General features: G+C 69.5%; 95 protein-coding genes, 1 tRNA gene and 20 pseudogenes. 55 read left to right on the top strand and 61 right to left on the bottom strand.

What is annotated here, in order from left to right:
* Nucleotides 1–350: 350 nt before the first annotated feature.
* Nucleotides 351–554: pseudogene (locus AQJ46_RS54785) on the top strand (transposase); the annotation flags it as partial.
* A gap of 41 nt (nt 555–595) precedes the next feature.
* On the opposite strand, the gene AQJ46_RS43770 reads toward AQJ46_RS54785, so the two are convergent.
* Nucleotides 596–1,546, bottom strand: coding sequence for an SDR family NAD(P)-dependent oxidoreductase (locus AQJ46_RS43770; protein ID WP_059210923.1), 951 nt, complete (start codon nt 1,544–1,546; stop codon nt 596–598).
* A gap of 477 nt (nt 1,547–2,023) precedes the next feature.
* Here AQJ46_RS43770 and AQJ46_RS43765 point away from each other — a divergent pair, with 477 nt between their 5' ends.
* The gene (locus AQJ46_RS43765) at nt 2,024–2,692 is read left to right on the top strand and encodes an SMI1/KNR4 family protein (protein ID WP_225887566.1); all 669 of its coding nucleotides are present in this window, start codon (nt 2,024–2,026) and stop codon (nt 2,690–2,692) included.
* Here AQJ46_RS43765 and AQJ46_RS59185 read toward each other — a convergent pair.
* From AQJ46_RS59185 to AQJ46_RS43720, 9 genes and pseudogenes are all read right to left on the bottom strand, one after another.
* Nucleotides 2,663–3,094 carry a hypothetical protein gene (locus AQJ46_RS59185; protein ID WP_404828522.1) on the bottom strand — a complete coding sequence of 144 codons (432 nt, stop codon included), beginning with the start codon at nt 3,092–3,094 and terminating at the stop codon, nt 2,663–2,665. The two genes, AQJ46_RS43765 and AQJ46_RS59185, sit on opposite strands and share 30 nt — an antisense overlap.
* 516 nt (nt 3,095–3,610) lie before the next feature.
* Nucleotides 3,611–3,838: a hypothetical protein gene (locus AQJ46_RS43755; RefSeq protein WP_059210922.1), complete on the bottom strand. Its 228-nt coding sequence runs from the start codon at nt 3,836–3,838 to the stop codon at nt 3,611–3,613.
* The gene (locus AQJ46_RS43750) at nt 3,835–4,434 is read right to left on the bottom strand and encodes a hypothetical protein (protein ID WP_159064164.1); all 600 of its coding nucleotides are present in this window, start codon (nt 4,432–4,434) and stop codon (nt 3,835–3,837) included. The genes AQJ46_RS43755 and AQJ46_RS43750 overlap by 4 nt, the downstream gene beginning before the upstream one ends.
* Nucleotides 4,435–4,691: 257 nt before the next feature.
* The gene (locus tag AQJ46_RS43745) at nt 4,692–4,949 is read right to left on the bottom strand and encodes a hypothetical protein (RefSeq protein ID WP_059210920.1); all 258 of its coding nucleotides are present in this window, start codon (nt 4,947–4,949) and stop codon (nt 4,692–4,694) included.
* Between the two features lie 81 nt (nt 4,950–5,030).
* Nucleotides 5,031–6,305, bottom strand: a complete 1,275-nt coding sequence (locus AQJ46_RS43740) for a multidrug effflux MFS transporter (protein WP_059210919.1) — start codon at nt 6,303–6,305, stop codon at nt 5,031–5,033.
* A gap of 123 nt (nt 6,306–6,428) precedes the next feature.
* Nucleotides 6,429–7,370, bottom strand: a complete 942-nt coding sequence (locus AQJ46_RS43735) for an SMP-30/gluconolactonase/LRE family protein (protein ID WP_059210918.1) — start codon at nt 7,368–7,370, stop codon at nt 6,429–6,431.
* A gap of 104 nt (nt 7,371–7,474) precedes the next feature.
* Nucleotides 7,475–8,134, bottom strand: a pseudogene (locus AQJ46_RS43730) (NADPH-dependent F420 reductase); the annotation flags it as partial.
* 54 nt (nt 8,135–8,188) lie between these two features.
* A complete protein-coding gene (locus AQJ46_RS43725; protein WP_208617086.1) occupies nt 8,189–9,196 on the bottom strand; it encodes an SMP-30/gluconolactonase/LRE family protein in 1,008 nt (335 codons plus the stop codon).
* Nucleotides 9,197–9,329: 133 nt separating this feature from the next.
* Complete coding sequence (locus AQJ46_RS43720; RefSeq protein ID WP_059210916.1) at nt 9,330–10,109, bottom strand: MBL fold metallo-hydrolase; 780 nt, start codon at nt 10,107–10,109, stop codon at nt 9,330–9,332.
* Nucleotides 10,110–10,206: 97 nt separating this feature from the next.
* Between AQJ46_RS43720 and AQJ46_RS43715 the strand changes: the two genes are divergently transcribed.
* Nucleotides 10,207–11,145 (top strand): helix-turn-helix domain-containing protein, encoded by a 939-nt coding sequence (locus AQJ46_RS43715; RefSeq protein WP_059210915.1) that lies wholly within the window; start codon nt 10,207–10,209, stop codon nt 11,143–11,145.
* Nucleotides 11,146–11,310: 165 nt separating this feature from the next.
* The gene (locus AQJ46_RS43710; protein ID WP_059210914.1) at nt 11,311–11,823 is read left to right on the top strand and encodes a winged helix-turn-helix transcriptional regulator; all 513 of its coding nucleotides are present in this window, start codon (nt 11,311–11,313) and stop codon (nt 11,821–11,823) included.
* 641 nt (nt 11,824–12,464) lie between these two features.
* On the opposite strand, the gene AQJ46_RS43705 is transcribed toward AQJ46_RS43710, so the two are convergent.
* Together AQJ46_RS43705 and AQJ46_RS43700 are read right to left on the bottom strand one after the other, a co-directional pair.
* Nucleotides 12,465–13,544 (bottom strand): Glu/Leu/Phe/Val dehydrogenase family protein, encoded by a 1,080-nt coding sequence (locus tag AQJ46_RS43705; RefSeq protein ID WP_059210913.1) that lies wholly within the window; start codon nt 13,542–13,544, stop codon nt 12,465–12,467.
* A 42-nt stretch (nt 13,545–13,586) separates the two neighbouring features.
* Complete coding sequence (locus tag AQJ46_RS43700) at nt 13,587–14,495, bottom strand: dihydrodipicolinate synthase family protein (protein WP_079072706.1); 909 nt, start codon at nt 14,493–14,495, stop codon at nt 13,587–13,589.
* 223 nt (nt 14,496–14,718) lie between these two features.
* Here AQJ46_RS43700 and AQJ46_RS43695 point away from each other — a divergent pair, with 223 nt between their 5' ends.
* The gene (locus AQJ46_RS43695; protein WP_059210911.1) at nt 14,719–15,588 is read left to right on the top strand and encodes a Na+/H+ antiporter NhaC family protein; all 870 of its coding nucleotides are present in this window, start codon (nt 14,719–14,721) and stop codon (nt 15,586–15,588) included.
* Nucleotides 15,589–16,201: 613 nt separating this feature from the next.
* Here the strand turns inward: AQJ46_RS43695 and AQJ46_RS43685 are convergent.
* The 4 genes from AQJ46_RS43685 to AQJ46_RS43675 form a co-directional block, all read right to left on the bottom strand.
* A complete protein-coding gene (locus tag AQJ46_RS43685) occupies nt 16,202–16,495 on the bottom strand; it encodes a hypothetical protein (RefSeq protein WP_059210909.1) in 294 nt (97 codons plus the stop codon).
* Between the two features lie 7 nt (nt 16,496–16,502).
* Complete coding sequence (locus AQJ46_RS43680) at nt 16,503–16,859, bottom strand: hypothetical protein (RefSeq protein ID WP_059210908.1); 357 nt, start codon at nt 16,857–16,859, stop codon at nt 16,503–16,505.
* A gap of 213 nt (nt 16,860–17,072) precedes the next feature.
* Nucleotides 17,073–17,321 (bottom strand): hypothetical protein, encoded by a 249-nt coding sequence (locus AQJ46_RS53220; protein ID WP_079072705.1) that lies wholly within the window; start codon nt 17,319–17,321, stop codon nt 17,073–17,075.
* A 537-nt stretch (nt 17,322–17,858) separates the two neighbouring features.
* Nucleotides 17,859–18,500, bottom strand: a complete 642-nt coding sequence (locus AQJ46_RS43675; protein ID WP_063803924.1) for a helix-turn-helix domain-containing protein — start codon at nt 18,498–18,500, stop codon at nt 17,859–17,861.
* Nucleotides 18,501–18,704: 204 nt separating this feature from the next.
* Between AQJ46_RS43675 and AQJ46_RS43670 the strand changes: the two genes are divergently transcribed.
* The 12 genes from AQJ46_RS43670 (at nt 18,705) to AQJ46_RS43615 (ending at nt 30,265) form a co-directional block, all read left to right on the top strand.
* Complete coding sequence (locus AQJ46_RS43670) at nt 18,705–19,226, top strand: flavin reductase family protein (protein ID WP_059210907.1); 522 nt, start codon at nt 18,705–18,707, stop codon at nt 19,224–19,226.
* Nucleotides 19,223–20,107 carry an MBL fold metallo-hydrolase gene (locus tag AQJ46_RS43665; RefSeq protein WP_059210906.1) on the top strand — a complete coding sequence of 295 codons (885 nt, stop codon included), beginning with the start codon at nt 19,223–19,225 and terminating at the stop codon, nt 20,105–20,107. The genes AQJ46_RS43670 and AQJ46_RS43665 overlap by 4 nt, the downstream gene beginning before the upstream one ends.
* Before the next feature lies 1 nt (nt 20,108).
* A complete protein-coding gene (locus tag AQJ46_RS43660) occupies nt 20,109–21,329 on the top strand; it encodes an amidohydrolase family protein (RefSeq protein WP_059210905.1) in 1,221 nt (406 codons plus the stop codon).
* Nucleotides 21,330–21,439: 110 nt separating this feature from the next.
* Nucleotides 21,440–22,198 (top strand): ABC transporter ATP-binding protein, encoded by a 759-nt coding sequence (locus AQJ46_RS43655; RefSeq protein ID WP_225887565.1) that lies wholly within the window; start codon nt 21,440–21,442, stop codon nt 22,196–22,198.
* Entirely contained in the window at nt 22,195–23,076 is an 882-nt protein-coding gene (locus tag AQJ46_RS43650; RefSeq protein ID WP_059210904.1) for an ABC transporter permease, read from the top strand. Before AQJ46_RS43655 ends, AQJ46_RS43650 begins: the two co-directional genes overlap by 4 nt.
* Nucleotides 23,077–23,126: 50 nt before the next feature.
* Nucleotides 23,127–24,299, top strand: a complete 1,173-nt coding sequence (locus AQJ46_RS43645) for a substrate-binding domain-containing protein (RefSeq protein ID WP_059210903.1) — start codon at nt 23,127–23,129, stop codon at nt 24,297–24,299.
* Nucleotides 24,299–25,675 carry an FAD-binding oxidoreductase gene (locus AQJ46_RS43640; protein ID WP_208617085.1) on the top strand — a complete coding sequence of 459 codons (1,377 nt, stop codon included), beginning with the start codon at nt 24,299–24,301 and terminating at the stop codon, nt 25,673–25,675. Before AQJ46_RS43645 ends, AQJ46_RS43640 begins: the two co-directional genes overlap by 1 nt.
* A complete protein-coding gene (locus AQJ46_RS43635) occupies nt 25,672–26,457 on the top strand; it encodes a creatininase family protein (RefSeq protein ID WP_059210902.1) in 786 nt (261 codons plus the stop codon). Before AQJ46_RS43640 ends, AQJ46_RS43635 begins: the two co-directional genes overlap by 4 nt.
* An 11-nt stretch (nt 26,458–26,468) precedes the next feature.
* On the top strand, nt 26,469–26,900 hold the full coding sequence (locus AQJ46_RS43630; RefSeq protein WP_059210901.1) for a cupin domain-containing protein: 432 nt from the start codon (nt 26,469–26,471) through the stop codon (nt 26,898–26,900).
* 2 nt (nt 26,901–26,902) lie between these two features.
* Nucleotides 26,903–28,444 (top strand): amidase, encoded by a 1,542-nt coding sequence (locus tag AQJ46_RS43625; protein WP_079072704.1) that lies wholly within the window; start codon nt 26,903–26,905, stop codon nt 28,442–28,444.
* Entirely contained in the window at nt 28,437–29,201 is a 765-nt protein-coding gene (locus AQJ46_RS43620) for a cysteine hydrolase family protein (protein ID WP_059210900.1), read from the top strand. The genes AQJ46_RS43625 and AQJ46_RS43620 overlap by 8 nt, the downstream gene beginning before the upstream one ends.
* Nucleotides 29,198–30,265: an acetamidase/formamidase family protein gene (locus tag AQJ46_RS43615; protein ID WP_059210899.1), complete on the top strand. Its 1,068-nt coding sequence runs from the start codon at nt 29,198–29,200 to the stop codon at nt 30,263–30,265. Before AQJ46_RS43620 ends, AQJ46_RS43615 begins: the two co-directional genes overlap by 4 nt.
* 408 nt (nt 30,266–30,673) lie before the next feature.
* Here AQJ46_RS43615 and AQJ46_RS55735 read toward each other — a convergent pair whose 3' ends face one another.
* The 5 genes and pseudogenes from AQJ46_RS55735 to AQJ46_RS54780 form a co-directional block, all read right to left on the bottom strand.
* On the bottom strand, nt 30,674–30,847 hold the full coding sequence (locus AQJ46_RS55735) for a hypothetical protein (RefSeq protein WP_159064163.1): 174 nt from the start codon (nt 30,845–30,847) through the stop codon (nt 30,674–30,676).
* Between the two features lie 128 nt (nt 30,848–30,975).
* A pseudogene (locus AQJ46_RS57815) lies at nt 30,976–31,227 on the bottom strand (IS110 family transposase); the annotation flags it as partial.
* A 1,588-nt stretch (nt 31,228–32,815) separates the two neighbouring features.
* Entirely contained in the window at nt 32,816–34,489 is a 1,674-nt protein-coding gene (locus AQJ46_RS43600) for a CocE/NonD family hydrolase (protein WP_059210896.1), read from the bottom strand.
* 105 nt (nt 34,490–34,594) lie between these two features.
* Nucleotides 34,595–35,473: an alpha/beta fold hydrolase gene (locus AQJ46_RS43595; RefSeq protein ID WP_059210895.1), complete on the bottom strand. Its 879-nt coding sequence runs from the start codon at nt 35,471–35,473 to the stop codon at nt 34,595–34,597.
* A gap of 125 nt (nt 35,474–35,598) precedes the next feature.
* Nucleotides 35,599–35,682, bottom strand: a pseudogene (locus tag AQJ46_RS54780) (short-chain dehydrogenase); the annotation flags it as partial.
* A gap of 328 nt (nt 35,683–36,010) precedes the next feature.
* Here AQJ46_RS54780 and AQJ46_RS58595 point away from each other — a divergent pair.
* The 7 genes and pseudogenes from AQJ46_RS58595 to istB all read left to right on the top strand — a co-directional run.
* Nucleotides 36,011–36,232 (top strand): annotated as a pseudogene (locus AQJ46_RS58595) (serine hydrolase); the annotation flags it as partial.
* A gap of 505 nt (nt 36,233–36,737) precedes the next feature.
* Nucleotides 36,738–37,862, top strand: coding sequence for a 4Fe-4S binding protein (locus tag AQJ46_RS43585; RefSeq protein WP_059210893.1), 1,125 nt, complete (start codon nt 36,738–36,740; stop codon nt 37,860–37,862).
* Entirely contained in the window at nt 37,859–39,157 is a 1,299-nt protein-coding gene (locus AQJ46_RS43580; protein WP_059210892.1) for an SNG1 family protein, read from the top strand. Before AQJ46_RS43585 ends, AQJ46_RS43580 begins: the two co-directional genes overlap by 4 nt.
* Before the next feature lie 172 nt (nt 39,158–39,329).
* Nucleotides 39,330–39,899 (top strand): TetR/AcrR family transcriptional regulator, encoded by a 570-nt coding sequence (locus AQJ46_RS43575; RefSeq protein ID WP_059210891.1) that lies wholly within the window; start codon nt 39,330–39,332, stop codon nt 39,897–39,899.
* 693 nt (nt 39,900–40,592) lie between these two features.
* A pseudogene (locus tag AQJ46_RS43570) lies at nt 40,593–41,340 on the top strand (NAD(P)-dependent alcohol dehydrogenase); the annotation flags it as partial.
* A pseudogene (locus tag AQJ46_RS53200) lies at nt 41,340–41,654 on the top strand (IS21 family transposase); the annotation flags it as partial. The pseudogenes AQJ46_RS43570 and AQJ46_RS53200, both read left to right, overlap by 1 nt.
* Complete coding sequence (gene istB, locus AQJ46_RS43565; protein WP_282691541.1) at nt 41,651–42,490, top strand: IS21-like element helper ATPase IstB; 840 nt, start codon at nt 41,651–41,653, stop codon at nt 42,488–42,490. The pseudogene AQJ46_RS53200 and the gene istB, both read left to right, overlap by 4 nt.
* A gap of 60 nt (nt 42,491–42,550) precedes the next feature.
* Here the strand turns inward: istB and AQJ46_RS43560 are convergent.
* The 3 genes and pseudogenes from AQJ46_RS43560 to AQJ46_RS43550 all read right to left on the bottom strand — a co-directional run bounded on the left by AQJ46_RS43560 (nt 42,551) and on the right by AQJ46_RS43550 (nt 44,634).
* A pseudogene (locus AQJ46_RS43560) lies at nt 42,551–42,901 on the bottom strand (hypothetical protein).
* A 231-nt stretch (nt 42,902–43,132) separates the two neighbouring features.
* Nucleotides 43,133–43,516, bottom strand: a complete 384-nt coding sequence (locus AQJ46_RS43555; protein ID WP_059210890.1) for a hypothetical protein — start codon at nt 43,514–43,516, stop codon at nt 43,133–43,135.
* A 473-nt stretch (nt 43,517–43,989) separates the two neighbouring features.
* Nucleotides 43,990–44,634, bottom strand: coding sequence for a hypothetical protein (locus AQJ46_RS43550; RefSeq protein ID WP_159064162.1), 645 nt, complete (start codon nt 44,632–44,634; stop codon nt 43,990–43,992).
* 31 nt (nt 44,635–44,665) lie between these two features.
* Here AQJ46_RS43550 and AQJ46_RS43545 point away from each other — a divergent pair.
* Nucleotides 44,666–44,737: transfer RNA gene (locus tag AQJ46_RS43545), tRNA-Gln, on the top strand.
* A 3-nt stretch (nt 44,738–44,740) separates the two neighbouring features.
* A complete protein-coding gene (locus AQJ46_RS43540; RefSeq protein ID WP_059210888.1) occupies nt 44,741–47,041 on the top strand; it encodes a hypothetical protein in 2,301 nt (766 codons plus the stop codon).
* 422 nt (nt 47,042–47,463) lie between these two features.
* Here AQJ46_RS43540 and AQJ46_RS58590 read toward each other — a convergent pair whose 3' ends face one another.
* The 4 genes from AQJ46_RS58590 to AQJ46_RS56700 form a co-directional block, all read right to left on the bottom strand.
* The gene (locus AQJ46_RS58590; protein ID WP_263972904.1) at nt 47,464–47,589 is read right to left on the bottom strand and encodes a hypothetical protein; all 126 of its coding nucleotides are present in this window, start codon (nt 47,587–47,589) and stop codon (nt 47,464–47,466) included.
* Nucleotides 47,590–47,848: 259 nt separating this feature from the next.
* Nucleotides 47,849–48,769, bottom strand: a complete 921-nt coding sequence (locus AQJ46_RS43535) for a hypothetical protein (protein ID WP_059210887.1) — start codon at nt 48,767–48,769, stop codon at nt 47,849–47,851.
* A 38-nt stretch (nt 48,770–48,807) separates the two neighbouring features.
* The gene (locus AQJ46_RS43530; RefSeq protein WP_225887564.1) at nt 48,808–50,145 is read right to left on the bottom strand and encodes a PASTA domain-containing protein; all 1,338 of its coding nucleotides are present in this window, start codon (nt 50,143–50,145) and stop codon (nt 48,808–48,810) included.
* A gap of 45 nt (nt 50,146–50,190) precedes the next feature.
* Entirely contained in the window at nt 50,191–50,460 is a 270-nt protein-coding gene (locus tag AQJ46_RS56700; RefSeq protein WP_059210886.1) for a hypothetical protein, read from the bottom strand.
* Between the two features lie 54 nt (nt 50,461–50,514).
* On the opposite strand from AQJ46_RS56700, the gene AQJ46_RS56695 reads away from it, so the two are divergent.
* The 5 genes and pseudogenes from AQJ46_RS56695 (at nt 50,515) to AQJ46_RS54765 (ending at nt 54,332) form a co-directional block, all read left to right on the top strand.
* Entirely contained in the window at nt 50,515–50,775 is a 261-nt protein-coding gene (locus AQJ46_RS56695; protein ID WP_208617084.1) for a hypothetical protein, read from the top strand.
* Nucleotides 50,776–50,941: 166 nt separating this feature from the next.
* Nucleotides 50,942–52,897: a sensor histidine kinase gene (locus AQJ46_RS43515; protein ID WP_059210884.1), complete on the top strand. Its 1,956-nt coding sequence runs from the start codon at nt 50,942–50,944 to the stop codon at nt 52,895–52,897.
* Nucleotides 52,885–53,529 (top strand): response regulator, encoded by a 645-nt coding sequence (locus AQJ46_RS43510; RefSeq protein ID WP_059210883.1) that lies wholly within the window; start codon nt 52,885–52,887, stop codon nt 53,527–53,529. Before AQJ46_RS43515 ends, AQJ46_RS43510 begins: the two co-directional genes overlap by 13 nt.
* A 117-nt stretch (nt 53,530–53,646) precedes the next feature.
* A pseudogene (locus tag AQJ46_RS54770) lies at nt 53,647–54,035 on the top strand (transposase); the annotation flags it as partial.
* A 27-nt stretch (nt 54,036–54,062) separates the two neighbouring features.
* Nucleotides 54,063–54,332, top strand: a complete 270-nt coding sequence (locus AQJ46_RS54765; protein WP_404828524.1) for an NAD(P)H-dependent oxidoreductase — start codon at nt 54,063–54,065, stop codon at nt 54,330–54,332.
* A 534-nt stretch (nt 54,333–54,866) separates the two neighbouring features.
* Here the strand turns inward: AQJ46_RS54765 and AQJ46_RS43500 are convergent.
* Both AQJ46_RS43500 and AQJ46_RS43495 read right to left on the bottom strand, forming a co-directional pair.
* On the bottom strand, nt 54,867–56,483 hold the full coding sequence (locus AQJ46_RS43500; protein WP_059210882.1) for a flavin monoamine oxidase family protein: 1,617 nt from the start codon (nt 56,481–56,483) through the stop codon (nt 54,867–54,869).
* A gap of 356 nt (nt 56,484–56,839) precedes the next feature.
* Nucleotides 56,840–57,385, bottom strand: a complete 546-nt coding sequence (locus AQJ46_RS43495) for a transposase (protein ID WP_059210971.1) — start codon at nt 57,383–57,385, stop codon at nt 56,840–56,842.
* On the opposite strand from AQJ46_RS43495, the pseudogene AQJ46_RS43490 reads away from it, so the two are divergent.
* Nucleotides 57,352–58,158: pseudogene (locus tag AQJ46_RS43490) on the top strand (MFS transporter); the annotation flags it as partial. The gene AQJ46_RS43495 and the pseudogene AQJ46_RS43490 overlap by 34 nt on opposite strands.
* Nucleotides 58,159–58,347: 189 nt before the next feature.
* Here the strand turns inward: AQJ46_RS43490 and AQJ46_RS43485 are convergent.
* Nucleotides 58,348–59,445: an MFS transporter gene (locus tag AQJ46_RS43485; protein ID WP_225887563.1), complete on the bottom strand. Its 1,098-nt coding sequence runs from the start codon at nt 59,443–59,445 to the stop codon at nt 58,348–58,350.
* A gap of 171 nt (nt 59,446–59,616) precedes the next feature.
* Between AQJ46_RS43485 and AQJ46_RS57805 the strand changes: the two are divergent.
* A pseudogene (locus tag AQJ46_RS57805) lies at nt 59,617–59,836 on the top strand (flavodoxin domain-containing protein); the annotation flags it as partial.
* On the opposite strand, the gene AQJ46_RS55730 reads toward AQJ46_RS57805, so the two are convergent.
* The 3 genes from AQJ46_RS55730 to AQJ46_RS43475 form a co-directional block, all read right to left on the bottom strand.
* Nucleotides 59,773–59,937 (bottom strand): hypothetical protein, encoded by a 165-nt coding sequence (locus tag AQJ46_RS55730; RefSeq protein WP_159064161.1) that lies wholly within the window; start codon nt 59,935–59,937, stop codon nt 59,773–59,775. The pseudogene AQJ46_RS57805 and the gene AQJ46_RS55730 sit on opposite strands and share 64 nt — an antisense overlap.
* 9 nt (nt 59,938–59,946) lie before the next feature.
* Entirely contained in the window at nt 59,947–60,612 is a 666-nt protein-coding gene (locus tag AQJ46_RS43480) for a DUF4389 domain-containing protein (RefSeq protein ID WP_059210970.1), read from the bottom strand.
* Nucleotides 60,613–60,902: 290 nt separating this feature from the next.
* Complete coding sequence (locus AQJ46_RS43475; protein ID WP_079072702.1) at nt 60,903–61,286, bottom strand: STAS domain-containing protein; 384 nt, start codon at nt 61,284–61,286, stop codon at nt 60,903–60,905.
* 474 nt (nt 61,287–61,760) lie between these two features.
* Here AQJ46_RS43475 and AQJ46_RS43470 point away from each other — a divergent pair, with 474 nt between their 5' ends.
* Nucleotides 61,761–62,786, top strand: a complete 1,026-nt coding sequence (locus tag AQJ46_RS43470; RefSeq protein WP_059210881.1) for a 6-phosphofructokinase — start codon at nt 61,761–61,763, stop codon at nt 62,784–62,786.
* A 77-nt stretch (nt 62,787–62,863) separates the two neighbouring features.
* Here the strand turns inward: AQJ46_RS43470 and AQJ46_RS43465 are convergent, their stop codons facing one another.
* On the bottom strand, nt 62,864–63,754 hold the full coding sequence (locus AQJ46_RS43465) for a universal stress protein (RefSeq protein ID WP_059210880.1): 891 nt from the start codon (nt 63,752–63,754) through the stop codon (nt 62,864–62,866).
* Nucleotides 63,755–64,116: 362 nt separating this feature from the next.
* Here AQJ46_RS43465 and AQJ46_RS53175 point away from each other — a divergent pair.
* Both AQJ46_RS53175 and AQJ46_RS53170 read left to right on the top strand, forming a co-directional pair.
* Nucleotides 64,117–64,479, top strand: a pseudogene (locus tag AQJ46_RS53175) (amidohydrolase family protein); the annotation flags it as partial.
* 282 nt (nt 64,480–64,761) lie between these two features.
* Nucleotides 64,762–64,937 (top strand): annotated as a pseudogene (locus AQJ46_RS53170) (transposase); the annotation flags it as partial.
* On the opposite strand, the pseudogene AQJ46_RS57800 reads toward AQJ46_RS53170, so the two are convergent.
* Together AQJ46_RS57800 and AQJ46_RS53165 are read right to left on the bottom strand one after the other, a co-directional pair.
* Nucleotides 64,934–65,288, bottom strand: a pseudogene (locus AQJ46_RS57800) (NF041680 family putative transposase); the annotation flags it as partial. The pseudogenes AQJ46_RS53170 and AQJ46_RS57800 sit on opposite strands and share 4 nt — an antisense overlap.
* 68 nt (nt 65,289–65,356) lie before the next feature.
* Nucleotides 65,357–66,178: pseudogene (locus AQJ46_RS53165) on the bottom strand (ornithine cyclodeaminase family protein); the annotation flags it as partial.
* 575 nt (nt 66,179–66,753) lie between these two features.
* Between AQJ46_RS53165 and AQJ46_RS57795 the strand changes: the two are divergent.
* Both AQJ46_RS57795 and AQJ46_RS56690 read left to right on the top strand, forming a co-directional pair.
* Nucleotides 66,754–67,893 carry a hypothetical protein gene (locus AQJ46_RS57795; RefSeq protein WP_225887562.1) on the top strand — a complete coding sequence of 380 codons (1,140 nt, stop codon included), beginning with the start codon at nt 66,754–66,756 and terminating at the stop codon, nt 67,891–67,893.
* A gap of 469 nt (nt 67,894–68,362) precedes the next feature.
* Nucleotides 68,363–68,518, top strand: coding sequence for a hypothetical protein (locus AQJ46_RS56690; RefSeq protein ID WP_208617083.1), 156 nt, complete (start codon nt 68,363–68,365; stop codon nt 68,516–68,518).
* Between the two features lie 16 nt (nt 68,519–68,534).
* Here the strand turns inward: AQJ46_RS56690 and AQJ46_RS43445 are convergent, their stop codons facing one another.
* Nucleotides 68,535–69,194 (bottom strand): TetR/AcrR family transcriptional regulator, encoded by a 660-nt coding sequence (locus AQJ46_RS43445; RefSeq protein ID WP_059210967.1) that lies wholly within the window; start codon nt 69,192–69,194, stop codon nt 68,535–68,537.
* Between the two features lie 119 nt (nt 69,195–69,313).
* On the opposite strand from AQJ46_RS43445, the gene AQJ46_RS43440 reads away from it, so the two are divergent.
* From AQJ46_RS43440 to AQJ46_RS43430, 3 genes and pseudogenes are all read left to right on the top strand, one after another.
* On the top strand, nt 69,314–69,853 hold the full coding sequence (locus tag AQJ46_RS43440; protein WP_059210877.1) for a beta-class carbonic anhydrase: 540 nt from the start codon (nt 69,314–69,316) through the stop codon (nt 69,851–69,853).
* Nucleotides 69,854–70,013: 160 nt separating this feature from the next.
* Nucleotides 70,014–70,123 (top strand): annotated as a pseudogene (locus AQJ46_RS54750) (IS5/IS1182 family transposase); the annotation flags it as partial.
* 398 nt (nt 70,124–70,521) lie between these two features.
* Nucleotides 70,522–71,271 (top strand): hypothetical protein, encoded by a 750-nt coding sequence (locus AQJ46_RS43430; protein ID WP_059210966.1) that lies wholly within the window; start codon nt 70,522–70,524, stop codon nt 71,269–71,271.
* A gap of 112 nt (nt 71,272–71,383) precedes the next feature.
* Here the strand turns inward: AQJ46_RS43430 and AQJ46_RS43425 are convergent, their stop codons facing one another.
* Complete coding sequence (locus AQJ46_RS43425; RefSeq protein WP_059210875.1) at nt 71,384–73,144, bottom strand: S8 family peptidase; 1,761 nt, start codon at nt 73,142–73,144, stop codon at nt 71,384–71,386.
* Nucleotides 73,145–73,717: 573 nt separating this feature from the next.
* On the opposite strand from AQJ46_RS43425, the gene AQJ46_RS43420 reads away from it, so the two are divergent.
* The 4 genes from AQJ46_RS43420 (at nt 73,718) to AQJ46_RS43410 (ending at nt 75,649) form a co-directional block, all read left to right on the top strand.
* Nucleotides 73,718–74,461 carry an SOS response-associated peptidase gene (locus AQJ46_RS43420; RefSeq protein ID WP_059210874.1) on the top strand — a complete coding sequence of 248 codons (744 nt, stop codon included), beginning with the start codon at nt 73,718–73,720 and terminating at the stop codon, nt 74,459–74,461.
* Between the two features lie 4 nt (nt 74,462–74,465).
* Nucleotides 74,466–74,642, top strand: coding sequence for a hypothetical protein (locus tag AQJ46_RS55725; protein WP_159064160.1), 177 nt, complete (start codon nt 74,466–74,468; stop codon nt 74,640–74,642).
* A gap of 153 nt (nt 74,643–74,795) precedes the next feature.
* Nucleotides 74,796–75,317, top strand: a complete 522-nt coding sequence (locus AQJ46_RS43415) for a hypothetical protein (protein WP_159064159.1) — start codon at nt 74,796–74,798, stop codon at nt 75,315–75,317.
* Between the two features lie 110 nt (nt 75,318–75,427).
* Nucleotides 75,428–75,649: a hypothetical protein gene (locus AQJ46_RS43410; RefSeq protein ID WP_059210872.1), complete on the top strand. Its 222-nt coding sequence runs from the start codon at nt 75,428–75,430 to the stop codon at nt 75,647–75,649.
* 43 nt (nt 75,650–75,692) lie between these two features.
* Here AQJ46_RS43410 and AQJ46_RS43405 read toward each other — a convergent pair whose 3' ends face one another.
* The 5 genes from AQJ46_RS43405 to AQJ46_RS57785 all read right to left on the bottom strand — a co-directional run bounded on the left by AQJ46_RS43405 (nt 75,693) and on the right by AQJ46_RS57785 (nt 80,611).
* Entirely contained in the window at nt 75,693–76,487 is a 795-nt protein-coding gene (locus AQJ46_RS43405) for an MBL fold metallo-hydrolase (RefSeq protein ID WP_059210871.1), read from the bottom strand.
* 63 nt (nt 76,488–76,550) lie between these two features.
* The gene (locus AQJ46_RS43400; protein ID WP_059210870.1) at nt 76,551–77,342 is read right to left on the bottom strand and encodes an alpha/beta hydrolase; all 792 of its coding nucleotides are present in this window, start codon (nt 77,340–77,342) and stop codon (nt 76,551–76,553) included.
* 14 nt (nt 77,343–77,356) lie between these two features.
* Nucleotides 77,357–78,085 (bottom strand): alpha/beta fold hydrolase, encoded by a 729-nt coding sequence (locus AQJ46_RS43395; protein ID WP_079072699.1) that lies wholly within the window; start codon nt 78,083–78,085, stop codon nt 77,357–77,359.
* A 910-nt stretch (nt 78,086–78,995) separates the two neighbouring features.
* On the bottom strand, nt 78,996–79,517 hold the full coding sequence (locus AQJ46_RS57790; protein WP_225887571.1) for a transposase: 522 nt from the start codon (nt 79,515–79,517) through the stop codon (nt 78,996–78,998).
* A gap of 59 nt (nt 79,518–79,576) precedes the next feature.
* On the bottom strand, nt 79,577–80,611 hold the full coding sequence (locus AQJ46_RS57785) for a transposase (RefSeq protein ID WP_225887561.1): 1,035 nt from the start codon (nt 80,609–80,611) through the stop codon (nt 79,577–79,579).
* A gap of 415 nt (nt 80,612–81,026) precedes the next feature.
* Between AQJ46_RS57785 and AQJ46_RS43385 the strand changes: the two genes are divergently transcribed.
* The gene (locus AQJ46_RS43385) at nt 81,027–82,079 is read left to right on the top strand and encodes an IS110 family RNA-guided transposase (RefSeq protein ID WP_059210869.1); all 1,053 of its coding nucleotides are present in this window, start codon (nt 81,027–81,029) and stop codon (nt 82,077–82,079) included.
* 308 nt (nt 82,080–82,387) lie between these two features.
* Entirely contained in the window at nt 82,388–82,846 is a 459-nt protein-coding gene (locus AQJ46_RS43380) for a hypothetical protein (RefSeq protein ID WP_159064158.1), read from the top strand.
* Between the two features lie 212 nt (nt 82,847–83,058).
* Here the strand turns inward: AQJ46_RS43380 and AQJ46_RS43375 are convergent, their stop codons facing one another.
* From AQJ46_RS43375 to AQJ46_RS43360, 5 genes and pseudogenes are all read right to left on the bottom strand, one after another.
* A complete protein-coding gene (locus AQJ46_RS43375) occupies nt 83,059–83,385 on the bottom strand; it encodes a hypothetical protein (protein ID WP_225887560.1) in 327 nt (108 codons plus the stop codon).
* 347 nt (nt 83,386–83,732) lie between these two features.
* Nucleotides 83,733–84,521, bottom strand: coding sequence for a peptidoglycan-binding protein (locus AQJ46_RS43370; protein WP_059210867.1), 789 nt, complete (start codon nt 84,519–84,521; stop codon nt 83,733–83,735).
* Nucleotides 84,518–84,679: a hypothetical protein gene (locus AQJ46_RS57780; protein ID WP_225887559.1), complete on the bottom strand. Its 162-nt coding sequence runs from the start codon at nt 84,677–84,679 to the stop codon at nt 84,518–84,520. The genes AQJ46_RS43370 and AQJ46_RS57780 overlap by 4 nt, the downstream gene beginning before the upstream one ends.
* A 237-nt stretch (nt 84,680–84,916) precedes the next feature.
* Nucleotides 84,917–85,519, bottom strand: coding sequence for a peptidoglycan-binding protein (locus tag AQJ46_RS43365; RefSeq protein ID WP_059210866.1), 603 nt, complete (start codon nt 85,517–85,519; stop codon nt 84,917–84,919).
* A 491-nt stretch (nt 85,520–86,010) separates the two neighbouring features.
* A pseudogene (locus AQJ46_RS43360) lies at nt 86,011–87,104 on the bottom strand (transposase).
* Here AQJ46_RS43360 and AQJ46_RS59515 point away from each other — a divergent pair.
* Nucleotides 87,092–87,238, top strand: a pseudogene (locus AQJ46_RS59515) (IS630 family transposase); the annotation flags it as partial. The pseudogenes AQJ46_RS43360 and AQJ46_RS59515 sit on opposite strands and share 13 nt — an antisense overlap.
* A gap of 363 nt (nt 87,239–87,601) precedes the next feature.
* On the top strand, nt 87,602–88,462 hold the full coding sequence (locus tag AQJ46_RS43350) for a hypothetical protein (protein WP_059210864.1): 861 nt from the start codon (nt 87,602–87,604) through the stop codon (nt 88,460–88,462).
* Between the two features lie 77 nt (nt 88,463–88,539).
* Here the strand turns inward: AQJ46_RS43350 and AQJ46_RS43345 are convergent, their stop codons facing one another.
* Genes AQJ46_RS43345 through AQJ46_RS43305 form a run of 9 tightly spaced genes read right to left on the bottom strand, consistent with a single transcriptional unit; the run spans nt 88,540 to nt 102,593 of the window.
* The gene (locus AQJ46_RS43345) at nt 88,540–90,240 is read right to left on the bottom strand and encodes a hypothetical protein (RefSeq protein ID WP_059210863.1); all 1,701 of its coding nucleotides are present in this window, start codon (nt 90,238–90,240) and stop codon (nt 88,540–88,542) included.
* Entirely contained in the window at nt 90,237–94,718 is a 4,482-nt protein-coding gene (locus tag AQJ46_RS43340; RefSeq protein WP_059210862.1) for a hypothetical protein, read from the bottom strand. Before AQJ46_RS43340 ends, AQJ46_RS43345 begins: the two co-directional genes overlap by 4 nt.
* Nucleotides 94,715–97,531, bottom strand: a complete 2,817-nt coding sequence (locus tag AQJ46_RS43335; protein ID WP_059210861.1) for a hypothetical protein — start codon at nt 97,529–97,531, stop codon at nt 94,715–94,717. Before AQJ46_RS43335 ends, AQJ46_RS43340 begins: the two co-directional genes overlap by 4 nt.
* A 5-nt stretch (nt 97,532–97,536) precedes the next feature.
* Complete coding sequence (locus tag AQJ46_RS43330; protein WP_059210860.1) at nt 97,537–99,474, bottom strand: DUF6603 domain-containing protein; 1,938 nt, start codon at nt 99,472–99,474, stop codon at nt 97,537–97,539.
* A 14-nt stretch (nt 99,475–99,488) separates the two neighbouring features.
* Nucleotides 99,489–100,163 (bottom strand): hypothetical protein, encoded by a 675-nt coding sequence (locus AQJ46_RS43325; RefSeq protein ID WP_059210859.1) that lies wholly within the window; start codon nt 100,161–100,163, stop codon nt 99,489–99,491.
* A gap of 19 nt (nt 100,164–100,182) precedes the next feature.
* Entirely contained in the window at nt 100,183–100,875 is a 693-nt protein-coding gene (locus AQJ46_RS43320; protein WP_059210858.1) for a M23 family metallopeptidase, read from the bottom strand.
* Between the two features lie 9 nt (nt 100,876–100,884).
* Nucleotides 100,885–101,604 carry a peptidoglycan-binding protein gene (locus AQJ46_RS43315; RefSeq protein WP_059210857.1) on the bottom strand — a complete coding sequence of 240 codons (720 nt, stop codon included), beginning with the start codon at nt 101,602–101,604 and terminating at the stop codon, nt 100,885–100,887.
* A gap of 29 nt (nt 101,605–101,633) precedes the next feature.
* Nucleotides 101,634–102,092: a hypothetical protein gene (locus AQJ46_RS43310; RefSeq protein WP_059210856.1), complete on the bottom strand. Its 459-nt coding sequence runs from the start codon at nt 102,090–102,092 to the stop codon at nt 101,634–101,636.
* Nucleotides 102,093–102,107: 15 nt separating this feature from the next.
* Entirely contained in the window at nt 102,108–102,593 is a 486-nt protein-coding gene (locus AQJ46_RS43305; RefSeq protein ID WP_059210855.1) for a hypothetical protein, read from the bottom strand.
* A gap of 306 nt (nt 102,594–102,899) precedes the next feature.
* Between AQJ46_RS43305 and AQJ46_RS43300 the strand changes: the two genes are divergently transcribed.
* From AQJ46_RS43300 to AQJ46_RS43285, 4 genes are all read left to right on the top strand, one after another.
* Nucleotides 102,900–103,703, top strand: a complete 804-nt coding sequence (locus AQJ46_RS43300) for an AfsR/SARP family transcriptional regulator (RefSeq protein ID WP_225887558.1) — start codon at nt 102,900–102,902, stop codon at nt 103,701–103,703.
* Complete coding sequence (locus AQJ46_RS43295) at nt 103,622–104,500, top strand: peptidoglycan-binding domain-containing protein (RefSeq protein ID WP_059210854.1); 879 nt, start codon at nt 103,622–103,624, stop codon at nt 104,498–104,500. The genes AQJ46_RS43300 and AQJ46_RS43295 overlap by 82 nt, the downstream gene beginning before the upstream one ends.
* An 84-nt stretch (nt 104,501–104,584) precedes the next feature.
* Nucleotides 104,585–105,352, top strand: coding sequence for a peptidoglycan-binding protein (locus AQJ46_RS43290; protein ID WP_059210853.1), 768 nt, complete (start codon nt 104,585–104,587; stop codon nt 105,350–105,352).
* Nucleotides 105,353–105,686: 334 nt separating this feature from the next.
* A complete protein-coding gene (locus tag AQJ46_RS43285; protein ID WP_079072698.1) occupies nt 105,687–106,583 on the top strand; it encodes an RICIN domain-containing protein in 897 nt (298 codons plus the stop codon).
* Here the strand turns inward: AQJ46_RS43285 and AQJ46_RS53140 are convergent.
* A complete protein-coding gene (locus tag AQJ46_RS53140; RefSeq protein ID WP_079072697.1) occupies nt 106,529–106,918 on the bottom strand; it encodes a DNA/RNA helicase domain-containing protein in 390 nt (129 codons plus the stop codon). The two genes, AQJ46_RS43285 and AQJ46_RS53140, sit on opposite strands and share 55 nt — an antisense overlap.
* Nucleotides 106,882–107,292, bottom strand: coding sequence for a DNA/RNA helicase domain-containing protein (locus AQJ46_RS43280; protein WP_059210851.1), 411 nt, complete (start codon nt 107,290–107,292; stop codon nt 106,882–106,884). The genes AQJ46_RS53140 and AQJ46_RS43280 overlap by 37 nt, the downstream gene beginning before the upstream one ends.
* 502 nt (nt 107,293–107,794) lie before the next feature.
* Between AQJ46_RS43280 and AQJ46_RS43275 the strand changes: the two genes are divergently transcribed.
* On the top strand, nt 107,795–108,322 hold the full coding sequence (locus AQJ46_RS43275) for an LGFP repeat-containing protein (protein WP_059210850.1): 528 nt from the start codon (nt 107,795–107,797) through the stop codon (nt 108,320–108,322).
* A gap of 499 nt (nt 108,323–108,821) precedes the next feature.
* Nucleotides 108,822–109,412 (top strand): annotated as a pseudogene (locus AQJ46_RS43265) (IS30 family transposase); the annotation flags it as partial.
* Here AQJ46_RS43265 and AQJ46_RS53135 read toward each other — a convergent pair.
* Nucleotides 109,366–109,695, bottom strand: a pseudogene (locus tag AQJ46_RS53135) (DDE-type integrase/transposase/recombinase); the annotation flags it as partial. The pseudogenes AQJ46_RS43265 and AQJ46_RS53135 overlap by 47 nt on opposite strands.

The following is a 109,695-nucleotide window of genomic DNA, read 5'->3' as shown; positions in this document are numbered from 1 at the left end:
AAAGGGAGTCCTCCCGGACGGGGCAGTCGTCGGTGAAGCAGGAACCCCAGCGGGCGACCGCTGGAAACCCCCGCCTTTAGGCGGAGGAGGAAGTCAACTCCACCAACGGCGAGTTCCGGCAGCTTATGGCCGCCATCGACACCGTCCTCTCCGCCCAGGAAGCCAAGTGACCACCATGCGCACCCTCCCCGACGCCGACCTCACTGTCCTCGCCGACTCCGACAGGGTCCTGGCCAACCTCCACCTCGCCGCACCGGGCGTGACCGGCACCTTCGACGTCCACGATCCGGCCACCGGCCGGGTGATCGCCCAGGTCCCCGACTTCACCGCGCACCAGTCTCTCGACGCCGTGCCGTCCGTTGTCGCTCGTCCTGACCGCGGGACAGGCCGCCGACAGTCCGCAGTTCGTACCCGTGCTGCAGAAGGTGCGGGTCCGTCTGCCTGCCGGCCGCCCCCGCACGCTGCCCGACGCGGTCGCCGCAGACCAGGCCTACTCGTCCCGCGGTAACCGCGCCTACCTGCGCAAACGCAACATCAAGGTGGCCATCCCGAAGGCAGTTGGCCACCGGATGGCCGCCCTGGGTGCGGTTTGGGCCTACCGAAAGCCGAGATGCGGATCGGTGCCGGCCAGCTCACCGCTGGCGGCCCACAGGCGAGTGGCGACGGCTGGGTCGGCCATGTGAGAGGGGACGGGCTCACGCCGTGGTACGCCACGCAGGCCGAAGGCCCTCGGCCCCCACAGCTGCCCTCCCTGCACCTCCGAGTCGAGGACGGCACGGACGACGGGCCATGCTCCGGCGTCCTTGCCCTGCACCAAGAGCCCGGCGGGCAAGGCTCGCAGCCGCTCACCGGGGGTTGTCACGTGTACCGGCGGGCGGGACGGGGTGAGGGAGTCCAGTGCGCCGCCGGGGTGGGCCACCACACTGAGCACCGTGCTGCCGACGGCACGCAGGCGGCGATCGAGTTCGAAGCCGAAGCACATCTGCGCCAGCTTCGATCGTCCGTAGGTGCGCTTGGGCCGATAGTCCTGGGTCGACTGCAGATCGCCCAGGTCCAGTCGCTCGGACCGCGCCACGAAGCTTCCCACCGTCACGATGCGGCCCGCCGACGCCGCGGACAGCAGGGGGGCCAGCCACTGGGTGAGCGCGAAGTGGCCAAGGTGGTTGGTGCCGAACATCAGCTCGTGTCCGTCCTCGGTCTCTCGACGCGGCAGGTCGTCGAGCGCGACCCCTGCGTTGTAGACCACCGCGTCGAGATGATCGAGGTCCAGCCTGTCCACGGCGGTCTTCAGGGATGACAGGTCGGCGAGGTCCAGTTGAAGGTGCCGCACATGCGCGCCGGAGACGCGCGAGCGGATCGAGGCCATGGCGGCGTTGGCCTTCGCGGCGTCACGGCTGCCGAGTACGACGACGGCGCCGGTGGCGGCGAGCTGCTCCGCGGCGAAGTAGCCGATCCCGGCGTTACCCCCAGTGACCAGGAAGATCCTGCCCTCGGCAGACGGCAGCCGGTGAACGTCCCACGGTCGACTCTGGGTTGCGGAAGACACGATGACATACTCCTAGCGCTCTGGGGCAGCGTGCTCATGGGGAGCACCAACCCGCCCAAGGTCGCAACCTCCACCGACATGCCGCCGACAGATCACGGACACTGCCGACAGACTTCCGACACCCCTCCGGAGAAGGCAGAGAGCAGGAAGGCCGGTCAACTCGGGCGCTCAGTCACACTGCTTGATCACAACCACACACAGACCCTAGGTCCTTGAGAGCTCGTAACACGATCTTGGCGAGTGTGGTCAGGTCAAAGCGTTCGTCGGATTCATGCTTACCTCGGGGGATCCATCAGAGCCTCGGACTGGCCCGGTAGGGCTGCTCTCACTGGCTGCCTGATCGTCTCTGGGTGATGTGGCGTGTGCTTCCGGTACGGTTCGCGGCATGACTGGCGTGTTCGACGTGGCCCAGGCTCTAGGCTCCGGAATCACCGACCGGGAGCGGGCGTGGGCATTCATCCGCGGCTTCGCCGCTGCTTGGGACGTGCCGCTGACCGAGAACGACGGCACGCCGGCAGCGGAACTGGCGCGGGCGAGGCGACGCTCGGCTGCTCCCTGCCGACCGCGCTGCGCGAGTTCTACACGCTCCTGGGCACGCGGTCCGGCCTGATCGCCAACCAGGATCCGCTGCTGCCGCCCACCGAGATGTTCGTTCATGACGAGTGCGGCGGTGTCCTCGTCTTCCGCAGCGAAAACCAGGGACGCGCCTTCTGGGGCATGCGCCTGCGCGACCTCGACCAGGACGATCCGCCGGTGCTCGTCCAGGCGCGGCACGGCTGGGTGCCGTTCTTGGACCGGGTGTCTCTGGCCTGCGTCGAGCTCGTACTGAGCGAGGCACTGTTCGGCGGTGGAGGTCGGCTGTACAACGCGTGCGAGCTGCCGGCGGACCTACTTGGGGCGGTGCCCGAACGCTTCCAGCGGGTCGCACTGCCCGACTACCCGATGTGGACGGGAACGGAGGACTACCCAGTGCGTTGGTTCTCTGCCCCGGGGCAGTTGCTGCGCCAAGACGGCTTGGGCGCCCACAGTTGGCTGCACGTCCGGGGCCGGACCAGGGCCGACCTGGAGGCGATCTGCGAGGAAGTCCCCGCGCGGTGGGCCCTGGGATACACGGAGTCACTGGACGCGGAACCGCTCCCCTTCTGAACCCTCATGATTCGGGCCTGTTGAGACGTCGCCAGCAGATGAGGCTGCAGGCCAGGGATACGAATGCGTCGTGGAGTTCGGTGCGGCGTTCCCATCGGACGGCGAGCCTTTTGAAGTGGTGGAGCAGGGCGAAGGTCTGCTCCACGACGTAGCGGAGCTTGCCCATACCCTGGATGTTCGGGGCGCCCTTGCGGGAGATGACCGGCAGGATCCGGCGTTTGCGAAACTCGTCGCGGTTGGCGTTGGAGTTGTAGCCCTTGTCGCCGAGCAGGGCATCGGGGCGTCTGCGTGGCCGGCTACGGGCGGCATGCCGTCGACCAGGGCGAGGGTCTGGTTGACGTCGTTGACGTTCGCCGCGGTCGTGATGAACTTGAGCGGAGTGCCGAGTCCGTCGCAGATCAAGTGGTGTTTGCTGCCTGTCTTCCGCCGGTCGACCGGCGACGGACCGGTGTCGGAGCCCCCGTTTTTTCGCGCGGATATGAGAGCCGTCCACGCAAGCCCTCGACCAGTCGAGGTGGTCGGCCGCGTTCAGTTCGGCCAGCAGGATCCGGTGCAGCTGGTCGAAGACCCCTGCCTGCTGCCAGCGCTTCAGGCGTCGCCAGCAGGTCTGCCCGGAGCCGAACCCCAGCTCCAGCGACAGGAGTTGTCAGGCTATGTCGTTGTAGAGGACGTACAGGATGCCCTGCAGGCAGAGTCGGTCCGCCAACCGAAGGCGCCGCCAACCTGTTCGACAGCATCTGGATCGAACCCGTCCAACGTGTCGGCGAAGCTGAACCCTGCCTCGTCGTCATCATCCGTGTTCCAGGAGGACGCGAGAATCCCAACCTGCTCGCCCCGCCCCCACGTAGCCCTCTGCTTCCATCGAGAGCAAGACCTTGGGCTGCTGCGCGCATGAGCCGCGGCGCCCTGACCGATCTCCTATGGGCATTCATGCGCGCGGTAGCCGTACCCGCTGACGTACTCGATGCGATGACCGTCGCCCTCCTGGAGGACAAAGAGGGTGCCGGCCCCCGGGCTCCAGTACCGCGGAACGAGGAACGTGCGGTCGCCGGAGATGTAGAAGAGCCGCAGTCCGGCGTAGCGGTATCGGTAGGCGCTGCCCTTCGTCGTGATCTGGAAGATGCAGCTGCCGCCCCCGCGAATCATGAGGTCGTCCTTGCTGAAGACGACGACTGCCGGGAACTGATCATCGACGGTGCCGGTGGTCTCGGCTGCCCGACCCGGCCGACAATGCCCGCGTAGGCGGAGACGGCGGCAAAGAGTGAGAGCACGCTGATCAACAGGGTCAGCGCCCACAGGCGGCGCTTGCGCAGGCGTTCCGCGTTCTGCTGCCGTGCCGTCAGCGGCGTACCCGGATCCGGTGGCCGCGTGCGCGCGTAGGCCGCGGACAGGAATCCAACGATGGTCGCGAGCGGGATGACCAGGTCCAAGGCCGCCGGGGCGAGCGGACACAAAGGGATCAATGCGAGCAAGGGCAGCCAGGCAAAGCGGAGTGGTCGCCACACCCGCTGTGCATGGGCGGGATCGCGCTCGACCAGGTGGTGAAGCCCCATGGCGGCCAAGGCAGCGGTGGCCGCGATCCAGGCGGGGATGTACAAGGCGTCGACACTGCGCAGGAGGTAGTCGCTGGTGGAGAAGTGGAACACCGTGTCACGCAGCCCCAGCGCCTGGGTCTCGGCGTCAGTGCTGGCCCATCCGAAGTAGAAAAGCACGGCGGTGAGCAGCGAGATGAGGGATCCCACAGTGCCCACCAGCTCCGCCCAACCGGCCTTGCCGGATGCCAGCTCCGGCTCTGCGGACTGATCGGGCTCAGGATCGGGCGTCGGATTGGGTGTCGGTGGTGAGGCGGGACTCGGTGACGGGTTTGGTACGGGATCCGGTTCAGGGTCAGCAGCGCCCGCCGGGTCCGGTGGCGGCTGCCGTGGCCGACCGGCCCGGTTCAGCACCTCACGAGCCTCGGACGCGAGCGCACGCCACCACCGGATTCTGCGAGGCTCGCTCACTGTTGGGCGCTGCCTGCGGACGCGGAGGCGGAGTCCGGCCACTCTATGGGGAGAGCCGCGGGCTTGGTGAAACTGGTCGGTGAGGAGTTGCCCACTTCAACGGTGATGTCCACCGTCCCAGGATGGTCAGGCAGATCGAAGTCATCTGGGATGGCGAACTCCACTACGTACTGCGCAGTTTCTCCATCGCTGACGAACTGGAGGGGAATTTCGAAGCCGTCGCTATCGACGAGCTTGGCGTCGTTGAGGAGCACGCCGCTGCATGGGGGCAGGCTCGTTTCCTTAAGGTGTCCGTATGCGCGAACGAGTGCGACGGCATTGGCTGGTTCGCGGGCTTACTGGGCCAGCGGGGCCGAAATGGGACGCCTTGGGCGGCACAGGGCCAGGAAGCAGACCGTTGCGGCCAGCGCGAGGCCGAGCACCGACAGGGCCATGGGCAGGGCGGTGCCCTGGTCGCCGAGACCGGCGAGGGCGGGCGCGAGGGCTCCCATGAGGAACTGTGTGGTGCCCAGGAGCGCTGAGGCGCTGCCCGCCGCGTGCGGGGCACGCTGAAGGGAAAGGGCGGTGGTGGTGGGCAGGATCATGCCGACCGGGCAGGCGGTGAAGAACAGCGCGCTGGCGATCCAGGGCAGGCCCACGTGGGTGAGGGTGGCCAGGACGACCAGGGCGGTGCCGGCGGTGGCGAGTACGGCCAGGCCCGCCCCCAGGATGCGATGCGAGGGGAAACGGCCCAGGAGCAGTTTGCCGTTGAGCTGCCCGGTGGCCACCATGCCGACCGAGTTGAGCGCGAAGAGCAGGCTGTAGGTCTGCGGGGAGGCGCCGTAGACCCCTTGCAGGGTGAAGGAGGAACCGGCGATGTAGGCGAACAGGGCGGCGAAGCCGAGGCTGCCGGTGAGCAGATAGCCCGAGAAGCGGCCGTCTTTGACGAGGTCGCGCATGGTGCGCAGGGTGTCGGGGAGCCCGCCGCGCCGGCGCTGATCGGCCGGCAGGGTCTCGGTCAGCAGGGTCGCGGTGGCGGCGAGGATGACCAGGCCCAGCACGGTGAGGGTGACGAACACGCCGCGCCAGGAGGTCAGGCGCAGCAGTTGTGCGCCGAGCACGGGGGCGAGGATCGGCGCGGTGCCGGAGACGAGCATCAGCGAGGACAGCAGGCGGGCGGCGCCGAGTCCGTCGTACAGGTCACGGACGACGGCCCGGGCGATGACGATCCCGGCGGCGCCCGCAAGGCCCTGGACCAGGCGCATGCCGATGAGGACCGTGGGATTGGGGGCGACGGCGCACAGGAGGCTCGCCGCGACGTACACGGTCAGGCCGGTCAGGAGGGGACGGCGCCTGCCGAGGGTGTCGCTGAGGGGCCCGATGACCAGCTGGCCCAGGGCGATCCCGGTCATGAAGGCGGTGAGGGTGAGCTGGGTGACGGCCTGTGAGACGTGGAGATCTCCGCTGACCTGAGGGAGGGCAGGGAGATAGAGGTCGATGGTGAGCGGGCCGAGCGCGGTCAGGGAGCCCAGGATCAGGACGAGGGGCAGACGGCGCGGATGGCGGTCCGGGGACGGCGCGTGGAGGGTGTCTGCTGTCCCGGCGCTGCTGGTCGGGGAGTGTTCGGACATATCGGTTCCAGGGCTGTCGGGGAGAGCGGGTCGTGCGGACCACTGTGCTGCCGGTTCTGCACGGGCCGGTGCCGCGCGGTCGGCGCGGCACCGGCGCCGGTGGGATGCGTCCTGCCGGCCGCGTCAGCGGCCGAGGCGGGCGATGAGCAGGTTGGGGTCCTTGCCGGTCATGTAGGCGGCGCTGGGGACATACACCTTGCTGCCGTGGACCGCGATGGAAGTGGGGGTCTGAAGACCGTCGGCCAGGGTGAGGACGGTGGTTTGGGTGCCGTCGGGGCGGACGAGGTCGACCTGGTTGTCGTCGCGGGCGGCGAGCAGGGTGTCGCCGTGGCCGGTGAACGCGAAGTCGTCGATGGACGGCATGCCTGTGGCCCGGACCTGGATCCTTCCGGCGGTGCCCTTGGCGGTGACGGGGATACGCAGCACGGTGCCTCGGTCGAGGTTGGTGGCCCAGACGGAACCGTTGTGCAGCTTCAGGCCGTTGGCGCCGGCGAACGTGGTGGGCTCCAGCTGCGTGCCCTTGGCCCAGACGGTGGCCTTTCCGCCGCACGCGGGGAGGCGGTAGATGACGCCGTGCACGGAGTCCGTGACGTAGAGCTTGTTGGTGTGCTGGTCAAGGGCGAGGCCGTTGGGCAACCCGTCGGCGGGCAGGGCGGCGATACGGTGCGGGCGACCACCGGGACGTACGACCCAGACGCCGGTGAGGTCCGCGGTACCGGTGGCGTAGGTGACGTACAGGGTGCCGTCGTCGGCGCGGGCGATGCCCCCGACGAACGCCTTGCCCAGGTTGGGGGTGTTCGCCTTGGCGGGGGCGGGCAGGGTGGCCAGGACGTGCGGCCGGCTGCCCGGAATGACGCGGACGATCTGCCGGGCGAAGGAGAAGGTCAGGTACGCCGCCCCGGTGCGGTCGACGGTGATGTTCTCGGGCTGCTGCGAGGCCGCCAGCTGGAAGTGGTTGGTGATGTGCGGCGCCGAGAGGGGCTGGGTCGCTGCGGTTGCGGTGGCCGCGGAGGCCAGCAGGACCGCGGTCGCGGCGAGGGTGGTCAGGGAGGTACGGACGCGCATGGGGTGGTTCTCCTGGTGGGGTTCTGCTGACGGTCCACTGCCGGCCCGTGGGGGTCGCGGGCCGGCAGTGGGGCTCGATGGGGTGCTACTGCTACTGCTACGGCTCAGGGGGCGACGATCTTGATCGTGCTCGCCCAGCCGTGGCCCGCCTCGCGGATCTGCAGGGCCATGTGCAGCAGCTGGAAGCCCTCCAGCTCGCGGGCGTGCCTGAGCGCGCCGACGTCGACCGAGTTCAGCCCGCCGGAGGTGACCAGGTCGGCGACCTGCTTACGGGCGGCCTCGTCGTCACCAGCGATGAAGACGTCGAGCACAGTGCCGTTCACCTCGCCGGCGATCAGGGTCGTGGCGAACGTGGTGTTGAACGCCTTCACGACACGGGTGCCCGGTGCGACGGCCTCGGCGATCTCTTCGGCGGCCGAGGTGCCCGGGGCGACGACGAGTGCGTCGAGGGAGGCGTCGACGGGGTTGCTGATGTCTACCAGCACCTTGCCGCTCAGCCGCTCTCCGTAGGCGGCGGCGAGCTGCTTGGCGGCTTCGAAGGGGACCGCGAGGACCACGATGTCCGCGGTTTCCACGGCAGATGCGTCGGCGGCGGCGATCCGGCCTTCGCCGGTCGCCTGCCCGCGCAGTTCGTCGACGAGCCGTACGGCCTTGCCGGGGTCCTTGGCGGTGACGGTGACCGTGTGTCCGCCCGCCAGAGCCCGGGTGGCGATGCCTCGGGCCATGTTGCCGGCACCGACGATGGTTATCTTCATGAGGGTGGTGTCCTTCCTCCTGTACTGCGCTGCACTCGTGTCCTGTCCTGTGCCTGGTTGCTGTCAGACGTGGACCCGCACCACGTTGAACGGGAGCACCGGGTCGGTGATCTGGAACTGGAAGTTGACGATCAGCAGGTCGCATCCGTCGACGGCGGCCGTGGAGGGGCTGTGCATGCCGTGGCCGTGGACCGTGCGCACGAGTTCGGCCTTGGTGTAGTCGTGGCTCAGCTTCAGGACGCTGATCTGGCCCTCGGGGTGGTCGAGTTCGGTGACGGCGGTCAGGGTGTTGCCCCTCAGCACCAGGCCATCGCCGGAGACGCCCTTGGCGCCCCCCAGGTCGACCGGGACGACCTGGTGGGTGCGCAGGTCGACGCGGTAGAAGGCGTAGTCGTTGTAGTCGGCGAGCAGGACGTAGCGGCCGTCGCCGGTGACCACCAGGCCGTTGCCGTTGAAACCGTCGTCGTAGACCATCGGGGAGTTGCTGAGGTCCACGCCCACGTGCAGTGGTTGCTGGACCTGCTTGCTCTTCAGCTCGGCGGCGGTGATGTGCCACAGCGCGGGGTGGATCGAGTCGGAGATGTAGGCGTCGCCGTTGGGGGCGAGGGCCACGTCGTTGAGGAAGGTGTCGGTACGGCCGGTGTCGAACACGTGCAGCAGGGTGCGGGTGCGGGTGTCGTAGACGAAGACCTTGCCGGTGGCGCCGCCGGCGACGATGAGCCGTCCCGCGCGGTCGGATTTCATGCCCGCGACGGAGGTGCGTCCGTCCTTTCCGCCGGGCAGGAACACCTGGGTCGCGCTCTGGTGGACGTCACCGCGGTAGATGGTGCCGTCGCTGGTGCTGCCGACGTAGAAGAAGGGCGTGCCCTGCTGGCGTGCGATGCCCTCGGGGTAGGTCTTGTCGCCGGGGATGGAGTAGCTGGCGGGCAGCGGTTCCCGGTGATGCCAGGCGGCGGCGTGGGGCGCATCGCCGCCGGAGGCGGCCAGAGCCGGGGCGGTACCACCCAGGACGAGGAGGGAGGCCACGGCTACGGCGGCGGCGCGGGGACGGAAGAGGCGGTTGTGGGACATGACGGATCTCCGGGCGTGAGTAAGTGAGCAGACCAAGAGGGTGATCAACAATGTGGGGCAATGAGCGCAGAGGACGCGGTCCGCGCCGAGTGCCCCGGATCCGCGCGGCGTGGGCGGTACACGCCGGCGGCGCTCAGTTGCCGGCCGGGAAGAGGGAGCGGTTGGCGATGTCGATGATGAACGGGCCGACGTGGGCCGGGTACTTGTCGACGATCGCCTTCTTGTACGCGTCGCCGTCGTCGCCGAGCAGCTCACGCGCGTCGTCGAGATAGCGGCGGATGTCCTGGTAGACCTCCGGGCCGGTGGGGGCGCCGTGGCCGGCGAGGATCGTGTCGTACCCGGACTCGGCGGCCAGGGCGTCGACGGCCTGCTGCCAACCGGTGATGTCGTTGTTGCCCAGGTAGAGGTGGACGTCGTTGTAGACGAGGTCCTGGGCGATCAGGACGCGCTGGTCGGGGAGCTTGATGAGCAGTTCGTCGGCGGCCTCGCCACCGGAAACGGCCTCGAAGACGAAGGGGACGCCGTCGATGACCTCGGTGCCCGGGATGATGGCCACGGTGGGGGTGAAGTCGCTGAGGGGGATGACCTGTCCGGTGGGCAGGTGGCTGTCGCCGCGGGCGATGATCTGCTCGCGGACCTGGGCCAGGGCGTGGACGGGGGCACCGAAGCGGGCGGCACCGTTGTAGTGGTCCGGGTGGGCGTGGGTGACGATGAGGCGGTCGATCGGCTTGCCGAGCCCCTGGGCGTAGGCGATGGCCTCGTCGGCGTAGGCGGGCAGCAGCTGGGCGTCGATCGCGATGACGCGGGCCGGGGTCTCGATCAACTGAGTGGTGGTGTGGAAGGTATCCGCCGGGGACATGTAGCTGTGGATGCGCACCGCGCCCTTGTCGAGGACCGTGACCGTGCCGTTCATGAGGGACTCCTGGAGGTGGAGGCGGCCCTGCGCCGCCTTGACGACCTCAACTTTCGTCGCGAAAGCGCAGGCAGGCGAGATACGCTGAAGACGCGGCATGGTAAATCGAGGACATCTGGAGATCGTGGTGCGTTACGGGGATCCTGGCGGCGCCGACCCTGCTCCGGACGGGGCCATCCTTCGCCTCGACTTCAACCCGCCCGAGGAACGGGTCCCGGGTTTCGAGATCATCGATCTCGCCACCTTGCACGAGCGACGGCGGCGGCGGGGCCGGCGGCCCGACCTGGTGCACCGGGTGGACTTCCACACCCTCACCCTGATCACGGAGGGCAGCGGGGAGCATGCGATCGACTTCGTGACCTACCCCGTCCGTCCCGGCACCCTGTTGTGGGTCCGGCCGGGCCAGGTCCAGCGCTTCGTCCGGCCCGGCACCGCGAACGGCACGCATCTGCTGTTCACGCCGGCCTTTCCCCCGCACTCCAGCAGCGCCGACCGGCTGGTGAACGAGTGGTACGGGTCAGCATGCTGGCAGCTCGGCGCGAGCCCCGCGTACGCGGGGCTGTCGACCCTGCTGGGCCAGCTGCGGGCCGAGTACGACCGCCCGGAACCCACCGTCTCGGCGGAGATCCTCCAACTCCTGCTGGCCACCGTGCTGTTGCAGATCGACCGGCTGCCCCACCCCGACGGCGGGGGAGACCCGCGTTCCGGCGGCGAGGCGTACGCCCGCTTCCGCGCCGAGCTGGAACGCTCCTACGCCACCACGCGCCGGGCCGCCGACTACGCCCACCGCCTCGGTTACACAGTCAAGACCCTGACCCGCGCCTGCATGGCCGCCACCGGGCAGCCCGTCAAACACGTCATCGACGGCCGCGTCGCCCTGGAAGGGCAGCGGCTGCTCGCCCACACCGACGAACCGGTGGCGACCATCGCCCGCCGCCTGGGCTTTCCCGAACCCACCAACTTCGGCAAGTTCTTCACCCGCCACGCCGGCGAGACTCCTGGTGCTTTTAGGCAAACCCACCAGGGGCAACAGTAAGAGCGACCCCGGGAGTAAAAGTCAAAAGTCGTGAGAGGGCTCCGGACTCCATCAGTGACAGCAGGGTGCGCTCGGCGCGATCGAAGCAGTCACCTGTCGTACGCTGCCTTAAGTCAGAAGCCATCGCAGATTCTCGATCACGGTGCATAAGCGTATAGTGAGACCATGCCGACTCCACTTCGCGACTCCCTCACCGACCGCGACAGCTGGTACGACGTTCCCTGTTCAGGGCGCCTCGCCCTGGAGCTCGTCTCCAACCAGTCCACGTGGATTCTCCTGCGGGAGGTCTACTACGGCACGACGCATTTCACGGATCTTGCACGTCAGGCGAAGGTAAGTCAGCCCACGGCATCCGCGCGTCTGACGGAAATGGTCGACGCCGGCCTTCTCAACAAGGTCTCCTACCAAGAGCGCGGCCAGCGCTCCCGTGAACGCTATGTGCTCACCGACCGCGGAAACCAGCTCATGGCAGTGTTCTTCGCCCTGATGCAGTGGGGCGACCGGCACCTGGCCCCCGACGGGGGCGCCGTACGCTTGCGCCACGCAGATTGCGGCGCGGGTGTGCGCGCGGAACTGCACTGCAATGTCGGACACACCGTCACGCCGGACGACCTCGAACTGGTGCCTGGCCCAGCCATCGCCAGCACCGAACCGCTCCAAGAGCCTGGCGCCGTCTGAGCGCCTGCGCCTTTCTGGATGTACTGGAGACTGCCTGGAGCGCTTTGAGTCGGCGTCGGTGATCGCTCGGGCCGGCGCGGCCAGGTGTCCTTGACGGAGCTGGACCGGTGAAAGCAGCCGCAGGCGAGGGACAGGTTCTGATGGACGGATTCCTGGCCCGCTCTGAGCGCTTTTCTTCGATCCCTTGGCTTTGCAGAACAGCTCCTGCTGTAGGCGCTTGAGTCAATCTTCCTGCCGACAGCGAGCTCAACCGCTCGCACCCGAAGAACGCGCGGTTGAAGAGCAGTCGATCGCTACCTGTCTGAGGCCTGGCGTCGGCTGCGCTGTAGCGTCTTCGGATCGTCGTGCCCTGGTTCAACCCCTGCGTGTCGACGTTCGACGGACATCATGCGGTCTGGACTGAGCCTTCAACGGCCAGACGTGCCGGAAGACTTCTGGCGGCGATCCCGAGAGCCAACGCTACTCAGCGGTGGCCGCGAGGGCGCCGGTCGGCAACCGTGGTGTCTCTGATGGCCCAAAGGCCAGCAACCGCATCGGTAGTCAGTGCGCCGGGGGACCGGCGTGACGTCCATGATTGTGCATGGGTACGCCAGCCAGTCCCGCCGGCATTGGCAGGCAGAGGCCCCGTCACCGGGCCCCGCCTATTGCGGCCTGATGGTCTCGGCGGCGGCGAGCCGCTCGCGCGCGAGGTCGTAGGCGGCGGCGAGCGTGGTGACGCCGTCCCGGTGGCTGCGCTCCAGGGCCCGGGTGGTCGTCTCCGCGATCTCGTCGAGGCGGTGATCGGCCTGCTCGGGGGTAAGGTGCTGGAGCTCGATGCCGCTGGCGTAGAGGATGCCGCCGGCGTTGGCGATGAAGTCCGGGGTCCAGATGATGTTGCGCTCGCGCAGTGAGTCGGCGACGGAGTCGGTGCTGAGCTGGTTGTTGGCCGAGCCCACGATGGCCTTGCAGCGCAGTCGCGGGACGAGCGCGGGGGTGAGGGTGCCGCCGAGCGCACAGGGGGCGAGGATGTCGACCTCGGCTTCATGGGCGGTATCGAGGGGGATCCAGGTGGCGCCGACGGCCTCGGCCTGCTCACGCAGGGATTCGTCGATGTCAGTGGTCGAGACCGTGGCGCCCCGCTTGATGAGCTTCTCGGTGAGGGAGCGGCCGACGGCACCGAACCCGATCACGGCGACGGTGCGTCCGTCGAGGTTGGTGGTGCCCCACAGGTGCTGGGCGGTGGCCAGCAGGGCCCGCTCCACGCCACCGGCGGTGCCGTGGGTGGTGGCGGGGATGCCCTCGGGGGTGATGGTGTAGCCGCCGACGTAGGGCGTACGCATGCGCATGGTGCGCATCTCGGTCGGTCCGGTGCCCACGTCGGGGGCGACGATGTAGCGGCCACCCAGCGAGTGGACGACGTCGGCGACGTCGAGCAGCAGGCTGGTGCGGAACTGGCCGTCGACCCGCTGGGGGCCGCCGGGCAGCAGCGGGACGACCGACTTCCCGCCGCCGGTGCCGTTGTTCGAGGCAGCGGCCTTGAACGTCATGGCGCGGCTCAGCCGCAGGGCGTCGACGACTGCGGAGACGGGGGAGTCGTACTTCGTCAGACGGACGCCGCCCAGCGCCGGTCCGAGCTTGGTGTTGTGGACGGCGACGATGACGGGTTGGCCGGTGCGCTCGCCGCGGCGGATGACCACCTCCTCGTGATCGATGGTGGCGTCGAGTTCGGTGTGGGCGTTCATCTGGGATTCCTCTTTGTTGGGTCCGCTGGTGGGGTGGGTTTGTCAGAACGCTGTGAGCAGGCGTCCGTCGAAGGTGTGGAGGATCTTTGCGATCTGGTCCCGCTCGGCGGCGGACACCGTGCGGGCGGGGCGCTGGGGTGCGCCGACGGGGAACCCGAGCAGTTCGAGGCTCGCCTTCAGCGCACCCACGAGGCCGTAAGCGAGCAGCTCGCCGAGGTGGTCGACCTCGTCCTGCAGAGCATCGAGGCGGGTGTGTCCGGCGGTGTCCTGCCTGGCGCTGACCAGCTCGGCCAGGAGCGGTGCGGCGATGTTGGACAGTGCGGCTACGGCGCCGTCCCCGCCGAGCCGGAGGGTGGCCGCGATCAGATGGTCGCGGCCCTGCAGCACGGCGAAGTCGGACGGACGGGCCTTGAGGAAGGCCGCTACCAAGGACAGGTCCCCGCTGCTGTCCTTCACGCCCACGATCCGAGGGTGCTGTGCGACCTCACGCAGGACTTCGGCGGAGATGCCGTTCCCGGCGAACTGGGGGATGTTGTAGAGGACGACGGGCCGGGGGGCATGATCGGCGAGGGTCACGAACGCGTCGATGGTCTCGGCGTCGGAGAGCGGGAAGAAGGTCGGCGGAGTGACCACCAGGTAGTCGGCCGCCGAGTCGGCGTACTGATCGAAGGTACGCAGGGTCGCATCGACGCTTGACTGCCCGGCGCCGACGTACAGCGCGGCTCGCCCGTCCAGCTGCTTCCCTGCGACCGCGACCGCTTCTCGCTCGACATCCGCGGGAAGCCACGGGTGCTCACCGGAGGAGCCCAACACGAAGACGCCGTCGACGTGCGGAACCAGTGCGTCGATGTGGCGGGACAGTGCGTCGCCGTTCAACTCGTTGTGCGGCGTCACCGGTGTGATCACTGGGCACACCAGGCCACCGGGGCGACCCGCTCGTGTCTTGGCCATTCCTGCTCCATTCGGATGATCAACCCGGTCGGTGAGGGGTCGACTGAGCGCAGCGTAGATGCTGACTTAAGTGTGCACAAGGCAGAGGTGGGATGCTTGAAAGGGGAGTTTTCCAAAAAGGTGGAGTTTTTCCTTCATCTCACTTGCGCTTTCCTATGTGAGCGCGGTTACGCTCCGCCGGACATCAGACCAGGCGTCTGCAGGGCTCTACGCAGGAGACGCGATGACCGAAACCAGATCCATTGACAGTTCGTCGGGCGCAGACACAGGGGCGGGGCCCGAGCTGGGGAGGCCGTCGCTCGCGTTCCGGTTCGGCAAGGTCGGGGCTTACATAGCGCCGGTCGTTTTCATCGGCGGAGTGATCGCCTTCTTCACGGGATACGGCACCTTTGACCTCACCGTTCTCGGGGTCGTCGGCCTGATGGCGTTGTTCGTGGGATCCGTGTTCGCCCGGAGCTGCTGTACCTTCTGGGAACGGGCCATCGACGGCGTCGCCTCGAAGAACTCCGCGACTCTGCTCCTTCTCCTGCTCTCGATCAGCGTCGTCTCGGCGATGATCAAGGCAAGCGGTATATCGAGCGGATTCGTGTGGCTGGCCACCGAGCTGAACCTGAGCGGCGGAGCGTACGTCGCGGTCGCGTTCCTGGTCGTGTGCGTCATCGCCATGGCGGCCGGCTCCTCGATCGGCACCATGTTCACGGTTTTCCCGATCCTCTACCCAGCCGGGGTGGCGGTCGGTGCGCAGCCGGTGCTCCTGGCCGGCGCACTGCTCTCGGGCGCGCTGTTCGGTGACAACCTGGCCCCCATCTCGGACACCACCGTGATCTCGGCGTCCTCGCAGCGCTACCGCCGGCGTGAGGGGCTGGCCGAGGTCGGCGGCGTGGTCCGGGCACGGGCCCCCTACTCGCTGAGTGCCGCGCTAGTCGCTGCGGTGCTCTTCTATCTGGCCGGGATGGGGGCCGGCAACCTGTTCGGAGGCAGCACGCACGCGGCGGCGGCTGCTGCGGGTGATCCCTCGCCGCGAGGCCTGGTCATGCTTGTCCCGGTGCTGGTGCTGCTGACTGTCGCGTTCGTCAAGCGTGATCTTTCCTGACCGCCCTGATCGGACTCGTCGCGGGCACGCTGGTGGCACTGGCCGCCGGCCTGATGTCGGTGAAGGACGTCCTGTCGGTCACCGACGGCAAGCCGACCGGCTTCCTCGTGTCGGGGGTGAGCGGGATGTTGCCGCTCATCCTGCTCGCGGTAGTCATCTTCGCGATGATCGGAGTACTGCAGTCCGCAGGCGTCTTCGACGACATCGTGGCGCTGATGACTCGTTCGAACCCCGGCAAGAGCCCGGTGCGCGCTTGCTGTCCTCGAATGCTTTGCGCAGTTGGCGGTACACCGAAGTCACATCGTCAGGATCCGGTGTGCGTGCGAGATCGCCGTGGTAGGGCTCGGTGCGCCACATACGTCCTGCGGCACCGTCAGGGTTGGGCGTCTGGGCCGCGTCCTGGGCGCGCCAGTAGTGTTCCTCGGCCACGGTGCGTCTCGGCGACCAGCGCGCCGGGCAGACATGGAAGCGTCGGCGGATGCCTTTGGGAACCTTGGCGAAGGTGATCCGGCCCTCGATCCGGATCTGGCCGAGGTGGAAAGCGCCAGCGAACTTGAAGGGCTGCTGGACGGGGGGTCTTGCGGGATGCCCGCCGGGACCTGGCGGTGAGCGGTCAGAGCTCCAGGCCGGGCCCCGGATCCAGGGGCCTGACCGCCTTGTTGACGTCCCACACCGGGCACTCGATCGGCGCGCACTGGCCTTGGGGCGTCCACGACAGCACCCCGGCGGGAGGGCCGGTCGGCTCCCGTCCCTCGGCGCGGATCTGCTTGGGGGTCCGCAGATTCCAGGGCAGAGTCTCGCTGGTGTAGACAGGCAGCGGCGGCGGTCCGGCAGGCTTCTCGCTGTAGTACGGATCCCCGAACAGGTCCCAGCCCAGAGGAGTTCGGGGTGGACGGCGTGGAGACATGCGGCCGCTACTCCGGGTCCGGCACGGCGTTCAGGGCGGCGTCCAGGTCGTTCAGCGCCAGGCGCATCGTCTGCACAGCGGTGCCGAACGCTAGGTTGTCGATCCCCTTCGAGTACAGGTAGCCCGGGTGCACGGTGAACGCCTCCGACACCCGCCGCGCGTTCGCTTCCTTGTCCGGCAACGCGGTCGAGTGCGCCAGATCCCAGGCCGCCTGCGGCAGATTCTCAGCGCCCATGTCTTCCCAGGCATCGACGTTCAGTGCCGTCTGTCTGACGTCGGCGACCGCCTCGGCCAGTGCTTCGCGCGCTTCCGCCACCCGCACCCATTCCGCTCCGGCCGGCGCCCGCAGTTCCTGCTTGTCCATGGCGGCAGTCTGCCCTAGCTGCGAAGCCAGTTAAGGCGAAACGGGACATCACGACCCGGAAGCCATTCTGTCTTCCTGCAACCCGGTGCACCCTTCAGTCTCACCGGGATATCGGTCAGTACTGGCAGGCGGGCAGCCTTGGGCCGACGCTGCTGGCATCACTGCGGTGGCTTCCCACCAGTTGAGGGTCGACAGGGGCCCGGGAGGCCCGGTTCAGGCAGGGTTGGGATCTTGAGGCCCACCCGGCGGGGGAGCAGGATCCTGCTGCGCTCCGGGCACATTGGTGGCTGCTTGGATGAAGCCGTCGACCACGCGGCCGAGGGCTGCGGCTCGCTCCGGCTCGCTGATCAGTGCGAGCGTCGTCATCCCGCGCTCGGCAGCGCGCTGCACGAGAGCGCCGGGGAGGGAGTCGCCGTAGCGGGGGGAGTAACCGGAGGCGACGCGCAGATGAGTAAATTTCACGGCTCGAACCTCCCGTCCCTTCGTTCGCCCCTCCCTGACCTACGTCCTCTCCAGGTATCCACCCTAACGCAAAATCGCACAAACGTGCGAACAAGTAGGAGGTGCGGATCGGTCGCCAAGGGGTGCGGTGGGATGCGGCAGGCGAACGTCGGATGGGTTCCGGGCTGTCGGTGGTCACTGCCAGGATGGCTCGCGTGACGATCAACGAAGTGACCCGTCACGCCGTGACAGAAGCGCATCGGGCAGGCCCTCGACGACATGTCCGGCCGGGCCGTCAGCCGGTGGCACGACATGGTCTGGAACGCCGTGCCGCTGCTGCGCGGCAAAACACAAGCCAAGCCGTAGGAAGGAACTGGCTGTGTGCCGTGCGGGACTGGTGTTGCCCTTTGGGGTCAGATGCCAAGCATGGTGTTGAGGTCGTCTAGCCTGCGCGTTTCACTTGCTGTCGTGTCCGGATCTTGAGCGGAAACACGAAAGTGCCTTGTGAGCCGGATGCCCTGCGGTCGGACACCTGTGACCCGTCCGGCCATGTCTGCGTCACGGATGCCGGTCGGCTTCGCCCGTCGCGTTCTGGACGGTGAGGAGCCGTACCCGTGAACCGTCACCGACGGCGCGCCAACGGTGGGGAGTTCCGCCAGGGTAGTAGATGCTGTCTCCCGGTCCGAGCACGTGGAGACGGGGTCCCTCCGCGGTCTGCAGGTCGATCTCGATCTCGCCGGCCACGACGTAGACGAACTCGTCACCGGGGTGGTCGTAGTACTCGTCGAACCGCTCCCCGACCCCGGTGTACTCCACGGGGTGGGCGGAGTAGGAGGGGGCCCCGAGCATGCGCGCCGTGCCGCCGCGGTTGGCCACGGGCAGGCCCTCGCCCGAGCGCACCAGGTGGACGGAGTCGGCCGAGGTGCCGGGATGCTGCACCGCCGCCACGGTCATGAGTGCCTGCTGGGTGGTGCCGAGGGCGCGGGCGATGCGGTGCAGCGATGACATGCTCGGGCGGGTCAGCCCCCGCTCCAGCTGGCTGAGGAACGGGTGGGAGAGCGTGGCGCGCTCGGCCAGCTGGACGAGGGTCAGGCCCCGCTCCTTGCGCAACTTGCGGATCGCGCTGCCGAGTTCGGCGCGCAGAAACGCGTCCGTGTCCCCGGTGGCGGGCGACGTGCTGTGGGCGGGTTGGGCTGACATGGCAGAAATCCTAAGGGGCGAGGTCGGCGGGCCGTTGAGGTCCCGGAGGCGGCCAGGGAGAGGTTTTACGCCGGCGAAACACCGAGGCCCTACTCTCAATGTTGATGACACGAACATTCTAGGTGTCGTCGAGCTCCACCGAGTCCATCGAGTCGCACGGGTCGTACGTGCCTCCTCGTCCCGCCCAGTCCCAAGGGAGCCCCCATGGCCGCGGCCACCTCCGACCGTTTTGTCGCCTGCCCGCCGGACTCCGCCTTCCTGGACGCCATGGCCGCTCTGGCCGGGGGTGTCTGTGTCGTCACCGCCCTGACCTCCGAGGGGCGCCCGCTCGGCTTCACCAGCACCGCCGTGATGAGTCTGAGCCGCGAACCGCAACTGCTGGCCATCGGGGTGGGTCGCGGCGGCCGTTCGCTGCCCGCGCTGCTCGGCGGCCGCAGGTTCGCGCTGAACATCCTGCACTCCGGCGGCGAGCATGTCTCCCGGCGCTTCGCCGACCGCACCGCCGACCGGTTCGCGGACCTGGAGTGGTCGGCCGAGGAGCGCGGCGGGCTTCCGCTGCTGCTCGCGCACAGCTCGTACACGGTGCTGTGCCGCGTCGTACGTGACCTCCCGGCCGGGGACCACCACCTGATCGTCGCGGCCGTCGAGGACGTGGTGACCGGAACCGGCGGACCGACCGCGCTCGTGCACCACGACCGCCGCTACCACGCGCTCGGTGCCGCGTGAGCGGCCCCGACTGGTTCCAGGTCGCCGAGACCGGCCCGGGTGCCTTCGTGATCGGCGAGCCCGGCCACGTCAACAGCTACCTCCTGCTCGGCGACGAGACGGCCCTGCTCTACGACACGGGAATGGGCATCGCCGACATCGGCGAGCAGGTGCGGCGGCTGACCAGGCTGCCGCTGCTGGTCGTCAACTCGCACCATCACTTCGACCACCGCGGCGGCAACGCCTCCCTGGCCGCGTACGCCGAGGACATCGCCGTACACGCCGACGGAGCCGCCCTGCACACGACTCCGGCCCCGTACGAGTGGCTGGAGGCGTACGGGCACCTCGCGCACGACCTGCGCAAGCGGTACGAGGAGTTCCACGCCCTGGACACCGGCGGTTTCTTCCTGACGGACTCCCGCGTCGAGGTGCGGCCGGTCCCCGACCTGGCCCACTGGCGCGTCGAGGCCGTACGCCCGACCCGCCTGCTGCAGGAAGGAGACGTCCTCGGCCTGGGCGGCCGGAGCCTGAAGGTCCTCCACACCCCCGGGCACTCTCCGGACGGCATCTGCCTGTGGGAGCCGGAGACCGGGCTGCTGCTGGCCGGGGACACGCTGATCAGCGGTACCTTCTTCGCCCATGTGCCGGGCGCCGACGTCGCCGCCTTCGCCGACTCGACACGCCGCCTCGCGGAGTTGCCCGTCACCACCGCGCTGCTCGGCCACAACCTGCGGCACCGGGAGTCGGCGAACTTCGTGGGCCGGGTCGCCGAGGCGTTCGCGGCCGTACGGGACGGCCGCACCCTCCCGTACGCCTCCACCGACATGTTCGGCGTCCCCGTACGCCGTCATGACTTCGACGGTTTCGCGGTGCTCACCGCGCCGCACGGAACGGACCGCTGACATGCCACCTCTGCTGCTACGCGGCGCGCGGCTGCCCGGCGGAGACGTCCGTGACCTCCTGCTCGACCCGGACAGCGGTCTCGTCGCCCGGGTCGCCCCACCCGGCCTGCTTCCCCCCGGCCCCCAGGAAATCGACCTGACCGGGTATCTGCTCCTGCCCGCCCCCGCGGAACCGCATGCCCACCTGGACAAGGCCCTGACCTGGGACCTGGCGGGTGCCCTGCCCGGAGACCTGCCCTCGGCCGTCACCGCCTGGCGCGCGTACGCCGCGCGGGTCACCGAGGAGGACGTGTTCCAGCGTGCCGGGCGGGCCGTCGACGAGCTGTGTGCGAACGGTGTGACGGCTGTCAGGACCCACGTGGATCTCCTGACGGACGACGGCAGTCACAGCTCCGGTGATCCGCTGCGCGGCCTGCGCGCCCTGCTCCGGCTGCGCAGACAGCTCCGAGGGCGGGTACGGCTCCAGATCGCCGTCCTGCACATCGACGCCCCGGACGAGCTGCTGCACCAGGCGCTCGACCTCGGCGCGGACCTGCTGGGCGGCTGCCCCCATCTGTCCGCCGACCCGGCCGCGTCCGTGGAACGCACCCTGCGCATCGCCGCGGAGCACCATGTCGGGGTCGACCTGCATGCGGACGAGACCCTCGATCCGGGTGCGGGGGACCTGCGCCTGCTCGCCCGTGCCGTGCGGGAGCGCGGCTTCGTCCCGGGCGTCACCGCGAGTCACTGCGTGAGCCTGGGCGCGGTGGAACCGGACGAGGCGGCGCGTACGGCCAAGGAGGTCGCGGCCGCCGGGATCGGGGTGGTCGCCCTCCCGCTCACGAACCTCTACCTCCAGGGCCGCGGCCACCCGTCGTCCACCCCGCGCGGCCTCACCGCCGTACGCGCGCTGCTGGACGCGGGCGTGCGGGTCGCGGCCGGTGGTGACAACATCAGGGACCCGTTCAACCCCGTGGGCCGCGCGGATCCTCTGGAGACCGCGTCCCTGCTGGTCACGGCCGGTCATCTCGCCCCGGACGAGGCGCTGCACGCGGTCACCGCGGGCGCCCGCGCCGTCCTCGGCCTGCCCGCGGCAGGAGCGTGCGAGGGTGCTGTCGCCGATCTTCTGGCGGTGCGCGCGCAGACCGTGTCGGAGGTGCTCGGCGCGTCCTGTCCCGAGCGGCTCGTCTTCGCCGGCGGGCGGCTGGTCAGCCGTACGTCGGTGGTCCGCGAACTCTACTGAGACCGGCCCACCGCCCGGTCCTGACGAATGGATACCGCCGTGACACTGGCCGGAAACAATCAATGTTCATGCTATCAACATTCCGCACTGTGGCACTGAAGGGAGCTGATGTGCCGACCATCGCCGAGGAGACGCTCGACGCGACGCTGCGATTCGAGAGCGTCGACAAACACTTCGCCAACGGGACCACCGCCCTGACCGGCCTCGAACTCTCCATCGCCCCAGGTGAGTTCGTCGCCGTCGTGGGTCCCTCGGGCTGCGGCAAGTCCACCCTGCTCCGCCTCGCCTCCGGCCTGGACACCGCTTCCGGCGGCACGGTCCACGCCCCCACCGACTCGGTCGGGTACGTGTTCCAGGACCCGACCCTGCTGCCCTGGCGTAGCGTCCTCGCCAACGTCGAACTCCCCGCGGAACTCACCGGAACCCCGAAGGCCGAACGGCGCGAGCGGGCGCTGGACGCCCTTCGGCTGGTCGGCCTCGAGGGCTTCGAGAAGCAGTTGCCGGGGCAGTTGTCCGGAGGCATGCGGATGCGCGTGTCCCTGGCCCGGGCCCTCATGACCCGGCCCTTGCTGTTCCTCCTCGACGAACCGTTCGGCGCCCTCGACGAGATGACCCGCCTGCGCATGCAGGAGGAACTCCAGCGCATCTACGCCGAGACCGGCTTCGCCGCCCTGTTCATCACCCACTCGGTGACCGAAGCCGTCTTCCTGGCCGGCAGGGTCGTCGTGATGTCGGCACGCCCCGGGCGGATCACCGCCTCCTTCGACGTCCCCTTCCCTCATCCCCGCCCGGCCGAGCTGCGTTACGACCCCGAGTTCGGCCGAATCGCCGGCGAGGTCTCCGCGGCACTGCGAGGAGGGTTCCAGTGAGCGCCGACATCACCGTCACCGCCCGGACCGAAGAGCCCGTACCGACGACGGACGTGGCGCGGGCCGCACCTGCGGCGCGCGGCCGCCGCCGACGGGTCCGGCCCGCCGCGCTGCTCACGCCGCTCGGGTCTCTCGGCGCGGCCATCGGCGTCTGGTACGCCGCGAGCTATCTGCTGCTCAGCCCCGCCCGGCGCTTCCTCGTCCCACCCCCGCAGCAGGTCCTGACCGTCTCCTTCCTCGACTGGACCCATCTGCAGCCGATGCTCCAGGCCCTGTGGCTCACGGCCCAGGTCGCGCTCGTCGGGCTGCTCATCGCCTCCGTGCTGGGGGTGACGGCGGCGGTGCTGATGAGCAGGGCCCGCTGGCTGGAGCGCTCCCTGTACCCGTACGCGGTCGTCCTGCAGACCGTGCCGATCCTCGCGATCGTGCCGCTGATCGGCCTCTGGTTCGGCTTCGGCTTCACCAGCCGGGTGGTCGTCTGTGTCCTGATCGCCCTCTTCCCGATGATCGCCAACACCTTGTTCGGCATCCAGTCGGTCGACCGTGCCCACCACGACCTGTTCACCCTCCAGCGGGCCGGCCGCTGGGCCCGGCTGCGCAAGCTCGAACTGCCCGCCGCCCTCCCCTCGGTCTTCACCGGTCTGCGCACCTCCTCCGGCCTGTCCGTGATCGGTGCGATCGTCGGCGACATGTTCTTCAAGCAGGGCGAACCCGGCATCGGCACCCTGCTCGACGTCTACCGCTCCCGGTTGCAGTCCGAGGACCTGTTCGCCGCGATCATCCTCGCCTCGCTCTTCGGCGTCGTGGTCTTCGCCGTCTTCACCCTCGTGGCCCGGCTCGCCGTGGGCTCCTGGCACGCCTCGGCCGACCGGCCGTAGCCCGCCCCCGCCTTTCCCTCGTCCCCGCCCGTCCGTCAGGGAGTTCAGTCATGCCCTCTTCCGTCAGACGCGCCGCCATCGCGGGCGTTTCCTCAGCAATCGCCCTGGTATCGGTCACCGCCTGTGGCGGTGGCTCCACGGCCTCCACCGGCTCCGCCGACAAGCTCCAGGCGGCTCCCGCCGCGCAGAACCTGGCCGGCGTCTGCCCCAAGACGGTCGTCGTCCAGGTCGACTGGGAGCCCGAGGCCGAACACGGCCCCCTCTACAACCTCGTCGGCCCCGGCTACACCGTCGACAGCGACAAGAAGCGGATCACCGGACCGCTGGTCATCGGCGGCAAGGACACCGGCGTCGACATCCAGATCCGGGCCGGCGGCTCCGCCATCGGCTACCAGACCGTCCCCTCGCAGATGTACGTCGACAAGAGCATCACCCTCGGCACGGTCACCACCGACGTGGCGATCACGGCGTCCGCCAAGCAGCCGGTCACGGCCGTCGCGGCGCTGATGAAGAAGAGCCCGCAGGTCCTGATGTGGGACCCGGCGACCCACCCCGACTGGAAGACGATCGCGGACATCGGGAAGTCGAACGCGAAGGTCGTCTACGTCAACGGCAGCACCTACGCCTCGCTGCTGGTCTCGAAAGGCCTGATCAAGAAGAGCCAGCTGGACGGGAGTTACGACGGCGCGCCCGCCCGCTTCGTGTCCAACCCGGGCATCGCCCAGCAGGGCTTCGCCACCGCCGAGCCGTACATCTACCAGCACGAGGTGTCGGCCTGGAAGAAGCCGATCAGGTACCAGCTCCTCGCGGACGTCGGCTACAACGTCTACCCGGAAGCCCTCTCGGTGCGCAGCGGCGAGTTGACGTCCCTCAGCCCCTGCCTGAAGAAGCTCGTCCCCGTCCTGCAGCAGTCGACCGCCGACTACGCGGCCGAGCCGTCGGCGACCGTCAAGCTCATCGCCGACCTGGTCCAGCAGTACAACACCGGCTGGGTCTACTCCGAGGGCACTGGCACCTTTGCCGCGAAGCAGCTGGTCAAGCTCGGCGTCCTCGGCAACGAGGCCGACGGAAGCGTCGGGAGCTTCGACACGAAGCGCGTCGCCTCCGCCCTGAAGACCTTCACCCCACTCGTCGAGCAGAGCGGCGCCAAGGTCAAGGCGGGACTGACCGCGCAGGACCTGGCGACCGACGAGTTCATCGACCCCTCGATCGGACTGAAGTGATGACGACCGGAAACCTGACCGCACTCACCGAACTCGTCGACGACGGACGGGCTCCGGGCATGACGGAACGCCGGCCCACGCCCGGGATCGAGGAGTTCTGCGCCGAGGCAACCGAACTCCTCGGCACCGACGGGGTGATCCGCGACCCGGCGGCACGGGAGAAGGCCTCCTGCGACTGGGCGCACATGTCGCCCATCCTGTCCGCGCGCCTTCCCGCCGGCCACGCCGAGGCCGTCCTGCGCCCCTCCACGCACGAGCAGATCCCGGGCATCCTGGCCCTGGCCCACCGCCACCGCGTCCCCCTCACCCCGCGCGGCAAGGGCACCGGAAACTACGGCCAGGCGATCCCCCTGTACGACGGCGCGGTCCTCGACCTCACCGGCTGCGGCCGGATCCTCGACGCCGGCGACGGCTGGATCCGCGCCGAGGCCGGGGCGAGGATGTCCGACCTCGAAAGCCACGCCCGCACCCTCGGCCAGGAGTTGTGGATGTTCCCGTCCACCTTCGGCACCACGGTCGGCGGCTTCCTCTCCGGCGGAAGCGGCGGCACCGGCTCTCTCGTGCACAAGACCAACAGCGACGGTTTCGTGCAGGAGTTGACGGTGGTGCCCTGCACGGCAGACGCCGAGCCCTTCACCGTCCGGGACGCGGAGGCCCTGCCGTACATCCACGCCTACGGCACCACCGGGATCATCGCCACCGCGACCGTACGGCTCCAGCGGGCCCGCACCTGGACGGGCCTGTTCGCCGCCTTCGCCGACTGGGCGTCCGCCACCGCCGCGCTGTCGGCGCTCGTACGCCTCGAACCGGCGCCGCGCCTGGCCTCGCTGGACGAGGCCGGCCTTGTGGGGGTCTACCAGCCCGACCCGGCGCTGGATCCCACGGCCCTGAGTGTGCGCGCGATCATCGAGGAGGAGGCCGTCGACCAGGCACGGGCGATCGTCCGGTCGCACGGCGGCAGCGTCCTCGACATCCGGCCCGCACCGGACGGCCCCGCGCTGATCAGCTCGATGTCCTTCAACCACCCCACCTACCACCTGATGAAGGCCGAGGACGGCTGGTTCCACCTGGAGATCGGCGGCGACGTCCTGCTCGGCGACACCACCGAGATCCGGAAGGTCTTCCCGGACACCCTGCTCCACCTGGAGGGCATGCGCTCCGGCACCGTCGGCATGCTCATGGCCCGCTACCAGGACGAACAGACCGTGTACGCCGGCACAGCCGCCCTGGAAGCCCTGGGCGTCCGCGTGCACAGCCCGCACAACTGGTACGTCGACCGCCGCCTCGACCTCGTACGGGAGACGGTCCGCACCGCCGACCCCCTCGGTCTGCTCAACCCCGGCAAGATTCCCGCCGCTTCCGAGGAGACGCCGTGACCTTCACCCGGTTCATCGACCTCAGCGGCCCGGAGATCGAGCGGTTCGGCGAGGACACCGTCGCCGTGCTGCCGGTCGGCGCGATCGAGCAGCACGGGCCCCATCTGCCCGTCGCCACCGACTACTACATGGCCGAGGCGGTCGCCGAGGGCGCCGCCCGGCTCGCGGGGGAGAGCTGCGACATCACGCTGCTGCCGGGCCTCGCCTACACCAAGTCCGACGAACACGCCTGGTCCCCGGGCACGCTGTGGCTCAGCGCCCGCACCCTGCTGTCCGTCCTCGACGACCTCGGCCGCTCCCTGGCCGCAGGCCCCGTACGCAGACTGGCCTTCCTCAACGCGCACGGCGGCAACAGCGCCCTGCTCGGCGTCGCCCTGCGCGAACTGCGCACCCGCTACGGCCTGCGCACCTTCCTGCTGCACGCCTCCCTCCCCGCCGACCAGGGCGGCACGTCCCCGGCCGCGGAGTTCGGCATGGGCGTGCACGGCGGACTCAAGGAGACCGCCGCCATGCTCCACCTCCGCCCGGACCTGGTGGACATGAGCCAGGCGCGCCGCAGCGTCCCCGAACACCTCACCGCGTACGAGCACATCGGCTTCGGCAAGCCGGTGTCCTTCGGCTGGACCAGCGACGACTTCGCCACCGGCAACGGCCTCATCGGCGATCCCACGGGAGCCACGCCCGAACTCGGCCGCAAGCTCGTCGACGCGTCCGTCTCCGCGGCCGCCGCCGCGTTGCGCGAATGCGCGCGCTTCCTGCCCGACCGCCCCCTGACCTCCTGAGGGAGCCCGCGATGACCGACGCCCCGCTGCACACCCCGCTGCGTGACATCACCACCCACCACATCACCGCCGGCGACACCGTCAAGCTCGCCGTGCTCACCGGCCCCCGGGACGGCTCGCCCACCACGGTCGTCTTCGAGGTCTGGGAACCGGGCGGCGCCCAGCCCCTCAACTGGCACCCCGAGTCCGTCGAGACGTTCGTCGTGCTCGCCGGCCACGGCCGCGCCGCCAGCGACGAGCACGAGCGCGACCTCGCCCCCGGCGACGTCCTGGTCCTGCCCGTCGGCTCGAAGCACCGCATCGTGAACACGTCCGCCACCGAACGCCTCTACACCCTCACCGTGATGGCCCCCGACGAGGGCTTCGCGGATCTCATCGAGCGTGGACCGGTCGCCACCCTGGACGAGCGGGATCTGGCCGTCCTGCGAGCGGGAACGCCGTGACCATGGATCTCTTCGCCGCCTTCTGGGCCTACGAACAGGCGCTCGCCGCCAACGACTTGACCGGGCTGGACCACTGGTTCCTCGACGCCCCGGACACCCTGCGCGCCGAGGGCGACAACGTCCTGGTGAGCCACACCGCCATCGCCGACTTCCGGCGGGGGAGGGGAGGGGCTCCCGCCCGGGTGGTCGAGCGGGTGCACGTGGTCCGGCCGACGGTGGAAGTCGCGGTCGTGACCGCCGAGACACGGCGGCAAGACGGCACGCGCGGGCTCCAGACGCAGGTGTGGCGGCACACCGACGCCGGGTGGCGGATCGCCGCCGCGCACGTGAGCGCCGTATCCGCGCCGGCGCCGGACGACCGCCCTGACCCGGCGGTGTGGCGGGTGGCCGACGGGCCGCTCGTGGCGTCCACCGGGCAGGGCCCGCTGGCCCATGTCCGCCTCGCGGTGAAGGACCTGTTCGCGGTGGCGGGACAGCGCGTCGGCGCGGGCAACCCCGCCTGGCTGGCCGAGGCCCGCCCAAAAACCGCTCACGCCGACGCCGTACGGCGGCTGCTCGACGCGGGCGCCGAACTCACCGGCATCGCCCAGACCGACGAACTCGCCTTCAGTCTCGCCGGCACCAACCCGCACTACGGCACCCCCGCCAACCCCGCCGCACCCGGCCGGATCACCGGCGGCTCCAGCAGCGGCCCTGCCGCCGCCGTGGCCCGCGGCTGGGCGGACCTGGGGCTGGCCACCGACACCGCCGGTTCGATCCGTGTGCCCGCCTCCTACTGCGGCCTCTACGGCTGGCGGCCCACCCACGGCGCCACCCCCGACGGGGGCCTGCTGGCGCTGGCCCCCTCCTTCGACACCGCCGGACTCCTGGCCCACGACCCCGTCCTGCTGCGGACGGCGGCCGAGGCGTTGCTGACGCCGGGCGACACCACCGCGCCGATCACCCGATGCATGGTGGACGAGGAACTGGTGTCGCTCGCGGCACCCGAGGTCCGCGCCTCCTTCGAGGCCGCCTGCCGGGCACTGACCCTGCGTACGGCGCTGCCCCTGGCGCCTGCGCGCACGGGAGCCGCCGAACACCTGGAGGAGTGGTTCGCCGCCTTCCGCACCGTCCAGGCCGCCGAAGCCTGGGAGCGGCACGGCGCGTGGATCACCCGTCACCCGGGCGCGCTCGCCCCGGATGTCGCGGCGCGCTTCGAGAACGGACGCCGGGTGAGCGCGGCCGAGCGGGCGCGGGCGGAACAGGTCCTGTCCGACGCGCGGAAGGCGCTGGACGCCGTACTTCCGCCCGGAACCGCCCTGCTGCTGCCCGCCACGAGTGGCCCCGCCCCTCTCGCCGACGCGCCGCCCGAGGAGGTGGAGGCCGTCCGTGCCGCCACCCTCCGGCTGACCTGCCTCGCCTCCCTGGCCGGACTCCCGGCGGTCGTCGCCCCGCTGCTGCGGGTGCGCTCGCTGCCCGTGGGCCTGTGCGCGCTGGGCGCCCGGGGCACCGACCGAGCCCTGCTGGACTTCGTCACCGATTCGAGGAACCCCGCGCATGCCTGAGGCCCACGGCCTGATCGGTCCCAACCCCCGCAACGCCTGGCGGGCGCACGGCAAGACCGTCGTACTGGCCCGCCCCCACCGCGACCCGCACCCCGTCACCGTCGAGGCACTGCCACAGACCGTGACCGCCGACCTCGCCGCGACCGCGCTGATCGTCGTCGACATGCAGAACGACTTCTGCTCGCCCGACGGCTGGCTCGCCTCCATAGGCGTGGACGTGGCCCCCGCGCGCGCCCCCATCCCCGTCATCGCCGGCCTGCTGCCCCCGCTGCGCGCCGCGGGCGTCCCCGTCGTCTGGCTCAACTGGGGCAACCGCCCCGACCGGGCCAACCTCCCGCCCGGCGTCCTGCATGTCTACGACCCGGACGGCACCGGCGGCGGCATCGGCGCCCCGCTCCCGGGCGGCAGGGTACTGGAGCAGGGCAGCCCCTCGGCCGCGATCGTCGCCGAACTGGAGACCGCGGACGGCGACCTCCATGTCTCCAAGTACCGGATGAGCGGCTTCCAGGACACCGAACTGGACAGCGTGTTGCGCAACCTGCGGGTCGACACCCTGCTGTTCGCCGGCGTCAACGCCGACCAGTGCGTCCTGGCCACCCTCATGGACGCCGCGAACCTCGGCTACGACGTCGTCATGGTCCAGGACGCGGTGGCCACCACCTCGCCCGCGTACTGCATGGACGCCACCCTCTACAACGTCCGCCAGTGCTTCGGATTCACCCTCACCGCCGGGGCCCTGCGGGAGGCCCTGAAGTGAGGCTCCTCCAACCCGGACTCGGCCCCCTGGACGGTGACCACTACCTGGCCGCCGACCCGTCCCGGGTGCACTGGGGCCTGCTGCCCAACGCCACCGCCGAACCGGCGCTGACCGTCCGCTCGGGCGAGACCGTCACCTTCGACACCATCAGCCACGAGGGCATCCTCGAAGACCAGGGCCGCGACCCGGCCGCCTTCTTCGGGGCGGCCGGTATCGCCGCGAACGGCCTGCTGCACGACGCCGTCGAACTGGCCGCCTCCGCACGCGAACACCTGCCGCAGACACACGGCCCGCACGTCGTCACCGGACCCGTGGCACTGCACGACGCACGGCCCGGTGACGTACTGGAGGTCGAAGTCCTGACCCTGCTCCGCCGCGCTCCCTACGGGGTGATCAGCAATCGGCACGGCAAGGGCGCCCTCCCCGGCGAATATCCGCAGACCCCCCAGGGCGAGCCGGCCAGCATCGTCGCGACCGTCGGAGACGACGGCCGGGGCCGGCTCCCGGTCGGTGACGGCCGCCAACTCGGCTTCCCCCTCCGCCCCTTCCTCGGCATCATGGGCGTCGCCCCGGCCACCGAATCCCCCGTCCACTCCGTCCCTCCCGGCCCGCACGGCGGGAACATCGACGTCCGCCACCTCGGCACCGGCGCCCGGCTCTTCCTCCCCGTCCAGGTCCCCGGGGCCCTCTTCTACGTCGGCGACCCGCACTTCTCCCAGGGCGACGGCGAAGTCGCCCTCACCGCCTTCGAGGCCCCCCTGCGCGCCACCCTCCGCCTCACGCTCCACACGGACCCGGCCACCCGCTCTCTGGCCGCCCGGCTGCGCGCACCGTTCGCGGAAACGCCGTCCGAGCACATCGTGCTGGGCCTCGACCGCGACCTCGACGAGGCCCTGCGCAACGCCGTACGCGACGCACTCACCCTCCTCACCCACCGGTTCGCCGTCCCCGGCCCCGTCGGCCTGGCCTACCTCAGCGCGGCCGCCGACTTCCACGTCTCCCAGGTGGTCGACATCGTCAAGGGCGTCCACGGCCGCATCTCCAAGGCGGACCTGATGTGCTGAGCCGTTGTCGTCCGAGGGCTGACCCCGGGCCGACCAGGACGAACCAACCGGCGGGCGGGCGCATGGCCGCGATCACGTCGCTGGACACAGCCATGAGGGCAGACCATTGCTACCGGTAAGAGCTTGGCGTAAGAAGTGTCTCTCGGCGCTGCCGTCCCTCAGGAGCCAACCCGCCCCCATCCGCGTATCTCACTCACCACGGGATACAGGCACCGCTCCAGACCCATCAGGGACTTCGCCAGAGTTCACGGTGACGAGCCGAAGTCAGTAACCGTTGAGTGAAGTGGCGGCCCATGTCTGAGGGATGTCCCTCAGCGCTGTGCAGGGGCCGCAGGTTGTTTCGGCCGCTGCCAGTCTCGACCTTGGACGATCGGTGGGCAAAATCCCAGCCTCTCCTCGGCGCAAGTATCACCGCGCCGGCTGGCGCTGATCGTGCGCGGCCACTGGGGCATCGAAGCCCTGCACCACGTCCGCGACGTCACCTTCGGCGAGGACGCCAGCAAGATCTGGACCGGGCACGGGCCAGAGAACATGGCCACCCTGCGCACCCTCGCCCACGGCCGCCTCCGCGACGTCGGACACGACAGCATCGCCGCCGTGCGCCGCGAAATGTCATCGACGCCTTCACCGCCCCACTGGACCTCCTCGGCGTCCCCGCGTGACCAGCACGAACATCGCCCATCACCGACTTTGCAACGGCCGTGGAGGGACTCGGCCCCTGGGACGGGTCCCATGCCAGGGAGCGATTCAATGACTTCGGCGCGCTCGTCGACGTGGAAGGCTTCGCGGATCTCCCGGTCGGCGTCTTTGATCCATTCGTCGAGCATGAGGAGCTGGTGGGCGAGGTCGCACACGAGTTCCGCGGCCCGCTCTTCGCCCGGGCGAGCCGTCACCTGGGACCGGGCTGCTTCGAGCGCGCGGGCGGCGACATCGGCTGCACTGCGGAGCGCACGTCGGGCCAGCCCGCCTTGCCCGCCACTGGCCCTGGACCCGCGAGATCACAGACGCCCTCGAACGGCTCGCACTCCTGCCGAATGCCGGATGACCAGCAGCTTCCCCGCTCCTGCGAGCAGCATCACCCCCACCCCGAGCTGTGAAACCCGGCGTCCGCCCGAGACGACACCAATGGGCCATCGCCGAAGTCCGCGGCCCATTTCGTTGCCGATGGCCGGGCACGGCGGCGCTGTGCCGCCTGATCATCACCGAGCTGCCCAGATGCCGGAACTCGCCGACATCGTCGGCACAGGCTTCGCCATCGACCGCGGACCCTTCTTCGACCGGCTCCGCGACTACCCGGACGCCGAGGCACAGGCCGGCACACTCGACTCCCGTTCGGCCGACGGACAGCCCCAGTCGGCATCCGAAGTGGCCGAACAATTCCTCGGCATGATCTGCAGCCAGTTCCTGTGGCCCCAAATCGTACGGACCGACTTCGTCCCGCCCAACCCACCGACGCCGCGATCGTGGACGAAGCCGTCGCCCTCATGCTCAGTCGCTACAGCTCCGGATCCTGAACCCCGGACTACCGGTTCACGCAGCCAGGACCCCGAAACGCCGCCCTACCGGTACAGGTGCAAGTGGCCTCCCGGTATTGCCGGCGTGCGCCAGTCCGCGCCCCGGCCGAACGCGGCCACCGCCGGCGCAATCCGCTCTGGCGAAACACCGACGGCTCACTGACCGCCTGGTAGTCGCACCCAGCACACCAGCCGGTCCGACGTTGCTCGACACCTCGAAGCGTGAAAACGGCCGTCCTGCTGTCTCACGAACGAGCCGGGATCAGCAGGTCAGGTGACCCCGGCGAGCTTGAACAAAGGCTGAGCCGGGACGCTTTCCCAGTGCCGTGTCAGGGCGGCGGCGACTTCCGCGGCTGCTGGAGCTGCGGCCAGTGACCGCTGTCCAGCAGGACGACGTTCGCGGCCTGGCGTTCTCCGCGAGACTGTCGGCGTACTCCACCGGCCGGTACTGGTCGTCTCTGCCCCAGAACACGAGGGGAGGGCTGGTGACGTTCGCCGGACCGGGCTCCCACTCCGCCCCCGTATGGATTCCCGAGCGGACGAGGCGAAGGATGTTGTCCTTCATCGTGGCGTCCAGCCGGCTCACGGCCTCGTCGGCATGATGGGCGGGCTCTCCTGCCCGGGTGTCTGCCAGATCTTCGGGGGGGAATCCACTCGAGCGCAGGGCTGATTCCCGAGTCTCCGCCGGCCCAGGTCCTCACCAGGTCGGGGCGCAGCGAGGCGAAGTGCACAGTGAGGGCGCTGCCCCAGTCGTGGCCCACGACGTCCCATCCGGCGCCACATTCCGGCCCGGGGCGTGTCCGGAACACCGTGAACGAGTACGGCAGGCGCGAGCTCTCTCCAGTCGACTGATGGATTCAGTGAGTTGCGCGGGTCGGGCTTCACCGGGGAGATCGCCGACGGCCAAGTGCCTGCCGGGAGACCATCGGCGAAGGGCAGCGGGACGCCTGCCGCCCTTCGCCGAAGCCACCGCGGTAGCGGTCGGCGTCCTTGCCCACCGCCACACCGGATCGGTTGGCCCTCCCGCCGCTTCCTGTCAGCCCGGGACCACCGGCAGGACGAGGCGGGAGGGCCGGGCCGGGTCGTGGAAGACCTGCTGGCGGGCCACCCGGGCCGCGGTCGCGCTCTCCTCCGGTTCGCCCGTGTTGAGGTTGCGGTCCCAGCGCGGGAAGTTGCTGGAGGTGATCTGGAGCCGTATGCGATGCCCGGCACGGAAGACGATGCTGGTCGACCACAGGTCCACGACGTGCTCGGCCACTTCGCCCGGCGTCGCTGCCCGCACCCGCACGATGCCGTCGGTCACGTTACGGGAGACGCCGTTCTCGTCGACGTCACACAGGCGGGCCACCCAGTCGGTCGAGGGGCCGTCCGTGGCGGCGAAGAGCACCGCCCGCACGCGACCGGTCACCTCGGTGTCCTCGGCAAGCGGTTCGGTGGTGAAGACCAGGACGTCCTCGCGCGCCTCCACTGCCGTCTGGTCGAGCGGCCCGGGACGGAAGTCGTCGGTCAGCAACAGGGCTCCGCCGACCGTGGGCACCGGGTCCATCGGGTCGTAGGTGAACTCCTCGAACTGCTCGGCGACAGGCGGCGGTTCCTGCGTCAGGCGCCCGTCCGCGCGCAGGTGGAAGTCCGTGTCCACGGCCCGCGACAGGGGCCATTCCGTCTCCTCGCGCCACTGGTTGACGCCCATGACGAACAGCAGCACCTCGCCCGTGTCCGGCTCCAGCGTCTTCCCGTCGCCGATCGTGCGCTGGTACCAGTCGAGCTGGAGGCCGTTCAGGGGGCCGCGCATGCCCATGAAGGCGGAGTTCGCGGCGAACCCGAAGTTGACGTCGCCGATGACGTGCTGCTGGTTGGCGTGACTCCACGGCCCCATGACCAGCGTGGCGGACCGGCCCGCGCGGCGCATCGCGGTGAAGTTGTCGAGCGTTCCCTGGGTGAAGATGTCGTACCAGCCGCCGACCTGGAAGGTGGGCAGGTCGACCTCGTCGTGCCGGCCCTCGACCCGGCAGGCCCGCGCCCACTCGGGCTCCCGCCGGGACCGCTCGTAGCCCAGCTCGGGAAGTTCGTGCCGGACGAACGCGGGGAAGTGCCCGGCGGGCAGTTCGCCGTAGCCGCCGCCGGCCAGGCCGTCGAGATCCTGCACGAGCCTGCCGAGGCTGCCGACGAGCGTGGCGGGGTCGGTGCCGTGCCGGCGCATCATTGCGTCGGCGCCCATCATGAGGGTCCACGGCGCGGTGATACCGAGCTCGATCGCGCCGCCGCGCGTCCACAGTCCGTCGTCCGGGTCGGACCACGTGACCATCGGTGCGATCGCCTTCAGCTCCGGCGGCTTGGACAGCGCCGCCATCCACTGCGTGTGGCCGAAATAGCTGGCGCCGATCATGCCGACGGAGCCGTTCGCGCCGGGAAGGGCGGCAGCCCACCGTACGGTGTCGTACCCGTCGCTCTCCTCGTGCGTCCACGGCTCCCACTCACCCTCGGAGGCGAACCGGCCACGGGTGTCCTGGAGGACCACCATGAAGCCGCGCCGGGCCGCGGCCAGGGGATCGAGGACGGCGATCGCCAGGGCCATCTGCTTCCCGTACGGCAGCCTGCTGAGCAGGACCGGCCACGGTCCGCTGCCGCCGGGCCGGTAGACATCCGCCCGCAGCACCGCGCCGTCACGCATCTCCACGGGTACGTCGAACTCGATCTGTATCTCCGTCATGTGCCGCTCCGTTGCCTGCCACGACGTCTTCGCGAGACATGGTCGATCGGGGCTCCACTCTCGCGACACCCCCGAAAGGGGGTGACCACGGCGCTCTCGGGACGCTTACGCCACCGTGTTCAGCAGGTCGGCCAGTACGTCGGGCCGTTCGAGGGCGATGAAGTGACCGGCCTTCGGTACCTGCGTGAAGTCGGCGGCCGGCAGCAGCTGCTTGTCGGCCTCCCGGTCCGAGGGCCGGGACCAGTCTTTCTCGCCGTAGATGAGGTGGACGGGAGCCTTGACCTCGGGGTAGCGCGAGCGGGCCGCGATGAGACTGGGCAGGGCCTGGTACACACCTCGGGCGACGGTCGGGTAGCCGGTGCGCCGGCCCACCTGGAGCAGCTCGTCCACGTAGTCCTCGCGCAGTGCGCTCTTGTCTCCCAGGCCGCCCTGGAAGATCTTGCTGAGGGCGGGCTTGGGCTCCACCCCGGCGATCACCGGGCCCACTCCGGGGGCGAGGACACCGCTGACCACCACGCGGGCGAGGAGGCCGGAGCGGGCGATCCCGCCGCGGAAGTCGTAGGTGTTCACCGCGACGACGCGCCGGACCCGTTCCGGGAGATCGGCCGCGGTGGTCAGGGCGAGCACCGCCCCCATGGACTCGCCGACCAACGTCACGTCGTGCAGGTCGAGTTCGGTGAGGAGCCGTTCGACGCCCGCTCGCATGGCCGGCTCGTCGTACGACGCTCCGGGCACGATCTCGGAGTAGCCCATCCCCGGCAGGTCGAGGGCGTACACGGTGTAGTGGTCCGCGATCAGCGGGATGAGGTGGCGGAAGTGCTCGGCCTGGGTGCGCACGGTGTGCAGCAGGACCAGGGGGGCACCGGTGCCCGCCTTGAGGTAGCGCAGCGTTCCCTCGCGGCTGTGTCGTCCTGCGCGCGGGGCGATGGTGTGGCTGGTGGTCCCGGGGATGTGGATCGTGGGACGTGATTCCTGGCTGGGCATTTCGCCGACTCCTTGTGCGTGAACTGCGAATGGGTGATTCGGGTGCGGGTTCGACTGGGAGGGGTGACACCGGTGTCGCCCGGGCTACGGCGCCCGCTGTGGTCCGCGACCTACTTGGCCAGCTCGGCGTACAGCTCTTCCGCCAGCGCCTTGCCGATGCCCCGGCTGCCGCCGGTGACGAAGACGTCAGCGTCCTTCAAAGCGGTCATGACTGCCTCCACAAGAAGGGGAAACCGTTCGGTTTCCATCACAGTAAACCGATCGGTTTCCGGGTGCAAGTCCATCGAAGGAACCCGTCGCGGCAGGCCGGCTTCAGGGTGTCGTTCCGGCGTGCCGGCAGGTCCCATAGCGCCGTGGTCAGGTCCACGATGTATGACGAAGCCCTCTGGCTCCGGCTCCTGCGCCGCGCGGCCGCCACGGTTTTCGACCGGGGCGCGGTCGCGCTGAGCCCGCGACAGCTGGAGGTGGACGTGAAGGCCTCGGCCATGGCGGTCCACTCGCTGTTCGGCAGCAAGGCCGGTCTGCTCAGCGCCATGTATCGGGAGGCCGTGCGCCTCTTCGTCGAGCGTCTGGCCGCTGCCTGTCCGGCGGACGACCCGGCCGGGGGCGGTACGGCACCTTCTCGCGCACCGGGCCGGCCTGGTGGCGCCCGAGGTGGACGTGACCCCGGAGGATCTGCGCGCCTGGGAGCCGGTCGCCGACACGCTGGCCCGGCAGGCACCTGCCTGGGCGCCCGGGACGGCGTACGCCTACCACGCGCTCACGTTCGTGATCCGTCTCGGGCCGACCTATCGGGAGTACGCCATGGCCAACCCGCACCCTGGCGCGATCCTCTTCTTCGGCCGCGACGCCCAGTGCCCGTCCGATGCGGACAGGTCGCGTGGGGTCGCCGAGACGTACCGGCCCTCGTCGACGCCGCGGGCAGCGGGCCGGGCAGTTCGGTTCCGCCTCGGATCCCGAGGTCATCGCGCTGTCGGTCTGGGGAGCGGCTCACCGTCTGGTCTGCCTGGTGCTGTCCCGGAACGAGCCGCCGGAGTTCGCGCTCGCCGGCTGTGGCCTGCCGCTGAGGGTGCGGTCGGCGGGAGTACCGGTTCCGGCGCCCTTCGAAGACGGGTGGAGCGGGGGTGGTTGGCAACTCGGGCCTGCGGCTCGGTTCCGCAACTCGGGCTTGCATGTGAAAACCGGTCAGTTTACGGTGGTGAAACTGATCGGTTTCTCGTCGTGCAGGCGGGCGAGTTCCGGACCCGAGTCACGAGGAGCATGGATGACTGCCGCGCGCGACGCCGAGGGACAACCGCCGAGTCCCAGGCTTCCGGCGAAGTTGGCCGCCCACCCGTCGGTGCAGGCCGTACTCGCCCGGCGCAGGGCGGGTGGCGCGGCACGCCCGCCGGAGGTGATCGACGCGGCGTGGCTGCGCGAGCTGTGTCTGGCTGCCGGCGCGGACGACGCCGCCGCGGTCAGCGTGGACCACCCCGATCTGGCCGGTGAGCGCGAGTACGCACAGTCCGCGCTGCCCGGCACCCGCACCCTGATCGCGATGGCGGTCCGGATGAACCGCGACAATTGCCGCTCCCCGGCCCGGAGCGTGGCCAACCAGGAGTTCCACCAGACCGACGAGCAGGCCAACCACGCCGCCCGCCTGGTCACCCGGGCGCTGCAGGACGCCGGTTACCGCGCGCTCAATCCGTCCGTCGGCTTCCCGCAGGAGATGGACCGCTTCCCCCGGGAGCGGATCTGGGTGGTCGCGCACAAGACGGTCGCGGTGGCCGCCGGGCTCGGCGTGATGGGCCTGCACCGCAACGTCATCCACCCGAAGTTCGGCAGCTTCGTCCTTCTGGTGACCGTCCTGGTGGACGCCGAGGTGAGCGAGTACGGGCAGAAGTTGGACTACAACCCCTGTATCGACTGCAAGTTGTGCGTCGCCGCCTGCCCGGTCGGTGCCATCCACAAGGACGGCGCCTTCGACGGCCTGGCCTGCACCACGCACAACTACCGCGAGTTCATGAGCGGGTTCACCGACTGGGCGCAGACCGTGGCCGACAGCGAGGACGCCGCCGACTACCGCTCCCGGGTCACCGATTCCGAGAGCGCCTCCATGTGGCAGAGCCTGAGCTCGCCCCCCGGCTACAAGTCCGGCTACTGCCTTGCCGTCTGCCCCGCCGGCGAGGACGTCCTGGGCCCGTACCTGGACGACCGCAAGTCGTTCATGGACACCGTGCTACGACCGCTCCAGGACAAGAACGAAACCCTGTACGTCCTGCCGGGTTCCCCCGCGCAGGAGTACGCCCGGCGCCGCTTCCCCCATAAACCCGTCAAGGAAGTCACCGGCGGCTGGCAGGCCCCGGCGAAACGTTCCGCGTCCCCTGACCGAGAGACACGTACTTCATGAGCGGCATTCACCCCTTCCGCGTCCTGCGCGCCAAGCCTCTGTGGATCGCCAATGGCGTCATCACGGGCGTACTCGCGCTCCTGTTCGCCGTCTTCTACGTCGGCGCCAACATCGACCCGGTCGATCACATGACCAAGCTGCCGGTCGGCCTGGTCAACGCCGACAAGGGAGCCGCCGTCGGCGGCAAGCAGGTCAACCTCGGGGCTCGGATCACCGAGTCGATCAAGAAGTCCACCACCGGCGGGGACAAGATCGACTGGAAGGTGATGGACCAGAAGGAGATGAAGGAGGAGCTCGGCAAGGGCAGGCTGTTCGGCGCGCTCGTCGTTCCCGCCGACTTCACCTCGGCCACCACCGCACTGACCGGCACAGCGCCCGCCGGAACCCCGGCCCGCCCGACGCTGACGGTGCTGACCAACCAGTCCGCCGGCAGCATCGGCTCCAGCCTGGCCCGGACGGCGACGACGACCGCGGCTGAGCACGCCTCGCTCCAGCTCGGCAGGCAACTGACCGCGCAGACCGGCTCCCAGCAGGCGAAGCTGCCCGCCGCGGCACGCATCCTGCTCGCCGACCCGGCCGCCGTCACGGTGAAGGACGGCCATCCGCTCGACTCGCACAGCGGCCTGGGCCTGACGGCGTTCTACTACGCGCTTACCCTCGTGGTCGTCGGCATGCTTTCCGCCAACGTCATCAGCGGCCAGGTCGACCACGCCCTCGGCTACACCCACAACGACATGGGCCCGCTGCGCCTGCATCGCCCGCTGATCCGGGCGACCCGGGTCCAGACCCTCGCCATCAGTAGCACCCTCATGGCCGGACTGTCCCTGCTGATGGGCACCCTGGTCATGGCGGGCGCGGTCGGCATCATGGGCATGGACGCCTCCCATCTGCCCCTGCTGTGGCTGTACTCGGTGTGCGCCGTCGCCGTCACCGGGATCGGTGCGCTCACCCTCCTCGCGGTCTTCGGCACGCCCGGCATGCTGGTGGTCACGCTGGTCTTCATCGGGATGGCGGTACCCACGGCCGGCGCCACTACCCCCATCCAGGCACTGCCCGGCTTCTACCGCTTCCTCGCCGAGTTCGAGCCCCTGCGCCAGATCACCGGCGGAATCCGCTCGATCCTCTACTACGACGCCCAGGGCGACGCGGGCCTGACGCGGGGCTGGGTCATGATGGCGGCCGGACTCGCGGCGGCCGCACTGTTCGGCTTCGGCGTACTGGGGTGGTATGACCGCAAGGGGCTGCACCGCATCCCGATGGAGACGGCGCCCGAGAAGACGGCGGCCCCGGCATAGCGCAGGCCACCCTCGCCACATCCCTGGGTGTCACCCCTGCCGGGGCGACGGGCACGTGCACCACCATGGCTCGGCGACGGCCTTCCCTCGGGCCGTCGCTGAGCTTCCGCGCGGACGCCACCATGGAAACCGATCGGTTTTCATTTGCTTCTCTTTGGGTTAACCTCGCGGTATGACCACCGAAGTGAAACCAAGCCCCAGGGAGCGGCTGCTGGAGGCGGCGGCCACGCTCACCTACCGAGACGGCGTCAACATCGGCGTCGAGGCGCTGTGCAAGGCGGCGGGGGTGTCCAAGCGCTCCATGTACCAGCTGTTCCAGAGCAAGGACGAACTGATCGCGGCGAGTCTGGAGCGGCGCACTTCCGCCTACGTGGCGGCGCTGCTGCCCGCGGCGGACGACGACCGCTCCCCCCGGGAGCGGATCCTGCATGTCTTCGAGCAGGTGGAAGCGCAGTCGGGCGCGCCCGAGTTCTACGGCTGCCCCTATCTGGCCGCGCAGATCGAGCTCAAGGACCAGAGCCACCCCGCGAGCCGGGTCGCCCATCAGGTCAAGGCGAACCTGACCGCCTTCTTCCGCGCCGAGGCCGAACGCGCCGGGGCGAGCGATCCCGGTCTGCTGGCCCGGCAGCTCAGCCTCGTCTTCGACGGTGGCAGCGCCCGCGCGGGCATCGGCGCGGACAAACTGACGGGGCTCATTGCGCCCACGGTGATCACCCTGCTCGACGCGGCGGGCGTGCGCTGACGGATCGTCCTTCCGGAGCGCTTCCCACGGGTTCGCCGATCAGGTCATCGCCTCGCGCCTGGGCGGCCGCGTCAGGAGAGTTTGGGGCGCGTCGAGATCAGTTGTGCGTAGGCGTCCGTCATGGACTGGCGGGCGTGCCGAAGATCGCCTTCTTGTCAGGGGAAGAGCCGGAAGAGATAAGGCTGAGACGCCGACCCGCCTGGCGATCGCCGTCCGTCGCTGGTGGAGTTCCTCCTCGTCTTGTCGCCCGGGGGCGGTGCTGGTGGGGGAGTGGTGGGGCAGAGGCGATGTCATCGGGGCTTCTCGGTGCGTGGCCGCATGCCGCGGCCGGGCGGCGGGGATCAGCTCGGGGCAGGAGCCGGGGTGATGTCCCGTAAGAAGACGGGCTTCAGCTGCTTCTCCGCCAGCGCGTCAGGCAGTTGCTCCCAGTCGAGCCCATGGGAGACGACGCGGGCGGGATCGACGGCGCCGGAGGCGGCGAGGTGGAGGCGGGCTCGTGCACCGGTTCGGGGGATTCGTCCATGCCTTGAGTATCCCCGGTCGCACGCACACAGCCTGCCCCAGCCAGTGGTAGGCATCGCGGGCATACGCAAATCCGTGACCTGGGTGAATACCGGCCCGGCCGGGACGCTGGCCACCGTGTCCGGCCGGAAGGCGGCCGGGCGCGGAACCTCAGCCAGGAGAACCGTCGGCATGACCACTGTTGCTGCGTACGCTGCCCCCGCCGCCAAGGCTCCCATGGAGCCCCCATCGAGCGCCGCCCGGCCGGCGAGTTCGATGTGCTGATCGACATCAAGTTCGGGGGCATCTGCCACTTGGACATCCACCAGGTCCGCGAGGGCTGGGGTGAGGCGATCTTCCCGATGGTCCCGGGCCACGAGATCGCGGGCGTCGTCTGCGAGGTCGGCCCCGGGGTGACCAAGTACAAGGTCGGCGAGCGGGTGGGCGTGGGCTGTCTGGTCGACTCCTGCCGCGAGTGCGAAAGCTGCAAGGCCGGAACAGCACTGTGTGCCGGGGGGGCTGTCCAGACGTGCAACGGCATCGGTCGTGACGGAGAGCCCACCTACGGCGGCTACGCCACGCACGTCGTCGTCGAGAACTTCGTCGTCCGTATTCCCGATGGGCTGTCCCTGGACGTCGCCGCGCCGCTGCTGTGCGCGGGCATCACCACGTACGCGCCGCTCAAGCAGTGGGGCGGGGGCCCGGCAAGAAAGGTCGCTGTGGTCGGACTGGGCGGTCTCGGCCACGTGGGCGTCAAGATCGCGAAGGCGCTCGGCGCGGAGGTCACTGTCCTCTCCCCGTCGCTGCGCAAGAAGGACGACGGCCTGAAGCTGGGCGCCGACCACTACTACGCGACCAGTGACCGAAGACGTTCGAGGAGCTCGCCTGCTCCTTCGACCTGATCGTCTCCACGGTGTCGGCGCCACTGGACTTCGGCGCGCCCTCTACCGGCTCCGCGCGGCCCAGGGAGTCCTCGGACTGCGCAAGAAGTACGGCGACGCCCGTCTGGAAGCCGCTTGCAGAAAGGCGATCACCGTCGGCGACCCGTCCTACCGCACCGTCAAGGGGATCCTGGTCGCTGGGACCGAGACCGAGACCGAGACCGAGACCGATCCGGAACCGGAGACCGGTGACGCCGGAGCCGCGGCCTTCCTGCACGGCCCCGAGGGCCTGTTCGCCGCCGTCCCCACCCAGACGCCCGGCGACAGCCAGGACGACCAGGACTGTGGTTGCGCCCAGGAGGCCGTCCGATGAGTGTGATGACCACCGCCCTGCGCGACTCGCTCAAGAACCTGCGGCTGTCCGGGATGCTGGAAACCCTCGACGCCCGACTCACTCAGGCCCAGAAGGGCGAACTGGGACACCTCGACTTCCTTCAGGTCCTCTGCCAGGGCGAGATCACCCGCCGCGAGTCCGTCGCTCTCGAACCGCGCCTGCGCAGAGCGAAGTTCGAGCAGCAGGCCACCTTGGAGTGCTTCGACTTCAACGCTTCCCCGAAGCTGCCCGCCGCCCAGATCCGTGACCACGCAGCCCTGCGCTGGCTCCACTCCGGCGAGTCCGTCATTCTGTTCGGACCCGTAGGCGTCTGGAAGACACACGTCGCCCAGGCCCTCGGCCACCAGGCCGTCCGCCAGGGCGCCAACGCCCGCTTCGCCAAGACCAGCCGCATCCTGGCCGAGCTCGCCGGCGGCCACGCGGACCGCACCTGGGACAAGCGCATGCGCGAACTCATCCGCCCCGACCTGCTCATCCTCGACGACGTCGCGATGCGGCAGCTGCACCCGTCCCAGGCCGACGACCTCTACGAACTCGTCTCCGAGCGGCAAGGCCGGTCCTTGATCATCACCAGCAACCGGGCGCCCAGCGACTGGTATGCGCTCTTCCCCAACCCGGTCGTCGCCGAGTCGCTCCTGGACCGCCTGATCAACGCCAGCCACCAGATCATCATGAACTGCCCCGGCTACCGCCCCAACACAAGCGACAGAAGGGACCCACCGACAAGCCGTCGGCCACCTGACGCCACGCCCAGTTGTCCGCGTTCCCTCCTGCGGCACAAACTCCCACCCCCCGCACTGGGGTTGACGTGGTAGCAGGAGAGGCGACGGCCGAGGGCTACCTGGGCGGGCACGGCTGACCAGGCCGGCCCGGGTTCACAGCCACCGCTTGGCTGCTTCGACACTGTCGCCACCGCTGGTGTTGAACGCGATCGCAGCCTTCGGCGCATGCCCTCGGACCAGGTTCACGACCTGCTCGAAGAGCGGCAGAAGGGGTTCCGGTTTGCGGATCCCGCCACCGATGACGACGACGTCCCAATCGCGCTCGGACAGTGCCGCGATCATCGCGGGCTCTGCTGACTCATCCAGCGCAATCAGCGTCATTCATGCGTCGATGGCACGGTCACCGAAACGTGCCAGTTCCTGGTCGAGGGCCGCGCGGATCACGTCCCCGTCCATACCAGGCACCGTGTTCGGATCGACTCCAAGAATGAGAACGGAAGGCATGTCCGGGAAGACGATCAGCTGCCTTCGCTGGTTCCCGAGGCGCAACGCTGCCGTCTGAGCACCAAGGCCGCTGCGAGGGCGGACGGCCACCTCGGGAATTACGTGAGGTTAGCCATGGGGAACCACGTGATCGTCCACACTGCTTGACCAGCCTTGGCTCCCTGGAGAGAGTGAGAAGGCCTTCATCGTGCCGCCCGGGGCCTCTGTCGTGACGCTCATCCACTCGGTCGCCTACGGGGCTTCCTTGCGGAAGAGAGACAGCAGGGTTCGGGCCGGCAGGGCGCCCGGGTCGAAGAACTGCGTGGCCAGAGCGGGCGGCACCGCCGTTCCCCGCATGCGGACCTCGTGGCAGGTGAAGCAGAACGCCGCCTCGAAGAGCGCCAGATCGAGAGAGTCGTCGTAGGCCCGGACGCTCCAGCCCGGCGAGAAGCCGCAGCGGTGCTGTTCACTGCCGGGCAGGCTCTCGATCAGGGCCAGGGCGGCGTCGGCCTCGCTCCCGGCCCAGTGAGCAACCGCCGTGCCGGGGTACGGGACGTCCCACCTGGCGGGAAGGGCGGAGATCCGTACGACCTCGATCAGCACGGTGGCGGTAACGGCTTCGGTGGGCAGCTGCATGAACGCAGTCTGCCCCTCAGGTTCGGAGGCCGGGAGGCACAGGCGTCGCCTCGTGGTAGTACATCCGCCACCCCACGCCCCGCCACCTCTGTGCCAGATCGAACTGTGCCTGGTCCTGCGCTCGCCGAGGACGTTCTGGAACGTCAGATGGACCAACCCCGGGGCCAGCAGCGCGCCCGAGATGTCCGAAGGCTCGAACCGGCGGCCGGCAGGTGAACTACCCGGATGATCGGGCAGTTCTGCGAGCATGGTCTCGTACGTCCACCGGCGCCCGGATCCAGCGACCTTCCCGAACCGCGGGTCGAGGAGTCGCCCGGCGAGCTCCCGCGAGGCGCGGACACGTGGATCCATGAGTCGCCGTTCGCCTGCGATCACCTGATCCACATCGTCTGTCGCACTGTCCATGGACGTATCTGACCGAGCTCACCGGGACCGGCGCAAGCCGACCGCAGCCGCTTGCCCGGAGTCGCGTCCTAGGTGGTGACGGGAAGGGGGCGGCGGTACGTGCGCTCGCTCCATTGCTTCGCCTCTGGATCCCAGGTGAAGGCGACATGATGGCCGTCCTCACGTACCGTCGCCGCGATCCAGTAGCCGTCGTGGTCCCAGCGGATCGTCGCCGCCGTGCCGGGGCGCCGATCGGACCCGCCGAGCGGTGCGTCCGCGGCGCACAGCTCAGGAAGCTGAGCGAGGGCCTCCGGTTCGACGGTCACCTTCATCTCGACCAGCCACCCGTCCTCGGTCCGCAGGTGGATGAGATCCACGACGTCGGACGGCTCGTCGAGACGCGCTCGCGCCTGCCGACGGATGAACCGGTGCATGATGTCGCGCGTCCTGGAACCCATCCCCTTGGCCAGAGCGTTCCCGAAGTAGGTGGAGATCGCCTGCAGGAACGGCGTTGCCGTCATCGTCGCCACGACGAGCAGGACGTCTGGCGACTCGGCGGCAGGTGATGCGCCGTAACCGCCGGGGCGGTCCTCGGGAAATTCTGGTGGCCCGTAGGTGAGTTCGGTGCTCATGATCCCCTGCTCGATCGCCGGCACGTGTCCCTCGTTGAGCACCAAGGTTATTGAGGGCCGCCCCGGCTGCGTCGCCCGACGGGCGAAATCCGGTTGAGCCATGCCCGTCTCCACGGCTAATTTCGGAGCTCATCGACGTGTAGCTCAGCAGGAGAGCACCGGGCTCTGGACCCGGAGGGCGCAGGGGCGGAACCTGCCACGTCGGCTTATGAACGACAACGCTGAGCAGCAGCCTCTGACCGCGCCGCCCTCGTATGCCGCAGGCCGGCTGGCCAAGGCATTCATGACCGCGCTGACCCATGAGGACCCCGACACCCGGCGCCGCGCCGAGGTGCGCGGGCAGCGCTGGCGGGAGGTCCTCGTAGGGATGGCCGCGGGCCGGCTCACGATCGGTTCGCGGACCCCGGTCGCGGGGTTCCCGGCCTGGGTCACCCCCGAGGTGCTGCGCGGCGGCTTCGCCACAGGGACCGCGAGCGCGGCCGGCCCGCTCCAGCCGTACGAAACCGAGACGGCCCGGAGTTTCGGGGTGCCCGCAGAGCGCCGTGCGATCTTCGCCCACTGTCTCACCGAGCCCGGATTCACATGGTTGTGGGCACTGTTGGACGGCGGCCGCTACCGGATCGACGTCCCCGAGGAGGCGGCACTGCTCACCATGGCCTGGCTGGTGCGGCACGGGGAGACGGACGCGGCGCTGGACCTCCTGGCGGAACTGGAACCGTTCGCCGACCGGCTGCGCTTCCTGCCCCGTCCGACGGACCGCCCCGCGCCGGACACCGGCACGGATGTCCACAGGCGCACCGTCCTGGACGCGGTCGTCACCCTGGAGCGACGACGACCGAACAGGGCCGTCGAGACCCAGCGAGAAGCACTCACCGTCTGGCAGCCGTTCGGAGACGAGCTCCTCGCACACTGGTTGCGGACGGCCGAGGAAGGCCGGGTCCTGGCACACGCCCCGGACCCCGGTTGGCTGGCGCGGGCCGAGGTCCTGCTCGGCCGCTACCGGCTGCTCGCCGCGGAGCACACGCTCTGCACCAAGCACCGCAACCCCAAGGAGAACCTGGGCATTCTGCGAGGTGCGCTGGAGGAGGTCGTCGCCGGACGGCCGCTGGACGCGCGTCGGCTCGGCCTGTTGCGGCACGCGGTGCAGTCCATGGTGCGACGGCGCGGTCGGCCCGGCTCGCCAGGCCATACGGCCCTCCGCCGCAGCCAGGCCGCGCAGGCGGAGCTGCCCTCCCACCACGCCCTGGCCCAGCTCGTGTTGCGCCGACTCGACGCCCTTCCCCAGCAGGCGGGCATCCCGGATGTGGATCCGCTGCTTCGCCCGGTGAGCGAGGAGGAGAGCCGGGCGGCAGGGCTGCCCGTCGGGGCCGTCCTGCCGCCCGCCATCGGGCAAGTGGTCGTGTCCGCACTGAGCGCTCCGCTCGGTACCCTCGTGGAACGGGGTGTCGTCCCCTCCGCCGAGGTTCTGGCCGAGCTGGTACCGCAGTTGGTCGCCGCTGCCACCGCGCGGGCGTACGGCGACGAAAGGCTGCGGGCGTTGATGGCCGCCCACTACCGGGCATTCCGCAACCGCCGCTCCCTGCTGCTGCTCAACCTGGAGCGGCAGGTGCGTATCGAGGAACTGCCTTGGGTGCGGGCGGTGTCCGGCCGGCGGTCCGCCGTATCGGGCACGTCCGACGGCGAAGGCGCACTGACCGTGCTGCGACAGCTGGGCGAACTGGCCGTGCAGGCGTTTCCGGGCACCATCCTGCCCAACCCGCTGGTCCGCGAACTCAGCGTGCTGGAAAGGCAGTGCGCCCTGGGCGTTCCGTTCGTGGAGGAGCTGGCCGCCGACATCTTCATGGGAGAGTTCAGCCGGAAGTTCCTGACGGCGGCGCGGATCGCCGGTGACCTGCTGGGCGGCACGCTGTACGAGCGGTACTACGGCATCGACTATGCGGAGGTCCGCGATCTGGCGATCGCCGAAACGGGCACGGCCCCGACCCGTTCACATCGCGCCCCGACCTCTCCCGGGTTCGCGCGGCTGGCCACCGGGCGAGCCGGGACGACGCCGGGCTCCTGGTCGGTCGCCGCGAACGGCACGGTGATCGAGCAGGCGCAGATCCTCACCACGCACAACCTGGCCACGCTGGTCCACCGGGTGGGCATCGCTCCACGGCCTGGCTGGGCCGACCTGGCGCACCGCTCGTTCGTCACCGTGTGCCGGCTGACCGCTCGTGTCCACCACAACCCGCGCCCCTTGAGCACCATCAAGGATGCCGCCTACGCGTGGCGCCAGATGGTGTTCTTCCTGTCCCTGTGTCCGCCCGAGGAGCAGCGACGGTTCATCGTGGGCCTGGGTGCGGAGACGGCCCGGCACCCCAGCCACGTCGAGCCCCGTCTGGCCCCGGCCCTCACGGGCCTGGCCCTGGTCGCCGAGGGCGGCACCTTCGGCGGTGACGGAACGGCGGACGCCTGCCGCAGCAGGCGTTTCCTGGGATGGAGCACCGACGGTCACTGGATGCGGTGACGCCTCCAGGGGCCGCCTCCCGCGCTGACCGACCGAGCAGGAGGGGCATCGCCGGGAGGCAGGCGCGATAACGGACGGTTGCCCTGAAAGCGGTCGCCGAGGCGTGCGGTCGCGCATGGTGGCCCGGAAGCCTGCTGGAGCAAGGCCGGGCAGGTGACGAACTCGTCTACGCCGGAGGAGTGCGCGCGGTCGTCCTCGATCCGGGAGTGCGCCGCAACCTGATGGGCTGGCGCGACCGGATGCGTGTCGAACTCACTCAAGCCACCCGCGACGCCCCGGGCCTGATGCGCTCCTGGCGCCACGACCCGGATCCCCACGACGCGTTCCTCCTCAGCCGACCGCCTGGCTCAGGGGTACGCGCAGACCGGATGCCCTCCGGCCGCCGACATCAGCTTGGCCAACCTTGATCGGGCGGAGCCAGATCATCCCGAGCAGCTCGCGCGCACCAGCGGCATGATGAGCGGACGAGACACCGCGCCCTCGCCCAGCCCAGCGGTGTAGGCCTGCTTCGCCACACCGACCAGTGCGTCCCACATCCGCGCTTCCACGGACGCCCGCTCCGTCTGCCGATTCCGATCACCGCACCCCCGTCTCCTGCAACCACCGGCACCCGGAGGGCGAGGGCCACCGAACTTCCCGCGGAGGTCGCCATGTTCGGTGGCGTGGGGCGGACGGGCTGATCTCCTTCGGTTGATCTCCAGCGCGGACAAGAGGAAGCGTGGTATGGACCCGACGTCACAGAGCCGCACTCGTCGAGTGCGGCTCTGTGGGTGGGCCGGCATGACCACCGGAGTCGTGCAGGGCAGGTCAGAGCGTGGCGCAGCCGACCGAGACCGGCAGGCGGGCCGACCAGCGGTTGGAGATCACGTCGTAGGCCTGGGCGTGGCCGTTCACCGGGCGGCCGTAGGCGGAGCAGTCGGTCAGGTTGGTCCGCTTGCCGAAGCTGCCGCCGGCGAAGCCCGCGTGCCTGGTGGCGTTGACGGTGCCGGACCACAGGACGCGGTTGTCGCTGTTGCGGCGGATGACGAGGCGGACCTGGCCGAGGTTGTAGTGGTCGCCGTTGAGCTGGATGCGCGGGATGTCCTGGTCGCTCCTGCTGGTGCCGGTGTCGCCGTTGCTTTGACTCCCCGGGTACCACCGGGACTTCCACACTCGGGTGGACACCCGCCTGTCGTCGGCCTGGGCGTTGTCGATGCGGGCCTGCTCCCGGACCCGCGGGTCGGCGCAGACCAGGTCGCCCGGGTATGCGTCGCGCCAGACATAACCGGTGGCGCAGGCGTCGGGACCGTTGCCGCCGTTGCCGGGGGAGCGGTGGGCGTCGGCCTGGGCGTTGTCGTTGCGGGCCTGATCGCGCACCCGCGGGTCGACACAGACGTGGTCGGTCGGGCGGGCCTCGCGCCAGACGTAGCCCTTCCGGCATGTGTCGGACCCGTAGTTCCCGGCCAGGGCGACGATGTTCGAGTCGCCACCGAGCGCGGCCGCAGGCGTCCCGGCCGCAGCGGTGTCGTCACCGCCGTTGTCCTTGGTGCCGCCCTTGGTGTCGCTCTGTTTGGCGGGCGTGCCGGGTGAGCCGCTCTGCTCGGCCGGCGCGGCACAGGCCGCCCCGCCGGCCGCGAGGAGGCTGACGAGAGCGATCGCGGCTGCGCGGGTCCTGACCCGGCGCGCGGTGGGGCGAGGAGTGGTGTTGTCGGTTGTGGTGCTGCCGTACTGGATCTCGTTGCGGTACATGAATCCCCCGTTGGTTCTTGTGAGGCGGTGAGGACGGCTCAGCACTGGCCAAGGCCCCCTGCGGCCGGGTCTTCTTGGAGCGCGGTGGCCGTAACCCAGCCGAAGCCCCCGGACTTGAGACTGAGCTGCACCCATATGTCGCTCATGGAGCCGTGGGCGTTGGTGGTCTCGCCGGAGCCGTAGCAGGTGGCCGGGTACTGGCCTCCCGCTGTGACACGGCTGAGCCGGCTGCTGGTGGACGACGGGGACTCACGAACCGGCGCATCCGCCAGCGCGATCACCATCGTCGTACCTGTGTCAATGGCCGTACCCGTGTCATCAGTCGGTGAGGAGGACGAGGACGGCGGGGAAGATGAGGACGGCGAGGGCGATTCCGTCACGGACGGTTCCGCGCCGGGTGCCACGGTGAGTGTCACGGTGGTGCCCTTGGCGACCTGCTCGTCCGCCGCCGGGCTCTGGCCGAGGACGGTACCGGGCGCGGCGCTGACGGAGGCCCCGTCGCTGCCGGAAAGCCCGCTGTCCGTCTGCACCTTGAGCCCCTGCGCAGTAAGGATCTGCGTGGCCTCCTCAACCGGCATGTCCGTCACCGTGGGAACGGCGACTTCGGCGTCCTGGGTGCCGGGGTCGTCCGGCAGAGGTTCGTCCCGCGTTCCGTCCGTGCCCGGAAGCCGTACGATTCCTGCGTCCTGCCTGTCGACGTCGACGAGTTGGTAGCTCTTCACCTCCGACTTCACCTCCGTGGGCTCGATCTTGACGACCTTCTCGCGGTCATACGACGTCCACTTCTTGCTCTCGCCCTTGAACGTCACGTCGGCCTTGTCGACGTCGTGCTCGAAGGCGCCGAGCGGATTGCCGCAGCTGCACTGCACGACCGGCTTTCCGTACAGGTCGACCAGGACGGCGATGCCCGCTTCCAGCAGGGCGTCGAAGGCGACTGCCTTGCCCTTCTTGTAGTCGTGGTTCTTCACGAGGGTGTCGTTGCGCAGTACCACGGGCGTGAGCCTCTTCACGAAGCCCTCGATGTCGTCGACGTCGATGCCCTGCACCCTGGCCCACTCCGCGGCTTTACGGCGGTGTGCCGGGTCCTTGAGGAAGCGGGCGAGTTTGGACTTGGCGCAGCCCGTCTTGTTGCGGGAGCCGCCGTACAGGCCGGGCTGGTCGCCCTTCTTCGTCCCGCCCTCAAGACCGAGGGCCTCGCCGACCAGAGTGTCTGTCCCCAGGCGCAGCGCCTCGGAGAAGAAGGGCGCGGCGGCCGGCGCTCCGCGGGCGACCGCCTTGACGGCGACCTTGGCGAACACGCCTGTGCAGGCGGTGGTCGTCAGGCCGAGAGCGAGGGTGACGAGGATCGCCACCAAGGTCCCCCGAATGCTTCGCATGCCCATCCCTCTTGGTGTGGTGTGGTGTGGTGTGGTGACGCCGACTCAGCGGGTGCTGGCCGAGAGCGTCCAGCCCTGGCGGCACGTCGATCCGAAGGTGCCGTCGTCGCAGCCCTCGACGATGAAGCGGTAGCTGCCCGTCGTGCGCTTCTGCACCCACGCGCGGCCGGAGGTGCCGCCGCGCAGCTCGCGCTGTTCTCCCCGGGGCTCGTAGGAGCTGTAGTAGCGCAGCAGGAAGCGGTCGTAGCTGTACGGGGCGGTCGTCCCCCAGTCGGCGAAGGCGTAGCCGCGCCACTCCCAGGCGGCGATGACCATCCGGGCGCCCTGACTGGGCGCCAGGTGATCTGGCCGTTCTCGAAGGTCTGGCGCTTGCCCTTCCACACCCCGCCGACGGTGACGTTCCTCGTGGTGTCGATCGGGCATCCGAGCGAGCCGTTGGCGCCGCCGAGCTCCTGCCAGCGGTCGGCGATGTACTCGTTGCGGCTGATGGGCCTGCACGCGTCCGCCGTCGACGCGTCCGCGATGGCGGGAACGGTGCCGGCGAACGAGGCGGCGAGGGCGAGGGCGAGGGTTGCGAGCGAGCGGCGGGCGGTGACAGTGCGCACGGCGGTCTCCCCGTTGGGATCGTGAAGGTCCGGGTCAAGGTGGTGCGTCCGGCGGTCCGCCCCGTCCGGGTGGATGCCGGTACCTGGACTGTCCCGGAGCAGCCGCGGTCACCGCATCGGAGCTGGCACGGGAGCAACTCTGCGTGTCAGCACGGATACTGAGGGCCCCGTTCCGCCCCTACCGTTGGGCCATGCCCTGGCCCTGTCGCCTCTCGCTCGCCACCACCGTGCTGACCACGGTGGTGATCGTGGCGTGCTGCGCTCTGACGGCCGCCGCCCCCGGCGTCTCGGCCGGGGTGCTGTTCGGGATGGTCTCGGCCGTGGTCACGGGCGCGCTCTCCACCGGCCTGGGGGTGTTCGTCTCGCGCCGTCGCCCCGCCAACCTGGTGGGATTCCTGCTCACGTTCATCGGCCTGGTACCGCCGCTGGAAACCCTCCTCGACACCTACGCCCAGGTGAGTCTCACCCGCCCGCTGCCGGGCGCCGAGACGGTCAACCAGCTGGCCGCAGGGATGTGGACCCTGTGGTACGTGCCGGTCCTGCTGCTGATGCTCTTCTTCCCCGGCGGCCGACTGCCCCCGGGCCGTTTCCCCCGTCTGGTGCTGTACGGCGTGCTGATCGTCACGCCCGTCTTCATCCTCGTGGCCGCACTCGACCCGACCGCGTACGACCCGCCGTTCGAGGAGTACGGGCATCCCCTGCCCACCCTGCCCGAGTCCGTGGTCTGGGCTCTTCTGCTGCCGCTGCTCGGGCTGTTCATGGTGCTGCTGGTCTCCTCGGCGCTGGTGATCCGCCACCGCTACCGCGCGGCAGACTCGGTCGAGCGGGCGCAGTTGAAGTGGTTCGGGCTGGGTGTCGTCGCGCTGCCCGGCACGCTGCTGCTGTGCTGGGCCAACTACCTGCTGTTCGGCGAGCTCACCGCACTGATCTGGGTGGGCCTGGCAGCCCTCTGTCTCGGTGTGCCCTCGCTCACCGCGCTCGCGATCCTGCGCCACGACCTGTACGACGTGGACCGCGCCACCAGCGCCGTCGTGACCTGGGGCCTGGTGACCGCCGGACTACTCGCGGTCTACAGCGCCGCTTCCTTCACGGGCGGCCTGGCCCTGGGGCGGGGGAGTGCGGTGGCGGCGGCCGGCGTGACGGCGCTGGTCGCCGTCGTCCTCGTACCGGTGAAGAACCGGGTACGCCGCTGGGTGGACCGGCGTTTCTATCCCGTACGGGAGCGGGCGCTGGCGGCGGTGGCGGCACTGGAGCGCGAGGTACACGCGGGACGGGCACGGCCCGAGCAACTGGAGGAGGTGCTGCGCGACGCGCTGCGCGAACCCCGGCTGCGGGTCGGGTTTCTGCTGCCGGGCGGCACCCAGTTCCACGACACGGCCGGCACACTGGTGGGGCAGGGCACCGAAGTGCGGCTCGCCGGCCGCCCCATCGGGATCATCGACGGACCCTGCCCGCGCGAGGTGGCCACCGCCAGCGCGCTGCTCGTCGAGACCGTACGGCTGCGGCTCGAACTGCGCCAGGCGCTCGGCGAGGTGGAGGCCAGCCGCGGCCGGCTGCTGCGCATTGGATACCGCGAACGGCGCCGCCTGGAACGGGACTTGCACGACGGCGCCCAGTCGCGGCTGGTCAGCCTCGGCATGGCGCTGCGGCTCGCGCAGCGCCATCTCGACGACGGCAGCGTCGACGTTGACGGACTGCTCGACCAGGCCGTGGCCGAACTGGGCACGGCAGTCGCGGAGTTGCGTGAGCTCGCGCACGGCCTGCGGCCCAGCTCCCTCGACGACGGGCTGGGACCCGCCCTGGAGTCCCTGGCCATACGAGCCCCGGTGCGGCTCGACTGGCGGCTCGACGGACGGATGCTGCCCGACGACGTCGCCACCACCGCGTTCTACGTCGCCAGCGAGGCCGTCACCAACGCCGTCAAGCACGCCGAGGCCACAAGCATCGGAGTCGTCGTCGGCGAGAACGGGGACGGGGCACTGCGCGTGACCATCCAGGACGACGGGCGCGGCGGCGCCGACCCGCGCGGAGGATCGGGGCTCTCGGGCCTCAAGGACCGGGTCGCCGCGCTCGGCGGACTGCTGCACATCACCAGCAGCCCCGGCGGCGGTACGACCGTGGAGGCGGTGCTGCCATGCGTATCGTGATCGGTGAGGACTCCGCCCTGTTCCGGGAGGGACTGGCACGGCTGCTCGCGGACGCCGGCCACGACATCGTCGCCCGTGCCGCCGACGCGCCCGCGCTCGTCGCCGCCGTCACCGACAACCGCCCCGACCTGGCCGTCATCGACATCCGCATGCCGCCGGACCTCCTCGACGACGGCGCCCGCGCCGCCCGGCAGATTCGGCAGACCTTTCCCGAACTCGGCATCGTGCTGCTCTCCCAGCACATCGAGACCCGCAACGCCGTGGAACTGGTCACCCAGGGCCGTTTCGGCTATCTCCTCAAGGACCGTGTCTTCGACGTGGACGATTTCCTGGACGCTCTGCTCCGGGTCGCCGCGGGCGGCTCCGCCCTCGACCCCGAAGTCGTCTCCCGCATGATCGGCACCCACCGCGACCCACTCGCTGCACTCACCCCCCGCGAGCGGGAAGTGCTGGCTCTCATGGCCGAAGGCCACACCAACCTGGGCATCGCGCGACGGCTGTGGCTGACCGAGCGAACCGTGGAGACCCACGTCACCTCGATCATGGCGAAGCTGGGCCTCAGCACCAGCGCGGAACACAACCGCCGCGTTCTGGCGGTCCTTGCCTACCTCACGGCTCGGGGTGGCCGGTAGGGAGGGGTGGTCGCGCAGCACGGGATCTCGTGCACCGGGTAAGCCTGACCCGGTACGACGATCGCGGACTGGCCGTCAGCGCTCAATCGGGACGGGAGATCCGGTAGGAAGTCGAGCGTGACACGCAGGCAGCTCACCGACGAGCAGCGGAAGTTGATCGATCCGTTCCTGCCGATAGGCGAGTACGGGCCGTACCCTGGGCGGCTGCGTGAGCAGTTCGAAGGGGTGATCTGTCGGTTCCGTACCAGCAGTCAGTGGCGGGAGATGCCGGGCGGGTTCGGCCCGTGGCCGACGGTCTACGGTCGCTTCCGGGTAGGGAGGGACGCCGGTGTCTTCACCGCACTGCTCGAAGGCCTGATCGCCGAGGCCGCCCGTCAGGGGCAGGCGGACTTGTCCCCGGTCAGTGTGGACTCCACCCCTCCCGGGCCCGCCACGACGCCGCCGGGATGCGTATCGGCAAGGAGGTCATGGATGCCACCCCGCTGTTCAAGCAGTGGCAGGACAAGGTCTTCACCCTTGGCTGGGCCTTCACCATGGACGGCTCCGCCTCGCAGCTGGCCGGCAAGAAGGCAGTCGTCGCCGTCACCACCGGCGTCCCCGCCGACCACTACACCCCCGAAGGCTCGAACCAGGCCACCATCGAGACACTCCTGAGCAAATGGGAGGCGACCCTGCGGCTGTGCCAGTTCGACATCCAGCAGCCGATGGTCAAGGTGTACGGCACCGCCTTCGGCCTCTCCGACGAGGACCTGGCCATTGCCGCCAAGCAGTACAACGAACTGCTTGCCTCCTACGCAGCCTGACGCGCTCTCACCACCGGCCGCTTGCCTCAAGGCGGCGCGGTGGTGAGGGGGCACACCAGTCTCCGGCCGCTCTTCGCCGTTTCGGCGTCGAGCGGCCGGAGGCATGACCGCTCAACCGCAAGGTTCGCAACGCCGAGCGGCGTGCCGAGACGGCTCTCCAGGCTTGTGCGATCACCGCACAAGCCTGGCCGGAGGGCAGCTGACTACGCAGCTGATACACGCTCGGAGCAGGCCATGTCCCGGTAAGAAACCGCGGCGTCGAAGTGCGCGGAGCGCATCAGCTGCCCTGCGCAACGAGCCGGCCGTGCCGTTCTTTCAGGAAGGCACTCGAACTGACATGGCTCCGGTCGCGGCGGGTTCCGCCTGGCCATGCGGCCCAACACCGCGGCTCGCATGAGGTAATTGCCTCCGCGACAGTTGCCGTAGGACAGACCACCGGCAGCCATGCGGGCCGCATACGGACCAGCCACCGGCGAACCATCGGCTGTCTGGCGCCCGCCCGTCCGAATCGAACCGCGCCGCCGAGGGAGAAGGTCAGGAGGCGAGCACGCGCGCGTGGAGCTCCGTGACGATCTTGCGTGCCGAGGAGATCGCCCCGTGCTGCCAGGCGTCGAGATAGCTCAGGTAGTCACCTGCGAAGTACACATTGCCCTGCGCCGTGTTGAGCGGGGCGTACGCCGGCGCGTCGGGGCCTCCGGGCATCGAGTGCCAGGCTCCCTGGAGGTACGGGGCGAGCTTCCACTGGTGGGAGAACGAAGCCGCCAGCTCGGTACGGTACTTGTCGCCGTGGATCATGACGCCCTGCGCGACAGCACGCTCCAGCCGTTGGGCCGGGGTGAGCGCCGAATACACGTCTGAGTGAGCACCGGTGTTGTAGTAGCCGATGATCAGGCCACGGTCGCCGAGGTGGCCATAGGACGGGTACCAGATGTGGTCCAGGTCCATGTCGGTCTCGGTGATGCCGCCGAAGATCTTGAGGTCCTTCTCCCACCACCGGCTCTTGTACTCAAGGCCGATCTTGGAGGCGTTGGCGGGTTTCACGGCGAGGAGCGCGGTCTGCACCTTGGTGCCGAGGTTGTGCGGGGTCTTCGCGAGGACATGTGGTGCCAGGGTGGCGATGCAGTAGTCGGCATTGATCACGCGGGTACGGCCGCCTTGGGTGTAGGTGACGACCACGCCGTCCGTGGTGTTCTTGATATCGGTCACGGCCGCTCCGGTGCGGATCTTCTCGTGTCCGATGGCGCGCGCGAAAGCCTTGGGTATCTGGTCCATCCCGCTGACCGGCTGGAACATCAGCATCGCCTGGTCGTAGCCGAATTCGAACGAGAAGGTGCGGCCGACGTTGGAGGCGAAGACGTCCGACAGCGACGGAACGGCGCCGAGTTCCTCGCCGGGTGTGCCGGAGGCGCCGGGGGCGACGGTGAACCCGCGGTGTTCGGTGCCGGTGTACGTGTAGTCGGCGCCGAGCGAGCCATAGCTTTTGAGGAAGGTGAGCAGCCGCTCCTTGTCGTCGGCCGTCAACTCGCCGTCGAGAGCGCCCGCGTTGGTCGCCTTGGAGAGCAGCTCGGAGACATAGCCGTACACGTCGGCCTTCGCGGTCCGGTACTGGACCGGTTTCGTCATGCCCTGGCCCGGGTTGTAGATGAGCGCACTGGCATTGGTGTTGGTGAAGACCTCGATCGGTACGCCGAGTTCGCGGCAGTAGTCGAGGGTGACCATCCATTGGGCGAGGCGGGCCGGACCCGCATTCATGTACTGGCCCTTGCTGAAGTGGGCCGTCTGGCTGATGCCGTTGATGTCCGTGAGGCTGTCGCCGCCGCGGATGGTGAGGTTTCGGCCGCCGACGCGGTCCCGGGCCTCGAGGATCGTACAGTCGTAGCCGGCCTTTCCCAGCTCGTAAGCCGAGGTGAGACCTGCGATGCCGCCTCCGATGACGACCACTCTGGCGGGCTTGCCGCCGCGTCCCTGAAGGGCGAAGTCGCCGCGGCGCGGCGACTGGAAGGGTGCCTCCTTCTCTGCGGCGTAGGCGGCCGTGGGTGCGAGGCCGAGGGCCCCCATGGTGGCGAACATGGCGCCGGCGCCACCGGCAACTCCGACGCGACGCAGGAACGCTCGGCGACTTGTTCCGGGCCCGACCTGAGGCTGTGCCATGACTGGGCTCCCATTCGGTCTGGAATGAAGACCGGGGAAGCCTCCCAGTGATCGATTACGGCCCGTGGATTATTGATGTGACCTACACGTTTCTGCAAGCTCGCATTTCAAAAGGACAGGGGGGTCTGATGCAGGTTTGGGTGTCAGCAGGATGGGATGCTGGGTGGCTGGTCGTGGGGATAGTTGCGCCCAGGTCGGTCACGTCCGCGGGAGTGGTGTATCGGCGGCCACTCGGTGATCTCGTTAGAGGCTCTGGTGGGCAGGGCGATGTCGTCGGCTTCTGACTCGATCGGGTGGAGGCGGGCCTTGGCCAACAGGTCGAGTCCCGTGGAGCGGCGGGCCTAGTGCTGGATTCCTCAAAGGAGGTACACATATCGGCGTCGTAGAGAGCGGGTTGGTGGTGCGGTTCGGCCCCAAGCCCAGGGGCGTGCGCGAGAGTTGAGTTGGTCGGTTGCGAGGGTCGTGGCCTGGGCGGTGTCGTCGGGGTTGGCGAATGACCGACCGGCGAGGGCGGCCTTGCGGAAGATGCGCCACCAGCCTTCCTGGAGGTTGAGCCAGCACGCGCCGACGGGGATGAAAGCGTGGTGGATGCGGGGATGTTCATCGAGCCAGGTCCGGGTGGACAAGCTGTTGTGGCTGGACAGGTTGTCGGTGACGATCCAGATCTCCCCGGTCGGATTGGCGTCCTCGACCTGTTGTAGAAACCGCTGGTAGAAGACGCTGTTACGGGAGGAAGCGGTCATGGTGATCTGCTGGCTGTCCCGGACGCGTAAGGCCCCGTAGACCCAGGTTTTCTCGGGTCCGCGGCTGTAGTCGAGCTCGGCTTTGATCCGGTGTCCGTCGGGTGACCGGGCGGGTGCGGGCGGGAACCCGCTGGTACGCCCCCAACCACGTCCGCGCACTGACCATCGTCACCCTGGCGGGGGGCCTGGCCTCCACCGTCTTCGCCCCCGCCACCGCGGCCCTTGCCGACCACCTGAGCTGGCGGGCGACATACGCCGTCCTCGCCCTGGTCCTCGCCGTCGTCACCATCCCCGCTCACGCCCTCGCTCTCACAGGGCCCTGGCCTGCCGCACCTGCCACGCTTCCTCATGCCGGTGGCGGAGCAGGCGGGATCGGACGCAGCCGACCGTTCCTGATGCTGGCCTGCGCCCTGACACTCTCCGCATTCAGCGTGTACGCGGTCGTCATCGCCCTGGTCCCGCTCCTGCTCGAACGCGGCTTCACCACCGCCGAGGCCGCCTGGGCCCTGGGCCTCGGCGGCGCCGGACAGACCCTCGGCCGCACCTTGTACGCCACCCTCGCCCGAGGCACCGGAGTAACCGCCCGTACGACCACACTCATCGCGCTCGGCGGCATCACGACCGCCGCACTCGCGCTCGTTCCCGGCCCGTACGCCCTGCTGGCCGCCCTCGCCGTCGCTGCCGGAACTGTTCGCGGCAACCTCACCCTGCTACAGGCCACAGCCATCACCGATCGATGGGGCATCACGTACTACGGCCACCTCTCCGGACTCCTCGCCGCACCTGCGACCGCCGCCTCAGCGCTGGCCCCTTTTGCCGGCGCCGCACTGGCGCCGCCTCTCGGCGGATACCCCCATCTGTTCACCCTGCTTGCACTTGTCTCCGCCGTCGCAGCTCTCATCGCCGCTGTAGGCGCAACGTCGAAGCGATAGGAGGCAGATTCCAGGGCCGGATGGCCCAAAGCGCAGACTGGCTGGGGCGGCTTCCATCGGCTCCCTCGATAGAGGCGACTCCAACTGGCCTCAGTTCGCGGATGATTCGGAAGATCGGGCGCCGTGAGGTGGCTCCGCAGTGCGGGTTGGCTCCGTTGGAACGGGGGTTGGGCTGCCGCCTCGGCTCGATCAGGCGGTTGAAGCTTTTTCCGCTGGAATGAGCTGCGCCTGCAGGGCGTGCTGCTGGCGTTGTGCCCAGCGGACAGCGGGTGGTGCTGCCAAGCCCGTCAGCGCGAACATGGCTCCCGCGACATACCACCCCGGACGGCCCCAGGTGATGCAGAGTGCGATGAGCAGCCCTGGCCCGAATGCTTCGGCGAGGCCGGCGCCGAGGCCGAACACGCCCAGGTACTGGCCGGTGGCGTGCGGCGGGGCGAGGGCCAAGGAGACTTCGAAGCCCGCGGCGGAGTGCCATAGTTCGCCGATCGTGTGGATCACCACCGCGGCGATGAGCAGGGCTGCGGCGGCCCACGCCGGTACGCCCGCGGACAGCGAGATCAGAGAGCAGGCGATCAGGAAGGCCACGCCTGCCCGGCGGTAGGCGCGTGCGCCGGCGGCGGGGGAATCGACGTTGCGGCTGGCCCGGACCTGGAAGGCGACGATGATGAGCGTGCCGGTGAGCATGGTGGCCGAGATGAGCCAGTGCGGGGCAGTGGTGGCGTCGACGATCCAGAGGGGGATGGCCACGGTGAGCACCTTGAACCGGATGGCCATGATGCCGTCGAGCGCGGTCAGCAGCAGGTAGGGACGGTCCCGCAGGGCGATCCAGCGAGGACCGCCGGTAGCGGGGACGGCCGCGACGGGCGGCAGGAGGACCAGGATCACCGCGGAGACCACGAAGGCGATCGCGTTGCCGATGACCATGAGCTGATAGGCGGTGAGCGTGCCCACCTGGACGACCCAGCCTGCCAGCACGGCACCGAGGGAGATGCCGACGTTGGTCACTGCACGCAGGTAGGCCCGGAACTCCTGCGGCCGGTCGCCGCCGTAGTGCCTGATGAGCGGGGAACGGGCGGCGATTTCGGCCGCCTTCGCCGCGGCGGCGGCGCAGACGGCGAGGACGAACAGCCAGAAGCTGTCCGCCAGGACGAAGCCGGCCGTGGCCAGCGCCTGGACCACCAGGGTGGCCGCGTAGATACCTCGTGCTCCGTGCCGGTCGGCCAGATGGCCGACCGCGACGCCCACGGCCAGTGCGAGAAGACCGGCGATGCCGAGCCCGAGCCCCACCTGGCCTGCCGGCAGTGAACCGCCTCGGTGAAATACAGCACTCCGGCGGTGAGGTAGAGGCCGCTTCCGACGGTATGGACGAAGTTCGAGGCCGCGAGGACGCGCTGCGGTCTGGTGTCCGGCATCAGGCGGGGCACGACAGGCCTCCACGTCCTCGACAGGCGGTGACACGACATTCCGCCCGTTCCCGGGCATCAAGCCGGATCATGATCCGGCTTGATGCCCGGGACCACGTCACATTCGGAGGCTGCGTCGAAGAGGGTGCCGAGGGGTTCATCGCCCGGAAGATCGTCTCCTCCGGGCAGGCGGAGACTTCCGCGACTTCAATCAGATCGAGGCGTGGGCCGCGGGAATCGGCAGCGCACTCGTGAGGGAGTCGCCCGGGAGGTGAAAGGACAGCCGGCTCCCGCTCCTGGTGCCGAGCGACTTGTCCTTGCCCGGTGCCTCGGACTCATGGGTACCGGCCAGGACCGTCGATCGGAATGCCGCCACCGACGCCGCTCACGCCCCTTCTTCGGGAACGGCCGTCTCCGACCCACCCTGGTCCAGGCGGAAGGGTGGGTACTTGTCCGTCATCAGAGCGGCGTAGGCGGTGACTCGCAGGACCCACCGGTTGAGGCCGATGATCAGGTCGAACAAATCCTTCGGATACTTCTCGGTGAAGGCCAGGATCACGGCTGCGATAACCGTTAGCAGGGCGATCAGGCCGCCGGACCACCAGCCGACGTGGGCGCCGCCGAGGAAGAAGCCGATGACCATGTAATGCGGGATGGCCAGGAGCCACCACTTCACCAGCACCAGGCCGCGGGAGAGCCGCTCCGGGTAGTCGATGTCCAGCCGGGCCGGATAGTCCGGCTCCTCGCCCAAGCTGAACGGCGGGTACCGGTCGGTGCCCAGGGCGTCGTACGAGTAGTACGAGACCCTCCAACTCCAGCGAAGAACTCCCAGGTTGAAGTCGAACAGGGAGCGGGGATAGCGCTCGGTGAACAGGATGGCGAAGAACGCGATCACGGTCACCACGGTGAAGGCGATCCAGAGGAAGAACAGCACCACGTAATGCGGAATGGCGAGGATCCACTTCACGAGCCACAGCCATCGCGACAGTGGCGAGTCGATACGCGCGTTCACCCGGACCGGGCGGTCCGGAAACTCCACCAGGTTCGTCATGGTGATCAACTCCTTCGCCCCGGCGCAGGAGTCGCCGAGTGTGCTCATGACCAGCCTGACTGCTTCCGCCCGGTGCCGCGAGGGCAGTGTGGGACCGCACGAGGGCCTGTCGGCCTACACGTCCGCACGGCTGCGCGGAGATGGGCAACGGCGCCGAGAAATCGCACCTTCCGGTCGGCCGTCGGCGGCGAGTCCCTGCTGCAACCGCCTTAACCGCCGCCGTGTACGCCGTACTGGGCACCCCGTTCCCGCTGCGGGACAACGCTGCTCCGCACCGGACGTGCTGAGGATCAGTTCCGGGTGGCGGGACTGACCGTCTTCTGAACCAGAGCCGCGGACAGGCCTGGGTACACCTCGATGACGCCGGCCAGGTGCACGCAGCGCAGAATCCGCAGGAAGTGCGGACTGGTGCTGACCAGCCTGAACCGGCCGTGCCGTGCAAGGGCACGGTTGCGCGCCCGGCATAGCCGGCCCAGCCCAGTGCAGTCGATGAAGGACGTGGAGCGCAGGTCCAGGACCAGATCAGGGGGTGGACCGGCCGTCAGGGCGTCGAGGAGTGCCGTGATGGAGGGCGCCGTACGGATGTCCATCTCGCCGCGCAGCTCGACGACGTCCGTGCCGTCGACGTTGCGCATCGTGTGGGAGAACGCGAACCTGGCGTGCGTTTTGGACATGGGACCGCATGACCCGTCCGGGCCGTCGATGAGGGCCGACAGGCCCGAGCGAATTCGGTGGACGGGAGAGACGTTGGAATCGGGAACTCCGGAACCGCTCCCGGTCACGGTCGGCCCGCGTGGAGTCGTACACGTAACGGACCATGACACCGCGCTCCTCGGCTCTGCCCCGACCCTGCTGGCGGGGCCGGTCGGCCCATCTACGTGGCCGGGTGGCCGCAAGCCGCGTCACCAACCTGTCCGGACAGCACACCAAGGGAGTCGACACCTGTCCATCGGACCCGAGGCCGATGCCAAGGCTGGACAGAAGCCCCATGAGCGAGTCACCCGGACCCGGCGCCCGTCGAGTGGCCACTGCGGATCGAACGGAGGGAGGCTGGAAGGAGGCGGTCCATGTTGCCCCGACGGCTGTTCTCGATTGCCGAGAAGGCCACGACCAGTCGAGCGGGGTGACCAGCGGATGGGAGAAAGCCCATGAAGGTCGGAGTCCTGACCGGTGGCGGTGACTGCCCGGGCCTCAACGCCGTGATCCGCAGTGTCGTCCGCAAAGGCGTCCAGGAATACGCCGTCGACTTCGTCGGCGTCCGGGACGGGTGGCTCGGTTTGCTCCAAGGTGACGTCATGCCGCTGGACATCTCCAGCGTGCGGGGGATTCTCCCCCGCGGCGGGACCATCCTCGGCTCCTCCCGCACCAACCCGTTCAAGCATGAGGACGGGCTGCAACGCGTGCAGGACACCCTTGCCACACACGACGTGGACGCACTCGTCGTGATCGGCGGCGAGGACACGCTCGGCGTGGCCACCGAGCTGAGTGGGCAGGGGATCCGGCTGGTCGGCGTACCGAAAACCATCGACAACGACGTCTCCGGCACCGACTACACCTTCGGCTTCGACACAGCCGTCGGTATCGCGACGGAGGCCATCGACCGTCTCCACACCACTGCCGAGTCACACATGCGCACCCTGGTGGTGGAGGTGATGGGGCGGCATTCCGGGTGGATCGCCCTGCACGCCGGCATTGCGGGGGGCGCCAACGTGATCCTCATCCCGGAGCGCCCGTTCGACATCGATCAGATCTGTGAGCAGGTGATGAGCCGGTTCAAGATCAACTACGCGCCGATCGTCGTCGTGGCCGAAGGAGCCGTCCCCAAGGAGGGACAGATGATTCTCAAGGACCGGTCGCTGGACGAGTTCGGCCATGTGCGGCTGTCGGGCATCGGCGAATGGCTGGCGCAGGAGATCTCGGAACGCACCGGCAAGGACGCCCGCACCACGGTGCTGGGTCACATCCAGCGCGGCGGCACCCCGAGCGCCTTCGACCGCTGGCTGGCCACCCGCTTCGGGCTGCACGCCATCGACGCGGTCAAGGACGGTGACTTCGGCGTCATGGTCGCCCTGCAGGGCACCCGGATCGTCCGGTTCCCTCTCGCCGATGCCACAGCGAAGAACAAGCTGGTCGATCCGTCGCTGTACGACGAGTTCGAGGTGTTCTTCGGCTGACCGGCCCCGGCGCTCACCGGATCACCGATCCGCCACAGGACCTGGCCGGCGTTTCGCCCCGGGGTTCGCGTCGGCCGTCATCCGGCGTACGGTACGACCGCCACCGGGCAGCGGGCGTGGTGCAGTACGGCGTGCGTGATCGGACCCAGTCGGCCTTCGGTCGCCTGCGGGTCGGTGCGGCGTCCTACGACGAGCAGGTCCGCAGCCCTCGACGCGTTCAAGAGCGCTTCCGCGGGATGGAGCAGCGCGACATCGGTGCGGGCCGTCACACGGGGGTACTTCTCCTGCCACGCGCGAAGCGTGTCGGAGAGCTGCAAGACCTCCTGATCCTCCCAGGTGGCGCGGTCCTCCTCGGTCACCACCAGCGTCCGCGGGGAGACGGCCTCGGCGGGAAACGCCCATGCCTGTACCACCCGCAGGAGTGCTCCGCGTGCCTCAGCAGCTGAGAACGCGAAGTCCGCCGTCTCACTCACCGGGTGATGTGCGTCGAACCCCACCACGACCTGGGCGGCGTCGCGTGCCGCGTGCTGCACCCCCTCTCCGAAGGGGCTGGGCCGATGAGGGACCAACACGACAGGGCACAGGGCTGCCGCTGCCACCCGCAGGGCCACCGAGCCGACCGCGAGACCGTCGAAACCGCCCGTCCCCCGGGTGCCGACGACGAGCAGCCCGGCATCGCGGGCCGCGGCGAGGAGAGCCTCGGCCGGGGCGTCATCGGCCTGCTCGGCCTGCACCTCGACGTCCGGGTAGAGGTCGCCGACGGCGGCGGCCACCCGCTGGAGCAATCGCGTCCCCATGTGATGCAGCCTGTCCAGGGCCAGGCCCGGCACGGTCGCCCCTGGAAGCGATGGAGAGGCGTGGAACAGACGCAGCGGAACGTCGCGCAGCGCGGCTTCCCGCGCCGCCCAGTCGGCCGCCGCCGAGCTGCGTTCCGACCCGTCGATACCCGCCAGCACAGGGTGACTCATCGCGTCCTCCTTCGCCCGGCCTGCATCTCCGTCGGCGCCACACTGCCCCGTGTCTCCTGTCTTCCACTGTTCCACGGCAGGACCGCTCAGGCGTCCGGACCGGATGCAGGAGAAACGGCTCGTACGGACTCACATGAGCCCGGCTGTTGCGGAGACCCGGGCCTCACCTCCGCATTTCCGAACGACCGGAGGTGTCATGACTTCGTCGACCGGACAGCTCGCCGAGGCCCCGCCCGCCCGGTACCACGAGGAGTGGGTACGCGCCCAGCTCGACGAGCTGCTTCGCGACCCGGGGCTGGCCGAGATCGAACGGGCCCAATCGGACCTGCACGCCGACGGATACGCGGTGAGCGCCCGGTACTGTGTTCCCCGGCGACGAGCGGCTGGAACCGGTGTGGGCCGAGCTGAACCGCCGCCGTGCGGTTGCCTTCGTCCACCCGAATGCGATCGCGTCGCCGCAACTCGGCCTCCCCGCCCCCTTGAGCGACGGGGCGTTCGAGACCGCCCGGAGCGTTGTCGACATGCTCTACGCCGGGGTGTTCCGCCGCTACCCGGACCTGACCGTGATCCTCGCCCACGCCGGTGGAGCGCTGCCCGCGATGTCCGGACGGCTGGAGCAGCGGGGAGCGGAGCCCTGGGTGCCCAACGCTCAGAACATCACCCGGGACGAGATTCGCGAGCATCTGGCCAGGCTGTACCTGGACACCGGAAACGCGGGAGCCGACGCCAGTCTCGCACCGGCACTCGCCATGGTCCCGCGTGACCACCTGATCTATGGCTCCGACAGCGGCGCGCGGTGCAACACGGACGAGACGTCGGCGACCAATATCCGGGCGCTCCGTGACTCCCGCGTACTGGTCGACGGCGAGGCCGACCAACTCGGCCATCGGGGCTGGGACCTGTTCCCGACTAGCCAGCCGCCGCGCCGGCAGAAGCTGAACCGCTTGTCCAGCCGCCAGCCGCCAGCCGCCAGCCGCCAGCCGCCGGAAACGGGGAGCGGACCCGCTGCGCAGCACGATCTTCTGGCGTTCACGCGTTCCCGCGCGAGATCTGGCGGCAGATCTGGTCGAACAATCCGCAGGAGCGGCTGAACAAGGAGTTCCGCCGTCGTACCGACGTGGTCGGCATCTTCCCCGACCGAACGGCTCTGATCCGCCTGGTCGGCGCGGTTCTGGCCGAGCGGAAGGTGTGCCCGATGTCGAAGCGTCGCAGGTATGCCTGCCAGAGACGGTCGGCGTCTGCCGGAGTGGTGTCTGTGCCTGACTACCACAGCCAGACCAGCTTGGGTGTTGCTCCACTGGGCAGGTGGTCGATGTCCAGCGGATCACCGTCCCTTCGAGGATGGGGAGGGTGTCGGGGTGGTTGCCCAGGAGGAGCGGTGGGTCAGTTTGGGGTGCAGCCGGTCCCAGGAGCGGGCTCTGGCGGTGCCGTAGAGGCGGGTGTCGGTGACGGTCTCGGTGTCCGGGGTGCCCCAGGTGTCGGGCTGTCCGAAGACGAACTCGCCCCCGTGCCGGGGCGGTCGGCCTGCCCGGCCGTGATCAGTACGGCAGCGAGGGCAACTTCTGTGCCAGCCAGACCGACCGAGCAGAAGACCGTGATCTGATCGGGGTCGGTGCGGGCAGTCACCGTCCCGGCCAGGACGGCACCGAGGTCAACCATGGAGTCGGTGGCAAAGACGTGCGGTTCGGGGTAACTGGCTGCTTGTGCCAGGGAGTCGGTGAGGACTGCTGAGGCACGATGGGCCAGAGCGGCGGGTACTTCATGCCGAGAGGCAGTCTTGGGACCGAGAGTGGTCACATGCGTTCCCGGGGCGATCCAGTCAGCGTCCATGACCGGAACCGCGCTGTTCGTGGCCACGATCACCACATCCCGATCGCGTACAGCGTCCTCGACTGATTCTGTCGCGCGCGTCTTGACCCCCAGCTCGTTGGTGGCCCGGTGGGCGAAGGCTTCGGCACGTTCGGGTCGACGAGCCGCGACCACGACCTCCTCGACTTCTCGTACCGCGCGCATGGCCCAAAGCTGCATCCAGGCCTGTGTACCCGCACCCACGATGCCCACCCGGACAGGGTCAGGTCTGGCGGCCACATCCACGGCGACAGCGCCAATGGCACCGGTTCGCCGTGCGCCAAGCTCCGCACCATGCACGAGTGCCAACAGCTCGCCATCCCGGGCACTCCAAACAGCCACCAGTTGCTCTCCACCGACAAGGGTGTCGTACGCCCGGAAGCCGAACACCTCTTGCTCGCGCAGATGCCCGGCAGTGAAGACGAGGTGCCCGTCACCGAGATCGGCGCCCACACGCGGCGGCGCCTGCATGCTGCCTTCATAGCGGGCCAGGACTGCCGTCCGTACGGCCCGGACAGCAGTCCCGGCATTGAGCTGGGCGCGAACATCGTCGTCGTTGAACAGTCGCGGAGACACATGCACCCCTTTCCAGGGGAGATCATCTTGTCAAAGCGGCACGGTCACGACATCCGTCTGTGGCCGGAGGACAGGTCCGTCTCTGGACCGACGACTGATGACCGAGCCTGAGAGGCGTCTGTTCTTCCTCCTTACACGACGGCTGGGGTGCTGGTCGGGGTACGTGAAGGCCCCGGCTGGACGGGGGAGACCAGCCGGGGCCGTGGGGTGGTGGGATGCGGAGGGCGGTCGCCTCTCGGCGGGCGGCTCCATGGGCTTCGCCGGACGATCGTCCCTATGGGCTTGAGGTGAGGCCCGGGGACACTGTCCCCTCTGCGAGCCACGCGTAGGTGAACGGTCAGCCGTTTCGGTTGTCCCCGCAGAGCCCGGACTGCCGGTGTGACCTGGGGAACGCTCCTTGGAGGGCGCCCAGGGTCTGTTGCGCAAGTAGATCTTGTTAGTTCATGATCACGTCTTGTGGGGCGTGGTGACCTGACGAGCGGCCAGAGGGCCCGGCTTGAGCCGTTGCTGCCGCGGGGCGTCAAGCCGGGTCGTCCGCGGGCGTGGACGCGGCGGCGGTTGATGGACGGCATACGGTGGCGGACCTGGACGGGCGCCCCCGGCGGGACGTGCCGGAGCGCTGTGGGCTGTGGGACCGGGTCTATGACATGTTCCGGCGTCGGCAGCGGGACGGGAACTGGGCGGGGATCCTCACCCGGCTGCAGGCCGGGGCGGATGCCAAGGTCTTGATCACCTGGGACGTGCACGTCGACTCCACCGTCTGCGGGGCCCAGCAGCACGCCGCCGGCGCGGTGAAAAGGGGGGACCTCCAGAAGGAGCCGCACGGCTGGGTCTTCGTCGAGCCGCCCGACCACGGACACGGACGCTCCCGCGGCGGACTGACCAGCAAGACATCTCATGTCGTTGGCAGGTCAAGTCGAGTGGTCGGCTATTGGGAGTCTGGGCCTCGTGTGGCTCGCCGCACGGGTATGGAGGGCGATAGCGTCCTCGGCGTGCTGGACGGTCCTGATGTGGCAGTGGCTCTGCGAGGTGGAGGGCGTACTCGCTCCCATGCCTGGAAGTTCGTGCGCTGGTTCGCCGACGCGTGGATAAGTCGTGCGATCGAGCCGGAAGATGGCTGCAGTGCTGACGAGTTGGCGGCCGTGGAGGCCGATCTCGGCTTCGAGCTGCCGCCCGCTTTGAGTGAGGGCTATGCGCTCTTCGGTCGCCGGGACGACCTGACTCGGCAGCAGGACCCTCTGGTCAGGCCATCCGGCCTTTATGTCGATGACGCCTTGGGCGGCGTCCTGGTCTTCCGTCGGGAGAACCAGGACTGCGCCTGCTGGGGGATCCCCCTGAGCCAGATCGAGCAGGACGATCCACCCGTGGTGGTGGAATCACATCAGGGCTGGGTTCCCTTTCTCGATCGGATGTCCTTGGCGTGGGTCGAGTTGGTGCTGAGCGAGTCGCTCTTCGCGGCGGACAACCTCTATGACGCCTGTGAGCTGCCCGACGCGTTGATGCCGGGTCTCCGCGCCCGGTATGTCCGGGTGGGCCTGCCTGACCATCCAATGTGGGCGAGCGAGGACGACTCACCGGTGCGCTGGTATGCGGCTCCCGGCCGGTTGGTTCGGCGGGATGGCTTTCAGGACCAGTCCTGGATTCACGCGCGCGGGCGCACGATTTCCGATCTTGAGGCCATCCGTGAGGAGCTCCCGGGCCCCTGGGTCGGCTGAAGTCGCGTCCGCCATCGGCATGGCCGTGTTGGTCATGGGGGCGGGGCAGGCGATCACGCGGCAAGCGCGACGGTGTGCGCGAAAGCGGGTGCGGGATCGTAGAGGGTGCGCGCTTGCATGACCTGACCAAACAGCCGTCGGCGCTGGTGAAGATCTGGCCGCCTCCGGGGCCGGGACGGCGATCGCGGCGTAGCGCACCTGCGGGCCCGCCGGGGCCGTCGCCTGTGAGCCTTTCCCGGCCGCTTTATTCCCGGCGCGGTCGACGGTGCGGGCCGCCTCGGCCAGAAACACCGTAGCGTCTCGTGCCTGGAGGAGGCCCTCGAGGTCAGGCTGCCTACCAGGTGAACCTCAGGAGCAAGGGCCTTGACCCCGATTCCCGGACACGGGTTATGCGGCTGGTGTCAGCGTAGTTGGTGTTGTTCGGAACTCTGTTTCGTAGGCGATCGGGCTGCGGTGTCCGAGGCGGGGAGTGACGGCGTCGGGTGTTGTAGCGGTTGAGCCAGCCGAACGCATCGAGACGGGCCCCGCGTTCGCCGGAACAGTGCTGGCGGCCCGGCTGGTCGGTGCCCCGGTCAAGCTGCGCACCGCGTGGCCCGACGTCGAGTTCCCGGCACTGACCGCGTGAGTTGCCGCTTCCCGGCCTACCTCAGGGTCTCGCCGATCATCATCAGCGCGAGCTCTTCCAGTTGACGGCGATCGACGTCGGGCAAGTCACGCAAAGGCCCCTGCCCGGACAGGACCGCCATCCCGTGCACCGTGGACCAAATGGGGTACTCCTTCCCGGGCCGGCGCTGCGGATCGAGCACGCCGGCGTCGACCAGTTCGTCCAGCGCGGCCCGGAGTTGGCCCAGGGGCGTGCGGTCTGGCCCGGCCGCGTCGTCTGGCGTGCCGTACGCGTGCTGTTGCGGCAGTGCGAACGCCGTCGCGAACAGCCCCGGCTCGTCGTGGGTGAACGCGAAGTAGGCCGTGCCGATCGCCCGCAGTCGCTCGCCGGCCGCGGCAGGATCGCCGTACTCACCGGGCACCCTCGCCACGCCCTCGGTCATCCGATCGGCGAGCTCGCCTATCGCCGCCGCACACACCGCTGCGAGGAGTTCGTCCCGGTCGGCGAAATGGCGGTAAGCGGCGTTGGGTACCACGCCCACCATCCGCGTCGCCTCGCGCAGTACCACGGCGTCCGGCCCGCCGTTCCGCGCGAGTTCGAGCCCGGCAGTGACCAGCCCGTCCCGCACCGCGCCGCGCGGCCGTCGCCGCGGCTGTTCTGCCGGAGATGCTTCCGCTGCTGGTCGACCAAGGGTCACGGAGCCAGCATAGCAATAGTGGACACCGTCCACTTTTTCCCACTAATGTGGACGGCGTCCACTAACTTGCTGCGGGACTTCGCGACCCCGTTGCCTGACGTCAGCAGGATGGAAGTGTCATGACCAGGTTGACCCCCCTGCTCGAACGCAACGAGCAGTTCGTCCGTGACTACGACCCTGCAGCGCTGGGCCTGCCCACCGCGCAGATGGTCGTCGTCACCTGCCTCGACCACCGGATCGATCCGGCGGCCGTCCTCGGACTCCGGCCGGGCGACGCGCCAGTGATACGAAACGCGGGCGGACGGATCACCCCGTCGGTGATCAACGACCTTGCCTACCTGGCCTTCCTGGCCGAGGCGCTGTTCGGTGTGACAGGTCCGCTCTTCGAGGTCGCGATCCTGCACCATACCCAGTGCGGGACCGGGTTCCTCGCCGACTCGGCGTTCCTGCGCCAGGCCGCGCAGGCGACCGGCGTCGAGGAGCGGGTGCTGAGGGCGTCCGAGGTGGCAGAGCCGGACAGGACGGTCCGGGAGGATGTCGAGCGCCTGCTCACGTCCCCTTTGCTGCCGCCGAAGGTGAGTGTGTCGGGACATGTGTACGCCATCGAGACGGGGCGTGTGACGACCGTGGTCGATGCTCAAGTATCCACAGTGGGCTGACATAGCCGGCGACCTGCGCAGCGACGTGCAGCAGTGCGATCGGCCAACTCGTCAGGCAGACGCAGAAGGCTCTTCAGCGGCCAGGCGGGCGTACCAGCAGGTACTCCTCCCGAAACCCCACCAACTGCCCCACCACACGACCGCTTGGCTCGGGTGGCCGCTGCCCTCGTGGATAGCTCCGTTCACCGGTTTGAGCCCGCGCTGCTTCGTCAAGCTCGTCGCGGCCGTGCGGCGTGCGGGCGCGGACGAGGCCCGCCCGGACGGCCGTGGTGGAGGCGGGCGGGCAGATCACCCGCCGCCATCCCCTACGCCGGGCCACCGCCGCCGAGCACGCCCTGCGCCAGGGGCTGCACACATGGCCGGTCCCGGGCCTCTCCGTGAACTGCGAGGTACGGCTGGCCCCCGAGGAGAAACCGTCGTCCGCGACACAGGCCCGGCAGGCCACCACCAAACGTCGTGGACGCCGGGCTCCCTGACCCCACATCACGCGACCTTACAAGAATTAAGCGTCATAACTGGTCAGACCGGTCACTACAGAGGACCACGCAGCCTGACGCGAACCTCAGCGCCTCCGGGCCCAATCCGCCTGTGTGATGGGATGTCCACCCATGCTCGTAGAGGGCGAGATACGTCGCAGCAACGAACGAGGGATGGGGACAGGGGGGGCCATGACGAGCGGGCACCAGACTCACGGGGCAGGCTCCGGCCGGCAGCCGTTGCAGACGCGCGCCCTGACCCGTGAGGCCGGGCGGGCACGGCAGCTCCTGGCCGCCGGGGAGTGGCGCCCCGCCGCGGCGGACTCCGAAGCAGCAGCGCGCGTCCTGGCGCGCCTCACGGCCCCGCTCCCAACCCGACAGGCAGCGACCACACGGACACTGGCCACGGACCGGGACCGGCGCCTCCAACGCCTCCTGCGAACCACCCTCCACCACCTCGACGCAGGGGCAGTCAGCCCGCCCGCAGCCGCCCTCCTGGCCGCCGTCGCCCGGGCCTTCCTGCCTTGGCACACCGCCCCGAACCCACCGCGCGCAGCGGCGGCCCCGAGATACGGGACCCCGGTGGGCACAGCGGACGGCCCGGCCGTGCCACCGACAGAAGCGGGCGAGGCCCTGCTCCCCGATCTGATCGCACTGTTCGCCGCGCTGGCCTCGGCGAGCCCACCCGGGACCGTCCCGCTCACGCCTCCGGTCGAGCCCTGGCAAGTCCAGTACACGGGCCGCTTCCGTCGTTACGGCAGACCCGCTTTCGGGGTGTGGACGGCCGAGACCATCGGTTGCCCGGCATGTGAGGGCAAGGCCGGCCCGTGGACGGTGACCTGCGACTGGCGCCTGATCTCGTTGGGCTGCCAGTGCGGGGCGGTGACCCACAAGCACGGCCTTGCCCTCTCCGAAGTCTGGCTCCTCTTGCCAGACCTGTGACCGAGTGTCGTGACCGCCCGCCCGCACATTCGCCTTCAGTTGGCCAAATCAAGCTCCCTGGACATCTGAAGCGCTCAGCAAGACCTGAAACGGCGACCCGCGAAGTCCGGGGCTAGAAGGTCAGGTTCCAGGCGTCGATCTTGCCTGTGTCGGAGGCGGCGTTGTCGTTGACGCGCAGCTTCCAGGTGCCGTTCGCGGCCTCGGAGGAGGCGTTCACGGTGTAGGTCTGGGCGATGTTGTCGGCGCTGCCGCCGGCGTGGTTGTGCAGCGTGTAGACGGTGCCGTCCGGGGCCACCAGGTCGACCTTCAGGTCACCGATGTAGGTGTGCTTGACGTCAACACCCACCTTGAGGGTGGCCGGGGCGTTGCCGGTCACCCCGGTTACGGCGATCGGGCTCTCCACGGTCGCGTTGTCGTTGATGGCGAAGTCCGCGAGGTTCTCGAAGTACGTGCCTGTCGGCGGGGTGGTCCCGACGGCCTTGAGGGCGTCGACCTGTCCTTCGCCGAAGAACGAGTTGTTGGCCGTCGTGCCCGTGCAGCGGCTGTCCGAGGGGCAGGCGATGTCGTTGGCCTGCTCGGCCAGTTTGGCGCGGAGCTGCGCCGGGGTGATGCCCGGGTTGGCGCTGGCGATGAGTGCCGCCACGCCGGCCACGTGCGGGGTGGCCATCGAGGTTCCGCTCTTGCTGCCGTAGCCGCCGCCGGGGACGGTGGAGTACACGTTGCTGCCCGGCGCCGCGACGTCGATCACGCCCTGACCGTAGTTGGAGAACGAGGCCTTGGTGACGCCTGTGCCGTTGGCCGCGACCGTGACCACGCCCGGCAACTCGGTCGGGATGTCGAGGCAGGCGTTGGTGATGGTGCGGGTGACCGGCGTCGAGTCGTTCGGGCTCGCGGAGTCGGTCGTCTTGTGGGCGAGGTCGTAGTTCTCGTTGCCCGCTGCGGCGATCTGGAGGGAGCCCTTGCCCTCGGCGTACTCCTGGGCGCGCTTGACGCCCTCGATGATGGCGGCCTGGTCGATGTTGTCCGGGCAGTTGAACTGCCACGGGTCCGTGTAATAGCTGTTATTGGTGACCTTGAAGCCGTGGTCACCGGCCCAGACGAAGCCGCAGATGGTGTTCTCTGCGAAGAAGAAGGCGTTGCCCGGCTCGGCGACCCGGACCGCGGCGATCTTCACCCCGGGCGCCACGCCGACGACGCCCTTGCCGTTCTTGGCCGCGGCGATGGTGCCCGCTACGTGGGTGCCGTGCGTGTCGACGTCCCGCCACGCGCCGGCACGGGTGTCGGGCTTGCCGTAGGCGCAGGAGACCGAGTCGGCCGCGTCGAAGTTGGGCGCCAGGTCCTGGTGCTGGTCGTCCACACCGGTGTCCAGGATGCCGACCGTGACGGAGGCGGAGCCGGGGTTCACGGCCCAGGCCTGGTCGGCTTTGATCTGGCTCATGTCGGCCCGGACCGGTTCTCCGGCCGGGGTCGAGGCCTGGGCCGGATTGGCCGGGAGTGCCGGGTTGTAGGCGTCGGCCGGGACGTCCGAGGTACGCGTGGCGCCGACCTGCTGCACGCCGGCGACGCCGCGTATGGTGGCGGCGAATCCGCTGGACGCCGAGTGGGCGACGATCACGCCGATGGCGTCGAAGTTCGAGAAGACGGTGCCGCCGTTGGCCGTGATCGCCGAGCGGACCGCCGAACTGTCACCGGGGGCGGTGATCACGAGGTAGGCGCGCGTCCCGGCCACCCAGGTCGCACTCTGGGATGCCGGCACGGCGGCCGGAGCGTGGGCCTTGGCGGCCGGCGCGGTGGAGGGGACGACGGGGAGTGTGCCCGCGAGGGCGCCCGGGGCGCCGAACGCGAGGGCGGCGCCGAGCGTGGCCGCCAGCACCAGTGTGCGTCTAGGGCGGCTGGATATGTGGGGTATCAATGCGTCCTCCGGAGACGGCCCGGCCGTGCTGAGGGCACCGGCCGGGCCGTACGAAACAAGTGGTGGATGCAAGATGTCAGGTGCATGCTCCTGTACGGAAGTACCTTTCCGTGCAGGGACGTTATAGAGGCATGGCTGAAATGAGACGTACTCCGGCCATCGGGCGTCGGGATCCACCGGAGCTCGTCGACGTCGACCGCGCCCTGGCGTACGCCGCCGGCCTGGTGCCGGCCATGCTGCCCGCAGCAGAGCGCCGGACCCGCGCGGCGACCGACACCGCCCGCGCCCTGGTGGCCGTCGGCGACGTACTACCCTCTCGTGCCGGTCGAAGCTCCGAGCAAACGGACGGCGTTCCCGGACCTGGGGGTACAGCGTTTCGGGAGCCATCTCGCCATACCCTCTGAGCTGCTGAAACGGACTTTCGTTCAAGCCCTTCTGGGGCCTCCTTCGTACGCCGTTCCCCGGCGCCTGCCATCTCACGCGCGACGGCGCGGGCGCTGTTGCGCAGTGCCGCGACGGTGCAAGAGTGGCGGTATGTGCGGTCGATACGCTTCCACTCGCAGCCCGCAGGAGTTGGCCCCGCTCTTTCAGGTGCCCGACGTCCCGGCGAAGGAGACGCTCGCGCCGAACTGGAACGTCGCCCCGACCGACGACGTGTGGGCGGTCCTGGAGCGCGCACCCCGCGGTGAAGAGGACACCGACGTGGTGCAGCGGGAGCTGCGGCCGCTGCGCTGGGGGCTGGTGCCGTCGTGGGCGAAGGACGTGAAGGTGGGCGCACGGATGATCAACGCGCGGGTGGAGACGGTGCATGAGAAGCCCGCCTACCGCCGCGCCTTCGCCCGGCGCCGCTGTCTGCTGCCCGCCGACGGCTTCTACGAGTGGGAACGGATCGAGGACCCGGCCACCGGCAAGGCCCGCAAGCAGCCGTACTTCATCCACCCCGAGGACGAGCAGGTGATGGCGCTCGCCGGGCTGTACGAGTACTGGCGCGACCCGGCCATCCAGCAGGACGATGTCCCGGCCGCCTGGCTGATGACCTGCACCATCGTCACCACCGAGGCCACCGACGCGGCCGGCCGTGTCCATCCCCGCATGCCGCTCGCCCTCACGCCCGACCACTACGACGCCTGGCTCAACCCCCGCCACCAGGATCCCGACGAGCTGCGGGCCCTGCTCGGCCAGCCGGCCGAAGGCCACCTGCAGGCCCGGCCCGTGTCCACCGCCGTCAATGACGTCCGCAACAACGGCCCCCAGCTCCTCGACGAGCGGGGTGCGTAAGGCTGTGGGCGAATGCGCCAACTGCGCTAAAGATATCGAGGACCTCGGCATCGCCGCAGAACTGGAATACCACGCCGATACTCTCGCCCTCCTCGACCGAACCCGCCCGTCCGAAGTCGACATCCTCGTCTCCAAAGACCGCTCTGAGGCCGCCCCGCGACGCCTCACCGTCACCTGGTAGTGCCACCTGAACGCAAGTGGCATGGCGTACACCGCGGCCAGGAGCATGGGCAGGACAGCTCTTGACCAGATCCAGGCCGAAAGGCGGTGCCGAACCTGGCCGGATGCGGCGTTCCGGCCTTGCTGCCCTCGACGGGTCGGTAGCTTCCGCGCCATGAGCGCACACCGAGCATCCCCTGCTCAGCCGTGGCCGGGCTGGTCGACCAGCAGGGCGGCTCGGGCCGCGTGCGGCAAGCACCTGGTCCGCATCGGCGAGCTGATCCCGGCACTGTTGTACATGCACGTCCTGGATCGCCGCGATCTGGCGGCCGCGCACGCTGCCCGGCGCCAGGACTTCATCGACACCCAGGTCGGCGGCCTGGCGCTGGAGTGCCGGGACGACCTGCTGCAGACCGCTGCCGTCCTGGACGCGATCGCCCTGTGTCACGGACGCGGCAGCCACCTGCCGCGCCCCTATACCGACGAATCCCTCGACCGGGCGCCCTGGGGCGTGGAACTGCGCACGGACGCCTCCGACCTTGCCAGCGACCTCGTTCGACATGATCACGAGCACGGGACCAGTACGACCGGGGACATCCCGGCAGCTCTGGACGAGGACTGTACTGATGCCGATCGAGATGCGGTTCGCGCCTACGCCTGCCGGGAGTGGATCGCCTCCCAGGAACGGTTGCCCTGATGCCGTCGCAGACGCGGAAGCCGGGACGCGGCGTCGGTGTCCATCGATCGTCCGCCACAGGGCCAACGCCGTTGGTGGGAAGATGAGTTGGGGCGAAGGGTGGGGGTTTCGTGCGGGGTGACAGGCGGCAGATTCAGACGGCGGTCCTCGGCGGTGCGGACTCGGAGGAGCCGCTGATGCTGCCGCTGGAGACGATCGAGCTGGACGCCTTCCGCCGCCGTCACGAGCACGACACGTTCTGGTGCAGGCTGCTGTTCGGAGGCTGCGGGCTGCAACTGACCACCAAGCTGTACACCGACCGGGTCTGTTCCCTGTCAAGTTCTGCGTGTTGAACTACCGTTGGCCTGCGCCACTGGCCCAAGGCCAAGCTCTTGGTCAGACGGCGGTGAGGTGCGGGATGCCCGGGGGCAGCCAGGTGAATGGCTTGCTGCGCTCCGAGGGCAGTGCCTCCATTTTCGTGGTGAGGGCTTCGGGGCCTTCGCGGAAGTGATGCCAGCCTTCGTAGTGGACGGGATGGATGGTCTTGGGCTGGATGGTTTCGCACAGGTCGAGCGCGTCGGCGGCCGTCATGGTGTAGCGGGTGGGGCCGGTGAGGGGGAACTGGACGCCGCCCAGGTGGATCAGGACGGTGCCGGGGCGCAGGGCGGCGGCGGTCTTGCGTACGGCGCCGTACAGAACGGTGTCTCCGGTGATCCATAGCGGTCCGTGGTGCTGGCCGGGCCAGGTGAGGGCGAATCCGATGACCTGTCCTGCGACGGGGCGGCTGAGGGGCGGGCCGTGTCGGCAGGGGGTGGCGGTGATGGCGATGGGTGGCCGGTCCGGCGCCTGCAACCGAGTGGTCTGACCGGCCTTGAGGCCCTGTGCGGTCGTGCCGCCCAGTCGGCGCGCGCCGGCACGGGTGGTCACCACAGTGGTGACGTCGGCGAGGAGGGCGCGGCCGGTGTCGTCGAGGTTGTCGCCGTGGTGGTCATGGGTGAGCAGTACCGCGTCGACCGGTCCGATGTCCTCGGGGGGCAGGGCAGGGCCGGTGAGTTTGTGGGAGGACGTTCCCCAGCCGAAGGAGTATGTACGGCCGGGTGGATCGAAGGTGGGGTCCGTCAGCAGTCGCCAGCCTGCGAACTCGATGAGGACGGTGGGGCCGCCGATGTGGGTGAAGCGGACTTCCGTCATGGGCGCCTCCTGGGCCGTGGTGCCCGGCGGGCCGGGCACCACGGTCGGTTGGTCGGCTCTCGGTCAGGTGTGGTCGAGGGCCCAGGCGAGGGCGTGGTCGGCGATTTCCTCCCAGCCCTTCTGGGTGGGCATCAGATGGCATCGTCCCGGATACTCGACGACGTCGGTGACGGTGTTCGACTTGTAGTGCCTGGCATTGGACTGCTGGATCTTCGGCGGCATCAGGTGGTCGTTCTCGCCCGAGACGAACAGCAGCGGAGCCCGGTCGTCGTTGCGGTAGTTCACGTACGAGTCGGCGTGGCCGGGGTGGATGTTGGCCAGCGCGCTGCCCCAGAACACATGGCCGGAGGCGGGGATGTGATAGCGCTCGTACAGGGCGCGGGCCTCGTCTTCGGGGAAGGTGTTGGTGAAGGCGTAGCGCCACTGGTCGTAGGTGAATCCGACGGCCTTGTGCCGGTTGGCGGGGTTCTTCAGCACGGGGAACGTCGCTTTCAGCTGCGACAGCGGAACCGTAGCCACCCCTTCGGTGGGCGCGGAGTTGATGGCCACTCCGGCGCTGCCGTATCCGTGGTCGAGCAGGATCTGGGTGAACACCCCGCCGGCGGAGTGGCCCATGATGATCGGCTGCGTTCCGAGGCCGTCGATCAGCTTCTCCAGCGACGCGATGATCGAGGGGACGGTGAGCTCCTCGATCGGGGTGGGGTCGGCGTTGAGCGCCTCCACCTCCACCTCGAAGCCGGGGTAGGCCGGGGCCAGTACCCGGAAGCCCTGGGACTGGTAGCGGGTGATCCAGTGTTCCCAGCTGCGGGGCGTTACCCAGAAGCCGTGGACGAGGACGATGGTGTCCGGTTTCATGAGCGCTCGCTCCTTCAACGGGTGGCGACGTAGGTGGCCTTGATGATCCTGGCGGCAGCTTCCGGATGGGAGATCATGACCACGTGCGAGGACTGGATCTCGGTCACCTTGCTGCCTGCGCGTTTGGCCATGAACCGCTGGGCGGCGGGCGGGATGACCTTGTCCTGGGTCGGGATCAGATACCAGGACGGGACGGCCTTCCAAGCGGGCGCGCCGCTGGGGCCGCTGAGTCCCTGGACGCTGCCGGGGCGCTGGGTGGCCGCCATCAGACGGGTCTGGGAGGCGGGCAGATCCGCGGCGAACACGGCCCGGAACTTCGCCGCGTCGATATAGCCGTCGGTGCCCGGTTCGCCGCCGGGAATCGGGTAGGCGCGGGGGACCAGGGCGGCGCCCAGTTCACTGCCCGGGAACTGGCCCGCCAGTTGCAGCGCGCTCTCGCCCTCGTCGGGCGCGAACGCCCCCATGTACACCAGGGCCTTGACGTTGGCGTGGCCTCGGGCGGCGTTGGTGATGACGACGCCTCCGTAGGAGTGGGCCGCCAGGATGACCGGTCCGGGGATGGTGTCCACCACGCTGGAGATGTAGGCGGCGTCGCCCGCCGTGTCCCGCAGCGGGTTGGCGGGCGCGATGACCGGGAAGCCGGCCTTCTGCAGCAGAGCGATGGTGCCGTTGAAGCCGGAGGCGTCGGCGAACGCCCCGTGCACGAGCACGACGGTCGGCTTGGGCCCCTTGTCGGGCTGCACGGCTTTGGGGGAGGTCGCCTGGGCGGAGACCGCGCCGGTGACGAGGAGAACGGTCGGATGATCGGCTCGGGCTCGTACACGGCGAAGAGTGCGGCTTCGGCGCGGTCAGGGCTTTTCATGCCGCGGGCGCGCATGGCCTTCTTCGACTCGATGACCGAGTGGCGCCACTGTTGTAGCCCAGCTTCGGGGTGGTGAGCTGGATGGCGGCGTTGCGGTCGGTGCGCAGCCGGAGCCAGGTCCAGGGCAAGGACGCGACGCACCTGCGATACCGCGTGCGGCGTTGAGGCCCCAGACCTCACCTACCGACTGGCCTGGTCGGCACGGCCGCCAACAACACCGCGCCAAAAGCAGCCACTGCCAGCGACAGTCGTGGCGAACACAAACATTACGATCTACGGCTGAAGTACTTCTTGCAGCACCGTGACGTCAGGCCACGGCCTGGCCCGCGCTCTGGACACCGGACCGCACCCCGTGCATCGATACGGTCGGCGCGACGTCCCTTGGCCTGGTGCCGGGGCGGTGAGGCCAAGGGACGTCTGCCATGGCCCCGGCGCCAGAGCGGGAAGCAAGCCGGGGACCCTCAGGACGACGGTGCACTCGTCCTGCCCGGTTCAACGCTCTCGGGGCTGAGCAGGTCACCCAGGCGTCAACCGGCCGCGGTTCATCGACGTCACCAGGGGGCACCGCCCGGCGCAGCGGCCCCAGGTCCCCGTACAGGGCGGCATGGAAGGCCGCAGCGAGCTCCCGGGCCCGCCCCTCACCCCTCAGCCCGAACTGCGGACGCAGCAAAGCGGCCTCGGCCTGCCCACCAACGGGAGTGCACAGCGCGAACAGCGGCGAACGCCATATGAACACCAGCCGCCCGCCTGGCCTGAGCTTGACTCTGTCGGGGATCTTGGAGTTGTCGAGGTCAACTGCCCGAGGTTCGCCAGGACTTCAGCCGGGGAATCTCACGCTGGTCGAGGTAGTCCTGGAAAGCAGTCGGCCGGCGGGGCGTCGGGGGTTCCTCGGTGGGTGGCAGTCCGCTGAGGCGCTCGATGTTCACGGCGATGGCCGTCAGGACGTGCTGGATGTGGGCCTTTCCCTGTCCTCGGTAGCGGCAGTGTCGCATGCCGTGTCCGTGGGCGAACTCGTTGACCGTGCTCTCCACTCCGGAGCGGACCGCGTAGCGGGCCTTCCACTCGGGCGTCTGTTGCTCGGTGCGAACGCGGAGTTGCAGGTCGCGGAGTTCTCGTGGGGGGAATCCCACGGTGCGGGCGTTGTCGGCGGTGCTGGTGCACCGGGTGCGGACCGGACACGGTCGGCACTGGCTCTTGGTGAACCGCGCCACGATCAGCGGGGCCGCGGTGGGCGAGGAGGTCGGGTAGGGGCCGTGCCAGCCCGCGCTGACCTGTCCCTGGGGGCAGGTGACCTGCTGCTGGTCGTAGTCGATGTGGAAGTCGTCCCGGGCGAAGCTCTCGTTGAGGCGGTGCTGGCGGGTGGGGTTGCTCTTCAGCGGTCCGGAGACGGTGACCTGGTGTTTGCGGGCGGCTTGTTCCAGGTGGGGCAGGGAGGTGTAGTCGGCGTCGACCAGGTGCTCGGCGGGCAGCAGCCCGCGGGGCGGGACAGGCGGGTGTGGATGCCGGGCAGGACCTGGCTGTCGTGGGTGGTGGCCGCAGTGGTGGCTACGTCCGTGATCACGTTGGGGCCGTCGGGTGCACAGGTCTCGGTCAGGTGAGCGGAGAACCCCTTCCAGCTGATGATGTGTCCGTGCCGTGCGTAGCGGGCCGAGGTGTCGTAGGGGGAGACGATGGTCCGGGACGAGGGCGGCAGCCCGGGTCCGCCTTCCTTCTCGGCGGTGCGCCAGCGCAGGTGTCCTGCGGCGTCACGGTGGTAGTTCTGCACCATGATCCGCCGCAGGCCCTGGACACGAGGACCGGACGTGCGGTCGGCTCCGTGCTGGTAGAGGTGTTCCAGGAGCCGGACCGCGTCGTTTCCGGCGGCAAGGATCCTGGTCTTGGGCTTGGTGGGGTTCTTGCCCAGGCGGACCGGCCGGCCGTAGCGGAGTCCCCAGCCCTCGTCGACCAGCTCGTCGAGCAGGTGAGGGGACGTGGTGGCTACTTCTTCGAGTGCGGCGCGGACCGCCTCGGTGATCAGCTCCAGGCGGGTCAGGTCACGCACCGCGGCCAGGACGTGGGTGGAATCGGTACGCTGCGTGGTGCGCTCGCGCACCAGCCCGGTCTCCTTGAGTCGGGCCAGCGCGAGGTCGAGGAGACGGTCAGCACGGTCGCCTTCGGCGAGACGATCGCGGAAATCAGCCAGCACGCTGTGATGGAACCCAGGGTCATCCAGCTCCATGGCCATCGCGTACTTGAAGTCGATGCGGCAGCGGACCGCCTCGGCGGCCTGCCGGTCCGACAGGCCGAGCAGGAACTGCAACACACAGACGGTGGCCAGTTGAGCAGGCGAGATACCCGGACGCCCGTCACGCGGGTACCAGTCGGCGAAGTCCTCGTCATGGCACAGCCCGTCCAGCCGGTCACGCACCCATATCGCCGTCGTGCCACCCGGGTTGCTCGCCCGCGCGACCTGCGCAGTCAGAGGCGGGACTTGCTCACCGGAACGTGGACGGAGGGACAACGGGCACCTCGACAACTGCATCGGTCATCGGAACTACCCGAGCATGCCCGTTGACCATGCTGCCGCACCGCGAAACGCCAAGATCCCCGACTGTGAGGATGCGGGAGGCACCGCTCGGGGGTCTGACCCGATCCCCGATCGACGCTCCGGCTGTCCTCACTCTGAATCGTCGACCTGCCGAGCGGTGCCACTGCGCGTACCGGCTCGGCGATCGTGACCTCATAGGAGCTTGACCGAGGCGGTCCCATCACAGTCGTGTCCTTCCGTCGAGCCGGTACGCGCGAGTCCACACGACCGCGCACGGAAGGAAAACTCGGCCGCCATGCCACAGCCCATCGAAGTGATCGGCGGGATCGACACCCACACCGATGTCCACCAGGCCGCCGTCATCGACACCATCGGCCGGCACCTGGCCACCGAGGCGTTCCCCACCACGCCTGAAGGCTATCGGCGCCTACTGGCGTGGCTGCGCTCGCACGGCCAGGTGCTGACGGTCGGCATGGAGGGCACCGGATCCTTCGGTGCCGAACTGGCCCGGTACCTGCGTGCCAACGAGATGACTCTGGTCGAAGTGGATCGACCCGATCGTCGAGCTCGTCGCGCCGCAGGCAAATCCGACCCCATCGACGCCTACGCCGCCGCTACCGCAGTGCTCTCAGGCCGTGCCAACGGCACCCCGAAGGACCGCGACGGCACGGTCGAGGCAATCCGCACACTGCGCGTGGTACGCGCCAGCGCCATCAAGGCCCGCACCCAGACCATCAACCAGCTCAAATCACTCATCATCACCGCGCCCGCTGCGACACGCGAAGCACTGCGCTCGCTAACCACCACCGAGCTGATACGCCGTCTGGCCGCCAGCCGGCCCGGCTCCGATCTGACCACCCCGGCCGCCGCCGTCAAACTCGCACTCAAACGCCTGGCCAAGCGATACCAGCACCTGAGCGAAGAGATCGCGGACGCGGACGCCGAGTTGCGCGCCCTGATCACCCACACCGCACCCGGCCTGCTCGCGCTACCGGGCGTCGGGACCGAAACCGCCGGGCAGTTGCTGGTCACCGCCGGGGACAACCCCGACAGGCTCGCCTCGGAGGCGTCCTTCGCCCACCTCTGCGCAGCCGCACCCGTGCCAGCATCCTCAGGTCGCACGGATCGCCATCGACTCAACCGCGGCGGCGACCGCCAGGCCAACCGCGCGCTGCACACCATCGTCCTGGTCCGCATGCGTCACGACCCACGCACCCGCGACTACGTCGCACGACGCACCCTCGAAGGGCTCAAGACGAAAGACATCTTCAGATGCCTCAAACGCTTCATCGCGCGAGAGGTCTACCACCACCTCACCAGCGCACCATCAACATCTCCAGCCACTTGACGATCTATAGGAGCTTCAGAGTCAAGCTAGCCGCGACCGGCTCGGCGACCTCACCCGGGGCGCGCACAACGCCTTCGTCGCCGCCGCAGGCCCACTCCTACGAGCCTGACCTTCGGTGGCGCGCCTTCCGGTACAGCTCCGGTTCGCGCGAGTTCACCGTCACAGCGAACGTTGCCTGTGCAGCTGTGGCACCGTGGAGCAGGGCCTGGCCCGCCGCTTTCCCCCGAGCGGTGGGCCAGATCCTGCTCAGGAGGCAATCCGGCCCAGTCAGCATGGAAGGTGGTCGAACCGCGCCTGTGGAAACTGTCTTGGCCAGCATGGTCGCCGTGGCCGGCACGCTGATCGGCTCACTGAGCACTTACGCGTTTCAGCGGCGCATCGCGGAACGCGCGGACGCCGCGTCTCGAGAGGACCGCCTGCGCCAGGAACGTCTGGCCGCCTACAGCGGGTACGCCGGCGCCATGTCGGAACTCAAGCGTGGCCTGATCACGGTGTGGTTCCGCCGTCGGGCCTCCCCGCGCGACGAGGATGCCTACAGGGCAGCGCGGGTGGAGAGCGACAGGCTGGGGGCAGCAGCTGACACCGCCGACTTCCGTCTCCAACTGGTGGCGGAAGATCCGGTGCTCCGTCCGCTGATGAACGCGGTACGTGCCAAGGTCGGCGCAATCGACGCGGCCGAAGACCGCCAGCAACTCATCGTGATCGAGTCCGAGTTCGAGCAGGCGGTACGCGCGTTCCTCGACGCGGCTGCCCGGCGGATCGACTGAAGCCGACGCTGCCCACCCAGAGGCCTTCGGCGAACGGATACGCCGCAACCTCAAGCGCGTTGCCGACCGGCATGCCCATCGGGGCCGTCAGTGCCGCTGCAGGACGTATACACGGGTAGGCAAAGTCCGCGTCGATGGGATGCCGCGCGGGGGCCCCAGGTGCGATGGGTTGCGCGCGGCTGTCCGGCCGTCGGCCCGTCAACGAGCGAGCGTCACTTGGACGGTGCTGTTCGGGCGTTGTCCAGGATGTCGGCGAGCGCGGTCTGTTCGACCGGGTCGATGGTGAGCCAGCGGGTTTGACGGCCACCCAGTCGGCGGCTGGTCGGATCCTGGTCGGCCTTGGACCGGTTGGAGGCGAAGGAGACCGCGATCAGGGCGCGGGCGTCTTCGAGGTCGTTGGCGCACACCTCGCGCTCCTTGAGCGTCCAGGCAGAGGCGTCGGAGTCCCAGGCCTCGGCGAGCGGGATCAGTCGGTCGATGTCGAGGGCGCGGGCAGTGGTGAAGTAGGCGTCGTCGTAAGGGCGAGTACCAGGACCCACCGGTGAGATGGCAGCCGGCGCTCTGCTCGGAGGTGATGGCGGCTTCCGCGAGGAGGACTTCCCCCTCGGGATTGGTAGGCGTCGTTGATCGTGTAGTCGGTGTTCGGCTGCCCGCAGTCGTGGGTGGGGCGAGAGTCACGGGCTGTGTTCGCGTCTGTCCCGTGGTGCGAAGGCTGCGAGGGCGTCGGCGTGGGTCGCGGGAGCGTGCAGGAAGTAGCTGGCCCCCGTCTTCACGACCTCGCACTCACCGGATGAGGAGGAACGAGGTGGGAAGCCGAGCGTCTGCACGGCCCTGGATTATTTGCGGGACAGCCCGTAATGCTCGATAGGGCCATCAGCGCGGACGGTCAGACGTTGGGGACCTGTAGCTTGTCCCAACTGGTTTTGCCGGGGATGCCGTTGGCATCAGCGCCTTCGAAGCCGAGCTTCTGCTGCCAGGCGGCGAAGGACTTCACATCGCCTGGGCCCCATACGTCGGAGTTGGCGCTCGACTGGTAGCGGTTGCAGCCTTCGGTGACGAGTCGATGGTGCGTTGCGGCGATGATCGGCGATTTGTTTTCGGTGTGGAAGAACGACGCACCGGGGAACGGCTCGGTATCCGACCCGGGAACGGGATGTGAATCCTTGAAGTGGTCGTACGCCTCCTGAGTCGCCGCGAGGACCTTGTCGTAGAGTTTGTCCATGTGCGGGCCGGCGCAGGCGGTCGAGGACCAGTGGTGGTGGTAGAAGACGTTGCTCTTGCTGGGGCGTTCGCCGATCACCTTGGCGAAGAGCCAGCCGGCGAGACGTGCGGAGCTCTTCCAGGTGGCCTCGGTGACCGTCCAGGCGGGCGCGAGCGTTGCGTTCGCCATTTCGATGCTGATCGAGCGCTGGTTGCCGGCCGTGTTGCCGACGGCCCAGGCGTACTCGTTCACCTTGACGTACTGAGCGACGGCTCCGGCGGCGTCCACGTCGAAGTGGGCCGAAGCCGGACGCGTCTTCCAGACGTTGAGCACATCCTGGTGCGAAAGTCGGCCCCCGTTGTGGTGCAGCGTGACCGACGTCTTCTTGTAGGACTTGTGGGTGACGTGGCCCGTTGCGCTGAGTTTGTCGATGAGGTTCGAGACGGTACGGTCGTAAGCGATGGTGGCGGTCACTTGGGGGCCTCCGCGTCGTTCTCGACGCCGTCCTCGGCGAAGGCGACGAAGTCGCTTTCCGGAAGGGTATCGAGGTTGTCGGTGCCGGGTCCGTCGGCGGTGTCGGTCTTCTCGAGGGCCGCCTTCACATCCTCGTAGCCGAAGTTCTTCTCGGGCATGACGCAATCCTTTCAGCTACCACAACTTTGTGTCGCCAGCTCTACGTTCGACGAGCGGCCGGGGACGAATTCTCTCGTCGCCGTAGGGAATGGCGCTGCGGGTTCGATGGGTTGTTGAGATCAGATGCTGAGGATCAAGATTGCTCGCGTCACCGATGCTCTGGTTTCGAATCTGACGCTACTGAGTCGAGGCGTAGAACTGCTGGTTTAGACGGCAATTCGCGTCATGCTCACGTCTCAGACGTTGGGGACCCGTAGCTTGTCCCAACTGGTCTTGCCGGGGATGCCGTTGGCATCAACGCCTTCGAAGCCGAGCTTCTGCTGCCAGGCGGCGAAGGACTTCACATCGCCCGGTCCCCAAACGTCGGCGTTGGCGCTCGACTGGTACCGGTTGCAGCCTTCGGCGACGAGTCGATGGTGCGTTGCGGCGATGATCGGCGACTTCTTTCCGGTGTGGAAGAACGACGCACCGGGGAACGGCTCGAAGTTGGTGGGCCCGCCATCCATGTACTGCTTGTAGGCACCGCTCGTGAACGTGGACCATTGGTTCCAGTTGTGTGCGTCTTTGATGGCCCTTGCCGTCTTGGCGTTGTAGAGCGGATCCTTGAGCTTTGCCTCAACCCTGAGTGTGTCCGGTGGGGAGAACTGCCCTGGGTGCTTGAGCGAGCGTATCTGGAGGAGACCTATGGACGGCCCCCACTTGTGGTCGACCAGATGCTGGTCTCCGATGACGACCGGGTCGCCCTTGGACTCTGCCATGGCGACGGCCGCCGCGATTTTGGTCTCGCTGCCGGTGAACCCTGCCTGTGTGGCGAGGGTACGCAACTCGGGCAGGCTCATTTTCATTCCCGACGCGCCTCTCACTTGTTGATCAGAAACCATGTCCACGTGGCGCATTGCGGTGTCGGATCGAGGACCGGGTGTCGGCCAGATTTCTCGGCCGGGGAGGAGATGTTGCAGGAATGTGGTAACTGTGCCTTCGGTAAGGGGTCAAGTCCCGCGGAGCTTCCCCTAATTGGCACGTATACACATACAGACCAGGATCCTCTAAGCCGCGCCTTTGTGGGGTGCGAGCGGCATTGTGAGGTGTGAGAGATCAGCTGTCTCTATCATATGGCAACGTCAGGTATGGGGCAAACTGGGCCAACGCTCTCGTGCACGGTTGACGGTGGGGTGCCGCGGACTTCGGTGTGGCCCGAGTTCGTTTCTCTCGTGTCGGGGCTCAGGTCCATGGTCTGCTGGTGGGACAGCAGTCCGGCGGTTTCCTGGATGGTGTCGCTCATGTGCTCGCGGCGAGCAATTGTCAGATTCTGTGGATCGGTTGGGGTTGCTCACGCCGCCAGGGTCCCGGAGGGTTCGACGAGGTGGCCGCATTCGAAGCGGGCTCCGGCGCCAACGAGGGCCACGAGGTGGGGTGCGTTCACGGATCGCCGGCGTGCCTGGGCGGACTCGACGAGTTTGAGGACCGTCGCGAGAGCGGCGGCCGCGCTGCCTGCTCCCTTGGTGACCTTGGTCTCCAAGCGCACCGTCGCGAAGGTCGATTCGAAGGGATTCGTCGTCCGCAGATGGATCCAGCGTTCGGAGAGGATGTCGTAGAAAGCAAGCAGCTCGTCGACGTCATCGGTGATCTCCTTGACGGTCTTGGGCCACTTCGCGCCGTACGCTTTCTCGAACGCGGCGACGGCTTGGCGGCGTGCTCGCGGTCTTCGGCGTTGTAGATCTTTGGAGAGCCTTGCGGGCTCCGGCCTGGGACGACTTGGGCAGGGCGTTGACGACGCTGGTCGCTTTGTGAACCCAGCAATGCTTATGGCGGGTGTCGGTGAACACCTCGGCCAGGGCCTTCCAGAAGCCGAGTGCGCCGTCGCCGACGGCCAGGACGCACGACTTGGTTTCCGCGAGGCAGATGCGCAGGTGGATGCCGTGCGCCAGACGTAGACATAGACGTAGTCGGATCCGGTCAGGTCGCCCTTGCCGAAGGCTTTGTGGTCGGCCTGCCGCTGCTGGGTGAGCCGGTGACGGTGGCCGGTGAGAGGCCGGCCGAGCTGCCGAGAAACTGCTCGAGTGCGGGCACGAAGTCCCCGGAGGACAGGCCGTGGAGGTGGCGCAGTGGCAGCACCTCACTGATCTTCGGGGACTTGCGGCACCACGGCGGCGGAATCGCCGAGGTGAACCGCTTGCGCTCTCCGGTGGTCACGTTGACGCGCTTGTCGTTCACCCGCGGGGCCTTGACCTCAACCGTTCCCGGCGGCGGTGATGGCTTTCCTCGGCTGGTGGTAACCGTTGCGCACGACCAGGCGTCGGCCCATATCGTCGCATTGGCTGGCCAACTCCGCTATGTACGCGTTGGCTTCGGCCTCCAGGGCGGTGGCGAGCATCCGCCTTCCCCCTCACGGACGATCTCGTCGTGGTGGTATGCGGTACGCACAAGGTGGTGAGCTGACCGCCGATCGGCGGCGGTGGCGTGAGCGGATCCGGTACTGGGCCGGAGGGTGGTTCGCCCGCGGTGAGAGGACAGCGGTGATCGCGAAGGATCTGCGGGTGACTGAGCGGTCCGTGGAGGGCGACGGTGGCGTCCGCCTTCACCGTCTGCGAGTCCACCACAGCCGCACTCGGCTCCGGTTCACGGCCCTGCGCTCGGCGGAGGACCCCTAAGGCGGGAAGTCGGAAGGTATCGCCCGCCACTTGATGCCGTTGTCGACGAGATAGCGCACCGCCTCGATCACCTGCCGGTGGTCTGCCGGTGGCAGTAGCTCTCTCCGGTCTGCCCGCCCGGCCCGCCAGCCGACCCCGGACTCCAGGGGCTGAGGTGCCGTCGAGGCTTGCTCAACTGACGGCAGGGCGAGGTTCGCCGCCCTCCACAAAGTGCGAAATGCCCTGTTTGGCCGCATAATTGAACGGAGGGGGGCATCCTGAGGAGTCGCCATGCCGATGCTTCTGATCAAAGGCTTCTACGACGTCAAGGGCTCCCAGCCGGACGGGGACACGGTGGCCTTCACCCCCGATGACCCGGCCGAGTGGGACCTCGTGGGCGGTGGGCTCGGCCGCGCCGTCGAGCACAGTGCCACGGGCCGCGCGAAGCTGCGGCTGGACGCGATCGACGCACTGGAGACGCATTACGGCGCCAACCGGGTCCATCAGCCCCTGCAGTTCGCCCACGCAGCGCGCGACGAGCTGCTCAGCTGGATCGGCTTCACCGACGTCCAGCGTGAGGGCGAGAACGTGATCGCCACCACCCCGGACACGGTCCCCGGCTTCGTCCTAACCCGAGGCACCGACGTCCACGGCCGGTGCATCGCCCTGGCGGGGCGCGGCGTATCCCCGGGGGACAGTGGCCGGGAGATCGACGTCGACCCCGCCGTGCTGAGGACGACGCTCAACCACCACATGGTCACCGCGGGCCTGACCTACCCGACGTTCTACCGCAGCCTGTTCACCAGCCTGCGCGCCGAGTTGGCCACCACGGCCGAAGGGGCCCGGGCAGCGGGCCGGGGCCTGTGGCCGAGCGACGTCACCCTCACCGGGGTGAAGGTGACCGGCCTGTCCTCACTGACGGACGACGCCGTGCTCTTGCCCAAGCTGTTCCGCCGCCTGGTGGACTACCTCAACCTCGGCACGCTGCCGCTCACCTGCTTCCCCGCCTTTCTGGCAGGCGTGGGTGACCGGTTCTCCATCCTGTCCACGGGCGAGCGCTGCGTCGGACTGCACCGCGTCGTGGAGATCACGAACGGTGAGACCGTGCGGATGACCCACCCGCCCGAGGACCTGCTGTTCGAGGACTCCTGAGACCGGCTGAGACCGGCACGGACCCCGCCGCACCGGCGGGGTCCGTGCCGGTCTCAGCCAGACTTTCAGCACAGAAGTCAGTCCTTCAGCACATCGAACCGCAGCCCGCTCGACCCGCCCCCGGTCCCGCTCACCTTGCGGCGCGTGGTCCACGCGTGTGCCGAGCCGTCCTGCCACCGCGTGAACTGCCGACTGCGCTCGACACGGATGCCGGAGCGCGGCACCTCTTCCTCGTAGAGGCCGGCCGTCTCGGCGAGGAGCCGGCCCAGCGGAGCTTCGAGCGAGGCGTCGTCGCGTGCCAGGCGGGCCAGACGGAAGCGGATGGACTCCTCGTCGGCGAGGGTCTGCGGCACCAAGGGGTACCAGTGGGCGGGTACTTCGGTGGCCAGCAGGTAGCGCGGGTCGGCCTCGGCCGGCGGCTGCGCCGCGTCCGGGGCCGGCGCGGGGGGTGGTGTGGCGGCGATCCAGCGCGCGTAGCGATCGACCCGCTCCTCGGCGCGGTCGGCGACCGTTTCCTCGACGGCCCAGGCCAGGTTGGCCTGTTCGTCGCGCAGGAGGAGTACCGATTCGACAGCGGGGCTCTCCAGGCCGTCCGGCAGGGACGTCGGCCGGTAGATCCAGGGCGAGGGCGGCATCGCCATGCCCTCGGCCGGAGGGATGCCGCCGCTGGAGCGGTCGCCCAGTCCGAAGAGGTTCCAGCTGATGAAGTCGCGGGCGGTGGCGTGTCCGAGAGGTGTCTCGCTGCCGAAGACGTCGTGGACGGAGCAGTCCACGACCCGGCTCAGGGAGCCGACGACGAGCGGCAGCGGCACACAGAACCAGTCGTTGCCGTAGACCGTGGCGAAGGCGATGAGCATCAGCCGGCCCAGGTCGGCGGGTGAGGCGTCGACGGAGCCGAAGTCGATGCGGGCGTCCTCCATCTCCCAGAACCGGGACACGGGCATGCCACCGTACACCGCCGGGGTGGGGACGATCGTGCGCTGCTCGCGCGTCACCGCGGCTTCGTCGACCGCCAGTTGGGCGTCCCGGTCGGCGTCCACGGCCCACCAGTCTAGGTGACCACCGTGGTATTCCCCGGCGCGCAGTTCGAGGCCGGGCAGACTCGAGGCGCGTACCTCGAAGGCGTACTCCAGGCGTTCGGGGTTCCAGGCCTCGGGCGGCTTCGGGGGCTGGGGCGGCGCGGCGGCCGGGACGTGCGCGTGCCACCAGGACAGCCAGGCGACGGCCGCGCTCGCCAGGGCTTCGCGGGCGGCGTCGGTGTCGGGCGCGTCGAATTCCTTGGCGGCCGTCTGGTCGTGCTCGGCGAGCCGGGCCAGCCAGGGTGCGAGGGCGGCCGGGTCGGGGAGCCGGTCGCGCACGGCGGCGGACAAGCCGGTGGGGGCCAGCGGGCCGTCGGTGGCGAAGGGGCAGACCCGGGCGAAGGCCGGCAGCAGGGCGACGAGTCCGGCCGCGGTCAGCGCCCGCAGCCAGCGCAGCGCGCCGGCCATCGCCAGCCGGGCGTCGAGGCCGTTGCCGGGTTCCCGTTCGACGAGGGCCTCCAAGACCATCGTGTCCGGTTCGTACGGCTGCCACTCGGCGTCGGCACCGGTGCGCCAGCCGTCCAGCCGGTGGGACTCCTGGGCGAGCGAGACCGTGACCGGGGAGGCGGCGTCGTCGCCCCGGAACTCCCCGAACGCGTACTGCCGGGAGAGGAACCAGGCGGCGTCGGCGGTCCGGGCGGCGAGCGCCTCGTCCATGCCGGTGTCACGCGGCACGGGTTCGTACCGGAACATGGTCATAGCGGTCCCCATCCGTGTGCCGGCATGGTCCACTGCACCGGCAGCAGGCCGCGCAGCTCGAAGAAGTCGGTGAGGTCCATGCCGCGCAGCCGGGCGAGCGCGAAGCTCTCCTCGACCACGGCGTGGACGTCCTCCATCCGCCAGCCGCGTGTGCGGTCGGGCGGCAGTGCCAGCAGCAGAGCCTGCGGGGCGCGGGCGTCGGGCTGGTTGTAGTGGAAGGCGAGCCCGCCCAGTTCCTCCGGCGGGTGCTCGCCCACGCCGGGCTCGGGCACGGACTCGGTCCAGGAGTCCACGATGAGTCCGGCGGTGTTCCCGGCGTCGGGCGCACCGTCGGCGCGCAGCACCGCGCAGTGGTGCGGGACGGGATGCCTGCGTGACGGCACCGGCGCCCGGCCGCAGGCGATCCAGGGCTGCCCGGCGGGGAGCTGGGCCACGACGGTGGTGCAGGGGGCCGTGCCGGCCAGCGTCTCGGCGGCCGTCAGCGCGTCACCGAAGGCCCGTGCCTGGGGCCGGACGCGTTCCATCTCCAGCAGCCAGTCCGCGACCGCGTCCTCGTCGGCCTCCTGCGGGGCGGGCCCGGTCAGCGCGGTCGCCGCGGCGCTGCCGCGCACGCGGAGCACAGGCAGGACGGGCAGGGTCCGGCCGAGTACCGAGGAGATCGTCGCGCGCAGCCTGGTCACCCACTCCAGCACGGCTGACGGATCCTGCGGGGGCGGCCCCGGCAGCGGGGGAAGCGGCTCGGCCTCGAAGCGGTTCAGCACCGCGACGGCCTGCCCGCGCAGCGACTCCACCCGATCGTCGCCCTCCGGGACCGGTGACGGCCACGCGCCGGGCATACCGAGGTCGGTGAGGGTCTCCAGGACCCGGGCGACCTCGTCGACCGTGCCCGGCAACGCCCGTACCTGCTCGCGCAGTTCGGCGAGAGCGAAGGTCACCGTCCCGTGCCAGGCCGTGACGCGGGCGGCGAGCTCCGGCAGGTCGGCGGCCGACCAGTCGTCGCCCGCGCCGGCGTCGAGGTCGGTGACGAGCAGCGGCCGGGCCGATGCCAGGACAGCGGCCAGCGACCGGCACAGCAAGTGCAGTTCGGCGAACCGGGCGGCCCCGGCGTCGGTGACCCGTGATCCTGCCGGGACACGGCGCAGCAGCCGGTGCGCCAGCACGCCCTCGTCCCCGGACACGGTGTCGGGCTGCCGGTCCGCGCCGTCCTGGAACAACCCCGCGCTCAGGACGACGTCCAGCGCGCAGACCCCGAGATCGGCGAGGGAGGCCTGGGCGGGCGCGGCCGGGGCGCTGAAGGCGAACGTCCAGTCGGCGGCGTCACCGAGCCGCGTCTGGCACCAGCGTTCCAGGGCGGGTTCCAGCGCGGCGAGCGGCCGGTCCGACGTCCAGCCGTTCGTTCCGGTCGAGGGGGCCAGCAGACCGAGCCGGTGGGTGAGCGCGACGGCCGCGCGGGGCGTGCGCAGGACCTCGAACTCCTCGGGCAGCGTGTCGCCGCGCGCGATGCCGTCGGCGGCCACGCCGGCTCGCAGCGGATGGCCCGCGACGAGCTGGTGCACGCTCTCGGCGAGCAGCAGGTCACCGACCGCGTCCACGGTGGCCTCCAGGTCGTCCACGAGCGGACCAGCCTGGTCCAGCAGTGGCCGGCTCTCGTCGGTGAGCGCCTCGGTGAGCGAGTCGAGGTCCTGGAGCTGACGGCCGTGGGCCGTGTAGTCGGCGACGAGCGCGCGGCCGTCGACGACGTCGCGGGCGGCCGTCGCGGTGAGGGCCTCCTCCGCGCCGGGAGCGTCCGGCTCGGCGAGGTGGGGGGTGGGATACGCGGCGCGGAAGGGGGCGATCAGTCCGTCCAAGTGGGCGTCGTGCAGGGCGCGTTCCAGTTGGTAGCCCAGCAGGGCGCCCAGGGTCTGGCCGGAGCGGACGCCGTCCACGACGGCGAGGGCCTGGCGCACCCGGCGCGCCCGGAGGTCGACGCAGAAGGCCTCTCCGTCGGCGTGGCTGAGCCACCCGGAGCGCAGGACGGCGGCGGTGGTGGCCTGGTGCATGGAGGGGGCCACGAGATAGCCGTCGTGGTTCTCCCCGGTCCCTTCCTCGGCGGGCTCGGCCCCAGTCTCGTCGTCGGTCGGGGCCTGGGGGTCCTCGTCCGGGTTTCCCACGATCTCCGGGTCCTGGTCGTCCTCCGGGTCGGTCGGCACGGACTCCTCGCCGAAGCCCCGGGGACGCAGATCGGTGACCCAGCCGTACGCCCCGAGGTGGGTGCCGTCGGGGCGGTCGCGGCGCAGCCGGTTCAGCCGGGCGGAGGCGACGGAGGTCATCCAGGCGTCCAGGCGGTGCGTCTGCGTGTCCAGCACCTCGCACAGCAGGAGCTCCAGCCGGGGCAGGTCACCGTCGGCCATCTCCTCGGCGACGGCGAACTGGTCGATGGCGGTGGCCGCCCAGTCGAAGAACGCGGGGACCGTGCCGGGCGGAACCGTCACCTGACCGTCCGTCAGGTCGATGACGGGGTCCACGGAGCCGCCGGACTGCAGCCGCTGGTCGAGCCGGAAGTAGTACAGGTGAAGGGCCATGATGGCGAGGTGGTACCAGAGCCCGAGCTTGCCGCTGCGGGTCCCCTCGAAGGCGGGGGCCAGGTCGAACAGCCGCTGGGTGACTTCGGGCGGCACCTCCTGCTGGAGGGACCGCAGGTGGGCGAACTCCTGCAGGGCGCCGAGGAGCGTACGCAGCGGGTGGGCCTGGAGCAGCTCCCGCACCTCCGGAGCGGGCTCGGCGGTGAGGGTGAACTCCAGCGGCTGCGGCAGGAACGCCGGGTCGGGCGGCTGCTGCCAGGCGAAGCCGCTCCTGTACGGGATCGTGCCGGTCGGCGTGTCCGGCGCGGGCTGGAACGGCGGGGAGACCGGTTCCTGCTGGACGAAGCGCAGCCGCCGGGAGGCGGGCAGGCGGTGCAGCAGGTCGTTGATCACCTCGTCGGCGTCACCGTTACCGACCGTCGGTGAACGCCAGCCCTGGGACTCGGCGAAGGTGCGGAACCCCTGGAGGTGTTCCAGGATCCGCAGGTCGACTTCGGTGCCGTGCCACAGGTCGAGCGAGGTGACCGGCAGGATGCCGTACGGCTGCCGTCCGATCCGGAGCGTGGGCAGCGGCCCGCGGCCGCGCACGTGCTCGACGAAGTGCTGGACGAGGAAGGTCAGGTCGACCTGGGTGTCGGAGTCGTAGTTCATCCAGTTCGTGGACGCGGCGGCCATGGCGCCGAACGCGGCGTGCAGCCGGCGCAGCAGGTCGTGGTCGTCCACGTCGAGCCCGTCGGCGGTCTCGGCCAGCACGCGCCCGGCGGCGGGGCCGAGGGCCCGGGCGGCGCGGGCGGCGGCCTGGGGGCTGCGAGGCGCCAGGTCGCCGAGGACGGCGAGGGCGGCGCGCTGCTCCTCGGCCTTCTCCGGGCTCGGCGGCGGCATCCAGGTGCGCCAGGCCGACTTGGTGGATTCGGTGTTGTTGGTCGGCGTGCCGGTGGGCAGCACCGCCAGGCCGTCGGTGCAGCGGTGCGCGTCCAGCAGGGTGCCGATGAGTTCAGCGGTGTGCTCCGAGGTCCCGCCGCGCACCCCGGCGACGGTGACCAGGCTGAAGTCGGGGCGCATCTCGCCCTCGATGAGCACCTTGACGCCCATGCCGACCCGCACGGCCTCCTCGAAGTCGCTGAGCCAGCCGGGCGGCACCGCGCTGTCCGGGCCGAGGCCGACGTCGAGCACCTCGGGGATGGGCGCGCCCTCCTCGCGCCAGACCAGTCCGATCTGCCCGTCCCCGACGGTCTCGTAGCCGGAGAACACCAGCCGGTCGGGCAGTGCGTACGTGTGCGCCGGCCGGGTCCAGCGGCCGTCGCGGCTCTCCGGTTCCACCGCCCAGGGAGCCGGTGAGGGCGCGCTCGCGCCGGGCGGGGTCTCGGTCCGCGGCGGATCCTGCTGCCCCGGCCGCAGCGCTTTCACCGCCCATGCGGCGCGGCCCGGACCGATGGCGGCGACGAGTTGCGTCCAGGCCGCCTTGCGGCGCTCCTGGTGGGGGCCGGCGGCCCAGACCTCGCACCAGTACGCCTCCGTCGCGACGCGTTCGGCCGGGGTCAGGGCCGGCTCGTGGGAGTCGACGTGGATGTCGTCCGGGTAGGCGCGGATCCACAGCTCCAGCGCGGCCTCCCCGGCGTTGCGGTACACCGTCTCCAGGCGCAGCGGCAGGAGCAGCAGCGGGTCGGAGCGGCTGTCGGCCGACCACAGTTCCGGTTCCTCGGAGGCCAGCTCGTGGTAGGCGTCGCGGGCGGCCTGGTAGCGGGTCTGGTTGGTGGCCGCCTCCTGGCCCTGGGCGAGGTGTTCGGCCTCCAGGCCACTCTCCCCGGACTCGATGCGCTTGTCATACATGGCGAGTCCGGCGCGTGACCAGTCGAGCGCGATCCGGGCGTCGGCGACCGCCCGGCGGGCCTTGGCCAGTTCCAGGTTGACGGTCACTGCGGGTCTCCGATCAGTTTGCGGGCCGACATGACGACCCGGAAAGGCCGTTGCAGACTCACCATGGCCACGGTGGCGGCGTTCCACCGGCCCGGCCGGGGTTCCTGCTCCGGCACGGCGGGCATCGCCGAGAGGTCGGCGAAGCCGCCCTCCGGGACCTGCCAGCTCAGGTCCGACCAGTGCCGGTACGGCGGCGCCGGATCCACCGGGTTGTCGAAGCCGAACCGCATCCGGTAGCTGTTCTCGGCGAGGACGAACCACCAGTCGTGGATGTCCCCGGGCAGCACGAACGCGTACGCGCAGGTCCGCTCATCCAGGGTGAGCAGCATCTTCGGGTGCTCCCAGGAGCTCTGCCCGAGGTCGGCCGCGCCCACGGACTGGGCGGGGACGGCGGCCACGACCATCTGGGGGTACCGGCGCACGAGCCGGCCCCGGATGAGCAGCACGTCCAGCTCGCCCGCGCCCAGGGTGAGCTGGACGCTCAGCGCGCCGTCCGGGTCCCAGCTGTGCACGGGCGGCACGTCCGGCTCGCCGTCGGGGCGTGGCCAGAAGTGCGTGAAGGGGCTGCCGCGCAGGTCGGTGGGGTACTCGCGCCAGCGCATCTCGCCGTTCATCTCGTCGTTGACGCCGACCATGAACGAGGCGATGAACGGTGCGTTGGCCTGGAGCAGCACGGCCCGGTCGTCGGGGATCGTCCCGGAGCCCGGGAGGAACCAGTCGCGGGCGGTGTCCTTAAGCGCCAGGGCCATGGGCGCGGGGAAGTCCGGGGCGGTCATGACCGGATCGCCGGGGGAGGCGGGCACGGCGAGTGCCTCCTCGGACAGGAAGGTGACGGTGCTGTCCAGCCGGGCCGCCAGCAGAGGACCGGGGTCGAAGGCCTGGGAGAGGCGCTCGCGCATCCCGGGCGCGTCGACGGGCACACCGAACTGCAGGATGTGGGCCCCCGGATCGTCGGCCATGGACGCGTCCGACGACAGGGCGGTGTCGGGCTCCTCCACCGTCATCACGGCGTCCGGCGACTGCTCGGCGAACGCGGGGGACAGGTCGCCGGTCAGGTCGGACAGCTCCAGGCCGGACAGCGTCTGGAACATCCGGAGTGCGTCGGCCGGCCCCGTCGTCCCCTCGGCGGGCGTCCCACCCTCCGCCGGGCGCGCCACGAGCGCGGTGAGCGCACCCGCCTGAGTGTCGAAGCCGTTGGCCCACGCCGAGGGTGCCATGGCCGACAGCAGCCTGAGTGTCCGGGCGCCCCGCGCGGTCGCGGTCGCCCGCAGGGCCGTGCCCACCTTGGCGTTGAGCTCGACGGTGTCCTCCCCTGCCAGTTGTCCGGCCTCCACCGGCCGGGTCACCATCGCCGTCGGCAGCGGCGGCAGCAGTTCGCCGCTGAGCGTGCGGCGGACGTACGACTCCCCGTCGAGGCCGGCGCGGCGGGCGACCGGCCCCCGGCGCCGCAGCAGCCGCCGCAGGGCCGGGGCGACCAGCTCGTTCGGGGCCGGGCTGACCGCGACCTCGGTCCGCAGCGGGAGTTCGCTTCCGGTGCGGACGCGGTCGCCCACCGGAGCGGCGAGCCCGAGCGTCTCGTCGGGGCTGAGGGTCTGCACGCTGCGCCGGTAGACGGAGTCGGCGACCGCGGTGCAGAACGCGGTACGGCTGCGCAGCCGGTTGGCCTCCCGGATGTCACCGACCTGGTCCCAGGCCCGGGCCATCAGCCACTCCTGGTTCTCGCGAACCCAGCCCGCGCCGAGAGACGCCGCGATCCGGGTCTCCGGATTCAGGTTGAGCTCGGCCAGCCACCCGGATTCACCGTCCTCGACGTCGTCGCGTACGACGGGACGGCCGCCGTACAGCGGCGGGGCGACGGCGTCCTCGGTGCCCCGGCTGATGTGCCCGGCGACGCGGGAGGCGAAGTCGGCGAGGGCGGTGACGGCCTGTTCGGCGGGGGAGTCGACGAGCTGGAGCACGCCCTGCACGGTGATGGTCTGCCGGGTGCCGGGCGGATCGATGGAGGCCAGCGGGGGGCCGTGCAGCCAGGGGTCGGTGATGTCGACGGTGCGCCCGGACAGCGGACCGCGTTCCTCGGCGGACAACGGGACGATCGCTGTGGCCAGTTGCTCGAAGTCGCCCGGGGCGCCGGTGTGGAACTGCCAGCTGTAGTAGACCGGCAACCGGACGCCCCCCTGGTCTCGGCGCCAGGCGTCGCCGTGCTGGTCGACCTCGGTGAGGCCGCCGGACAGTCCCGCGGCGACCCCGCCCTGGAAGGTCGGCACGACACAGGCCGTGTAGTCGGTGTCCGACCTCAGATGCAGCGGGCACAGCAGACGTGAGATCAGCGGGCCCGACTGGCCCGCGGGGCGCTGCACATGTGCCCACTGCCACGACTGGTCCAGCGGTGGCAGGGCCGCGGCGTCGACGTCTACGAAGGGCAGTGGCCCGCCGCCCTGCAGCGGGTGCCCGGCGGTCTCGATGGCGACCAGCACCAGCCAGGGCCGCAGCATGCCGTCGGCGGGCCGGGCGGGTGTGAACAGCCAGGGCAGTTCGGGCGCGTCGAACTCCACGCAGGCCAGGTAGTTCGGCTCGGCGTCCAGGATGCCGGGCGGCGGATCGACCCGCAGGACGTGCCGGGTGTCGATGCCGATGACGCCCTCGGGGCCGAGCATCCGCAGCGCGTCGCCGGGCGGCCTGACCGGGATCTCACCGCCCGGTCCGGTCAGGGTCAGCCCGGGATCCAGCAGCGCCGGCCCGTTCGGCACCGTGCTGCGGATCGCCCCGCCGACGGGGCTCTGCAGGTACGGGGCGAATTGCAGGTCCTCGGGCATCGGGGTCACACCTCCCAGGCCTCGACCGGCCGCACCCCGGCCAGACCGGCGTACAGCAGTCGCAGCTCCCCGTTCGTCGCCGACGGCGAGGCGGGCAGGGGGGCCGCGGTCATCGCCCAGGTCGACGCGGCCACGACGGGCGGCTCGTGGGACACGAGCATTTTCATTTCGGCCGGCCACCAGATCGGGTCCCGCAGGGAGACGGTGGCCGCGATCTTCTCGGCGTGCACGAGCGCCTCCAACCGCAGGAACCTCAGCAGGTCGAGCACCCGTGTCGGGTTCGGGTCGGGCACGACCTTCGTCTCCCAGTCGAGAGAGGCCGTGACGAACGCGTCTTCGTCCGGCTCGGAGGTGTCGGCGACGAAGCGGACTCCTGACCGGTACGTGTCGTACGCGGCGGCGGCCAACTGCTCGTCGTCGGTGAGCCTGCGGAACTGGCCGGGGGCGAAGCTGTCTGTGGTTGCTCCCGCGTCGGCCTCCTCGCCGCCCAGCGAGGCCGAGGCGACGTCCCACTGCTCGGCCGGTTCGACGAGCGACGATCCCAGGCGATCGATGTCCACCCCGAAAGGCAGGACGCGCTGCCGTGCGACGACACCGCCGTGCGGGTGGACCCGGCGCCCCTCGCCGATCTGCCGGTTGGCGGCGGGGGACAGCAGTACCGGGATCCGGTCGCCGCCCGCGGGGGGTAGCGCGCTCCACGCCTCCGGTCGGGCGAAGGCCTCTTCCAGCCTGCGCCGCAGGTCCGCGGGCGGGGCTGGCAGGGCGGGCGGCGGGTTGCCCCAGCGTTCGTCGAAGTCGAAGGAGGCGCTGAACAGGAAAAGGTCGATGCTGCCGCGCCCGACCGCGTGCCAGGGCGCGGGCCCTTCCAGGGTGAGGTCGAAGGCGACGCCCACCAGGGACTCGCCGAACACCTCGACCGACAGCGAGCCCCGCATCCGCGCGCTGAACGACAGGCTCGGCTCACGGTGGACCAGGACGTCGAGCCCGAACTGGCCGCGCAGCCCGCAGTCGGCGATCTCGGCGACCAGTGAGAGCTGGGCGCCGAACTGCAGGGTGTTGGTGGTGATCGCGAAGTACGCTTGGCAGCGCAGCTGGATCCATGGTACCGGCGAGAGGTTCATCGACAGCCGGTGCAACGCCGGCACACCCCGCGGGACCGCGAACGCCGGGTGGAAGCCGCCCGCGCTGAGCACGAACGTCGGATCGGGCCCGCCCCGGCTCAGCACCAGCACGTCCCCGTCGAGCGGCACCCCGGCCATGTGCGAACCACTCAGGCTCGCTATCAGGAACGCGCTGGGCTCGGCGCTGTCGTACTGTCCGGCGAAGGTGGCCTTGAGCTGGATCAGCGGCACCTCCGGGTCCGGCACCGCGACCCGCAGGATGCCGAGCAGGGACAGCCGTACCGGGTCGGGGACCTCGGCCACGACGGCCGCCGACAGGGAGACCATTCGGCCGCCCCACGAGATCTCGAACATCGGCCCGACGACGGTGCGCCCCGGCACGGTCGGGAACAGGGCCGGCAGCCGGGGGACGATCCGTTTCGCCGCCGCCACCGGGTCGGGTGGGAAGAGCAGTTCACCGGCGGTGCCGTCGGCGATGGCGGCGATCAGGGCGTCCCGGTTCACCGCCTTGTTGACGCCCACGACACCGCCGACGCCGCTCAGCGCGAAGCCGAGGCCCAGCTGGATGCCCGGCCCGGGGAAGGTGGCGCCGAGCAGCGCGACGAATGCCGGGCCGCCCGGTGCCGCTAGGTCCAGCTGCCCGAAGGCGGTCACCGTCGTGGCGGGCACGGTCGCGCTCAGCACGCCCGAGAACGAGCGGAACTGCTGGCGCTCCAGGCGGCCGCGCAGCCGCACCGGGGGCAGCGGGGAGTCGATCTCCACCGTCGCCGGGAGCCGGTCGTCGGCCAGCCGTTCCAGATCGAGTCCGAAGATGCCGCCCATCACTCACCTCAGGGTCAGACCCGGTCGGCCAGGAGGCCGTCCAGGGGGAGCAGGTCGAAGAAGTGGTGCTCGGCCGCGGGCTCGTAGCGGACGACGCCCCCGAAGTGGGGAACGCGGCTGGGTACTTCCGGGCGCGCCTGCCGGGCGGCTTCGTCCAGGGACTGGCACACGGGACCGTGCCAGTAGCCCGCGTCGTGCAGCGGGTCGTCGGCCGGCTCCGCCCCGGGCTCCGAGGAGTCCCGGCGGACGGGCAGATACAACCGGGGGACACCCTTGTCCGTGCAGGCCCGGGCCAGCACACGGCCGGTGAGTCCGTCCTCCGCCTCGTCGCCCGGGGCGAACTCCCGCAGCATGACCTGCAGGACCTGCTCGCCCACGCATGGCCAGCGCTGCCCGGAGCCGCCCTCGCCGTCCTCCAGCGGCCCGTAGCTTTCCGCGCCGCTGATGTCCGGCCGGGGGTCCTTGTCGAAGAACGCCCACCGCCATCCCTCGGCCCGCCCGTCGGCGTTGCCCGCGTGCGCGCCCTCCTGCCAGGCCAGCATGTAGCCGGGGTGGCGGGTTCCCGGGGTGGGGGGCACGTCGGGTGGCCGGCTGAGGCCCGCGTCGTAGCCGTGCTGCCAGCCCCTGACCTCGACGGGCACGAACATGCCGGGTTCTTCAGGGACCGGGTGGGGGTTGTGGTACGTCATGACGGGTTCCTCGTCTCCATCACCAGCTGGGTTTGGCGACATTGCCGTAGGACCAGGCGGAGCCCTTGGACATCTCGAAGTGCAGGTGCGGCCCGGTGGAGTTGCCCGTGGTGCCGACGGCGCCGAGCCGCTGTCCGGCGGTGACGTGCTGACCGGCCTTGACCTTGCGCTGCGAGAGGTGACAGTAGGTGTAGACGTGGCCGTTGTCCGCGGCCAGCCCGATCCACTGGCCGTAGGCTCCGCCATTGCCGTTCGACCAGGTGATGGTGCCGGCGCGCACGGCGACCACGGGAGTTCCTGTGTCGGCGGCGAAGTCCTGCCCGGTGTGCCGGCCGTGGCCGTCGGGCTTCCAGGCGTAGTTGCCGCGTTCGTAGAACTGGAACGAGACCTTGTGCCCGGGTACGGGCGAGCCCACCCGGCCGGGGTGTGACGCGGCGGGCGCGGCCCCGCCCGTGACGCGGAAGAGGCCGGTGAGGCGGCCGAGAGTGGTCAGGGAGGTCGGGCCCGGTACGCCGTCGGCGTCGGCTCCCTTGAAGCCCTGGGCGAGCTGCTCGGCCCGGTAGGCGGCCTTGGTCTGGTCCCCGAAGAGGCCGGTGGCCCCGTCGGGGATCTTGCGGCCACGCTTGATCAGGGCCTTCTGGACGATGCGTACGTCCTCGTTCCGCTTGCCGATCTGGACGTTGGACAGGGTGACCGTGGGTGGGGCGACCATGAGGAACTCCTAGTACCAGTGGGGAGCCCGCTGCGGATCCGCCTGCTGGACACGGGCCGTGAAGTTCGAACCGGACTTGTTCACGTGGTAGCGGTCGCGGACGTAGTTGACCGTCGCGCACATGCAGGCGACCACGTCGTACGGCGTGTTGGCCGTGCCCGCCTGGTGGTACGTGGCGAACGTGCCCGGGATGCACTGCGTGGCGCCCCGGGAGCAGTTCTGCGGGTGGCCGTCGGAGACGCGCGGGCCGCGCGCGTTCATGTCGGTCGTGTTGATGCGGAACTTCGGGTGATTGCTGGCGGACTCGCGCTTGGCGATGGTGGAGAGCGCCGGGACGCCGAACTGCGGGTCCATGCCGGTCAGTTCGCACGCCTTGCGGGCGTAGCGCCGCATCGCCTCCGCACCCGACTCGTCGCCGGGATCACGGAAGGTGACCTGGCCGAGGGTGAGCCTTCCGTTGCCGGCCGCGGGCGCGGCCCCGTCGTCCAGCCGGAAGAGGCCGGTGAGGCGGCCGAGGGCGGCCAGCGAGGTCGGGCCCGGTACGCCGTCGGCGTCGGCTCCCTTGAAGCCCTGGGCGAGCTGCTCGGCCCGGTAGGCGGCCTTGGTCTGGTCCCCGAAGAGGCCGGTGGCCCCGTCGGGGATCTTGCGGCCACGCTTGATCAGGGCCTTCTGGACGATGCGTACGTCCTCGTTCCGCTTGCCGAACTGGACCTTGGACACAGCGACCATGACGAAGCCTTCCAATCGATCCGCTGGATCTAGTCGATCCGGACAGGAGCCCGGGGATCGGCGAGATGGGGAAGGACGAAGTTGTAGCCGATGGCGGAGTGGCCGCCCCCGGCGGGACAGGCCCCCTTCTCGGCGTAGCCGTCGTAGAACATGGCCTGGCAGTTACCGCAGTAGCGCCAGTCCGACTGCGCGGTCGGAGTGCCGGCCACGTCGTGCGGGGGTACGTAGTGCTTGCCGGAAGCGACATGGCCCCCGCCTCCGGGACAGACGCCCTTGGCCGGATAGCCGTCGTAGAACATGACCGCGCAGCGTCCGCACCGCCGCCAGTCCGTCTGCGCGGTGGGCGTCCCGGGGACGTCGTTCGGCAGGACGAACATGTAACCGACGGCCTCGTGGCCACCGCCCGTCGGGCAGGCGCCCTTCTCCGGATTTCCGTCGTAGAACATCACGTGGCACTTGCCGCAGTAACGCCAGTCCCGCACTGACATATGGACCAACTCCCTTCAGTCCACGTGGTAGTAGACGTAGTAACAGGACTTCTCCTCCTCGGAGAAGGCGATCTTCGACAGGTCGCCCTGTCCTTGCTCGGTCTCGTCGATGATGACGGAGCCCAGCTTGTCGTCGTTGCCGAACGGGCTGTCGTCCTTCTCCCACAGGAAGACCGTCGTGGCGCCCTCCACGGGAAAGGTGAGTCCGACGGGAATCCGGGCTCCCGCGGCGGCCTCGACCGGGTCGCCCGGCGGCCACACCCTGTTGTCCAGACCGGGCGAGTCGGTCGTCGTGGCATAGAGGTCGTCCGGTGCCTCGTTCGCGGCGTCGCTGATCAGCCGGCCGACGCCGACGTTTCCGGTGAGCCGGTCGATGAGCTGGGCACCCGGCAATTCGTAGACCGGGGCAAGCAGAGTGTTGATCACCGCCCCGAGGTCGAAGTCGGTCGACGTTGCCGGCCGCACGCAGATGAACTCCTCGATGGTCGCCGTCGCCGTCATGGCGTCCTCCTGTCGGTCCTGGAGCCGGGCTGCCGGGCATCTCCCGCGCTCGCCTCTCCTGCGCCGCGTCCGACGCTACGGACGCGGTGTCAGCGCGGTGTCATCCCGTCGTCATCGGCGGTTCTGCCGGGCCCGGTTGCAGGGGGTGAACAGGAGTCGGAAAATGAGGAAGCGGTACGCGTCGTCGGGCCGTGCGACGTCTTGGGGGTCGCAGTCGAGGCGACGAACGCGACCGCGCGCCCTCGATGCGGCGAAAGGCCCGGCAGAGGCGCGCCCACGCGAAACTGCGCGCGCGAGGCGGTCAAAGTGGCGTCTTCTCCTCGGCTGAGACTGCTCGGCGAGTTCCGTCTGGAACTGGGCACCAAGCATGTCGACCTGTCCGGCAACGCCCAGCGGCTCCTGGCCTTCATAGGACTGAGGGGGCAGGTGTGCCGTACGGTCCTCGCCGGCACGTTGTGGCCCGACGTCACCGAGGGCCGTGCCAGGGGCAGCCTGCGCACCACGCTATGGAAGCTGCCTCGCGCCGAGCCGCCCCTGATCGGCTGTTGCGGCGACGTCCTGAGGGTCACCCCCGCCCTGCGGGTGGACGTCCACGCCCTCACCCGGACAGCGCTCGGTGTCGTGCAGGGCAACGACCCTGAGCCGCACGCCCTGCCGTCGCTGAGACTGCTGACCGTCGAGGATCTGCTGCCCGGTTGGGACGAGGACTGGGTACTACTGGAGCGTGAGCATCTGCGGCAGCTGCGGCTGCACGCGCTCGACGAACTGGCCGAGGCCCTGATACGGCAGGGCAGACCGGCCCTCGCGATCGAGGCGGCATGGGCCAGCGTGCGGGCGGAGCCGCTGCGGGAGAGCGCGCACCGGGCAGTCGTGTCAGCCCATCTCGCGGAGGGCAACGTCAGCGAGGCGGTGCGCCATTACGAGGCGTTCTGCCGCCTGCTGGAAGAGGAACTCGGCGTCGCACCCTCGCCCCTGTTCGCCCGGATGCTGCCCGAGCGAGCCGGAGCCGGGGGAAGGAAGGCAGCATCATGCACCAGAGCATCCGCGACTACTGGATCACCTTCAACGACCCGCTGGAAGGACGCGTCAACTTCATGTACCTGGACGTGAAAGGGTATGTGAGCACCGGCATAGGCAACAAGATCGACCAGACGGCACGGGACAATTCCGCACCCACCGTGCAGGAGCGGGCCGACTCACTGGCCGCCGCGGGCAGACTCCGCTGGCTCGTCAACGACGCGGACACGGAGGCGGCAGCCGAAGAGGTCGCCCAGGAATGGGACACCGTGAAGTCCCACATGGAACTGGCACCCTTCGGTCACAACAGCTTCAGGCCGCCCCTGACCCGCCTGCACGTGGCCGACGACGAAATCGACCGCCATGTTTTCGAGAAGCTCGACGAGATGGAGGCAGTGCTCATCGGCCGCGACGGCTTCGGTGAATTCGGCTCCTGGCCGGCCAACGCACAACTCGCCACGCTGAGCATGTGCTGGGCGATGGGCCCGAAGTTCGGGTTCCCGAAGTTCCAGGGGCACGTGGGAGTGCGGAACTGGGCGGGGGCCGCGGACGAATGCCACTTCACCCCGGACGTCGGCACGATCAGGATCCGCAACAAACTGGACCGGGCACACTTTCTGCTCGCCGTCGACGCGGAGTCCCAGGGTCTGCCGCTGGAGCAGATCGTGCTGGACTTGTCGGACGTGTTCGGCGTCCAGGGAGCCCTTCTCGCCCTGCACGTCACACCGCTGACCCAGGACGGCGTGGACGGCCCGCTCACCCAGGGCAAGGTCAAGGAGTTCCAGACAGCCAACGGCCTGGTCGAGAACGGAGCGTTCGACGACTCGGACACCCGGTCCGCGCTCGCCTCCCAGCTCTCCGCACAGGGCTTCGTCGTGTCCGGCGCCTGACCTGCGCGCCGACAGCGAAGTGATGGGGGAAGTGACGGGGGAAGACACAGGCTCACCGGCGAACAGACGGAGAGGTACGGCATCATGACCGCGTTCACCCTCGACATGTCCGGCCCGTTCCAGCCGGGGACAGGCGCCACCGACCTCGGCGGACCGAACGTCGGCGGCCACCAGCCACCGCACTGGTACGAGCAGTACGGCATGGACTTCGGCGCCGCCGAGGGCACCCTCGTCCGCGCGGCCTTCGACGCGCACGTCACCCGGTACAACCCCCACGACCCGGCCGCCGACACGCCCAAGGTGTACGGCGCCCAGCTCTTCATGCGCGCCCCCAACGACATGATGGGCGGCTACTACACCCACATCACCGATGTGCCGGCCGGACTCACGGTCGGCTCCACGGTCGCCAGAGGCGATCCGCTGGGCACCGTCTGCCGCAGTGGCCCGACCACAACCCATCTCCACTGGGCTCTCGTCGAGATCATCGGCGGCGCACCGGCCGGCCAGTACCAGGGTGTCGACCTCCATGAGTTCTTCCTGGGCATCACCGGCACCGACACCGCGGCCTCGGTGACCTTCCCACAGGACGGCTCACCGCCGATGCCCGGCGGTGGCGCAGGCCACCCCAGGGCGTTCCATCTGGCGGGCGTCCGCGGCATCCAGGAAGCCCTGACCGCCCTCGGCTACGACCCTGGCCCCATCGACGGCATCGACGGCCCGCGCACCCGGGCCGCGGTGAGCGCCTTCCAGCGGGATCAGAGGCTGGCGGAGGACGGGCAATGGGGAGAGGCGACGCATGCCGTGATGGTGGCGGCTCTGCAGGCCAAGGGGTTCCTGGTGGATGGGGACTGAGTCATCGGGTGGTGAGGTCGCCTCATCGGCCGCAGTGGATCATTGCAGTAGTGGCGATCATTGGCGCAGCTCGGACCGCCATTGCGGAACGGCTGCCGCCGCATTGATGACACCTGGCCCCGGAACGTGGTCCCGCCCAGCGCCGTGGCCTCCCATGGCACGCAGGTGACCGTGTATCAGGAGCGTCCGATGCCTTGGCACAGCAGTGCAGTGCTTCCGCCTCCGGCGGATACCTCAGGTGTCAGAAGCCCAAGGCCCCCGCCGGTGCACGTGCGGGCAGGCAGGAGTGGATGCACCATGGAATAGGGGACAGTTTTCGGCACTGGGAGCACTTATGTACGCATCCCGCCGCCTCCGGAAGGCGTTTTCCGCTTCTGCGACTGTCGGGCTGCTGGTGGGCGGGATACTGACTGGTGCCAGTCTCGGTGCCGCGCATGGGGTAAGCGCGGCACAGCATGGACCGGACGACTGCCGGCCAGGCTACGTCTGGCGTGCGACGGACACGGAGGACCACGTCTGCGTCCAGTTCCTGGAGCGCCAGATCATCAACGCGCAGAACGCCCTGCACCGCGACCGCAGTGACGCCTTCGGCCAGTGCCTGCCCGGTTTCGTCAAACGCCGTGCCGTGCCTCGGGACTTCGTCTGCGTCACGGAGGCCGAGCGCGTCGCGGTTCGCAAGCAGACAGAACGTGCGCCCATCAACTGGCAGGCGACGTACAGCCGGGTGTACCCCGACAGCTACGTCCCCTTCCCATTTGCGTACGCCAATCGGGACTACAAACTGAGAAGCGCGTACACGAAGAAGCGAGAAGGCCAACAGGTACTCTACGCCGACGTGTTCCAGGGCAGCACCGCCGACGGCGCGGGACTTGTCACCTGGCCTGGCACCGGCGGCGCCAACCAGCGCTTCACGTTCCGCCGCCCCGGAAATGACCTAGCCTACCAGAACATCTTCGAGATCGTGGCCGCGCACAGCGGCAAGTGCCTCGACGTCGAGGGATGGGGCACGCATGACGGCGCGCGGGTTATTCAGTGGCCCTGCCACGGCGGCAACAACCAGAAGTGGTATCTGGAGCGCCGCGCCGACAACCAATGGCAGATCCGTTCTCTGCACAGCGGCAAGTGTCTTGACGCGCACAACCCCGCCCTGACCGCACCGCCGCAGGGCACCCGCCTTCAGCAGTGGACCTGCCTAGGTGGACAGAACCAGGCCTGGCAAGTGATCAACTGAGCTTCCAGCACCCGCCATTGCACTGCACGCAGACAGCGCACATTGTCGACCGGGCAAGGCCAGTGCAGTGCGCCCGCCGGTCCTGCCAGGTTGCGTCCAAGGAGATCGTCCACCCAGGTGGCGTAGGCGGTGGAGCCGTTGCAGCGGAACGAGCCTTTCAGTTTGAGGCGGTGGTGAGTCCGGCCCAGTGCCCGGGCGGTGTCGCGCAGTTCGTCCACGGTGGTGCCTTCGCCGGGGCGGATGATCTGGCGTTCGTCGAGGAACACTACGGCCAGCGGCACCTTGCGCAGGACCTCGGTCAGGGCAGGTGGCAGCCTGTCGTCCGTCCTGGCCATGCGCTGGGCCTCGTCGATGATGACGGACCCTGCGTGCTGTCGGTGCTGTACAAGGAGGAGACGGGTGGGAACAGGTCACGGGCCTCCGCGTGTCCGCCGGCGGTTTCGAGTAAGTGGGTGCGCAGGGTTCCCGAGGGCGTGACGAACCGCGGCAGGCTCGCGTTGCGGTGACGCATCAGGTAGCCGAGCAGGCGCACCGCGAGAGCGGTCTTGCCGCTGCCCGGCCCGCCGCTCACCGGGACGACCGGACCCTGGGCGTCTCCCTCCAGCAGATCGGTGACGAGTGCGCGGATCTGCAGGTAAGCGTGCTGCCGGTCACTGAGGAGCGCGAGGATCGTCTGCCCCTTGAGCCCGTCACCGACACCCCGTCCCATTTGCCGCGAGAGACGGGATGTCGTACATAATTCATCTTCCTGGGACCACTGGACGGGGTGGCGGTCAGCGGATTCCAGCCGGGCGCCCGGACCACAGCAAGCCTGGCGGTTTGAGTGCGAAACGGTTGAACAGTTATCTCAATTCGTTGTAGCTGAGACGATTACCGACTGGAGAAGTCGGAATTTCGGGTTTGCAGACCGAGGGGCCCGGGCTCAGACTCAAGACGAGGGACAGTGACGGATTCAGACTTTGTCGGTGCACGGTCTCTTCGGGAATCTGGCAGAACGGGCAACGCGTTGTCGTGGGCGAACTGAGGGCGTGTCATCCGGGTGCGGAGGTCAGCATTCCGCGCAACGAGGCCAGGGCTGCCGCACTGGAATCACCGCATGAGGCCGCTCACCCGCATGGCTGTTCAGGCTTTTGACGACAGGGTTGACGACAGGGCGAAGAAGACCGCTCTGCAGGCACTCAAGAACCATTCGGAAAGCCGGGTGAGAAGTCATGACAGCGATAGACGACAAGTGGACGCAGGTTGAGTGGATCGGCGCGCCGGCCGATGCCGGGGCCGGTGCGGCGGAGGGTCCCGAGCCCGACGGCCGCGGCCGATCCCGCGACTACCAGAACGGATCGATCTTCTGGTCGCCCCAGACCGGTGCCCACGAGGTTCACGGCGGCATCCGGGTCTGCTACGCGCGACTCGGCGGGACGGGCGGTTTTCTGGGCTATCCCGTCACCGACGAGACGGGCACCCCTGACGGGGTCGGTCGCTACAACCATTTCGAGGGCGGTTCCGTCTACTGGACGCCGGCGACAGACGCGCACGAAGTCCACGGTGCCATACGCGACCTCTGGGCGAGCATGGGCTGGGAGCGCAGCTACCTCGGCTACCCGGTCTCAGACGAGAGCGGCTCACCGCAATCCCGCTACAGCACCTTCCAGCACGGGCGCATCACCTGGACACCGTCAGGCGGGGCCGTAGCCGATCACAGTCAGTCCTACGGCGACGACAATGTGGGGGAAGCTGTCTGAGGCGATGACGCGATGCGGCCGCCGCCCGGTCCCCTCGATGACCGGCCCGGCCGGCGGCCGACACGCTCTGTATCACGCCTCCTGCGTCATGGTTGAGCGGCCTATCACAGCGGCGATCGGGCAGTCGAAAGCCTCATTTTACGCAGGAGGTTCCCTGTCTAATCACGAGCGAGTCTCCCTCAAGTGAGGCAGCGCAACCTACAGACAGGGGGGCTCCCTCCCCCCCGCTGTAGCGGCAGATGTCGCTAAAAGGGCTCAAGCGCTGCCCGATGAGGACAAGGCCGAGCTGGTTGCCGCCCTCACCCAACGCACCACCACACCAGAGCATCGACAGGCCGCTGCTGAGCGTGTAGTCAGAGCGCTGCCACGGGAGCAGCAAAGACTGATCGAGACCGTGCTGGGCAAGCCTGACGAACACACACGGCAGGTCCTCGGGTCTGATGCAGGTTCGGGTGAGGTTGACCTGCCCCACGGTTTGGGTTCCACCTGCGGTGGCTAACCGGAGGTCATGATCAGCGAACGCCCGGCCGAGGCCGAAGACCGTGCCGTCCCCGGGCACTGAGAGGGAGACTTGATCATCGGGCTGCACCGGTCGGCGATCGGCACGCTGGTCGAGCGGACCACCCGGTCCACCATGCTCGTCCACCTGCCCCGCGAGGAGGGGTACGGCACCATCCCGCGGACCAAGAACGGGCCCGCCCTTGCCGGCTATGGCGCACTGTCGATGAACAAGGCACTCACGCCGGTCATCACAACGCTTCCCGAACAGCTCCGGCGGTCGCTGGCCTGGGACCGCGGCAAGGAGCTCTACCAGCACGCCCAGTTCAAGCTCGACACTGGCGTCGCGGTCTACTTCGCGGATCCGCACAGCCCCTGGCAGCGCGGGACGAACGAGAATACGAACGGGCTTCTCCGCCAGTACTTTCCCAAGGGCACCGACCTGGCCAGGTGGTCGCCGGAAGAGCTCCATGCCGTGGCTCACGCCCTTAACAGCAGGCCCCGGAAAACGCTCGGTTGGAAGACGCCCGATGAAGCCCTGAATGAGCACCTACCATCGGCCCAGGAAGCTGGTGTTGCGAAGACCGGTTGAATCCGCCCTGCGATCCGCGATCGCTGTGCAGGATGCAGCCGTCGACCTGGCCGCGTCGGGCCACGGCGTTGTCCAGGGCGGTCACGGCCAGGCGAGACTCGTCGATGGAGTAGCCCACGATCCTGTTGCTGAAGGCGTCCTTGACCGCGCAGAGGTACAACTTCCCTTCGCCGGTGGCGTGTTCGGTGATGTCGGCGAGCCATAGCCGGTTCGGGCCGGATGCAGTGAAGTCGCGGTTCACGAGGTCGTCGTGCACCGGCGGGCCGGCCTTCCTGTCCTTGGC

Origin of the sequence: Streptomyces canus (genome assembly GCF_001514145.1) — a bacterium.
Lineage (GTDB): Bacteria > Actinomycetota > Actinomycetes > Streptomycetales > Streptomycetaceae > Streptomyces > Streptomyces canus.
This window is presented reverse-complemented; position numbering and strand designations above follow the sequence as displayed.

Coding starts and splice junctions, on each gene's coding strand:
- AQJ46_RS43705 (WP_059210913.1), bottom strand. CDS start 13,544: ATGAACGCCCACACCGAACTCGACGCCACCATCGATCACGAGGAGGTG.
- AQJ46_RS43280 (WP_059210851.1), bottom strand. CDS start 107,292: ATGGGACGGGGTGTCGGTGACGGGCTCAAGGGGCAGACGATCCTCGCG.
- AQJ46_RS43540 (WP_059210888.1), top strand. CDS start 44,741: ATGAACGACAACGCTGAGCAGCAGCCTCTGACCGCGCCGCCCTCGTAT.
- AQJ46_RS43580 (WP_059210892.1), top strand. CDS start 37,859: ATGAGCGGCATTCACCCCTTCCGCGTCCTGCGCGCCAAGCCTCTGTGG.
- AQJ46_RS43645 (WP_059210903.1), top strand. CDS start 23,127: ATGCCCTCTTCCGTCAGACGCGCCGCCATCGCGGGCGTTTCCTCAGCA.
- AQJ46_RS43315 (WP_059210857.1), bottom strand. CDS start 101,604: ATGGTCGCTGTGTCCAAGGTCCAGTTCGGCAAGCGGAACGAGGACGTA.
- AQJ46_RS43600 (WP_059210896.1), bottom strand. CDS start 34,489: ATGACGGAGATACAGATCGAGTTCGACGTACCCGTGGAGATGCGTGAC.
- AQJ46_RS43320 (WP_059210858.1), bottom strand. CDS start 100,875: ATGGTCGCCCCACCCACGGTCACCCTGTCCAACGTCCAGATCGGCAAG.
- AQJ46_RS43740 (WP_059210919.1), bottom strand. CDS start 6,305: ATGTCCGAACACTCCCCGACCAGCAGCGCCGGGACAGCAGACACCCTC.
- AQJ46_RS43310 (WP_059210856.1), bottom strand. CDS start 102,092: ATGTCAGTGCGGGACTGGCGTTACTGCGGCAAGTGCCACGTGATGTTC.
- istB (WP_282691541.1), top strand. CDS start 41,651: ATGAGTGTGATGACCACCGCCCTGCGCGACTCGCTCAAGAACCTGCGG.
- AQJ46_RS43535 (WP_059210887.1), bottom strand. CDS start 48,769: ATGTACCGCAACGAGATCCAGTACGGCAGCACCACAACCGACAACACC.
- AQJ46_RS57780 (WP_225887559.1), bottom strand. CDS start 84,679: ATGCCCGAGAAGAACTTCGGCTACGAGGATGTGAAGGCGGCCCTCGAG.
- AQJ46_RS54765 (WP_404828524.1), top strand. CDS start 54,063: ATGGACGGCTCCGCCTCGCAGCTGGCCGGCAAGAAGGCAGTCGTCGCC.
- AQJ46_RS43350 (WP_059210864.1), top strand. CDS start 87,602: ATGCCGATGCTTCTGATCAAAGGCTTCTACGACGTCAAGGGCTCCCAG.
- AQJ46_RS43510 (WP_059210883.1), top strand. CDS start 52,885: ATGCGTATCGTGATCGGTGAGGACTCCGCCCTGTTCCGGGAGGGACTG.
- AQJ46_RS53140 (WP_079072697.1), bottom strand. CDS start 106,918: ATGGCCAGGACGGACGACAGGCTGCCACCTGCCCTGACCGAGGTCCTG.
- AQJ46_RS43680 (WP_059210908.1), bottom strand. CDS start 16,859: ATGGACAAGCAGGAACTGCGGGCGCCGGCCGGAGCGGAATGGGTGCGG.
- AQJ46_RS43755 (WP_059210922.1), bottom strand. CDS start 3,838: ATGATTCGCGGGGGCGGCAGCTGCATCTTCCAGATCACGACGAAGGGC.
- AQJ46_RS43715 (WP_059210915.1), top strand. CDS start 10,207: ATGGTAAATCGAGGACATCTGGAGATCGTGGTGCGTTACGGGGATCCT.
- AQJ46_RS43330 (WP_059210860.1), bottom strand. CDS start 99,474: ATGGGCGGCATCTTCGGACTCGATCTGGAACGGCTGGCCGACGACCGG.
- AQJ46_RS43365 (WP_059210866.1), bottom strand. CDS start 85,519: ATGAGCCTGCCCGAGTTGCGTACCCTCGCCACACAGGCAGGGTTCACC.
- AQJ46_RS43595 (WP_059210895.1), bottom strand. CDS start 35,473: ATGCCCAGCCAGGAATCACGTCCCACGATCCACATCCCCGGGACCACC.
- AQJ46_RS43575 (WP_059210891.1), top strand. CDS start 39,330: ATGACCACCGAAGTGAAACCAAGCCCCAGGGAGCGGCTGCTGGAGGCG.
- AQJ46_RS43675 (WP_063803924.1), bottom strand. CDS start 18,500: ATGTCAGCCCAACCCGCCCACAGCACGTCGCCCGCCACCGGGGACACG.
- AQJ46_RS43475 (WP_079072702.1), bottom strand. CDS start 61,286: ATGTCCAAAACGCACGCCAGGTTCGCGTTCTCCCACACGATGCGCAAC.
- AQJ46_RS43275 (WP_059210850.1), top strand. CDS start 107,795: ATGACAGCGATAGACGACAAGTGGACGCAGGTTGAGTGGATCGGCGCG.
- AQJ46_RS43620 (WP_059210900.1), top strand. CDS start 28,437: ATGCCTGAGGCCCACGGCCTGATCGGTCCCAACCCCCGCAACGCCTGG.
- AQJ46_RS43440 (WP_059210877.1), top strand. CDS start 69,314: ATGACCAGGTTGACCCCCCTGCTCGAACGCAACGAGCAGTTCGTCCGT.
- AQJ46_RS43430 (WP_059210966.1), top strand. CDS start 70,522: ATGACGAGCGGGCACCAGACTCACGGGGCAGGCTCCGGCCGGCAGCCG.
- AQJ46_RS43700 (WP_079072706.1), bottom strand. CDS start 14,495: ATGGCCAAGACACGAGCGGGTCGCCCCGGTGGCCTGGTGTGCCCAGTG.
- AQJ46_RS43290 (WP_059210853.1), top strand. CDS start 104,585: ATGACCGCGTTCACCCTCGACATGTCCGGCCCGTTCCAGCCGGGGACA.
- AQJ46_RS43465 (WP_059210880.1), bottom strand. CDS start 63,754: ATGAGTCACCCTGTGCTGGCGGGTATCGACGGGTCGGAACGCAGCTCG.
- AQJ46_RS43405 (WP_059210871.1), bottom strand. CDS start 76,487: ATGACGGAAGTCCGCTTCACCCACATCGGCGGCCCCACCGTCCTCATC.
- AQJ46_RS43670 (WP_059210907.1), top strand. CDS start 18,705: ATGGCCGCGGCCACCTCCGACCGTTTTGTCGCCTGCCCGCCGGACTCC.
- AQJ46_RS43685 (WP_059210909.1), bottom strand. CDS start 16,495: ATGTCTCCACGCCGTCCACCCCGAACTCCTCTGGGCTGGGACCTGTTC.
- AQJ46_RS43345 (WP_059210863.1), bottom strand. CDS start 90,240: ATGACCATGTTCCGGTACGAACCCGTGCCGCGTGACACCGGCATGGAC.
- AQJ46_RS43420 (WP_059210874.1), top strand. CDS start 73,718: ATGTGCGGTCGATACGCTTCCACTCGCAGCCCGCAGGAGTTGGCCCCG.
- AQJ46_RS43285 (WP_079072698.1), top strand. CDS start 105,687: ATGTACGCATCCCGCCGCCTCCGGAAGGCGTTTTCCGCTTCTGCGACT.
- AQJ46_RS43530 (WP_225887564.1), bottom strand. CDS start 50,145: ATGCGAAGCATTCGGGGGACCTTGGTGGCGATCCTCGTCACCCTCGCT.
- AQJ46_RS43515 (WP_059210884.1), top strand. CDS start 50,942: ATGCCCTGGCCCTGTCGCCTCTCGCTCGCCACCACCGTGCTGACCACG.
- AQJ46_RS56700 (WP_059210886.1), bottom strand. CDS start 50,460: ATGGTCATCGCCGCCTGGGAGTGGCGCGGCTACGCCTTCGCCGACTGG.
- AQJ46_RS43500 (WP_059210882.1), bottom strand. CDS start 56,483: ATGGCACAGCCTCAGGTCGGGCCCGGAACAAGTCGCCGAGCGTTCCTG.
- AQJ46_RS43630 (WP_059210901.1), top strand. CDS start 26,469: ATGACCGACGCCCCGCTGCACACCCCGCTGCGTGACATCACCACCCAC.
- AQJ46_RS43735 (WP_059210918.1), bottom strand. CDS start 7,370: ATGCGCGTCCGTACCTCCCTGACCACCCTCGCCGCGACCGCGGTCCTG.
- AQJ46_RS43335 (WP_059210861.1), bottom strand. CDS start 97,531: ATGCCCGAGGACCTGCAATTCGCCCCGTACCTGCAGAGCCCCGTCGGC.
- AQJ46_RS43415 (WP_159064159.1), top strand. CDS start 74,796: ATGAGCGCACACCGAGCATCCCCTGCTCAGCCGTGGCCGGGCTGGTCG.
- AQJ46_RS43725 (WP_208617086.1), bottom strand. CDS start 9,196: ATGTCCCACAACCGCCTCTTCCGTCCCCGCGCCGCCGCCGTAGCCGTG.
- AQJ46_RS43295 (WP_059210854.1), top strand. CDS start 103,622: ATGCACCAGAGCATCCGCGACTACTGGATCACCTTCAACGACCCGCTG.
- AQJ46_RS43625 (WP_079072704.1), top strand. CDS start 26,903: ATGGATCTCTTCGCCGCCTTCTGGGCCTACGAACAGGCGCTCGCCGCC.
- AQJ46_RS43710 (WP_059210914.1), top strand. CDS start 11,311: ATGCCGACTCCACTTCGCGACTCCCTCACCGACCGCGACAGCTGGTAC.
- AQJ46_RS43400 (WP_059210870.1), bottom strand. CDS start 77,342: ATGAAACCGGACACCATCGTCCTCGTCCACGGCTTCTGGGTAACGCCC.
- AQJ46_RS43695 (WP_059210911.1), top strand. CDS start 14,719: ATGACCGAAACCAGATCCATTGACAGTTCGTCGGGCGCAGACACAGGG.
- AQJ46_RS43385 (WP_059210869.1), top strand. CDS start 81,027: ATGCCACAGCCCATCGAAGTGATCGGCGGGATCGACACCCACACCGAT.
- AQJ46_RS43720 (WP_059210916.1), bottom strand. CDS start 10,109: ATGAACGGCACGGTCACGGTCCTCGACAAGGGCGCGGTGCGCATCCAC.
- AQJ46_RS43550 (WP_159064162.1), bottom strand. CDS start 44,634: ATGGCTCAACCGGATTTCGCCCGTCGGGCGACGCAGCCGGGGCGGCCC.
- AQJ46_RS43470 (WP_059210881.1), top strand. CDS start 61,761: ATGAAGGTCGGAGTCCTGACCGGTGGCGGTGACTGCCCGGGCCTCAAC.
- AQJ46_RS43480 (WP_059210970.1), bottom strand. CDS start 60,612: ATGACGAACCTGGTGGAGTTTCCGGACCGCCCGGTCCGGGTGAACGCG.
- AQJ46_RS43660 (WP_059210905.1), top strand. CDS start 20,109: ATGCCACCTCTGCTGCTACGCGGCGCGCGGCTGCCCGGCGGAGACGTC.
- AQJ46_RS43305 (WP_059210855.1), bottom strand. CDS start 102,593: ATGACGGCGACGGCGACCATCGAGGAGTTCATCTGCGTGCGGCCGGCA.
- AQJ46_RS43640 (WP_208617085.1), top strand. CDS start 24,299: ATGACGACCGGAAACCTGACCGCACTCACCGAACTCGTCGACGACGGA.
- AQJ46_RS43325 (WP_059210859.1), bottom strand. CDS start 100,163: ATGACGTACCACAACCCCCACCCGGTCCCTGAAGAACCCGGCATGTTC.
- AQJ46_RS43585 (WP_059210893.1), top strand. CDS start 36,738: ATGACTGCCGCGCGCGACGCCGAGGGACAACCGCCGAGTCCCAGGCTT.
- AQJ46_RS43555 (WP_059210890.1), bottom strand. CDS start 43,516: ATGCAGCTGCCCACCGAAGCCGTTACCGCCACCGTGCTGATCGAGGTC.